At 67.0% G+C, this 113,640-nt stretch carries 106 protein-coding genes, 2 tRNA genes and 1 pseudogene (1 of these 109 only partly in view); 64 read left to right on the top strand and 45 right to left on the bottom strand.

The window, feature by feature from the left end:
• Positions 1-37 precede the first annotated feature (37 nt).
• The gene (locus HRV97_RS05095) at positions 38-511 is read right to left on the bottom strand and encodes an NfeD family protein (RefSeq protein WP_174192530.1); all 474 of its coding nucleotides are present in this window, start codon (positions 509-511) and stop codon (positions 38-40) included.
• Positions 508-1,506, bottom strand: coding sequence for an SPFH domain-containing protein (locus HRV97_RS05090; RefSeq protein WP_174192529.1), 999 nt, complete (start codon positions 1,504-1,506; stop codon positions 508-510). Before HRV97_RS05090 ends, HRV97_RS05095 begins: the two co-directional genes overlap by 4 nt.
• A gap of 132 nt (positions 1,507-1,638) precedes the next feature.
• Here HRV97_RS05090 and guaB point away from each other — a divergent pair, with 132 nt between their 5' ends.
• The 3 genes from guaB (at position 1,639) to HRV97_RS05075 (ending at position 5,445) form a co-directional block, all read left to right on the top strand.
• Positions 1,639-3,096, top strand: a complete 1,458-nt coding sequence (gene guaB / locus HRV97_RS05085; protein ID WP_174192528.1) for an IMP dehydrogenase — start codon at positions 1,639-1,641, stop codon at positions 3,094-3,096.
• Positions 3,097-3,735: 639 nt separating this feature from the next.
• Positions 3,736-4,911 carry an RsmB/NOP family class I SAM-dependent RNA methyltransferase gene (locus tag HRV97_RS05080; RefSeq protein ID WP_174192527.1) on the top strand — a complete coding sequence of 392 codons (1,176 nt, stop codon included), beginning with the start codon at positions 3,736-3,738 and terminating at the stop codon, positions 4,909-4,911.
• Between the two features lie 33 nt (positions 4,912-4,944).
• Entirely contained in the window at positions 4,945-5,445 is a 501-nt protein-coding gene (locus tag HRV97_RS05075) for a tetratricopeptide repeat protein (protein ID WP_174192526.1), read from the top strand.
• Positions 5,446-5,465: 20 nt separating this feature from the next.
• On the opposite strand, the gene rsmA is transcribed toward HRV97_RS05075, so the two are convergent.
• From rsmA to HRV97_RS05055, 4 genes are all read right to left on the bottom strand, one after another.
• A complete protein-coding gene (gene rsmA / locus HRV97_RS05070) occupies positions 5,466-6,293 on the bottom strand; it encodes a 16S rRNA (adenine(1518)-N(6)/adenine(1519)-N(6))-dimethyltransferase RsmA (RefSeq protein ID WP_343044431.1) in 828 nt (275 codons plus the stop codon).
• Positions 6,290-7,291 (bottom strand): 4-hydroxythreonine-4-phosphate dehydrogenase PdxA, encoded by a 1,002-nt coding sequence (pdxA, locus tag HRV97_RS05065; RefSeq protein ID WP_174192525.1) that lies wholly within the window; start codon positions 7,289-7,291, stop codon positions 6,290-6,292. The genes rsmA and pdxA overlap by 4 nt, the downstream gene beginning before the upstream one ends.
• A 7-nt stretch (positions 7,292-7,298) precedes the next feature.
• Positions 7,299-8,657: a peptidylprolyl isomerase gene (locus tag HRV97_RS05060; RefSeq protein ID WP_174192524.1), complete on the bottom strand. Its 1,359-nt coding sequence runs from the start codon at positions 8,655-8,657 to the stop codon at positions 7,299-7,301.
• A gap of 76 nt (positions 8,658-8,733) precedes the next feature.
• Positions 8,734-10,962 (bottom strand): LPS-assembly protein LptD, encoded by a 2,229-nt coding sequence (locus tag HRV97_RS05055; RefSeq protein ID WP_174192774.1) that lies wholly within the window; start codon positions 10,960-10,962, stop codon positions 8,734-8,736.
• Between the two features lie 192 nt (positions 10,963-11,154).
• Here HRV97_RS05055 and HRV97_RS05050 point away from each other — a divergent pair, with 192 nt between their 5' ends.
• The 4 genes from HRV97_RS05050 to HRV97_RS05035 all read left to right on the top strand — a co-directional run bounded on the left by HRV97_RS05050 (position 11,155) and on the right by HRV97_RS05035 (position 14,120).
• Positions 11,155-12,609, top strand: a complete 1,455-nt coding sequence (locus HRV97_RS05050) for a leucyl aminopeptidase (protein WP_174192523.1) — start codon at positions 11,155-11,157, stop codon at positions 12,607-12,609.
• A gap of 16 nt (positions 12,610-12,625) precedes the next feature.
• Positions 12,626-13,066, top strand: a complete 441-nt coding sequence (locus HRV97_RS05045) for a DNA polymerase III subunit chi (protein ID WP_174192522.1) — start codon at positions 12,626-12,628, stop codon at positions 13,064-13,066.
• Positions 13,067-13,182: 116 nt separating this feature from the next.
• Complete coding sequence (gene ndk / locus HRV97_RS05040; RefSeq protein WP_115381414.1) at positions 13,183-13,605, top strand: nucleoside-diphosphate kinase; 423 nt, start codon at positions 13,183-13,185, stop codon at positions 13,603-13,605.
• Positions 13,605-14,120, top strand: coding sequence for a GNAT family N-acetyltransferase (locus tag HRV97_RS05035; protein WP_174192521.1), 516 nt, complete (start codon positions 13,605-13,607; stop codon positions 14,118-14,120). The genes ndk and HRV97_RS05035 overlap by 1 nt, the downstream gene beginning before the upstream one ends.
• A 9-nt stretch (positions 14,121-14,129) precedes the next feature.
• Here the strand turns inward: HRV97_RS05035 and HRV97_RS05030 are convergent, their stop codons facing one another.
• From HRV97_RS05030 to purM, 3 genes are read right to left on the bottom strand one after another with little or no spacing between them, the layout of a single operon-like run.
• Positions 14,130-14,504 carry an MmcQ/YjbR family DNA-binding protein gene (locus HRV97_RS05030; RefSeq protein ID WP_246248516.1) on the bottom strand — a complete coding sequence of 125 codons (375 nt, stop codon included), beginning with the start codon at positions 14,502-14,504 and terminating at the stop codon, positions 14,130-14,132.
• Complete coding sequence (gene purN / locus HRV97_RS05025; protein WP_174192520.1) at positions 14,501-15,064, bottom strand: phosphoribosylglycinamide formyltransferase; 564 nt, start codon at positions 15,062-15,064, stop codon at positions 14,501-14,503. Before purN ends, HRV97_RS05030 begins: the two co-directional genes overlap by 4 nt.
• Positions 15,061-16,185, bottom strand: coding sequence for a phosphoribosylformylglycinamidine cyclo-ligase (gene purM, locus HRV97_RS05020; protein WP_174192519.1), 1,125 nt, complete (start codon positions 16,183-16,185; stop codon positions 15,061-15,063). The genes purN and purM overlap by 4 nt, the downstream gene beginning before the upstream one ends.
• A gap of 61 nt (positions 16,186-16,246) precedes the next feature.
• Here purM and HRV97_RS05015 point away from each other — a divergent pair, with 61 nt between their 5' ends.
• The 5 genes from HRV97_RS05015 (at position 16,247) to alaS (ending at position 24,503) form a co-directional block, all read left to right on the top strand.
• Positions 16,247-17,485 carry a heavy-metal-associated domain-containing protein gene (locus tag HRV97_RS05015; protein ID WP_174192518.1) on the top strand — a complete coding sequence of 413 codons (1,239 nt, stop codon included), beginning with the start codon at positions 16,247-16,249 and terminating at the stop codon, positions 17,483-17,485.
• Positions 17,486-17,510: 25 nt separating this feature from the next.
• A complete protein-coding gene (locus tag HRV97_RS05010; RefSeq protein ID WP_343044430.1) occupies positions 17,511-18,128 on the top strand; it encodes an HdaA/DnaA family protein in 618 nt (205 codons plus the stop codon).
• Positions 18,125-20,296, top strand: a complete 2,172-nt coding sequence (locus HRV97_RS05005) for an RNA degradosome polyphosphate kinase (protein WP_174192516.1) — start codon at positions 18,125-18,127, stop codon at positions 20,294-20,296. Before HRV97_RS05010 ends, HRV97_RS05005 begins: the two co-directional genes overlap by 4 nt.
• Entirely contained in the window at positions 20,293-21,783 is a 1,491-nt protein-coding gene (locus HRV97_RS05000) for a Ppx/GppA phosphatase family protein (protein ID WP_174192515.1), read from the top strand. The genes HRV97_RS05005 and HRV97_RS05000 overlap by 4 nt, the downstream gene beginning before the upstream one ends.
• Before the next feature lie 71 nt (positions 21,784-21,854).
• Entirely contained in the window at positions 21,855-24,503 is a 2,649-nt protein-coding gene (gene alaS / locus HRV97_RS04995) for an alanine--tRNA ligase (RefSeq protein ID WP_174192514.1), read from the top strand.
• A 45-nt stretch (positions 24,504-24,548) separates the two neighbouring features.
• On the opposite strand, the gene HRV97_RS04990 is transcribed toward alaS, so the two are convergent.
• Positions 24,549-25,232 carry a hypothetical protein gene (locus HRV97_RS04990; protein WP_174192513.1) on the bottom strand — a complete coding sequence of 228 codons (684 nt, stop codon included), beginning with the start codon at positions 25,230-25,232 and terminating at the stop codon, positions 24,549-24,551.
• Positions 25,233-25,410: 178 nt separating this feature from the next.
• On the opposite strand from HRV97_RS04990, the gene radA reads away from it, so the two are divergent.
• The 8 genes from radA to HRV97_RS04950 all read left to right on the top strand — a co-directional run bounded on the left by radA (position 25,411) and on the right by HRV97_RS04950 (position 33,051).
• Positions 25,411-26,781, top strand: a complete 1,371-nt coding sequence (gene radA, locus HRV97_RS04985; RefSeq protein WP_174192512.1) for a DNA repair protein RadA — start codon at positions 25,411-25,413, stop codon at positions 26,779-26,781.
• 54 nt (positions 26,782-26,835) lie between these two features.
• Entirely contained in the window at positions 26,836-27,399 is a 564-nt protein-coding gene (locus HRV97_RS04980) for a CvpA family protein (protein ID WP_174192511.1), read from the top strand.
• Complete coding sequence (locus HRV97_RS04975; protein ID WP_174192510.1) at positions 27,396-27,836, top strand: iron-sulfur cluster assembly scaffold protein; 441 nt, start codon at positions 27,396-27,398, stop codon at positions 27,834-27,836. The genes HRV97_RS04980 and HRV97_RS04975 overlap by 4 nt, the downstream gene beginning before the upstream one ends.
• Positions 27,836-29,620: a cation:proton antiporter domain-containing protein gene (locus tag HRV97_RS04970; protein ID WP_174192509.1), complete on the top strand. Its 1,785-nt coding sequence runs from the start codon at positions 27,836-27,838 to the stop codon at positions 29,618-29,620. Before HRV97_RS04975 ends, HRV97_RS04970 begins: the two co-directional genes overlap by 1 nt.
• On the top strand, positions 29,617-29,952 hold the full coding sequence (locus HRV97_RS04965) for a DUF423 domain-containing protein (protein WP_174192508.1): 336 nt from the start codon (positions 29,617-29,619) through the stop codon (positions 29,950-29,952). The genes HRV97_RS04970 and HRV97_RS04965 overlap by 4 nt, the downstream gene beginning before the upstream one ends.
• Positions 29,953-30,098: 146 nt before the next feature.
• Positions 30,099-32,231 (top strand): prolyl oligopeptidase family serine peptidase, encoded by a 2,133-nt coding sequence (locus HRV97_RS04960; protein WP_174192507.1) that lies wholly within the window; start codon positions 30,099-30,101, stop codon positions 32,229-32,231.
• Positions 32,232-32,326: 95 nt separating this feature from the next.
• Positions 32,327-32,659, top strand: coding sequence for a hypothetical protein (locus HRV97_RS04955; protein ID WP_246248515.1), 333 nt, complete (start codon positions 32,327-32,329; stop codon positions 32,657-32,659).
• Complete coding sequence (locus HRV97_RS04950) at positions 32,656-33,051, top strand: DoxX family membrane protein (RefSeq protein ID WP_174192505.1); 396 nt, start codon at positions 32,656-32,658, stop codon at positions 33,049-33,051. Before HRV97_RS04955 ends, HRV97_RS04950 begins: the two co-directional genes overlap by 4 nt.
• On the opposite strand, the gene HRV97_RS04945 is transcribed toward HRV97_RS04950, so the two are convergent.
• Both HRV97_RS04945 and HRV97_RS04940 read right to left on the bottom strand, forming a co-directional pair.
• Positions 33,035-33,526, bottom strand: a complete 492-nt coding sequence (locus HRV97_RS04945) for a hypothetical protein (protein WP_174192504.1) — start codon at positions 33,524-33,526, stop codon at positions 33,035-33,037. The two genes, HRV97_RS04950 and HRV97_RS04945, sit on opposite strands and share 17 nt — an antisense overlap.
• A 182-nt stretch (positions 33,527-33,708) precedes the next feature.
• A complete protein-coding gene (locus HRV97_RS04940; RefSeq protein ID WP_174192503.1) occupies positions 33,709-36,012 on the bottom strand; it encodes a UvrD-helicase domain-containing protein in 2,304 nt (767 codons plus the stop codon).
• A gap of 236 nt (positions 36,013-36,248) precedes the next feature.
• Here HRV97_RS04940 and HRV97_RS04935 point away from each other — a divergent pair, with 236 nt between their 5' ends.
• Together HRV97_RS04935 and HRV97_RS04930 are read left to right on the top strand one after the other, a co-directional pair.
• The gene (locus HRV97_RS04935; protein WP_174192502.1) at positions 36,249-37,886 is read left to right on the top strand and encodes an inorganic phosphate transporter; all 1,638 of its coding nucleotides are present in this window, start codon (positions 36,249-36,251) and stop codon (positions 37,884-37,886) included.
• A gap of 278 nt (positions 37,887-38,164) precedes the next feature.
• A complete protein-coding gene (locus HRV97_RS04930; RefSeq protein WP_174192501.1) occupies positions 38,165-39,448 on the top strand; it encodes an MFS transporter in 1,284 nt (427 codons plus the stop codon).
• 1 nt (position 39,449) lies between these two features.
• On the opposite strand, the gene rsmD is transcribed toward HRV97_RS04930, so the two are convergent.
• Together rsmD and HRV97_RS17345 are read right to left on the bottom strand one after the other, a co-directional pair.
• A complete protein-coding gene (rsmD, locus tag HRV97_RS04925) occupies positions 39,450-39,995 on the bottom strand; it encodes a 16S rRNA (guanine(966)-N(2))-methyltransferase RsmD (RefSeq protein ID WP_174192500.1) in 546 nt (181 codons plus the stop codon).
• Positions 39,992-41,671 (bottom strand): pseudouridine synthase, encoded by a 1,680-nt coding sequence (locus HRV97_RS17345; protein WP_246248514.1) that lies wholly within the window; start codon positions 41,669-41,671, stop codon positions 39,992-39,994. Before HRV97_RS17345 ends, rsmD begins: the two co-directional genes overlap by 4 nt.
• Before the next feature lie 96 nt (positions 41,672-41,767).
• Here HRV97_RS17345 and HRV97_RS04915 point away from each other — a divergent pair, with 96 nt between their 5' ends.
• Positions 41,768-42,202, top strand: coding sequence for a response regulator (locus HRV97_RS04915; protein WP_174192499.1), 435 nt, complete (start codon positions 41,768-41,770; stop codon positions 42,200-42,202).
• A 243-nt stretch (positions 42,203-42,445) separates the two neighbouring features.
• Positions 42,446-43,807, top strand: coding sequence for an AmpG family muropeptide MFS transporter (locus HRV97_RS04910; protein WP_174192498.1), 1,362 nt, complete (start codon positions 42,446-42,448; stop codon positions 43,805-43,807).
• 3 nt (positions 43,808-43,810) lie between these two features.
• On the opposite strand, the gene HRV97_RS04905 is transcribed toward HRV97_RS04910, so the two are convergent.
• The 15 genes from HRV97_RS04905 to HRV97_RS04835 all read right to left on the bottom strand — a co-directional run bounded on the left by HRV97_RS04905 (position 43,811) and on the right by HRV97_RS04835 (position 57,371).
• Positions 43,811-44,236: a DUF6628 family protein gene (locus HRV97_RS04905; protein WP_174192497.1), complete on the bottom strand. Its 426-nt coding sequence runs from the start codon at positions 44,234-44,236 to the stop codon at positions 43,811-43,813.
• Between the two features lie 81 nt (positions 44,237-44,317).
• Entirely contained in the window at positions 44,318-45,634 is a 1,317-nt protein-coding gene (locus HRV97_RS04900) for a bifunctional folylpolyglutamate synthase/dihydrofolate synthase (protein WP_174192496.1), read from the bottom strand.
• An 80-nt stretch (positions 45,635-45,714) separates the two neighbouring features.
• Positions 45,715-46,581, bottom strand: coding sequence for an acetyl-CoA carboxylase, carboxyltransferase subunit beta (accD, locus tag HRV97_RS04895; protein ID WP_174192495.1), 867 nt, complete (start codon positions 46,579-46,581; stop codon positions 45,715-45,717).
• A complete protein-coding gene (trpA, locus tag HRV97_RS04890) occupies positions 46,578-47,381 on the bottom strand; it encodes a tryptophan synthase subunit alpha (protein ID WP_174192494.1) in 804 nt (267 codons plus the stop codon). The genes accD and trpA overlap by 4 nt, the downstream gene beginning before the upstream one ends.
• Positions 47,381-48,628, bottom strand: a complete 1,248-nt coding sequence (trpB, locus tag HRV97_RS04885; protein WP_174192493.1) for a tryptophan synthase subunit beta — start codon at positions 48,626-48,628, stop codon at positions 47,381-47,383. Before trpB ends, trpA begins: the two co-directional genes overlap by 1 nt.
• A complete protein-coding gene (locus HRV97_RS04880; RefSeq protein ID WP_174192492.1) occupies positions 48,625-49,263 on the bottom strand; it encodes a phosphoribosylanthranilate isomerase in 639 nt (212 codons plus the stop codon). The genes trpB and HRV97_RS04880 overlap by 4 nt, the downstream gene beginning before the upstream one ends.
• Positions 49,264-49,314: 51 nt before the next feature.
• Positions 49,315-49,545 carry a hypothetical protein gene (locus tag HRV97_RS04875; protein WP_174192491.1) on the bottom strand — a complete coding sequence of 77 codons (231 nt, stop codon included), beginning with the start codon at positions 49,543-49,545 and terminating at the stop codon, positions 49,315-49,317.
• A 14-nt stretch (positions 49,546-49,559) separates the two neighbouring features.
• A complete protein-coding gene (gene pyrF / locus HRV97_RS04870; RefSeq protein ID WP_174192490.1) occupies positions 49,560-50,234 on the bottom strand; it encodes an orotidine-5'-phosphate decarboxylase in 675 nt (224 codons plus the stop codon).
• Entirely contained in the window at positions 50,234-50,572 is a 339-nt protein-coding gene (locus tag HRV97_RS04865; RefSeq protein WP_174192489.1) for a lipopolysaccharide assembly protein LapA domain-containing protein, read from the bottom strand. Before HRV97_RS04865 ends, pyrF begins: the two co-directional genes overlap by 1 nt.
• Positions 50,573-50,613: 41 nt before the next feature.
• Positions 50,614-52,929 carry a patatin-like protein gene (locus HRV97_RS04860; RefSeq protein ID WP_174192488.1) on the bottom strand — a complete coding sequence of 772 codons (2,316 nt, stop codon included), beginning with the start codon at positions 52,927-52,929 and terminating at the stop codon, positions 50,614-50,616.
• A complete protein-coding gene (locus HRV97_RS04855) occupies positions 52,926-53,624 on the bottom strand; it encodes an endonuclease/exonuclease/phosphatase family protein (protein WP_174192487.1) in 699 nt (232 codons plus the stop codon). Before HRV97_RS04855 ends, HRV97_RS04860 begins: the two co-directional genes overlap by 4 nt.
• Positions 53,625-53,688: 64 nt before the next feature.
• Positions 53,689-53,764, bottom strand: a tRNA-Thr gene (locus HRV97_RS04850).
• A 50-nt stretch (positions 53,765-53,814) separates the two neighbouring features.
• Entirely contained in the window at positions 53,815-54,690 is an 876-nt protein-coding gene (locus HRV97_RS04845; RefSeq protein WP_174192486.1) for a hypothetical protein, read from the bottom strand.
• A 10-nt stretch (positions 54,691-54,700) separates the two neighbouring features.
• Positions 54,701-56,068: a serine hydrolase domain-containing protein gene (locus tag HRV97_RS04840; protein WP_246248513.1), complete on the bottom strand. Its 1,368-nt coding sequence runs from the start codon at positions 56,066-56,068 to the stop codon at positions 54,701-54,703.
• The gene (locus tag HRV97_RS04835) at positions 56,043-57,371 is read right to left on the bottom strand and encodes a replication-associated recombination protein A (protein WP_174192771.1); all 1,329 of its coding nucleotides are present in this window, start codon (positions 57,369-57,371) and stop codon (positions 56,043-56,045) included. The genes HRV97_RS04840 and HRV97_RS04835 overlap by 26 nt, the downstream gene beginning before the upstream one ends.
• Positions 57,372-57,544: 173 nt before the next feature.
• Here HRV97_RS04835 and HRV97_RS04830 point away from each other — a divergent pair, with 173 nt between their 5' ends.
• Both HRV97_RS04830 and HRV97_RS04825 read left to right on the top strand, forming a co-directional pair.
• Positions 57,545-58,108 carry a PadR family transcriptional regulator gene (locus HRV97_RS04830; protein WP_246248512.1) on the top strand — a complete coding sequence of 188 codons (564 nt, stop codon included), beginning with the start codon at positions 57,545-57,547 and terminating at the stop codon, positions 58,106-58,108.
• On the top strand, positions 58,105-58,407 hold the full coding sequence (locus tag HRV97_RS04825) for a DUF2218 domain-containing protein (RefSeq protein ID WP_174192483.1): 303 nt from the start codon (positions 58,105-58,107) through the stop codon (positions 58,405-58,407). The genes HRV97_RS04830 and HRV97_RS04825 overlap by 4 nt, the downstream gene beginning before the upstream one ends.
• Here the strand turns inward: HRV97_RS04825 and HRV97_RS04820 are convergent.
• Both HRV97_RS04820 and HRV97_RS04815 read right to left on the bottom strand, forming a co-directional pair.
• Complete coding sequence (locus HRV97_RS04820; protein WP_174192482.1) at positions 58,404-59,555, bottom strand: glycosyltransferase family 4 protein; 1,152 nt, start codon at positions 59,553-59,555, stop codon at positions 58,404-58,406. The two genes, HRV97_RS04825 and HRV97_RS04820, sit on opposite strands and share 4 nt — an antisense overlap.
• Positions 59,556-59,626: 71 nt before the next feature.
• Complete coding sequence (locus tag HRV97_RS04815) at positions 59,627-61,411, bottom strand: cation:proton antiporter domain-containing protein (RefSeq protein WP_174192481.1); 1,785 nt, start codon at positions 61,409-61,411, stop codon at positions 59,627-59,629.
• Positions 61,412-61,552: 141 nt separating this feature from the next.
• Here HRV97_RS04815 and HRV97_RS04810 point away from each other — a divergent pair, with 141 nt between their 5' ends.
• Positions 61,553-62,047: a hypothetical protein gene (locus tag HRV97_RS04810; RefSeq protein WP_174192480.1), complete on the top strand. Its 495-nt coding sequence runs from the start codon at positions 61,553-61,555 to the stop codon at positions 62,045-62,047.
• 6 nt (positions 62,048-62,053) lie between these two features.
• On the opposite strand, the gene HRV97_RS04805 is transcribed toward HRV97_RS04810, so the two are convergent.
• On the bottom strand, positions 62,054-63,274 hold the full coding sequence (locus HRV97_RS04805) for an NADP-dependent isocitrate dehydrogenase (protein ID WP_174192479.1): 1,221 nt from the start codon (positions 63,272-63,274) through the stop codon (positions 62,054-62,056).
• A gap of 155 nt (positions 63,275-63,429) precedes the next feature.
• On the opposite strand from HRV97_RS04805, the gene HRV97_RS04800 reads away from it, so the two are divergent.
• Together HRV97_RS04800 and HRV97_RS04795 are read left to right on the top strand one after the other, a co-directional pair.
• The gene (locus HRV97_RS04800; protein WP_174192478.1) at positions 63,430-64,152 is read left to right on the top strand and encodes a phosphatidylserine decarboxylase; all 723 of its coding nucleotides are present in this window, start codon (positions 63,430-63,432) and stop codon (positions 64,150-64,152) included.
• Between the two features lie 2 nt (positions 64,153-64,154).
• The gene (locus HRV97_RS04795) at positions 64,155-64,931 is read left to right on the top strand and encodes a CDP-alcohol phosphatidyltransferase family protein (RefSeq protein WP_174192477.1); all 777 of its coding nucleotides are present in this window, start codon (positions 64,155-64,157) and stop codon (positions 64,929-64,931) included.
• Here HRV97_RS04795 and HRV97_RS04790 read toward each other — a convergent pair.
• The gene (locus HRV97_RS04790; RefSeq protein WP_223176558.1) at positions 64,894-65,127 is read right to left on the bottom strand and encodes a hypothetical protein; all 234 of its coding nucleotides are present in this window, start codon (positions 65,125-65,127) and stop codon (positions 64,894-64,896) included. The two genes, HRV97_RS04795 and HRV97_RS04790, sit on opposite strands and share 38 nt — an antisense overlap.
• 315 nt (positions 65,128-65,442) lie before the next feature.
• Between HRV97_RS04790 and rpsB the strand changes: the two genes are divergently transcribed.
• The 13 genes from rpsB (at position 65,443) to HRV97_RS04725 (ending at position 77,311) form a co-directional block, all read left to right on the top strand.
• Positions 65,443-66,264, top strand: coding sequence for a 30S ribosomal protein S2 (rpsB, locus tag HRV97_RS04785; RefSeq protein ID WP_174192476.1), 822 nt, complete (start codon positions 65,443-65,445; stop codon positions 66,262-66,264).
• A 154-nt stretch (positions 66,265-66,418) separates the two neighbouring features.
• Entirely contained in the window at positions 66,419-67,354 is a 936-nt protein-coding gene (gene tsf, locus HRV97_RS04780; RefSeq protein WP_174192475.1) for a translation elongation factor Ts, read from the top strand.
• 147 nt (positions 67,355-67,501) lie between these two features.
• On the top strand, positions 67,502-68,230 hold the full coding sequence (pyrH, locus tag HRV97_RS04775; protein ID WP_174192474.1) for a UMP kinase: 729 nt from the start codon (positions 67,502-67,504) through the stop codon (positions 68,228-68,230).
• A gap of 3 nt (positions 68,231-68,233) precedes the next feature.
• Positions 68,234-68,791, top strand: a complete 558-nt coding sequence (gene frr, locus HRV97_RS04770) for a ribosome recycling factor (protein WP_174192473.1) — start codon at positions 68,234-68,236, stop codon at positions 68,789-68,791.
• Positions 68,792-68,819: 28 nt separating this feature from the next.
• On the top strand, positions 68,820-69,551 hold the full coding sequence (locus HRV97_RS04765) for an isoprenyl transferase (RefSeq protein ID WP_174192472.1): 732 nt from the start codon (positions 68,820-68,822) through the stop codon (positions 69,549-69,551).
• A gap of 47 nt (positions 69,552-69,598) precedes the next feature.
• Positions 69,599-70,339 carry a phosphatidate cytidylyltransferase gene (locus HRV97_RS04760; RefSeq protein ID WP_174192767.1) on the top strand — a complete coding sequence of 247 codons (741 nt, stop codon included), beginning with the start codon at positions 69,599-69,601 and terminating at the stop codon, positions 70,337-70,339.
• Complete coding sequence (locus HRV97_RS04755) at positions 70,339-71,496, top strand: 1-deoxy-D-xylulose-5-phosphate reductoisomerase (protein ID WP_174192471.1); 1,158 nt, start codon at positions 70,339-70,341, stop codon at positions 71,494-71,496. Before HRV97_RS04760 ends, HRV97_RS04755 begins: the two co-directional genes overlap by 1 nt.
• Complete coding sequence (gene rseP / locus HRV97_RS04750; RefSeq protein ID WP_174192470.1) at positions 71,493-72,626, top strand: RIP metalloprotease RseP; 1,134 nt, start codon at positions 71,493-71,495, stop codon at positions 72,624-72,626. The genes HRV97_RS04755 and rseP overlap by 4 nt, the downstream gene beginning before the upstream one ends.
• A 60-nt stretch (positions 72,627-72,686) precedes the next feature.
• Complete coding sequence (bamA, locus tag HRV97_RS04745; protein ID WP_174192469.1) at positions 72,687-75,458, top strand: outer membrane protein assembly factor BamA; 2,772 nt, start codon at positions 72,687-72,689, stop codon at positions 75,456-75,458.
• The gene (locus HRV97_RS04740) at positions 75,458-76,120 is read left to right on the top strand and encodes an OmpH family outer membrane protein (RefSeq protein ID WP_174192468.1); all 663 of its coding nucleotides are present in this window, start codon (positions 75,458-75,460) and stop codon (positions 76,118-76,120) included. The genes bamA and HRV97_RS04740 overlap by 1 nt, the downstream gene beginning before the upstream one ends.
• Entirely contained in the window at positions 76,117-76,611 is a 495-nt protein-coding gene (gene fabZ / locus HRV97_RS04735; RefSeq protein WP_343044429.1) for a 3-hydroxyacyl-ACP dehydratase FabZ, read from the top strand. The genes HRV97_RS04740 and fabZ overlap by 4 nt, the downstream gene beginning before the upstream one ends.
• Positions 76,612-76,699: 88 nt before the next feature.
• Complete coding sequence (gene rpmE / locus HRV97_RS04730) at positions 76,700-76,930, top strand: 50S ribosomal protein L31 (RefSeq protein ID WP_019514824.1); 231 nt, start codon at positions 76,700-76,702, stop codon at positions 76,928-76,930.
• Positions 76,931-76,984: 54 nt separating this feature from the next.
• A complete protein-coding gene (locus tag HRV97_RS04725; RefSeq protein WP_246248511.1) occupies positions 76,985-77,311 on the top strand; it encodes a PilZ domain-containing protein in 327 nt (108 codons plus the stop codon).
• Between the two features lie 9 nt (positions 77,312-77,320).
• Here the strand turns inward: HRV97_RS04725 and HRV97_RS04720 are convergent.
• Positions 77,321-77,410: transfer RNA gene (locus HRV97_RS04720), tRNA-Ser, on the bottom strand.
• Between the two features lie 143 nt (positions 77,411-77,553).
• Here HRV97_RS04720 and HRV97_RS04715 point away from each other — a divergent pair.
• The 11 genes from HRV97_RS04715 (at position 77,554) to mazG (ending at position 88,061) form a co-directional block, all read left to right on the top strand.
• On the top strand, positions 77,554-78,555 hold the full coding sequence (locus HRV97_RS04715; protein WP_246248510.1) for a lytic murein transglycosylase: 1,002 nt from the start codon (positions 77,554-77,556) through the stop codon (positions 78,553-78,555).
• A complete protein-coding gene (locus HRV97_RS04710; RefSeq protein ID WP_174192467.1) occupies positions 78,539-79,363 on the top strand; it encodes an SPOR domain-containing protein in 825 nt (274 codons plus the stop codon). Before HRV97_RS04715 ends, HRV97_RS04710 begins: the two co-directional genes overlap by 17 nt.
• A gap of 37 nt (positions 79,364-79,400) precedes the next feature.
• Entirely contained in the window at positions 79,401-80,582 is a 1,182-nt protein-coding gene (locus tag HRV97_RS04705) for a D-alanyl-D-alanine carboxypeptidase family protein (protein ID WP_174192466.1), read from the top strand.
• Positions 80,582-81,208, top strand: a complete 627-nt coding sequence (gene tmk, locus HRV97_RS04700) for a dTMP kinase (RefSeq protein WP_174192465.1) — start codon at positions 80,582-80,584, stop codon at positions 81,206-81,208. The genes HRV97_RS04705 and tmk overlap by 1 nt, the downstream gene beginning before the upstream one ends.
• Positions 81,205-82,236 (top strand): AAA family ATPase, encoded by a 1,032-nt coding sequence (locus HRV97_RS04695; protein ID WP_343044428.1) that lies wholly within the window; start codon positions 81,205-81,207, stop codon positions 82,234-82,236. The genes tmk and HRV97_RS04695 overlap by 4 nt, the downstream gene beginning before the upstream one ends.
• A gap of 9 nt (positions 82,237-82,245) precedes the next feature.
• Positions 82,246-83,799 (top strand): methionine--tRNA ligase, encoded by a 1,554-nt coding sequence (metG, locus tag HRV97_RS04690; protein ID WP_174192463.1) that lies wholly within the window; start codon positions 82,246-82,248, stop codon positions 83,797-83,799.
• Positions 83,799-84,587 (top strand): TatD family hydrolase, encoded by a 789-nt coding sequence (locus HRV97_RS04685; protein WP_174192462.1) that lies wholly within the window; start codon positions 83,799-83,801, stop codon positions 84,585-84,587. The genes metG and HRV97_RS04685 overlap by 1 nt, the downstream gene beginning before the upstream one ends.
• Positions 84,584-85,348 (top strand): MBL fold metallo-hydrolase, encoded by a 765-nt coding sequence (locus HRV97_RS04680; RefSeq protein WP_174192461.1) that lies wholly within the window; start codon positions 84,584-84,586, stop codon positions 85,346-85,348. The genes HRV97_RS04685 and HRV97_RS04680 overlap by 4 nt, the downstream gene beginning before the upstream one ends.
• The gene (locus HRV97_RS04675) at positions 85,345-85,509 is read left to right on the top strand and encodes a hypothetical protein (RefSeq protein ID WP_174192460.1); all 165 of its coding nucleotides are present in this window, start codon (positions 85,345-85,347) and stop codon (positions 85,507-85,509) included. The genes HRV97_RS04680 and HRV97_RS04675 overlap by 4 nt, the downstream gene beginning before the upstream one ends.
• Before the next feature lie 160 nt (positions 85,510-85,669).
• Positions 85,670-87,139, top strand: a complete 1,470-nt coding sequence (locus HRV97_RS04670; RefSeq protein WP_231729986.1) for an ISNCY family transposase — start codon at positions 85,670-85,672, stop codon at positions 87,137-87,139.
• A gap of 181 nt (positions 87,140-87,320) precedes the next feature.
• Complete coding sequence (gene mazG, locus HRV97_RS04665; RefSeq protein ID WP_174192459.1) at positions 87,321-88,061, top strand: nucleoside triphosphate pyrophosphohydrolase; 741 nt, start codon at positions 87,321-87,323, stop codon at positions 88,059-88,061.
• Positions 88,062-88,087: 26 nt separating this feature from the next.
• On the opposite strand, the gene hflX is transcribed toward mazG, so the two are convergent.
• From hflX to dusB, 7 genes and pseudogenes are all read right to left on the bottom strand, one after another.
• Positions 88,088-89,380, bottom strand: a complete 1,293-nt coding sequence (gene hflX, locus HRV97_RS04660) for a GTPase HflX (protein WP_174192458.1) — start codon at positions 89,378-89,380, stop codon at positions 88,088-88,090.
• A gap of 25 nt (positions 89,381-89,405) precedes the next feature.
• Positions 89,406-89,897: pseudogene (gene hfq / locus HRV97_RS04655) on the bottom strand (RNA chaperone Hfq); the annotation flags it as partial.
• A gap of 116 nt (positions 89,898-90,013) precedes the next feature.
• On the bottom strand, positions 90,014-91,384 hold the full coding sequence (gene ntrX, locus HRV97_RS04650; protein WP_174192456.1) for a nitrogen assimilation response regulator NtrX: 1,371 nt from the start codon (positions 91,382-91,384) through the stop codon (positions 90,014-90,016).
• Between the two features lie 4 nt (positions 91,385-91,388).
• Positions 91,389-93,623, bottom strand: a complete 2,235-nt coding sequence (locus HRV97_RS04645) for a sensor histidine kinase (RefSeq protein WP_223176557.1) — start codon at positions 93,621-93,623, stop codon at positions 91,389-91,391.
• 58 nt (positions 93,624-93,681) lie between these two features.
• Entirely contained in the window at positions 93,682-95,121 is a 1,440-nt protein-coding gene (ntrC, locus tag HRV97_RS04640; RefSeq protein ID WP_174192455.1) for a nitrogen regulation protein NR(I), read from the bottom strand.
• Positions 95,121-96,179 carry a two-component system sensor histidine kinase NtrB gene (locus tag HRV97_RS04635; protein ID WP_246248509.1) on the bottom strand — a complete coding sequence of 353 codons (1,059 nt, stop codon included), beginning with the start codon at positions 96,177-96,179 and terminating at the stop codon, positions 95,121-95,123. The genes ntrC and HRV97_RS04635 overlap by 1 nt, the downstream gene beginning before the upstream one ends.
• Positions 96,179-97,177, bottom strand: coding sequence for a tRNA dihydrouridine synthase DusB (gene dusB, locus HRV97_RS04630; protein ID WP_174192454.1), 999 nt, complete (start codon positions 97,175-97,177; stop codon positions 96,179-96,181). The genes HRV97_RS04635 and dusB overlap by 1 nt, the downstream gene beginning before the upstream one ends.
• Positions 97,178-97,267: 90 nt before the next feature.
• On the opposite strand from dusB, the gene HRV97_RS04625 reads away from it, so the two are divergent.
• Genes HRV97_RS04625 through HRV97_RS04615 form a run of 3 tightly spaced genes read left to right on the top strand, consistent with a single transcriptional unit; the run spans position 97,268 to position 99,449 of the window.
• Positions 97,268-98,392 (top strand): bifunctional 2-C-methyl-D-erythritol 4-phosphate cytidylyltransferase/2-C-methyl-D-erythritol 2,4-cyclodiphosphate synthase, encoded by a 1,125-nt coding sequence (locus HRV97_RS04625; protein ID WP_174192453.1) that lies wholly within the window; start codon positions 97,268-97,270, stop codon positions 98,390-98,392.
• A complete protein-coding gene (locus HRV97_RS04620) occupies positions 98,389-98,916 on the top strand; it encodes a hypothetical protein (RefSeq protein WP_174192452.1) in 528 nt (175 codons plus the stop codon). Before HRV97_RS04625 ends, HRV97_RS04620 begins: the two co-directional genes overlap by 4 nt.
• Entirely contained in the window at positions 98,913-99,449 is a 537-nt protein-coding gene (locus HRV97_RS04615; protein WP_174192451.1) for a CinA family protein, read from the top strand. Before HRV97_RS04620 ends, HRV97_RS04615 begins: the two co-directional genes overlap by 4 nt.
• Here HRV97_RS04615 and HRV97_RS04610 read toward each other — a convergent pair.
• Positions 99,389-99,883 (bottom strand): type II toxin-antitoxin system RatA family toxin, encoded by a 495-nt coding sequence (locus HRV97_RS04610; protein WP_174192450.1) that lies wholly within the window; start codon positions 99,881-99,883, stop codon positions 99,389-99,391. The genes HRV97_RS04615 and HRV97_RS04610 overlap by 61 nt on opposite strands.
• Positions 99,883-100,815 carry a lipoyl synthase gene (gene lipA, locus HRV97_RS04605; protein WP_174192449.1) on the bottom strand — a complete coding sequence of 311 codons (933 nt, stop codon included), beginning with the start codon at positions 100,813-100,815 and terminating at the stop codon, positions 99,883-99,885. The genes HRV97_RS04610 and lipA overlap by 1 nt, the downstream gene beginning before the upstream one ends.
• Before the next feature lie 51 nt (positions 100,816-100,866).
• Here lipA and HRV97_RS04600 point away from each other — a divergent pair, with 51 nt between their 5' ends.
• The gene (locus HRV97_RS04600; RefSeq protein WP_174192448.1) at positions 100,867-101,502 is read left to right on the top strand and encodes a carbonic anhydrase; all 636 of its coding nucleotides are present in this window, start codon (positions 100,867-100,869) and stop codon (positions 101,500-101,502) included.
• A gap of 26 nt (positions 101,503-101,528) precedes the next feature.
• On the opposite strand, the gene HRV97_RS04595 is transcribed toward HRV97_RS04600, so the two are convergent.
• Positions 101,529-102,944 carry an APC family permease gene (locus HRV97_RS04595; protein WP_246248508.1) on the bottom strand — a complete coding sequence of 472 codons (1,416 nt, stop codon included), beginning with the start codon at positions 102,942-102,944 and terminating at the stop codon, positions 101,529-101,531.
• A 91-nt stretch (positions 102,945-103,035) separates the two neighbouring features.
• The gene (gene aspS, locus HRV97_RS04590; RefSeq protein WP_174192447.1) at positions 103,036-104,862 is read right to left on the bottom strand and encodes an aspartate--tRNA ligase; all 1,827 of its coding nucleotides are present in this window, start codon (positions 104,860-104,862) and stop codon (positions 103,036-103,038) included.
• 146 nt (positions 104,863-105,008) lie between these two features.
• Between aspS and rnd the strand changes: the two genes are divergently transcribed.
• The 7 genes from rnd to HRV97_RS04555 form a co-directional block, all read left to right on the top strand.
• Positions 105,009-106,181, top strand: coding sequence for a ribonuclease D (gene rnd, locus HRV97_RS04585; RefSeq protein ID WP_174192446.1), 1,173 nt, complete (start codon positions 105,009-105,011; stop codon positions 106,179-106,181).
• Positions 106,181-106,468: an I78 family peptidase inhibitor gene (locus HRV97_RS04580; protein ID WP_174192445.1), complete on the top strand. Its 288-nt coding sequence runs from the start codon at positions 106,181-106,183 to the stop codon at positions 106,466-106,468. Before rnd ends, HRV97_RS04580 begins: the two co-directional genes overlap by 1 nt.
• Before the next feature lie 79 nt (positions 106,469-106,547).
• Positions 106,548-108,356 (top strand): DUF885 domain-containing protein, encoded by a 1,809-nt coding sequence (locus HRV97_RS04575; protein ID WP_174192444.1) that lies wholly within the window; start codon positions 106,548-106,550, stop codon positions 108,354-108,356.
• Positions 108,357-108,398: 42 nt separating this feature from the next.
• Complete coding sequence (locus tag HRV97_RS04570; RefSeq protein ID WP_343044426.1) at positions 108,399-109,553, top strand: metallophosphoesterase; 1,155 nt, start codon at positions 108,399-108,401, stop codon at positions 109,551-109,553.
• 31 nt (positions 109,554-109,584) lie between these two features.
• A complete protein-coding gene (locus HRV97_RS04565; protein ID WP_174192443.1) occupies positions 109,585-110,664 on the top strand; it encodes a DHH family phosphoesterase in 1,080 nt (359 codons plus the stop codon).
• 112 nt (positions 110,665-110,776) lie between these two features.
• Entirely contained in the window at positions 110,777-112,426 is a 1,650-nt protein-coding gene (locus tag HRV97_RS04560; protein ID WP_174192442.1) for a GGDEF and EAL domain-containing protein, read from the top strand.
• 259 nt (positions 112,427-112,685) lie between these two features.
• Positions 112,686-113,640, top strand: partial view of an alpha/beta hydrolase gene (locus tag HRV97_RS04555; RefSeq protein WP_425505728.1) — the 5' portion only. 17 nt of this gene lie beyond the right edge of the window; the window shows 955 of its 972 coding nt (coding positions 1-955); it begins with the start codon at positions 112,686-112,688; its stop codon lies beyond the right edge, outside the window.

The following is a 113,640-nucleotide window of genomic DNA, read 5'->3' as shown; positions in this document are numbered from 1 at the left end:
TCTTCTGCCCGCCCGAGCTAAAAAGCGAGACCCCGGATCAGGTCCGGGGTGACGAGCTAATCACATCGCCCAGCGGCTCCACTACCAGCACGCCCGCGTCGACCGCCACCACCCGCGCCCGCGCGCCCGCCGCCAGCTCGGGCCCGCGCGCCGGCCACGCGCCGTCGCCAAGCGTCACGCGCCCCGAGCCATGCTCGATCGCGCGCTCCACCGTCACCACCGCGCCGACCAGCCGTGCCGCGGGATCGTTCAACCGCGCCGCGTCGCCCTCGACCGGATAGTCGCGGTACCAGCGCCGCCCGACCAGCACCGCGACCGCGCTCCACACCGCGAAGGCCCCGATCTGCGCCGCCAGCGGCAAATCGGGCAGCGCGAGCAATGCCACGCCGACGATCGCAGCCGCCACCGCAACGAAGACGAGGAAAACGCCCGGCACCACCAGCTCGGCGATCCCGAGCAGCAACGCCGCGATCAGCCACGCGCCCGCGCCGGTCAGGTCACCCCAGCTCATTCCTCGCTCGCTACGCCCCCACCGATCCGCGGCACGCTGGCGGTCGCGTCACGCGCCGGCTTGTCCTTCTTCGCCCCAGTCGGGTTCTGCGGCGACAGCGCATCGCGCGCCAACTCGCCGATCCCGCCCAGCGTTCCGATCAACTGCGTCGCCTCGACCGGGAACAGGATCGTCTTGGCATTGGGGCTGGTCGCGAACTTGCCCACCGCCTCGACATATTTCTGCGCAATGAAATAGTTGAGCGACTGCGTGCCCCCGCTCTCGATCGCCTCCGACACGACCTGCGTCGCGCGCGCCTCGGCCTCGGCGGCACGCTCGCGGGCCTCCGCGTCACGGTAAGCCGATTCGCGCCGCCCCTCGGCCTCCAGGATGCGCGCCTGCTTCTGCCCCTCGGCACGCAGGATTTCGGACGCGCGGCTGCCCTCCGCTTCCAGGATGTTGGCGCGCTTCTCGCGCTCGGCCTTCATCTGCCGTCCCATCGCGGAGACGATATCGGCGGGCGGGCGGATGTCCTTGATCTCTACGCGCGTGATCTTGACGCCCCACGGCACCGTCGCGTGATCGACCACCGACAGCAGCCGCGCGTTGATCTCGTCGCGCTTGGACAGCGTCTCGTCGAGGTCCATCGACCCCATTACGGTCCGCAGGTTAGTCGTCGTCAGCTGCAACAACGCGACGTACAGGTCCGACACCTCATACGCCGCCTTGGGCGCGTCGAGCACCTGGAAGAACACCACGCCATCGGTCGAGACGATTGCATTGTCCTTGGTGATGATCTCCTGCCCCGGAATGTCGATCACCTGCTCCATCATGTTCACCTTGCGGCCGACACGGTAGAAGAAGGCGGGGTAGAAGTTGAACCCGGGCGAGGCGGTGGTGGTGTAGCGCCCGAAATGCTCGATCGTATATTGGTAACCCTGGCGCACGATCTTGATGCTGCTCATCAGGTAGAACAGCACCAGCACGAGCAGCAGCGCGGCAATCGTCGTCAGCATGTCCATCTCCCCCCAACCCTTGAGCAGTGTATCACCCGATCATAGCGCCCCCGTCAGCCCGGACCTAGCGAAACCGGACGAACGCGGTTACATGGCCCGCCACTCCTTCCCTCGACTGGATTCGGCGCTCTCATGGACATCCGCCTCGGGCTCACCTTCGACGACGTGCTGCTCGTGCCGGGCGCATCCGAGGTGCTGCCGACTGACGCCGACACCCGCACCCGCGTGACGCGCGACATTGCGCTCAACATTCCCGTCCTGTCCTCCGCGATGGACACGGTGACCGAGGCCGACATGGCGATCGTCATGGCGCAGTTGGGCGGCATGGGTGTGCTCCACCGCAATCTGACCGTCGAGGAACAGGTCGCCGCGGTTCGCGCGGTGAAGCGGTTCGAGAGCGGCATGGTCGTCAACCCGATTACCATCACCCCGCAAGCGACGCTCGCCGACGCGCAGGCACTGATGGCCGCGAACCGGATCAGCGGCATTCCGGTGGTGGAAGCCGACGGCAAGCTCGTCGGCATTCTGACCAACCGCGACGTCCGCTTTGCCGAGAACCCGAAGCAGCCCGTCGCCGAGCTGATGACGCGCGACAATCTCGCTACCGTGTCGGCGGGCGTGGAGCAGGAGGAGGCACGCCGCCTGCTTCATCAGCGCCGGATCGAAAAGCTGCTTGTCGTCGACGATGCCTATCGCTGCGTCGGGCTTATTACGGTCAAGGACATCGAAAAGGCGGTCACCTACCCAGACGCGACCAAGGACGCTGCCGGCCGCCTGCGCGTCGCCGCCGCGACCACGGTCGGCGACAAGGGCTTCGCGCGGACCGAGGCGCTGGTCGACGCCGAGTGCGACCTCGTCGTCATCGATACCGCGCACGGCCACAACCGTGACGTCGCGCGTGCGGTCGAGCGCGTGAAGAAACTGTCCAACTCGGTCCAGGTCATCGCCGGCAACGTCGCCACCGCCGAGGCGACGCGCGCGCTGATCGAGGCGGGCGCGGACGGGATCAAGGTCGGCATCGGCCCGGGCTCGATCTGCACCACCCGCGTCGTCGCCGGCGTCGGCGTGCCGCAGCTGACCGCGGTGATGGACTGCGCGGAAGCCGGTGAGAAGCTCGGCGTCCCCGTCATCGCCGACGGTGGGCTTCGCACCTCGGGTGATCTCGCCAAGGCGCTGGCGGCGGGTGCCGCGACCTGCATGGTCGGCTCGCTGCTCGCCGGGACCGAGGAAGCACCGGGAGAAACCTTTCTCTATCAGGGACGTGCGTACAAATCCTACCGCGGCATGGGAAGCGTCGGGGCGATGGGTCGCGGCTCGGCCGACCGCTATTTCCAAGGCGAGGTGCGCGATCAGCTCAAGCTCGTGCCCGAGGGAATCGAGGGACAGGTGCCCTACAAGGGGCCGGCACGCGACGTCATCCATCAGCTCGTCGGCGGCATCAAGGCGGCGATGGGCTACACCGGTGCCGCGACGATCCGCGATCTACAGGAGCGCGCCAACTTCGTCCGCATCACCGGCGCGGGACTGAAGGAAAGCCACGTCCACGACGTTACGATCACGCGCGAGGCACCCAATTACCCGACGCGGTAAGGCACTGTCCTACGCACCCGCACCGTGCCATCGTGGCCCCGTGCGCGCACCCGAACCCGGATCAGCCGAACTGCGTGATGCTGGCGAGGTATCGTCGACTTGGCCTGGTCTACGCGCGCGTAACGTCAGGCTGCGTGCCCCTAGCCTCGTTCGCGAGCGCTCACCTTTTCTGCGCGCGTGTGCAGGCGTTCGGGTAAGTGGTGAACGCGACACGCTCAACCGCGCGAACGGCTCGTCATCAGCTCGTCCTGTCAAGCGTTGGCACGGCGCGCCTTGGCGTGACCTTCGTGTGACCTTCCGCGGGCAAGCACGTATTCGTCTCCGCGATCGCGTCGCGTCTTGGAGTGACCTTAGCGTGACCTTCCACCGCCGGCACGCTGATCGCGGCCTGCATTGGCGTGACCTTCGCATGACCTTCCACGCTCAGGCAGGGGTTGGTCGTCACGGCTGCGTTACGCCTTGGCGTGATCTTAGCATGACCTTTCGCCGCAAGATCAGTTCCGCCCACGTCGATGGCAGCTCGCGTTGGTGTGACCTTCGCATGACCTTCCGCGCCGCGGACGCGGCAGTCACCCGGTTGCCGCTCTCTCCGCGTGCCGACTTGCACCGGGCCGCCCACCGCCCGTACGAGCCGCAACCATGACCCCCGCCGCCCGTACCCAGGCCGCGATCGACCTGCTCGACGCGATCGTCGCCGCCGCCGCCGATAACGGCGCCGCCGCCGACACGCTGATCGCGCGTTATTTCGCGCAGCGCCGCTACGCCGGCTCGAAGGACCGCCGCGCGGTACGCGAACTGGTTTATGCTGCGATCCGCCTCCTCGGCGAGCGGCCGGCGAACGGCCGTGACGCAATGGTCGCGCTCGCCAAGACCGATCCGGCGATCGCCGCGACTTTCGACGGCTCTACCCACGCGCCACTGCCGATCGCGGCGAACGAGGATACCGCCACGCCGGGCATCGCACCGGCCTGGTTGATGGAGCGGCTGTCGGCCTCTGGTCTCTCTGCCGAGGAACAAGGCGCGCTAACCGGGCGCGCGCCGCTCGACGTGCGCGTCAACACGTTGCTTGCCACGGCCGATGCCATCGCGCCCGAGTTGCGCGAGCCACAACCGATCGTCGGGCTGCCTGACGCGCTACGCTTGCCCGCCGGCACCGACCTCGCGCCATTCGCTGGCCGACTGGAGGTGCAGGATGCCGGCAGCCAGGCGGTGACGCTCGCTGCCGCGGCGCAGCCCGGCATGACCGTGGTCGACCTGTGCGCGGGGGCAGGGGGCAAGAGCCTCGCGCTCGCCGCCGCGATGGCGAACGACGGCCGGATCGTCGCCGCCGACATCGACCGCGCCCGCCTGCGTCGCCTCGAACCGCGCGCGACGGCGGCGGGTGCGACGATCATCGAACCGTTGCTGCTCGACGCCGGTCGCGAAGCCGACGCGCTTCTGCCGCTCCGCGCCGCCGCCGACGTGGTGCTGATCGACGCACCGTGTTCGGGCACCGGCACGTGGCGCCGCAACCCCGAGGCGCGCTGGCGGCTCAGCCCGGCGCGGATCGACCGCTTCGTCGCCACACAGCGCCACGTGCTCGCGCTCGGCGCGCCGCTGGTGAAGCCGGGCGGTGCCTTGGTGTACATCGTCTGCTCGTTGCTCGATGCCGAGGGGAGGAACCAAGTCGACGCCTTTCTCGCCGCGCATCCCCGCTGGCATGCAGAGGCGGTGTCGCTGCCGCTCGGCCGGCTCCACGGCTTGGGCGTTCGGCTGACCCCGGCGCACGACAACAGCGACGGCTTTTTTGTCGCACGCCTTCGGGCACCATGCTAACCCGCTGTCATCGTGCCGAAGCTGGAGCCGATCATGCGTTTTACTTCCCTGGCCGTCGCGCTCGGGCTGGCTGCGGCCTCGATCTCGACCTCGCTGCACGGGCAGCGCCCCGACGATCAACTCGACCCGCGTAGCGTCGCCTTGGTCAAGCAGGCGCAGGCGGCACGTGCCGCGGGCAACCTCGACGGCGCGACGGACCTGCTCGAAACCGCGCTGGCGGTCGACCCGCGTAACCGTCAGGCATTCGTCGTTCTCGCCGACGTGTCGGAAGCGCGCGGGCTGCCCGGCAAGGCGATCCGCCTGTACCGCGAGGCGCTGCTGCTCGAACCCAACGACGTCGACGCGCTCAGCGGGCAGGGCGAGGCGATGGTCGCCAAGGGTGCGGTGGAACGCGCCAAGCAGAACCTCGCGCGCGTCCGCACGCTCTGCAAGGGCCAATGCCCGCAGGCGACTGCGCTCGCGACGCGTATCGCCAAAGGTCCCCCGGTCACCACCGCGCAGGTCAGCGTCAATCCCACCATCGCGAAGGACTGAACGGGCGGAGGCTTGGGCGCCTAGCTCAATCGCCGGGCGACCGCGACGAACTCGGGCACCGACACCGTTTCCGCACGGCGCGTCGGATCTATCCCCTCGGCCTCCAGCGCCTCCAGCGCGCCCGGCACGCCGCGCAGACTCTGGCGCAGCATTTTGCGACGTTGCCCGAACGCAGCCGCGGTGACTCGCTCTAGCACGTCGAGCCGCACACCCGCGGGCTCGTCCGCCGGGGTGATGTGCACCACCGCCGACATCACCTTGGGCGGCGGGGTAAAGGCGGAACGATGCACCGGCATCGCCAGCTTGGCCCGGTTGCGCCACTGGGACAATACCGCCAACCGCCCGTAGGCATCGCTCGCCACCGGCGCGACAATCCGATCGGCGACCTCGCGCTGGAACATCAGCGTCAACGACTGCCACCACGGCGCCCACTCGGCCGACAGCCACCCGACCAGCAACGGCGTGCCGACGTTATACGGCAGGTTGGACACGATGTGCGGCTTGCCATCGAACAGCGCCCGCGCATCGATCTCGGTCGCGTCGCCCTCGATCACGCGTAGTTTGCCCGGGTAGGCGGCTTCCAGTTCGGCCAGCGCCGGTATGCAGCGCCGGTCGCGCTCGATGGCGGTCACCCGTGCTCCGGTCGCCAAGAGCGCGCGGGTCAGTCCACCGGGGCCAGGACCGATCTCCAGCACCTCCTGCCCATCCAGCTCGCCCGGAACACGCGCAATGCGGCCGAGCAATTGCGCGTCGAACAGGAAATTTTGCCCCAACGCCTTAGACGCGTTCAGCCCGAAGCGCGCGATCACCTCGCGCAGCGGCGGCAGGTCGACGGTTGGATTGCTCACGGGCGAGCGGCGGCGCGTTGCTGCCGGTTGCACGCCAGCGTATCCGCCATTCGGATCGCCGCGATCATCGCACCGGGATGCGCTTGATCCTGTCCGGCGATACCGAAGGCGGTGCCGTGATCGGGCGAGGTGCGCACGATCGGTAGGCCGAGCGTGACGTTGACGCCTTCGTCGAAATGCAGGGTCTTGAGCGGCACCAACGCCTGATCGTGGTAAGCGCACATCGCGGCATCGTAGCGTTCGCGCGCACGCGGATGGAACATCGTGTCGGCCGCGACCGGTCCCGTTGTCTCGATCCCTTCTGCACGAAGTTGCTCAATCGCAGGCTCGATCACGTCGATCTCCTCGCGACCGAGTGCACCACCCTCACCAGCATGAGGATTGATCCCGGCAAAGGCGAGTCGCGGATGCGCGATGCCAAAACTGTCGCGGAGTTCGCGCGCGGTCACCCGCGCCTTGGCAACGATCAGATCGACCGTCAGCAGACGTGGCACCTCGGCGAGCGGCACGTGCGTGGTGATCGGCACGACGCGCAGCGATGGCCCTGCGAGCATCATCACGGCATCGTCGCGCGACACGCCGCAGCGATCAGCGACGAACTCGGTCTGACCCGGTGGCGTGAACCCCACTTGGTAGAGCTGCGCCTTTCCGACGGGTGCCGTCACCAACGCGCGGGCGGCACCCGAGCGTGCCAGCACAGTCGCGGTTTCCAGCGCCTCCAGCGCACTGCGCGCGCCCTCCATGTCGGGCCGCCCGGGCACCACTGTACCGCCGGCATCGACAGCCATTACCGGCAACGCGTCACCGAAGGTCGCCGGCACGTGGCCGAGCGTCGTGGCCTCGACAATTGGGCCCTGCCACACTGCCGCAAACGCCCGAAGGTCGCCGATCACGACGAAGGGGGGCAAGTCATGTTCGACGCGAGCAGCCCAGGCCTTCGCGATGATTTCCGGTCCGATTCCGGCCGGGTCACCCATCGAGACGACGATCGGGGTCATGCCCGGCTCAGCGATAGTCGATCACCGCGTCGCGACGAAGGTCGCGCAACGCCTGTTGCGCGCGCAGGTTGACGCGTTGCTGTTCCAACTGGCTCTGGATCTGCTCGGCACCCGGCAGCTGTCCCGAGACCGGATCGTCGCGGCCGCACAGCACCAGCGTGCGAACGCCTTCCGTCGGCGAACCGAACGGCGGCGATGCTTGGCCGACCTGCAACTTGGCCATAATCTCTTGCAGCGGTCCCGGCAGGTCGCGGATCCGCACCGTGTCATTCTGAACCACCTCTGCGTTCAACGTCTGCCCGACCTTGTCGACCGAACCGCAGCCTTGCAGCTTGCGGATTTCGGTCGCGAACTGTGCGGTGCGCGCGCTTGCCTGTGCCTGCGTGGTGTTCGCCGGGAACTTGATTGTCATCTGCTTCAAGCTGAGCCGAGCGTCGCGCGGATCGGCGGTCAGCACCTGTCGCTTGTCGACCAAGTATAGGATTGAATAACCGCCCGGCACCGGGATCGGGCCGGCGACCTGGCCGACCTGCATCTGCTGGCTCGCCTGCGATAGTTCTGCGGGTAACTGCGCCGCGCGTACCCAGCCCAGGTCGCCGCCAACTGCGCGCGTCGTCGCCGCCGAATAGTTGCGCGCGAAATAGCTGAACGGCGCCTGCGCCTTCTGAATTTCGCCGATGATCTGGCGACCTTGTGCCTCGACCTGCGTCTGCTGATCGGGCGTCGCGTTCAGGTAAATCTCGGCGAGATGATATTCCTCGGTGCCCTTGGCGGCTTGCAGGCGGTCGATGATCGCCTTGACCTCTTCGTCGCCGACGTTGACGAACGGCTCGACCCGCTTGCGCAGGTAACGGTTCCAAGCGAGTTCGCCCTCGATCTGCCGCCGCATCGAACGATCGGACGAGCCCTGGTCACGCAGCCAGGCGGCAAACTCTGCCGGCGACTTGTTGAACTGCTTGGCGACACGCGCGAGGCTCTGGTCCATCTCCTCCTTGGAGACGGTGATGTCGGCAGTCTTCGCCTGCTGGATCTGCAGCGTTTCGTCGATCAACTGCCGCAGGACCTGCAGGCGCAGGCGCTCGCGATCCTCGTTGGTCAATTTGGCTTGGTTCGCCGCCGCGATCAGCGCCACGCGCTGATCGACGTCGGTGCCGGTGATAACGGTCTCGTTGACGATCGCCGTCGCCTTGCGGATGTTCGGATCGACCTTGCCGAAGATCTGCAGATTGGCGGGAATGTTGAGCCCGGTGTTGTCGGGCAGCGATTGGTCGTCCACCGTCTGCGCGACCGCAGCGGTCGTGATCGCCAGCCCTAGCAGCGATGCCATCGCACGACGTGTCAGCAGCGCGCCCTTCGTCTTCGTCATCACAAGCGTCTCGAATTCCTGTTCCAGCCGCGATCGGCCACGTCGAAGTCCTGCCCCGACCTTGCTGAACCTCGGCTTAGCGTCCGAGCCCCTTCAACGCCAGCGTCAACAGGTAGCTGTTGCCCGCGCGCACGTCGCCGGTGGTGCGGTAATCGCGTCGCCAGGTTAGTCCGAGCTCCAGGCAATCGTCCTCGTAGGCAACACCCAGCCGGTGGCGGATCGGGTCGAACCCGTCGCTCGACGACAGCACGTCTTCCTCGCGGTCGGTCAGGTCGACCACCGCCGAGCCGAACACCGACCAGAAACGCGCAAAGGCAGCGCGTCCGGCGAAGCGGACCTCCTCGCGGTCCTGCAATCCGACGGCGGGATCGATGTCGCGGTTGAGGCGCAGATAACCGACCGTCGCGTAGGTCGTGTACGAGCCCACGGTTGCGTCGATCTCGTTGCGACGCACGTCGAGATTATCCTTGTCGAGCCGGTAACGGTGCGTGAAGGTGATCAGGTCGCGCAGGCGCACGTTGGTTCGACCGACGATGTCGGAAAAGCTGTCCGACAGTCCGGTACCGACCGGCAGGATCGTGGGACGCGAGTCGAGTCGGTAGCTCTGGCCGATTGTCGTGTCGATCGACAGGCCCGGACGATCGAACGCCCATTCGCCACCATAAGTGACGCGCGACGAGTCTTCCCAGCGGTCGTATCCGGGAAAGCGATTGAGCGCGAACAGGTTCGAGTCCGCCAGATCGACCGCGCGCGCGTCCTCGTTGGGCACCCGCAGGTTGGCGACATGCGGCGAGGCGACGATCTGCACCCGCGGGGTCCAGCGCTGCGTCCCGCCGAACAGTTCGCCGATGAAGGGCCATTTGATGTCGATCGCCGCCGCGCCGATCGCGCGCGTCTGGAAACCGTTGAGCCCGCGGTAGCTCGCCACCGCGGTCGCGGCGGTGTCGCTGGTGTTGTAGGCGTCGCCGCGCGCGAAGGCAGTCAGCGTGACCTCTTGGCCCCAGTTGGTCAGGCGGCGCAGGTTCCATTCCGCGCTGGCGAAGGCGCGCTGCGTGTCCTGTCCGGCCTTGCGCCCGATCGCGAGGGTGTTCGCCTGGAGCGACAGCACGCCGCCCGCCACGTCCTGCACGCGGCGGCGATAATCGATCTCGGGCAGCGCGACTGGCTGCATCGACTGGCGATCACCGACGCGCAGCGTTTGCGTCGCCCAGCCGCTCACCGCGAAATAACTGTTGGCGTCGATATGCTCGAGCGCGAAGGTGCTGCGCAGGCGATCGTCGTCGGAAATGTCGTAGCGCCGCGTGAAGGTGCGATCGGTCGACAAGCGCAGGGAGCCCGACAGGCTCCACTCGGGCGTGAACTGGAACCGCATCGTTCCATCGAGATAGCCGCGAAACGCCCGCTCGGTCGCGGTGGTGAAGCCCGCCGACAAATCCTCGCTGCGCCGTCCCGATGTCGCGTAACCGGCGATCGAGAAGGCGCCAAGCGTATTCACCTCGCGGTAGCGTGCCTCCAACAGCGGCACGACGTTCGTGAAGATGTGCGGCGCGATCACCAGCGAGCGGTTCTGGTTGAGCGCGATGTTGAACGGGAGCGTCAGCTCGCCACCGTTCAGCCGATCGATGCCGAGGCCCGGCGTTAGTAACCCGGTGCTGTTCGAATCGGCTGTGCTGGTGGAGAAACGCGGCAGGCGCGGGCTGGCGAGCCCGAACAGGTTGAAGCGCGCGCCCTCGAAATAGACGCGGTCGTTATCGGGGCGATAGGTGACGCGGACCGCTGTGATCTTCCACGTCGGCTCCTTGGGACAATTGCTCGCGTCGGTGACCGGGCAGGGCGAGTAGGCGGCGCGGTTGAGGAAATAGGTGCCGTTCTCGTCGCGGCGGCCGTCCACCGCGGCGAGACGGCCGCCGCGCTCCAGCACGACCAGCAAATTGTCGATCACGCCGTCCTTCAACGTGTCGGTCAGCTCGATCGAATCGCCGTAAGCCACGTCGCCCTGCGGGTGGGTGACCGCGACGTTGCCGTTCGCGACGACGCGACCGGTCTTGCGGTTCCACACCACCTTCTCGGCACGCAGCTTCTCACCGCTGCGCGTCATGCGCACGTCGCCGAGAGCGGTGACGATGTCGGCATTGTAATCGTATTCGAGCGACGACGAGCTGAACTGCACTTGGTCGTCACCCGTCGGGGGCGGGGTCTGCGCGGTGTCGGCGGGAATGCTCAGCGCGGGATCGGGCGTCGGCGCACGATCGGCCAGCGACTGCGCGGCGGCCGGGACGGACGCCGCGGCGCACAGGGCAGCCATCGGCAGCACGCACCCGGCGAGGAAATCAGAACGCGTCACGTTGCTCCCGTATGGCTATCACTCGCCAGCGGCCGGAAGAGCACGGCGCTGCACATGCGCCCTATCGCATCGCCCGCGCGTTGCTGCAACGCTTTGCCAGCGCGCGCGCACGTGCCTATCAGGCACGTCAGAGAATGAGGGAATAGGTTGACCATGAAGATCACGTTCGCCGCCACTCGCCCGACCGACGCCGCGGTGCTCGCGCTCGCGGTGCGCAAAGGCGCGGAGCCCGCCGGGCTGGCCGCCGAGCATCAGGCGCTCGTCACGGGCGCCTTGTCGGGGCAGCGTTTCGAGGGCGAGCTGGGGACGAGCGCAGAGGTGTTCCTGCCGGCGGCGCAGGGAACGCAGCGTGTCGTGCTGCTGGGTGTCGGCAGCGGGGACGATGCCGCATATGAGCGCGCGGGCGGCGCACTTGCAGCGAAGCTGCTCACGGCGGGCGCGCCGACTGTCGTCGCCGATTTGTCGGGCGTCGATGCGGCGAGCGCCGCCAGGTTCGCCGCCGGCGCGTCGCAGCGCAGCTGGCGCTTCGACGAATATCGCACGCGTCTGACGGCCAAGCAGAAGCCGACGTTCGAAGAGCTGGTGGTCGTCAGCGACGCGAATGACGTCGAAGCCGCGTGGCACGGCCGCGACGCGGTGACGCGCGGCTTGGGGCTCGCGCGGACGCTCGCGGCGCTGCCGCCGAACATCCTCTACCCCGAAAGCTTCGTCGAGCGCGTGACCGCGGCGGTCGATGGGCTTGGGCTCGACGTCACCGTGCTGGACGAGCCGCAGATGCGCGAACTCGGCATGGGTGCGCTCCTCGGTGTCAGCCAGGGTTCGCGGCGCGAGGCGCGTATCCTCGCGCTCAAGTGGAACGGTGGCGCGGCCGACGCGCCGCTGACTGCGCTGGTCGGCAAGGGCGTGACGTTCGACACCGGGGGCATCTCGATCAAGCCCGCCGCGGGCATGGAGGACATGAAGTGGGACATGGGCGGTGCCGGCGCAGTCGCGGGCGCGATGCTCAGCCTCGCTGCACGCAAGGCCAAGGCCAACATCATCGGCGTGATGGGCCTGGTCGAGAACATGCCCGACGGTAACGCGCAGCGCCCCGGCGACGTCGTCACCACGATGTCGGGGCAGACGGTCGAGGTCATCAACACCGACGCCGAAGGTCGGCTGGTCCTATGCGACGCAATTACCTGGGTTCAGCGCGAGCACAAGCCGGCGCAGATCATCGATCTCGCCACGCTCACCGGCGCGATGATCGTCAGCCTGGGCAATGAGATGGGCGGGTTGTTTGCGAACGACGATGCGCTCGCCGAGCAGATCCTGGCGGCGGGGCGTGCGAGCGGCGACCTGTTGTGGCGCTTCCCGCTGGCGGACGGCTACGACAAGCTGATCGACTCTGCGATCGCCGACATGAAGAACGTCGGCCCGCGCGGCGGCGGTTCGATCACCGCGGCGCAGTTCATCAAGCGCTTCGTCGACGAGGGCGTGAAATGGGCGCACCTCGACATCGCTGGCATGGTCTGGTCGGAGAAGGACGGCGCGACCTGGGGCAAGGGCGCGACCGGCTACGGCGTGCGCGTGCTCGACCGCTTCGTCGCCGACAATCTAGAGGGCTGAGGCAAGGCGCGCGTCCGTGAAGGTCGACTTCTATCACCTGACCGCCAGCCCGCTTGAGCGCGTGCTGCCCCGCATTGCGGAGCGCATCCTCGCCGAGGGCGGGCGGTTGCTGGTGGTAGAGGGCGATGCCGCGCGTCGCGCCGCGCTCGACAAGACCTTGTGGTCCTACGCACCCGACAGCTTTCTGCCGCACGGGGTCTCGGGCGGCGAGCATGATGCGCGGCAGCCCGTCTTGATCGCACCCGATGCCACTGCCGCCAATCAGGCGCGCAACGTGGCGCTGGCCGATGGCGAGTGGCGCGACGACGCACTCGCTTTCGATCGTGCTTTTCACTTCTTCGACGACGATCGCATCGGCGACGCGCGCGCGGCGTGGAAGGCGCTGGCCGCGCGCGACGGGATCGAACGGCGTTATTGGAAGCAGAGCGAGTCGGGGCGCTGGGAACAGGCGGCTTAGGCGTCCGCATCTGCGATAGGCGCCGAGCGCGTCCGACGTGGGTTCTTGCGCGTGCCCGAGGCGCCGACTAGGGGACGCGCACTTTCCATCACCTCTGTCAGGAGCCCGTGACCGTCATGGCCGCGAACCGTACATTTTCGATCATCAAGCCCGACGCGACGCGTCGCAACCTGACCGGCGCGGTCACCAAGATGCTGGAGGACGCAGGCCTTCGCGTCGTCGCATCGAAGCGCATCCATATGACCCGCGAGCAGGCCGAGGGCTTCTACGCGGTGCACAAGGAGCGTCCCTTCTTCAACGATCTGGTCGAGTTCATGATCTCGGGTCCGGTCGTCGTGCAGGTGCTCGAAGGCGAGAACGCGATGCAGCGCAACCGCGACATCATGGGCGCGACCAATCCCGCGAACGCCGAGCCCGGCACGATCCGCAAGGAACTGGCCGAGTCTATCGAGGCGAACACCGTGCACGGCTCGGACTCGGACGAGAATGCCGAGATCGAGATCGCTTACTTCTTCAAGCCGGAAGAGATTGTCGGCTGATGAACTGGCGCCTGCGACGCGCGAGCGCGGATGATGCCGCGATCCTCTCGCTCGTCGCGGGCGCGACCTTTCTGGAAGCGTTCGCGGGCGTCCTAGACGGCGCGGACATCGTCGCGCACGTAGCGCGCAACAGCAGCGCGGAGGCATTCGCGCGCTACATCGACGATGGCGCAATCGCGACGCTCGCCGAAGCCGAGCAGGGCGCCGCACCGTTCGGCTATACGTTACTGACCACGCCCGATCTGCCGGTCGAGCCGCGTGCGGGCGATATCGAACTCAAGCGCATCTACGCACTCGTGCCGACTCACGGGCACGGGTTGGGTCCCGCGCTGATAGTGCAGGCAGTCGCGGACGCGCGCGCGGCAGGGCACCGCCGGCTGCTCCTCGGCGTGTACGGCGGCAATGTTCGCGCGCACCGGTTCTACACCAAGCAGGGCTTATCGGTGATCGGCGAGCGGCGCTTCCTCGTGGGTGCCACCTGGCACGACGATCTGGTCTTCGCGCGCGACCTCTGACGCCCGCGTTTAGCGTCCGCCAGCCTCAAGCAAGCCAGCCGGCGCGCTCAACTCCCAACTGCGCGCGATGCGATCCTCGACCAATGCCCAATCGACCTCGCCGCCCAGATCGATGCTGACCCAGCCCGACGTGCCGAGATAGGCTGGCTTGCGGTAGGTATCGGGCGCGGCCTCCAGCAGCATCGCCTGCTCGTCGGTGTCAGCGGTGCGGACGCAGACGACGGTAAGCCCATCGCCGTGGTGATCGACGCGCAATTGCGCGAACTGCTTGCCCGCGACGAAGAAGGTCGGCTGGCCGTGGCTCTCGCGCTCCTCGCTCTCGGGCAGCAGCAGCGCGATCTCGCGGACGCGGTCGATCGCCTCGGCTCCTCGCATCTCGTTCATCGACGCACGAACTCCTTCAACACGGCGGGGTAGAGTTGATGTTCCGCCGCGAGCACGCGCTCGGCCAGCGTCTCGGGCGTGTCGCCGGGCAGGATGGCGACCTCGCGCTGTCCCAGCACTTCGCCGCCGTCGAGCTCCTCGGTCACGACATGGACCGAGCAGCCGCCCGCCGCATCGCCCGCGTCGATCGCGCGCGCGTGGGTGTCGAGGCCCTTGTACTTCGGCAGCAGCGAGGGGTGAATATTGACGATCCGCCCGCGCCATTTGGCGACGAACCCGTCCGACAACAGCCGCATGTAGCCCGCGAGCGCGATCCACTCCGCGCCTGCCTCGCGCAGCGCACCGTCGAGCGCAGCCTCGAACACCGGTTTGCCGATGCCCTTGGGCGACAGCGCGAAGGTCGGCAGCCGGTGCTGGATCGCCCAGGCAAGCCCGGGCGCGCCGGGCTTGTCGGAGGCGACCACGACGATCTCATACGCGTCGCCCGCGGCTTCGGCGAGCGCCTGCATGTTGGAGCCGCGGCCCGAAATCAGCACCGCGACCTTGGCGGGCCCGCTCATGCGTGATGCGTCGCGCGCCAGTCGCCGCGCGCGCTCCACGTCTCGGTGCTGCCGGTCACGGTGCAGCCACGCTCACCCGCCTCGATACGGCCGATGCGGAACACGGTTTCGCCCGCGGCCTCAAGCGCCTGCGTCACGCCGTCTGCCGCGTCGGCGCCGACGACAACCGCCATGCCGATCCCGCAGTTGAACGTGCGCGCCATCTCCTCGGGCTCGATCGCGCCCTGTGCCTGAAGGAACGCCATCAGTCGCGGCTGTTCCCACGCGTCCGCGTCGACCAGCGCGTGCGTGCCTTGCGGGAGGACGCGCGGTATGTTCTCCAGCAGCCCGCCACCCGTGATGTGCGCCAGCCCCTTGATCCGCCCCTCGCGCAGCAGCGGCAGCAGACTCGCGACGTAGATCCTGGTCGGCGCCATCAGCGCGTCGATCAGCAAGCGATCCTGATCGAACATCGCGGGGCGATCGAGCCGCCACCCGCGGTCGGCCGCGAGCCGGCGCACCAGCGAATAGCCATTCGAGTGCACACCCGACGACGCGAGACCGAAGATCACGTCGCCGGCGGTAATCGCACGCCCATCGAGCAGCCGGTCGCGCTCGACCGCGCCGACGCAGAAGCCCGCGAGGTCATAGTCGCCATCGGCGTACATCCCCGGCATCTCCGCCGTCTCGCCGCCGATCAGCGCGCAGCCCGCCTGACGGCATCCTTCCGCGATCGAGGCGATCACGCGCTCGGCCACCGCCTGATCGAGCCGCCCGCTGGCATAGTAATCGAGAAAGAACAGCGGCTCCGCGCCCTGCACGACCAGGTCGTTGACGCACATTGCGACCAGATCGACGCCCACGCCCTCGTGCCGGTCGTGCTCGATCGCGAGTTTCAGCTTGGTGCCGACACCGTCGTTGGCGGCTACCAGCAGCGGATCGATGAAGCCCGCCGCCTTCAGGTCGAACAATCCGCCGAACCCGCCGAGATCGGCGTCCGCACCCTTGCGCCGGGTCGAGCGGGCGAGCGGCGCGATCGCGCGGACGAGCGCGTTGCCCGCCGAAATCGAGACGCCCGCGTCGGCGTAGGTATAGCCGCCGGCTGGCGTTGCAGAGCTGTTGGCGCTGGGTTCGTCGGTCATGGCCGATGCGCCTAGCCACAACGCGCTTGGATTTCCACGCCCGCTTCGCCAAAAGGCGCCGATGCGCAGCCGTCCGTTTCTCGCCACCGCCGCGGCCATCGGTGTCGTCGTGCTCGGTGCCGGCGCGGTCCTGGCACAGATCGAGGGCGGTGATCGCGGTGTCGCGGCCGTCGACAGTTCCAACGATTACGAGGTCGGCAGCGTCAGCGTCGACGTGTCGGGCCCGAACGCGCAAGCGGCGCGAGCCGCGGGCTGGCGCGAGGCTCAACGCAAGGCGTGGGTGCAATTATCGCGCCGGCTGGGCGGCGGCGGTGGGTTGGTGCCGGACGGCACACTAGATTCGCTGGTCACCGCGATCGTGGTCGGCAGGGAGCAGATCGGGCCCAATCGGTACATCGCGCAACTGGGCGTGTTGTTCGATCGCGCGCGCACCGCAGGGCTGCTGGGCATCAGCAGCTACACGACGCGGTCGCCGCCGCTGGTCGTCGTGCCGGTGATCTGGTCGGCCGGGGTGGGTGGCGTGTTCGAGCAGCGTACCGCCTGGCAGGAGGCATGGGCGCGCTTCCGCACCAGCACCAGCGAGATCGACTACATCCGCTCGCCCGGCAACGGGGCCGATCCGCTGCTGCTGAACGTTGGGCAAACGCAGCGGCCGGCGCGTGGTTGGTGGCGCAAAGTGCTCGACCTCTACGGCGGCACCGATGTTCTGATTCCGGTCGTCCGGCTGCGTCGGCAATGGCCGGGCGGGCCGGTCATCGGCGAGTTCGAGGCGCGGCATGGCCCCGACAATCGCCTGCTCTCGCGTTTCGCGCTGCGTGCGGGCAGCGCGTCGGCGTTGCCGGCTTTGCTAGACGCCGGGGTGAAGCGGCTCGACGATATCTATCAAGCGGCGGCGCGCGGCGGCTATTTGCGCGGCGATCCCGGGCTTGCCCCACCACCGACGACGCTGCCGGACGACGCGCCGGTGGTGAGCGATCCCTCGCTCGACGTCGTCGACAATGCGGCGGCGCCGGTCGTGTCCGTCATCGTGCAGGTCGAGACGCCCGACGCAGGTGCCGTGGCGAGCACCGAGGGTTCGCTGCGCGGGGTGCCCGGCGTGCGCAGCGCCACGACCAGCAGTTTGGCGCTCGGTGGCGTCTCGTTGATGGTCGTGTCGTTCGCGGGTGACCCGGCGGACTTGCGCAGCGCGCTTGAGGCGCGCGGGTGGCAGGTGTTCGGCGGCGGCACGACGCTGCGGATCCGGCGCGCGCCGCAATTGCTTCCGCCCGATCTCCAGCCCGACAATGCGACCGCAGGGTAACATGCCGGGCGGGAACAACACGACGGTGCAGTTTCCGCTCCCGCTCGCGTGGCCGGACGAGCAGCACGACGTCGAGTTCCTCGTGACCGCGTCGAGCGCGAAAGCAGTCAACACGCTGCGGCAGTGGCGTGAATGGCCCGTGGCGGCGGCCTTGCTCGTCGGTCCAGCCATGTCGGGTCGCAGCTTGCTGGCGCAGGTCTTCGCGGCGCAGTCGGGCGGACGTGTCATCGACGATGCTGACCGGCACGACGAAGCCGCCTTGTTCCACGCGTGGAACGACGCCCAGGCAGAGCGCGTCCCGTTGCTGCTCGTCGCCGACGCGGCGCCGCCCGCGTGGAACGTCGCACTGCCCGACCTTCGCACCCGGCTGGGTGCCAGTCCGGTGGCCGAGATCGAAGCGCCTGACGAGGCGCTCGTGCGTGCCTTGCTGGAACGCGGCTTCGCACGCCGTCACCTTGACGCGCGCGACGACCTGATCGACTGGCTGGTGCCGCGTTTGCCGCAGCGTCATCAGGCTGTCGCGCAGATGCTCGATGGACTGGAACAAGCCGCGCTGTCCGGGCGTCGGCGCGTCACCATTCCGCTCGCGCGCGACCTGCTGGTCGCCTTGACGGGCACAGCGCAGGACATCGATCACGCATGACCCGGCCCGCTCACGTACAGCGTGAACCCGACGACGATCCGTTCGAGAAGGTTGCAGGCGAGCGTTACTTCAATCGAGAATTGTCGTGGCTGGCGTTCAACCGCCGCGTGCTGGAGGAAGCGTGCAATGCTGCGCATCCGCTGTTGGAGCGGCTGCGCTTTCTCGCGATCTCGGGCGACAACCTCGACGAATTCTTCATGGTGCGCGTCGCTGGACTCAAGGGACAGCAGCTTCAAGACGTGGAACTCCGGTCCGCCGACGGGCTGACGCCGGGGCAGCAGCTCGCCGCGATCACCGTCGAGGCCGACGCGCTGATGGTCAGCCAGCAATCGGTGTGGCGCGATATCCGCTACGCGCTGGCGGAAGCAGGCATCCGCGTCATCGGCAGCCACGCGATCGACACCGCGCTGGGATTGGACGAGCAGGCGTGGCTCGAGACGTATTTCCGCGAGCAGCTCTTCCCGGTCATCACGCCGCAGGCGCTCGACCCGGCGCATCCGTTCCCGTTCATGCGCAACAAGGGCATGGCGGTCATGTTCGATCTTGTTCGCCGCTCGGACAAAGAGCCGATCCGCGAACTCGTCATGCTGCCCAATGCCATGCCGCGGCTCGTGCGCTTGCCGGGCGAGGGCGCGCGCTACATTGCGGTCGAGTCGCTGTTGAAGCGTTTCTCCAACCTGATGTTCCCTGGATATGACGTGCTGGGCGCGGCCGAGTTTCGCGTGCTGCGCGACAGCGACATCGAGATTGAGGAAGAGGCGGAGGACCTCGTCCGCTACTTCGCCAATGCGATCAAGCGGCGGCGACGCGGGCGCGTGATACGGTTGGAGCTCGAAACCGGCATGAGCGAGGCACTCGCCTCGGTGCTGCGCGAGGAATTGGGTGGTGCCGACACGATCGTGACCGAGAGCGCGGCGTTCCTGGGCGTCGGCGACCTGGCGCTGCTCGCCGACGAGGACCGGCCGGATTTGAAGTTCACGCCGTTCACCCCGCGCTTTCCCGAACGGATCCGCGAATTCGGCGGTGATTGTTTCGCAGCGATCCGGGCCAAGGACATCGTCGTCCACCACCCGTATGAGACGTTCGACGTCGTGCTCGCCTTCCTCAAGCAAGCCGCGAACGATCCCGACGTGGTCGCGATCAAGCAGACGCTCTACCGCGCGGGCAAGCAGTCGGCGGTCATCAACGCTTTGATCGCGGCGGCAGAGGCGGGCAAGTCGGTAACTGCCGTGGTCGAATTGAAGGCGCGGTTCGACGAGGAACAGAATCTGCAATGGGCGAGTGCGCTGGAGCGCGCGGGCGTGCAGGTCGTCTACGGCTTCATTGATTGGAAGACGCACGCCAAGGTCGCGATGGTGGTGCGGCGTGAGGGTGCGCAATTCCGCACCTACTGCCATTTCGGCACCGGCAATTACCATCCGGTCACTGCACGGATTTATACCGACCTGAGCTTCTTCACCGCCGACCCTCGGCTCGGGCGGGATGCAGCTCGGATGTTCAACTACATCACCGGTTACGTCGAGCCCGAGGGGATGGAAGCGGTGGTGCTCAGCCCCCGCCGGCTCCGTGACCGCTTGCTGGCCGACATCGACCGCGAAATCGCACATGCGCGCTCGGGGCGTGGTGGTTCGATCTGGGCCAAGATGAACAGCCTGGTCGACCCGGCGATCATCGAGAAACTCTACGAAGCCAGCGGCGCGGGCGTCGAGATCGAATTGATCATCCGTGGCATCTGCTGCCTGCGCCCGGGCGTCGTCGGCCTGTCCGACAACATCCGCGTTAAATCGATCGTCGGTCGCTTCTTGGAACACAGCCGGATCGCGGTGTTCGGAAACGGCGCGGCCCTGCCGAATGACGGCGCGCGCATCTACATATCCTCCGCCGACTGGATGCCGCGCAACTTCGACCGCCGCGTCGAATATCTGCTGCCGATCGAGAATGAGACGGTGCACGATCAGGTGCTCGATCAGGTGATGGTCGCCAATCTGATCGACAACGAACAGAGTTGGGAATTGCAGGCGGACGGCAGTTACGTGCGCGTGTCCGCGGGTGATCGTCCGTTCAATTTGCATCGATATTTCATGACCAACCCCTCGCTATCAGGGCGGGGCGCTGCACTGGAGGAAGGCGGCGAGGTGCCGACGCTCAAGCTGCGGCGTCGTTCGTGAAGGCTGGTCCCGCGGCACCCAGTGCCGACACGCCGCGCACCGCGATCATCGATATCGGCTCCAATTCGATCCGCCTTGTCGTCTACCAAGGGCCGGCACGGCTGCCGACGCCGTTGTTCAACGAAAAGGTGCTTGCCGGCCTCGGTCGCAGCCTGGCGGCGACGGGAACGATCGATGCGGAGGCAATGGCCGCTGCGCGCACCGCGCTTCACCGCTTCGCCGCGCTCGCGCGCGCGATGGAGGTGACGCGTGTGCGCACGGTCGCGACCGCCGCGGTGCGCGATGCCAGGAACGGCCGCGCGCTGATCGCGGTTGCGGAGGAAGCGGGGCTGACCGTCGAGATCCTGTCGGGGGAGGAGGAGGCCGCGGCTGCAGGCTTCGGCGTCCTGTCCGGCATACCGGGTGCCGACGGCATCGTCGGCGATCTGGGCGGTGGTAGTCTTGAACTGGTTCGGGTTCGTCGCGGCGAACTCGCCGAGCGCGCGTCCTTTCCACTCGGCGTGCTGCGCCTTGCCCCCTTGCGTCAACGGGGTCGGCTCGACCGACACGTCGAGTCGATGCTGCATGAGGCAGGGTGGATCGGTGCGGGCAAGAACCTGCCTTTCTACCTCGTTGGCGGGTCGTGGCGTGGCCTGGCGCGGCTGGCGATGCACCGTGCGCGTTATCCGCTGCCGATCATTCACCAATATGCGATGTCGCCCGGTACGATCGCCAGCCTGCGCCGCACCTTGTCGCATGTCGGTAAGCCGCAGTTGAAGGAGGTGCCTGGGCTGTCGAGCGGGCGTATACCGACACTGGCCGATGCCGCCGCGTTGCTGTCGGTGCTGCTCAAGCATTTGAAAAGCAGTGGTACGATCGTGTCCGCTTTCGGGTTGCGTGAAGGATTGCTGTTCCAGGAACTGAGCGCGGAGGATCGCGCGGAGGACGCGTTGATCGTCGCGACCCGCGACGAGGGCCACATGTCCGGGCGTTTTCCGGAGCACGGCGACCTGCTCGATCGCTGGATCACGCCCTTGTTCGGTGAGGACAAGCCGGCCGAGGCGCGTTTGCGCAATGCCGCTTGCCAATTGGCCGATGTCGGCTGGCGCGCGAACCCCGAGTTTCGCGCTGAGCGCGGCCTCGAAATCGCATTGCACGGCAATTGGGTCGGCATCGACGGGCGCGGGCGGGCGATGCTGGCGCAGGCGTTGTGGACCGCGATGGGCGGTACGATGCAGAGCCCCGACCCGCTCGGTCGATTGGCGTCGGAAGCGGCGTTGCGCCGTGCCGCGACATGGGGGTTGGCGATCCGGCTGGGTCAGCGCTTGAGCGGCGGCGTCGCGGATCCGTTGCGGCGATCGCGCCTGTCGCTCGATGCGGCAACGCTGCGGCTCGACCTCGATCGTGCCGATCACGCCTTGTACGGCGAGATCGTGTCGAAACGGCACGCCGCGCTCGCCGGCGCGCTGGGCCGCGTGGCCGTCAGCGACGCGGCCGGGCGGGGTTGACGCCGCAGCGCGTCGTTGCAGCAGCGACGAAGCGCTAGGCAGCGCGCTTTCTCCTCATTAAGTCGCTGGTCATGACCTCGACAAACGACCTCCGTCGCAGCTTCCTCGATTATTTCGGCGCCAACGGCCACCAGATCGTGCCGTCCGCACCGTTGGTGCCGCAGAACGACCCGACGCTGATGTTCGTCAACGCCGGCATGGTGCCGTTCAAGAACGTGTTTACCGGGCTGGAGTCGGGGCCCTACTCGACCGCGACCAGTTCGCAGAAATGCGTGCGGGCGGGAGGCAAGCATAACGATCTCGACAATGTCGGCTATACCGCGCGGCACCATACCTTCTTCGAAATGCTGGGTAATTTCTCGTTCGGCGATTACTTCAAGGAACAGGCGATCACTCATGCGTGGACGCTGCTGACGAAAGAATGGGGGCTGCCCGCGGACAAGCTGACCGCGACCGTCTACCACACCGACGATCAGGCGTTCGAGCTGTGGAAGAAGATTGCCGGGCTGCCCGACCATCGCATCATCCGTATCGCGACCAAGGACAATTTCTGGGCGATGGGATCGGACGGGCCGTGCGGTCCGTGTTCCGAGATCTTCTACGATCACGGCGATCACATCGCGGGCGGCCCTCCCGGTAGCCAGGACGAGGACGGCGACCGCTTCGTCGAAATCTGGAACCTCGTCTTTATGCAGTTCATGCAGGAAGCCGACCAGATCACCGGCGATCTACCGCGGCCGTCGATCGACACCGGCATGGGGCTGGAGCGCGTCGCCGCGGTGATGCAGGGCGTGCACGACAATTACGACACCGACACGTTCAAGGCGCTGATTGCAGCGTCGGGCGCGCTGACGCACACTGTCACGAGCGGCAATAATCAGGCGAGCCACCGCGTTATCGCCGATCACCTGCGCTGCTCGGGCTTCCTGGTCGCCGACGGCGTGCTGCCCGCGAACGAGGGTCGCGGCTACGTGCTGCGCCGGATCATGCGCCGCGCGATGCGCCACGCGCATCTGCTCGGCGCAAAAGAGCCGCTGATGCATCGGCTCGTCCCGGCGCTGGTCGCCGAAATGGGTGCGGCTTACCCTGAGCTCGTCCGAGCGCAGCCTTTGATCGAGGCGACATTGCGGCAGGAGGAAACACGCTTCCGCAAGACGCTCGACAAGGGGCTGCGGCTGCTTGACGAAGCGACGGCCGGCATGGGGCAGGGCGACACGCTGGCGGGCGAGACCGCGTTCAAGCTCTATGACACGTTCGGCTTCCCGTACGACCTGACCGAGGACGCGTTGCGGGCGCAGGGGTTGCAGGTCGACCGCGTCGGCTTCGACAGTGCGATGGCCGAGCAGAAGCGCGCCGCGCGCGCCGCGTGGAAGGGCTCAGGCGCGAAGGCGTCAGACGAATTGTGGTTCGACCTGGTCGAGGAAGTCGGCGCGACCGAGTTTACCGGCTACTCGAGCGATAGCGGCGAAGGTGTCGTGCTCGCGCTCGTGAAGGACGGGCAGCGCGTCGAGCAGGCGGACGCGGGCGAGCAGGTCGACGTGATCGTCAACCAGACTCCGTTCTACGGTGAGAGCGGCGGACAGGTCGGCGATGCGGGCACACTGTCGAGCGGGGCGGGCCTCGCCGCCACGGTGACGGACACGTCGAAGCAACTCGGCAAGCTGTTCGTCCACCACACACGGGTAGAGACGGGCGGCCTCAAGGTCGGCGACACCGTTCGCCTCGCCATCGACGTGCGGCGTCGTGACGCGATTCGCGCCAACCACTCCGCCACGCACTTGCTGCACGAGGCGCTGCGGACGCGGCTTGGCTCTCATGTTGCGCAGAAAGGCAGTCTGGTCGCACCCGACCGTCTGCGCTTCGACGTGTCGCACGCGACCGCGATGGCGCCGGCCGAGCTGGCCGACGTCGAGGCGGCGGTGAACGCGCAGATCCGCGGCAACGGGAACGTCGAGACGCGGCTGATGACCCCGGACGAGGCGATCGCGATGGGCGCGATGGCGTTGTTTGGTGAAAAATATGGTGACGAGGTGCGCGTCGTGTCGATGGGCACGGGCGACGATGGGAAAACCTACTCGATCGAGCTGTGCGGCGGTACGCACGCGCGGGCACTCGGTGACATCGGCCTGTTCAAGGTCGTCGGCGAGAGTGCGGTCTCGTCGGGTGTTCGCCGCGTCGAAGCGCTGACCGGTGAGGCCGCACGGCAATATCTGAGCGCGCGCGACGAGAAGCTGCGTGACGCGGCCGCGACGCTGCGGTCGACACCCGACGAAGTGCCCGCACGTATCGCGGCGCTGCTCGATGAGCGCCGGCGGCTCGAGCGCGAATTGGCCGAGGCGAAGAAGGCGCTGGCGCTCGGCGGAGGGGCGAAGGATGCGGCCGGGCCCGAGATGGTCGGCGACGTCGCGTTCGTCGCGCAGGTGCTCGACGGGTTCGAGGCCAAGGGCTTGCGCGGTGCGGTCGACGATGCGCGGCGGCAGCTCGGCTCTGGCGTGGTCGCCATCGTGGCGGTGAACGACGGCAAAGCGACCATTGCGGTCGGGGTAACATCCGACCTGACCGCGCGCATCAATGCGGTCGATCTGGTCAAGGTCGGAGTTCAGGCTTTGGGGGGACAAGGCGGCGGCGGTAGGCCTGATATGGCCCAAGGCGGCGGCCCCGATGCAAACAAGGCGCAGGAGGCACTCGACGCCCTTCGCGCTGTGCTACGTACCGCGTAGCGGACGTTGATGGTCCGCCTGCACGTGGCAGGCAGACCCGTCAGTTTACTTACGCGGCTTGATCTTCTTGGTCGTGCTCGTCGTGGCGCCCGGCGGCGTGGTCGACGCATTGTCATTCGTCCCCGGCGTCGAGGTCGCGGCGTCACCGGTGGTGGTGGCCGACGCGTCTGCGCTGTCGCCCGGTGTCCCGGCACCCATCGCTGCGGACAGCTGCGCTGCGGTCATTCCGATCGTGACGCCCTGCGGCCCCGGACCGAAGCCGGCGATCGGCAGCTTGGCGTCACCCTTGTCGGTGGTCAGCGTCACCATGCTCGTGTCGACTGCCTTGATCGTGCCGAGCTTCGTCCCGCCCGAGCCGTAGACGCTCGCACCGGTGACGAGTTGTGAGCGGAAGGCGGCACTCGCCTGCTGCTGCTGTGCACCCGCGGCGGCGTCGAGCTGCGCCTTCGTCATCGCCAACACGGGGCCCTGTGCACCCTTGCCGAGCGAGGTGAGCGGCACTGCGGCCTTGTTGGTGCCGGTGTCGATCACAGCATTCGTGCCGTCGGTGCTCGCAACCGTTCCCACGACACCGCCGCTGGTGTCGTACACGGTGGCACCGGTCGCCACGCTCGCCGTTGCGGATGCCTGCGCACCTGCGGGTGCGGTCGTCGGGGCGGTTTGGGCCGAGGCGACCGACGGGATCAGGCCAGCTGCCGCGACGGCGGCGAATAACTCGTAACGCTTCATGTTCTGCTCTCACGCGGTTGATATCGATTGAGAAACGTGACCGTAACGAACGGGTTCCGACTGGCAGATGAACGGCGTGCCCCCGTTGCTCAGCCGATTAGGCTTCCGATCCGCTCTGCAACTGCCTGCGCTACACCCCAACGTTCCCCTATCGTTCTCATTGTGCTAGGCTACGGGCATGGCAAAAGCACAGCGACGTTACGTTTGTCAGTCCTGCGGGTCGGTGTCGCACCGATGGCAGGGACAATGCGCCGATTGCAATGAGTGGAACACGCTGGTCGAGGAAGCGTCAGCGGTCGTTACACCCTTCCAGGCCAAGCATAATCTGCAATCCGGCGGGCGTGCATTGACGCTGGTAGCGCTCGATGCCGAGATCGCGCTGCCTGAACGGATGACCTTCGGCATACCAGAATTTGACCGAGCGCTCGGTGGCGGGTTGGTGGCCGGCTCCGCCACCTTGATCGGAGGCGATCCGGGGGTGGGCAAGTCGACGCTGCTGTTGCAGGCCGCGGCGCGACTGGCGCGTGCGGGGCGCAACGTGGCTTATGTGTCAGGTGAGGAAGCGGCCGACCAGGTGCGATTGCGCGCGCAGCGACTGGGACTGGGTGACGCGCCGGTGCAGCTCGCCGCCGCCACGTCGACGCGCGACATCTTAACGACGCTTGGTCAGGGAACGTCGCCGGCACTGCTGGTGATCGACTCGATCCAGACGATGCATTCCGACCTGATCGAAGGCGCGCCGGGCACGGTCAGCCAGGTACGCGCGACCGCGCAGGAGTTGATCCGTTTCGCCAAGGAACGCGGCACTGCGGTGATCCTGGTCGGCCACGTGACCAAGGACGGTTCGATCGCCGGACCGCGGGTGCTGGAGCATATGGTCGACACCGTGCTGAGCTTCGAGGGGGAGCGCAGCCATCAATATCGTATCCTGCGCGCGATCAAGAACCGCTTCGGCGGCACCGACGAGATCGGCGTGTTCGCCATGGCGGGCGAGGGGCTGGTCGAGGTGGCCAATCCTTCCAGCCTGTTCCTGACCCAGCGCGACGAGAGCGTGACGGGATCAATCGTGTTTCCCGCGCTGGAGGGCACGCGGCCGGTGCTGGTCGAAATACAGGCGCTGGTGGTACGGCTGGCGAGCGGGGCGACGCCGCGGCGCGCGGTGGTCGGTTGGGACTCGGGGCGCTTGGCGATGATCCTGGCGGTGCTGGAAGCGCGCTGCGGGCTGAGCTTCTCGACCTGCGAAGTTTATCTGAACGTCGCCGGCGGCTATCGCGTGCAGGATCCGGCCGCCGATCTGGCGGTCGCGGCCGCGCTCATTTCGGCGTTGAGTGAACGGCCGGTCGCCTCCGACGGGGTCGCCTTCGGTGAAATCGCCTTGTCAGGCGAGATCCGACCGGTTGCGCACGCGCCGTTGCGGTTGAAGGAAGCGGGCAAGCTAGGGTTCACCCGCGCGATGGTGCCGACGGGCGTGACCGACGCCGCTTCGGTGCGGCTGTCGAGTTTTCGCAATCTCGCCAGCTTCGTCGACCACATGCTCGGGCGCGGATAGTGCAGCCTCGGCGCTATCTAGCGCGTGGCACGCGCAGGCCGTATCTAACAGGTGATGAACCTTCACGGTCTTGATATCGCGGTGCTGCTGCTGGTGGCGGCCACAGCGCTGCTCGGTGCGAAGCGCGGCTTCGTGGCGGAAGTGCTCGCGCTGTTTGCGTGGGTTGCGATGATCTTCGCGCTCAAGATCTTCCACCTGCCGCTGTCGCGCACGTTAGCGCCGACGATCGGCACCGCATCGGGTGCGACGATCCTGGCGTTCGCGATCCTGACCGGCGGCACCTACTTGCTCAGCCGTATCGTCGTTAATGCGGTCAGTGCGCGAACGCGGACATCGGTGCTCGGACCGATTGACCGGTCGCTCGGGTTCGGCTTCGGTGCGCTGAAAGGCTTGATCTTCGCCAGCCTGGTGTTCCTGCTGGTCGTGCTGGTACTCGATCTGCTCGGCGGCGGTCCCTCGCGGCGGCCGGGCTGGATCGTACAGGCACGTACCTACCCGCTGCTGAGCGCGACCAGTGCGTCGATTGCCGACGTGGTCGACCGCCGCCGACGCGGCAAGCCGTTGTTCGCTCCGCGCTTTCAACCTGTGCAACCGTCCGATGAAGGCAATGCTTCGTGAGCCTCGACCTCTACACGCCCGAGATTTCAGCGCTGGCGCTCGGCAATCCGTATCCGGAGCGTCTGGCTGACGGCGCGGCCTCGGCCGAGCGACGGTCGCCGATCTGCGGCAGTCGCGTCACCGTCGACCTGGCGCTGGGCGAGGACGGCCGCGTTGAGCAGGTGGGCACGCTGGTGCGGGCGTGCCTGCTCGGGCAGGCATCGTCGACGCTGATGGCGCAGCACGTCGTCGGGCGCACGCCGGCGGAGTTGGCGCGCGCGCGTGATGAGCTCACCGACTGGCTCGCAGGAACCGGGCCGATACCCGATTGGCCTGGGATCGACATCTTCACACCCGGTTTGAAGCTGACGGCGCGTCACCCATCGATCCGGCTCGCGTTCGAGGCCGCGGCTGAAGCGGCGGCAGCGGCCGCGACCAGCGCGAAGGATGCCGATTGATGGAGCATGCGGCAGGCGGCTCGTTGCTGCGAGACGGCTTCGTTCTGCTGGGTTTCGCGCTCGCCTTCGTACTCCTGTTCCGCCGGCTCGGGTTGGGCGCGACGCTCGGCTATTTGGTCGCGGGAGCGACAGTCGGGCCGCACGTGTTGGGGCTGGTAGGCGATGCCGAGGCCAAATTGGGTTTCGCCGAGCTCGGTATCACCATGCTGCTGTTCATTGTCGGACTGGAGCTGAGCCCCGCCAAGTTGTGGCGGCTGAAAGAGGATATCTTCGCGCTCGGGGCGCTGCAGGTCCTGGCTTGTGGCGCGGCGATCACGGCGATCCTCGCGTTCGTCGCGCATTTCTCGATCGCTGCGGCGCTCGCGCTCGGGATGCCGCTCGCCTTGTCGTCGACCGCGCAGGTGCTGCCGATGCTGCAATCGGCGGGGCGACTACGCACGCCGTTCGGTGAGCGGGCGTTCTCGATCCTGTTGTTCCAGGACCTGTCGATCATTCCGATGATCACCATCATTGCCGCGATGAGCCGCAACCCCGCGCAGGCGACGGGGCCGTCGGGTTGGATGCTGGGATTATACACGATCCTGGCGATCGGTGGCCTGATCGCCGCCGGACGCTTCGTGTTGACGCCGTTGTTCCGCTGGATCGGCAATCACGGCGAGCGTGAGTTGTTCGTGTTCGCGGCATTGTTCACGGTGATTGCGTCGGCGGCGTTAATGGAGTTGCTGGGGTTGTCGACTGCGCTGGGTGCGTTCGTCGCCGGCGTGATGCTGGCGGACAGCCCGTACCGACACGAACTCGAGACCGACATCGAGCCGTTCCGTTCGATCCTGCTCGGGCTGTTCTTCCTCGCCGTCGGCATGATGCTCGATCTCGCGACGATCGCCGAGCGTCCGTTGTTCGTCGTCGGCATGGCAGGCGCGCTGATCGCGACCAAGGCGCTGGTCATCTTCGCGATCGGGCGCGTCTTCGGCATGCAGTGGCGGCAGGCGCTCGCGCTTGGTCTGTTGCTGAGCCAGGGCGGCGAGTTCGGCTTCGTGCTGCTGACGCAGGCGCAGAACGGCTTCCTGATCGCACCGGAGGCGGCGAGCGTGTTCGGCGCGATCATCACCTTGTCGATGGCGAGCACGCCGTTTCTGATGATGGCGACGAGGCGCTTCGGCGAGGCGCCGATCGACAGCCACGGCGAGCGTGACGGTCCGCGGGCCGACGGTGCCAACGCGCTGGTCGTAGGGTATGGCCGGTTCGGTCAGACGGTGGCACAGATGTTGATCGCCAGCGGCGTGCCAGTGACGCTGATCGACCGCGACATCGAGATGATCGACATCGCGGCGGAGTTCGGCGCCAAGGTCTATTTCGGCGACGGAACACGCCTGGATCTGCTGCGTCAGGCGGGAGCAAGCGAGGCCGAACTGATCCTGTTCTGCGTGGATGGCGATCAGATCGACGCCGAGTGGCTCGAAAGCGTGCACGAAGCGTTTCCACACGCATCTGTGTACGTGCGTGCCTTCGATCGCCGCGCGTTGATCAAGCTCAAGAACGGTGCCGCGCGGTACGTCGTGCGCGAGGTGCTCGAGTCGGCGATCAAGATGGCGCGCGCGGCGATGCAAGGGTTGCACATCTCCAACGAGGAGATCGACCGCGCCGAGGACATGTACCGAGTACGTGATCGTGAACGGCTGCGGTTGCAGATCGAAGCGGGCGACATTCGCGCGGCACGTGAGCGTATCATCACGCAATCAGAGCGTGACGCGCCGATCAGCCAAGGCACCGGAGCGACGACATGAACTGGTTGATGATGCTCGCGAGTCTGTCCGGCGCGCTGGCGGTAGGCGCGGGTGCGTTCGGGGCGCACGGCGCCAGCGGCGATGCTGCCGAGTGGTTGCGCACGGGCGGTCAATATCAGCTGATCCACGCTATCGCCGCGCTGGTAGCGTTGCGTCTCGACGCGCGTGGACCAGCTTGGTTGTTCGTCGTTGGAGCGGCCATCTTCGCCGGAACATTGTACCTGATGGCTTTGGGTGCGCCGCGCTGGTTCGGCGCGATCACGCCGATCGGCGGCACACTGCTGATTGCGGGGTGGCTGTGGCTGGCGTGGGCCGGACTACGTGCCGGATAGTTGATCCACCCGATTACAGGATCGGTGGCGCAAACTGAGGTAACCTGCTGACTTATTGTCTGGGTGGGTGCGAGCACATTCCATGATCCATTGTGCTGTCGCGCCAGCCCCGTCACAGAACGTGGATCGTTGTACGGAGCAGACGAATGATCCTTGTAGCGCTGGCACTGGTTGCGGGAGCACAGGCGGCCACCCACAACAGGGCGATGACCAACACTGCCACCGCCGAGGCTACGCGAGCCGCCTCTCAGAGCGATGATCCATACATCTGGCTGGAGGACAAGGACGGGGCCGAACCGCTCGCCTGGGTAGCAGCCGAGAACGCACGAACGCTGCCGCGCCTGCAAAACGATCTGCGCTACAGCCAGTTCTATGCCGAAGCGCTGGCGATTGCCTCGGCAAAGGACCGCATCGCCATGCCGATGCAGTTGCGCGGGCGCATCTACAACTTCTGGCGCGACGCCGATCACCCGCAAGGCGTGCTGCGCTGGACGAGCAAGGAGAGCTATGCGCAGGCCGCACCGGCGTGGACCGTCGCGCTCGACCTTGATGCGCTGAGCGGTGCCGAGAACAAGAAGTGGGTGTGGAAGGGGCTGACCTGCCTCGAACCCGACGAGCGCCGTTGCCTGGTGGCATTGTCCGAGGGCGGCGAGGATGCGGTGACATACCGCGAGTTCGACCTGGAAACAGGCGCGTTCGTGGCTGGTGGCTTCGTGTTGCCGACCTCCAAGCAGGGAGCCGACTGGATCGACGCCGACACGCTGCTCGTGTCCCGCGATTGGGGCGCGGGCACGATGACCGACTCGGGCTATCCGTTCGTGGTCAAGCGATTGCGGCGGGGACAATCACTTGCCCAGGCGGAAGAAGTTTATCGCGGGAAGCGCGAGGATCAGCTCGGTACCTACGGCATGGTGTTGCAGGATGGCGCGGGCAACGAGGCCGTGCTGGTCCAGCGCCGTCCCACCTTCTTCGGCGGCGAGACGTTGATCGAGCATGACGGCAAGTTGGTTCGGCTCGACGTACCGGCGCGCACCTTTGCGACGGGCATGGTCGACGGACATGTGATCTTCGAGACCAGCGATCCATGGGGTGCGATCCCAGCTGGGGCGATCGCGTCCGCGCCGCTGGCAAATGTCGTGAAGGGGCATTTCACGCCGACGTTGGTGTTCGCGCCAAGCGCGCGGCAGTCGGTCGACCGCGTGACCACCACACGCGGGCATGTGATCGCCAGCATCTACGACAATGTGCGCGGACGTGCCCTGGTGTTTACGCCCGGCGCTAAAGGATGGACGCAACGCCAGCTCGCACTACCCGACAATGCCTCGGTCGGTGTGGTAAGTGCAACCGAACACGGCGACGATGCATATTTGAGCGTCACCAGCTTTCTTCAGCCGACGACCTTGTGGTCGGTCGCGGCAGGCGAAGGCGTGGCGCCTAGACAGGTGAAGGCTCTGCCCGCGCGCTTCGACGCAACGAAGCTGGTGTCCGAGCAGTTCGAAGCCGTGTCGAGCGACGGCACCAAGGTGCCGTACTTCGTCGTGCACGCGAAGGATGCGGGACTGGATGGCAGCACGCCGACGCTGATGACCGCTTATGGCGGCTTTCAGGCGTCGATGACGCCGAGCTACGCTGCGGTCACCGGCAAGCTGTGGCTGGAGCGCGGCGGCGCCTACGTGCTCGCCAACATTCGCGGAGGCGGTGAGTTCGGGCCGGCGTGGCACGACGCGGGGCGCAAGACCAAGCGGCAGATCATTTACGACGACTTTGCCGCGGTCGCGCGCGATCTGTTCGCGCGGCGGCTGACCAGCCCGGCCAAGCTCGGCATCTACGGTGGATCGAACGGCGGATTGCTGATGGGAGTCGAGTTCAATCAGCACCCGGAGTTGTGGAAGGCAGTGGCGATCCAGGTGCCGCTGCTCGACATGATCCGCTATGAAGGGATTGCGGCGGGCGCGTCGTGGGTTGACGAGTATGGCAGCGTCAGCGTGCCGGAGGAGCGTGCATTCCTCGAGAAGATCTCGCCTTACCAGAACCTCAAGCGCGGAGTGAACTACCCCGAGCCTTATATCTGGACGACGACCAAGGACGACCGCGTCGGACCGCAGCACGCACGTAAGTTTGCTGCGCGAATGAAGGAATATGGGCTGCCGTACCTGTTCTACGAGGACACCGCCGGTGGTCACTCGGGCGATGCCGACATCGAGCAGGGTGCGCGGTTGAATGCGTTGCAGATGACGTATTTCGGGCAGAAGCTGTTTGGACCGGACGCGACGAAATGACGCTCGCTGCGATGGCAGGCGGAAACCAGCCGTTTCGCAGGCCGTTATTGCTGCATCGCAGCAGATGCGGTTATGACAGGTGAATGACGTTGACCATGACTGAGGATCGACCCGCCGCGGCTGTTCCCGATACCGTACCGCTCGTATTCGAGGCGATCGTCAAGCAGCAGGCGATCGCAGCCAGCTACAATCGCGGAACCGTCACGCTCGCGCCGCACATCGTCTACACCAAGCATGGCGAGATCTACCTGGACGCGTTGACGCTGGAGCGTGACGGTCAGCCGCCGCGTGAAGCGAAGATCGGGGCGTTCAAGCTGACCGGGCTGAGTGGTTTGCGCGTGACCCCGCGTCGGTTTGCGGCAAGCGAGCTGTTCCAGCCGAAGGATGCGAAGTACGATGGGGTGACGCTGCTCGCGATTGAGCAGTGAATGAGGCTCGCGGCCGGCGGGTGGGGCGCTGGCTGCTCGCCGGCTTCTACGCGCTAGCGGGCGTCGGACACTTGTACTTCACCGCGGCGATGGTGCGGATCGTACCGGCCTGGGTGCCGCAGCCGCGCATGGTCGTGATCGCGACCGGTGTGTGTGAGCTGGTTGGCGCGACGGCGTTGATGACCCATCGCTGGCGACGAGCGGCAGGGTGGGCGCTCGCGGCTTATGCCTTGTGCGTGTGGCCGGCGAACGTGCAGCACGCGATCCAGGACCTGTCTAGCGGAACGGGCCTGCCGATCTGGTACCACGCGCCGCGGCTCGCGCTGCAGCCGCTGATCATCTGGTGGGCGCTGTGGGCGAGTGGGGCGGTGCGGCTCAAGTCAGCGCGCTGAGCAGCTCGTCCTTCGACATCTTTGAGCGACCTGGAATGTCGCGCCTCTTGGCCTCGGCGTAGAGATCGGCTTTGCTGCGGTGGTCGCGCGCTGCCCGGGTCTTATCGGCTACGTCCTTTGGTTGCGCAGAGAATTGCTTGCCCTTCTTGGTGTCGGCGCGCTTCTTCGCGGTGGTGCGCTTATATTCCTCGTCGCTCAGCTTCTCGCGGGCTTCCTTGGGCAGGTAGCGCTCGCCGGTTTTGCCGCTCTCCTTTCCCGACTTGGTGCCCCAATCCTCCTCGGTCCATTCGTGGAGTGAGTTGTGCTCGTCCGGCTCGCCGACGTAGCCGCCGCCGCGCTTCTTATACTCCTGCACCGCCATCTGCGCCTTGCGCGCGGACCATTGGCCTTTCTTGCCGCCCTTTGCGCCGGCGGTGATCTCGTCCTTTACCTTCTCCCACAGCTCGGGATCGGACTTCTCGGCAGTCTCGGACATGGGCACCTCCGCCCTCGACAACGCGGAAGGTCACACAAAGGTCACACCAACGCGCGTCGTCGACGCCGACCATTCTATGCACCTCCGTGGCCGATTTAGGTTGCGGCGAGACTTAACGGTCAGGAGGTTTGTAGGACAGGAAGAAGCGGGATCCCAGGCCGAGCCCGGGATGACCGCGGTCGTCAGCTCGGCGTGACGAAGCTGTCCATAACGCGCTTGCGCCCGGCCTGCTCGAAATCGATCTCGAGCTTGTTACCCTCGATCTCCGCGATCGCGCCGTAGCCGAACTTCTGGTGGAACACGCGCTGGCCGAGCGACAGGTCACCGCGGCCTTTGTTACCGATGCTGACCGCACTGGCGCGGCTCTCCACCACGCGGGCGGGCTCGCGCGTGAAGGTGCGGCTGGTCCATTCGCCGCCGGGCTTGCCGTTGAGCGTGCCGGCCGCGCGCTGCCAGCCGGGGCCGCGGCCGGTGCCGCGCGACACGTCGGCGAACGGATCGGCGCGCTCGGTCCAGTTGGCGCGCCACAAGCTCTCGCCGCCCGACATCGTGGTTTTGCTGTCGATGTGATCCTGCGGCAGTTCGCCGACGAAGCGGGATGGGATCGAGCTGGTCCATTGGCCGTAGATGCGGCGATTGGCGGCGTGGAAGATGACCGCGCGGCGGCGCGCGCGCGTGATCGCGACGTAAGCCAGGCGCCGCTCTTCCTCCAGGCTACGCGTGCCACCCTCGTCGAGCGCGCGCTGCGACGGGAACAGCCCTTCCTCCCAGCCGACGAGGAACACGGTGTCATATTCCAGCCCCTTGGCGGCGTGGATCGTCATGATCGTGATCTTGGGGTCCTCGCGCGTCGCCTCATTGTCCATGACGAGGCTGACGTGTTCGAGGAACGCGCCGAGGTTCTCATACTCCTCCATCGCGCGGACGAGCTCGGACAGGTTCTCCAGTCGCCCGGCCGCCTCGGTCGTCTTCTCGGCCTGGAGCATCGCGGTGTAGCCGCTCTCGTCGAGCAACTGCCGCGCGAGTTCGGGATGCGGCAGGTCGCGCGCCATGTCGCGCCAGCGCGCGACGTCGCCGACGAAACGGCCGAGCGACTTGCGTGCCTGCGGCGTCAGCTCGTCGCTGTCGAGGATGCGTGCGGCGGCGAGACTCAGAGGCAGTCCCTCGGCACGCGCGAGCTGGTGGAGCTTCGCCACCGCCTTGTCGCCCAGACCACGCTTGGGCACGTTGACGATCCGCTCGAACGCGAGGTCGTCGGCGGGCTGGTTGACGATGCGTAGGTAAGCAAGCGCGTCGCGGATCTCGGCGCGCTCGTAGAAGCGGAAGCCGCCGACGATGCGGTAGGGCAGGCCAACCGAGATGAAGCGGTCCTCGAACTCGCGCGTCTGGTGCTGCGCGCGCACGAGAATGGCGACGTCGTCGAGGCTCTTGCCCGCGCGCTGGCACGCCTCGACCTCGTCGGAGACGCGCCGCGCCTCCTCTGGCCCGTCCCACACACCGATGACGCGGACCTTCTCGCCCGCGTCGAGCTCGGTCCACAATTGCTTGCCGAGCCGGCCGCCGTTGTTGGCGATGACGCCCGAGGCGGCACCGAGGATGTGCGGGGTGGAGCGGTAATTCTGTTCGAGCCGGATCACCTTCGCGCCGGGAAAGTCCTTCTCGAACTTGAGGATATTCTCGACCTGCGCGCCGCGCCACGAATAGATCGACTGGTCGTCGTCACCGACGCAGCAGATGTTGCGGCGCTCCTGCGCCAACAGGCGCAGCCAGAGGTACTGGACCGAGTTGGTGTCCTGATATTCGTCCACCATGATGTAGCGGAAGCGCTGCTGATATTGCTCCAGCACCTCGCGATTGCTTTTCAGAATGGTGAGGACGTGGAGCAGCAGGTCGCCGAAATCGCAGGCGTTCACCGCCTTCAATCGCGATTGATATTGTTCGTACAATTCGCCGCCGCGGCCGTTGGCGTAGCGCTCGCTCTCGCCGGCGTCGACCTCGCGCGGGGTCAGGCCCTTGTTCTTCCACTCGTCGATCAACCCGGCGAGGCTGCGCGCGGGAAAGCGTTTCTCGTCGATGTCGGCGGCGACGATCAACTGTTTTAACAGGCGGAGTTGATCGTCGGTGTCGAGGATGGTGAAGTTGGATTGCAGCCCAACGAGCTCGGCGTGGCGGCGCAGCATCTTGGCGCCGATCGCGTGGAAGGTGCCGAGCCACGGCATCCCCTCGACCGCGTCGCCGACGAGCCGCCCGACCCGCTCGCGCATCTCACGCGCGGCCTTGTTGGTGAAGGTGACCGAGAGGATCTCCGACGGCCAGGCGCGGCGGGTGTAGAGCAGGTGCGCGAGCCGGGCAGTCAGCGCTGCGGTCTTGCCGGTGCCGGCACCCGCGAGGACGAGCACCGGGCCGTCGGTGGTGAGCACGGCATCGCGCTGCGGTTCGTTGAGGCTGGCGAGGTACGGCGGCGAGGCTAGCTGGGTATCGGTCACGCCACTGCACGTAGGCAGGGTTGCCGGGCGGCGCAATCCGCGAGAACAAAGGCGAAACGGTCGAAGGAGTGATCGAGAGGCTAGATGATCGGCGGTGTTGGTTTTCAGCGATCCACTTGACGACGTTTGGCACACCGTCGCGTCGCGCCCCGCGCCCCGCGCCTCAGCCGTCCCGAAACGAGGCTGCGGCAACCCGAGTCATCAAAACGTCACGCGGCGGGAACAGGGGTGACGGCATGGCAAGCACCCTCGTCGCGCCGACTGAGTCGTCGCAATCGTCGCGCGCGGTCGATCTCGATCGGCCCGCTCATCCGATCGCACGTTTGGTCTTCGCTGGGCTGGTCGTCGCCTGTTTCGCCTATGCGGGCGTCAGCGTCTTTCGCGACACGCAGCAAGTCGGCGAGCAGCTCGCGACCGGCGTGTTCCTGTTCCTGGGGCTGGCGCTGCTGATCGCGCTGGGATTCGAGTTCGTGAACGGCTTTCACGACACCGCCAATGCGGTGGCGACGGTGATCTATACCAATTCGATGCCGGCCAATCTGGCAGTGATGTGGTCGGGGTTCTTCAACTTCCTGGGCGTGATGCTGTCGTCGGGGGCGGTGGCTTACTCGATCGTCACCTTGTTGCCGCTCGACCTGATCCTGAACGTCGGGTCAGGCGCGGGGTTCGCGATGATCTTCGCGCTGCTGCTCGCGGCTGTCATGTGGAACCTGGCGACCTGGTATGTCGGCCTCCCCAATTCTTCGAGCCACACGCTGATCGGGTCGGTGCTGGGCGTCGGGCTTGCCAACCAACTGCTGCACCGCGGGCCGGGCGGCACGGCCGGCGTTGATTGGAGCCAGGCGACCAAGGTGCTGACCGGATTGTGGATGGCGCCGTTGATCGGCTTCGGCGCGGCGATGCTGATGCTGGTCACGCTGCGTGCGGTGGCGCGTAACCCGGTGCTGATGCAGGCGCCCGAGGGCGACGCGCCGCCGCCGCGCGGCATCCGCGCGCTGCTGGTATTCACCTGCACCGCGGTGTCGTTCAGCCACGGGTCGAACGACGGGCAGAAGGGCATGGGGCTGATCATGCTGATCCTGATCGGCTGCGCGCCGACTGCTTATGCGCTCAACCGCACCTTGCCCGCGAGCGAGACACCGGCCTTTTACGCCAGCGCGACTGCGGCATCGCGCGTGTTGGCGAGCAACGGGGCGGCTGCGGTGCCGCTGGAGCGCGCACGCGCGGTGCTGGTCGATGCGGTATCGCGGCGCACGGTGACGAGCCCGGCCGCTTACGGCGCGGCGATCGCGCTGTCGCGGGACGTGTCGCGCCGCGTGGCGAGCTACGGCTCGCTCGACCGCGTGCCTGCGTCGGCCACGCCCAACCTGCGCAATGACATGTACCTGGTCCTCGACGCAACGCGGATGATCGCCAAGGAACCGACAAAGGCCGGGTTGAGCGAGGCCGAAGCCGACCGGCTGAAGGATTACCAGGCGCGGCTGGAGGCTGGCACGCGGTACATTCCGCTGTGGGTCAAGGTGGCGGTGGCGCTCGCGCTCGGGCTGGGCACAATGGTCGGGTGGAAGCGGATCGTCGTCACGGTGGGCGAGAAGATCGGCAAGCAACACATGACATACGGCATGGGCGCCAGCGCCGAACTGGTGGCGGCGGCGACGATCCTGGCGGCGGATCGCTTCGGCCTGCCCGTGTCCACCACGCACATCCTGTCGTCGGGTGTGGCGGGCGCGTCGGTGGCGAGTGGCATGGGGTTGCAGCGGCGCACGCTGGTGCAATTGGCCGCGGCGTGGCTGATGACGCTGCCCGTCGCGATGCTGCTGTCGGGCGCGCTCTACTGGCTGCTGCTGCAATTGGTGGAGGGCGGCGCGTTCTGACGCGCGCGGATTGCGACACGGGCCGGTAAAATCCGGGGCGGCCCGCGAGGAGCCGCCCCGTAGTTCAGGGAAGGAACCGGGCGAGGGGGAATGCCCGATCCATGCGTCAGCGCTCAACAGGGGGAGAGCGACGACGTCCGTCACATAGCCGCGATGTGTTGCGCGGATGTTGCAGGCAAGCGCGATTGCGTGACCGGCGCTGCAATCTCGAACGCGGAAAAGCCGGTAGGCGGCATGTTGTGCGTTGACGCGGGGCTAGGCGCTTTGGATGACGCGGCATGACCAGTCCCGCCTCGCACCGCCGCATTCTGCTCGCCAGCCTGGTCGGCACCTCGGTCGAGTTCTACGATTTCTACATCTACGCGACGGCCGCGTCGCTGGTGTTCGGGCCGTTGTTCTTCCCGAGCGGCGACGCGTCGGTGCAATTGCTCGCCTCCTACGCGAGCCTGGCGGTGGCGTTCTTCGCGCGGCCGGTGGGGGCATGGGCGTTCGGCCATTACGGCGACCGGATCGGGCGCAAGTCGACGTTGGTCGCGAGCCTGATGCTGATGGGCGGGTCGACATTGTTGATCGCGTTTCTGCCGACCTACGCGACCGCTGGATTGCTGGCGCCGATCCTGTTGTGCGTGCTGCGCTTCGGCCAGGGCTTCGGTCTCGGTGGCGAGTGGGGCGGGGCGGCGTTGCTAGCGGTGGAGAACGCGCCGGCGGGGAAGCGTGGGCGCTACGGCATGGTGCCGCAGCTCGGGGCGCCGGTCGGCTTCATCGCGGCGAACGGGCTGTTCCTGGTGCTCGGGTTGGTAATGACGCCCGAGCAGTTCATGGCGTGGGGATGGCGGGTGCCGTTCCTGTTGTCGGTGGTGCTCGTCGGGTTGGGGCTGTGGGTGCGGCTGAAAATCAGCGAAACGCCTGCTTTTGCTGCGATGGTGGAGGAAGGGCCGCCGCCGTCGGTGCCGATGGGCGAATTGTTGCGTCATCACTGGCGATGCGCGCTGGGGGGTACGTTCGGCGCAGTTGCGTGCTTCGCGGTCTATTACATCGCGACGGCCTTTGCGCTCGGTTACGCGACCAAGACGCTGGGCGTGGATACGCAGACGTTCCTGGGGCTGCAATTGACGGCGATCCTGTTCATGGCAGGCGGCATCGCGCTGTCGGGCGTGTGGGCGGACCGGACGACGCCGGGACACGTGCTCGCCTGGGGTTGCGTCGGTGCGGTGGTGGCGGGGTTCGCGCTGGTGCCGGGGCTGGGATCGGGCTCGGTCCCGGCGATGTTCGCCAGTCTCGCCTTCGCCTTGTTCGTAATGGGGTTCGTGTACGGGCCGCTCGGGGCATGGTTGCCCGGGCTCTTTCCGGCGCGGGTGCGCTACACCGGCGTCAGTCTCGCGTTCAACATGGCGGGGATCATCGGCGGCGGGCTGACGCCGGTCGCGGCACAGTGGCTGGTGCAGCGCGGCGGGCTGGCGTGGGTCGGCGGTTATCTGGCGGTGTTGTCGACGCTGAGCTTGGCCGCATTGCTGCTGATGCGCGAAGGGCGGGCGCGTCCGGCGACGCTGCCCGCGGTGTAGCTCAGGCGTCGCGTCGCAGGATCGTGAGGCGCGCGCGGCCGTACTGGCGCTCCGCATCGACTGTGAAGCCGGCAAGCGCGACCGGCTCGGCGCGGCCGGTTTCGATCGTCAGCCACGTCGCGGAGCCGATCCAACCGAGCCGCGCGAGCTTGTCCGCTGCGACCGCGCCCGCGCCCGAGGCGTAAGGCGGGTCCATCATCACCACATCGAGCGGGGCGGGGGCGGGCCCGAGCGCCAGTACCGAGCCGGCGCGTATCGTCGCGCGCGTGCCGGCGGCGAGCGTCGCGATGTTGGCGCGCAGCGCGTCGAGAGCGGGGCGATCCTGCTCGACGAACAGGCACGAGGCGGCGCCGCGCGACAGCGTCTCCAGCCCGAGCGCGCCCGAGCCCGCGAACAGATCGGCCACCGCCAGTCCTTCGAAGCTGCCGACACGGCTGGCGAGCATTGAGAACAGCGCTTCGCGCGTGCGGTCGGCGGTCGGGCGGGTCGTGTCGCCCTTGGGCGCGGGCAGCGCGCGACCGCGCCAGTCACCGGCGATGATCCTCACTTGCGCGGCTTTCCGGGGCGCGTGCCCGGTTTCGCACCAGACTTCGGTTTGGCGCGTGCCCAGCCGGGCTTGCGCTCGGGACGCGGCGGCCGCGGCGCATCTGGCGCGTCGTCGCGATTGGTTGCGGGCTTGCGGCTCTTGCTGTCGAGATTGCCGCGTTCGGCCGCTTGCGCGCGACCGCGGGCGTCGTCACGCGACGGTTGATCGCGACTGACGCGTTGCGGTGAGGGGCGCTCGCCGGGTGCCGAGCGGGATGTGCCACTACGCTCCGGCCCTGTGCGGCCTGTGGTCGAGCGTGAGCGCTCGTCGCGGTCGCCGCGCGGCGTGGACGCGCGATCGGCGCGGGTCGGTTGGCTGCGGAACGGGCGTGCCTGGTGCGTCGGATCGATCGCACCCGAGCGGTTGCGCGAGGTGGCGCGATCGCTGCCGCGTTCACCTCGTATCGATGGATCGGGACGTGGACGAGGCTGGTAGTCGTCCGCGGCATCGCGAGGCGCGGGCGTTTGGCGCGGAGCCGGGCGCCGGCTGCGGATACCGTCCGGTTCGTTGACGCCGTGCGACGCGCCCGCGCGGCGTTGCGCGCCGACGGTGGAGGTGCGTGACGTGCGGTCGTGCTCGCCAGAACGGGTCGATGCCGTGCGGTTGCTCACGCCGCTTCCCGCTCTTCGGTCGTCGGTGTTGCCGCGGACCGAAGGTAGTCCGAACGCGCCGCGGGTCGGCCTGCGATTCTCGTTACTGACCGTGGGTTCGCGGATCGGGTCGTAGCCTTCGCCTTGCGATGAGTGCATGCGCCCGGCACTCGCGCGCGCGTCGGACCGCGCCGTTGCACCATCGGGACGGGTCTGAGCGCTGCTCGTCGCTCGGGTGGACGAGCCGGGACGAATAGCCGTGGCAGTGATCGTGCCGACTTGTTGGGGCGCGAGGCGCGCGTTCTTGAGGCTGTGGCGAAAGGCGACGATGTCGGCGCCGCGCACCTCGCCGATCCCGCCGACCGGCAGATCGCCCATGACGAAGGGGCCGTAGCGCGTGCGGATTAGGCGGCTGACCTGCAGGCCGAGATGTTCGAGCACGCGGCGGACCTCGCGGTTCTTGCCCTCGGTCAGGATCATCTCGACCCAGACGTTCGCGCCGGTGCGGCGTTCGAGATTGGCGTCGATGCTGCCGTAGCGAATGCCGTCGATCTCGACGCCGTCGATCAGTTCCTCGAGCTGCGCCTGCGTCACATCGCCGTAGGCGCGCGCGCGATAGGCGCGCTCCACGCCGGTGGAGGGCAGCTCGAGCTGGCGCTTGAACTCGCCGTCGGTCGTCAGGAGCAGCAGCCCCTCGGTGTTGAGGTCGAGACGGCCGACCGGCACCAGCCGCGGCAGATCGGCGGGCAGGCGATCGTAGATCGTCGGGCGGCCCATCGGATCGCGCGCCGCGGTCAGGTAGCCGGCCGGCTTGTGGAACAGGAACAGCCGTGTCGGCTCGGCCTCCGCCACCGGCACGCCGTCGACCGTGACGCCGTCGAGCGTCGCGAGCAGCGTGGCGGGCGTGTCGATCACGCTGCCGTTCAGCGCGACGCGGCCGTCCTCGATCATGCGTTCGACATCGCGGCGCGAGGCGACGCCGGCGCGGGCGAGCAGCTTGGCGATGCGGTGGGTCGCGGACGTGGGGATCGCGGGTTCTTCGGCCATCGCGCTGCCTTAGCGCCGCATGGTCGAATGCTGTCAAATATTTGCGACCGAAAGCTTCCTTTTGCGTTGTGGGGGCGTAACGATGGAAGCGCACACATGTTGTTCGGACGAAAGCAGCGATCGATTGCCCGGCTGCTCGTCGTCGAGGACGAGCCGCTGATCGCGTTCGACACCGAACGGATGCTGCGCGAACACGGATATGAGGTGATTGCGACCGTCGATCGCGTCGCCGACGCGCGCCGTGAAATTGCGAGTGCGACCGAGAAGGTCGACCTGATCCTGGCCGACGTGCAACTGGCTGACGGCAGCGGCGTAGAGGTTGCGCGAGCGGCGAGTGAGCGGTCGATCCCGGTCATGTTCGTCACCAGCGCCTGTCCGCCCGAGGCGCGCGCGCTAGCGGTCGGTTTTCTCGCCAAGCCGTTTCTTGAGCGCGACCTGCTCAACGCGATCGAAGCAGTGGACGCGGCGATGGCGGGCAAGGCTACCAAGCGTTTGCCGCAAGGCTTTGAGTTGTACGTGCCTATCGCCTGACCGCTTCCCAGTGAAGGCGGCGTTCGACCGCGGCGTGACACTCATTAACGCCGATGATCCATCTCGGATTGTTGTAGGCGATGGCCAACGTTGATTTAGGTGGTGCCGAGCTCGTCGCTGTTGAGCATCCGCCTCTGCGCGCGTTGATCTTGCATGCAGCGGAGCGTCGCGGCGGGTGCAATCGTGGCTTACCTCCAAGCCGTTTCCCGCTAGTGTCCGGCCGACATTACGCTGGAGCAAGACATGGCGTCGACGCCGGACAAGATCGATACACGGCGGCGAACGTGGTGGGACGGGATCAGGCCCTACGTCGAGCGTGCGCCGCTGGCTTCGCTGGCGCTGGGGATATCGTCCGCTTTCGCATTGACCATGATCACCAGCACGCTGGCGAGCCGGTTGGCAGAAGCGGGCATCGAGAAGAAAAGCGTGACCGCCTTCGCCTTGGTCATCCTGGCGTATAACCTCAAATTTTTGTGGGCGTGGGTGATCGAGGGCGTGCGGTTGCCGGTTCTGGGACGATTGGGGCAGCGTGTATCGTGGATGATCGTGCTGGCAGCGTGCACGATGGCTGCGGCGATCAACCTGGGCCTGGCCGACCCGCGCGTGTCGCTGGCGCACACTGCGTCCACCGCAATCCTGCTGGGTATCGCGGGGGCGAGCTTCGACATCGTGATCGATGCCTATCGGATCGAATTGCTCGAGCCGCGGCAATTGGGTGTGGGCGCGGGCATGGGGCAATATGGCTGGCGGATCGGATCGGCCGGGCTGGGCGCGCTGGCGTTGCTGGTGGCCGATCGGGCGAATTGGGAAACCGCCTATTTCGTGAGCTGTCTCTTTGCCTTGCCCGCGGTCGTCACCGCATTGATCATGGGCGAGCCGCAACGCCACCGCGAGGCGGTGCGCGCAGTCGCAGGGCGTCGTCCGCTGGGCGATCTCGCGCGCGCGGTCGTGGGGCCGTTTGCCGAGTTTTTCCGCCGTCCGGGTGCCGTTATCGTGCTAATGTTCATCCTATTTCACAAGATCGGCGACACGCTGGCGAACCTCACGCTGCGGTTGCTGTTCAACGACCTCGGGTTCAGCAAGACCGAGATTGCGGTGTACGATGTCGGCGTCGGTTTTTGGGCGCTGCTCGCCGGCGTGTTCGTCGGCGGGATCATGTATGCGCGATTGGGGATGAAGCGGTCGGTGCTCGTCAGCCTCGTGCTGATGGCCGTGTCGAACTTGAGCTTCGCGGCGCTCGCAGCAGCAGGGCACTCGAACATGGGGATGGCGGGCGCGATCGGGTTCGAGAATTTCGCCAGCGGCATCGGTGGTGTGACAGTGATCGCCTATTTTTCGGCACTGACCGATCTGCGCTTCACGGCCAGCCAATATGCGCTGATCTCGGCCGCGGCAAGCATTGTGGGACGCGTGCTGACCGGCACGACGGCGGGGGCGCTGGTGGAGCGGTTCGGCTACGTCAATTTCTACCTGTTGACGACGATCCTCGCGTTGCCGGGCGTGGTGCTGTTCTGGTGGATGAGCCGGTCGGGGTTGGTCGACCGATCGGTCGGCAGCGCCGGAATCGCGGGTGCCGGCGACGCGCGCGACAGCGCGGCGGCGTGATGCTCAGGCGCTGATCGGGCGTCCCTCGTCGGCGAAGGCCGCGGCGAGCGCGGCGGCGCTGGCTAGAACGCCTTCGACACGGCGATGCCCGAGCAGGTCCGCCATGAGCAACGACGCGCTGACCGGGGCCTGTTCTACGCGCGCGAGGATCGTCAGCAGCGCCTGCTCCGACGCGGTCATGCGTGAGCAGCAGCACGGCGCGATCGAGATCGGCATCGACGATGTCGCGGCCACGTCCGCCATCAACGCACGCGCCAGCGTCAGCGGGCGGCAGAATCCTTCACCGAAGGCGGTGAGGAAGCCATGGGCGGCGCGTGCGTCGCTGAGGCCGTGCGCACCCATGCGGCGGATGGCGAACAACACGAGTCGGGCATGGTCGCACACAGGCGCGACATGAGGCAAAGCGGACAGGGTGGCAGTGATCGTCATCGCGAACGGCTCCTTCTCGTTCGCGCATCCTCGGTTCTACGCTATTGCAAGTCAATCGCATTTATTGCGTCAGGTCGGAAGCTATTGGTTGTGCGCGAGTACATCCCCCGCGAGGTATAGCGAACCGGCGATCAAAACGTCGTTTTGCGTAGCAATCTGAAGAGCTTGCCCCGCTTTCTTAAGCGCTGCGCTTACGTTTTCTGCCGTGGCTGTCGATCGGATCCTCAGTTTGGCAGCCTCATCGGCCAGGGTAGCCGGTGCGTGGCACGCGTGATCGGGCACCGGGATCGCGATCACTTGCCCGAGCAACGGAGCAAGTGGCTCGAGAAAGCCGGACGGGTCTTTGTTGGCGAGCATGCCGAGGATTAGAGTCAACTCACCTGCTACGCCGAGTTGTGGCAGTGCCTGCGCCAGTGCGGCACCCGCGGATGGATTGTGGCCGCCATCCAGCCACACGCGCGCGCTTGCCGGCAGTGGGGCAAGCAACGGCCCAGGCGAGAGACGCTGCAACCGTGCCGGCCAGAAAGCGTGGCTGGCGGCGTCCGCCATTGCGGCGGCCGGCACTGCCAGCACGCGCTGATGCCGCAGCATCGCGGTGGCGAGCGCGAGATTGTCGGCCTGATGCGGTCCGTGCAGCGCGGGCAAGGGCAGGGCGAGTGTGCCGGCTACATCTCTATAGTCCAGCGTCGCGGTGTTGACCACGCGGTGCCACGCCTGACCTTGCGAGAGCAACGGTGCATGGTGCGCGGCAGCGACCTGCGCGATCACCGCCGCGATCTCCGGCGGGTAAGACATGGTGACCAGCGGTACGCCCGCTTTGGCGATGCCGGCTTTCTCCGCGGCGATCAGCGGCAGCGTGTCGCCCAGGAACGCCTCGTGATCCATGCCGAGCGCGGCGATGCCGCACACGGCGGCGGTCGGCAGCACGTTGGTCGCGTCGAGCCGGCCGCCAAGCCCTACCTCGATGACGCAGGCGTCGGCGGGGGTGCGCGCAAAGGCCAGAAAGGCGGCGGCGGTGGTCACCTCGAAGAAGCTCGCGCCAATGTCGCCCGCTACGTCCAGTACCTCGGCGAGCAGCGGCGCGAGCGCGGTATCGTCGATCAACGTGCCGGCGAGGCGGATACGCTCGTTGAAGCGGACGAGGTGCGGGCTGGTGTAGGCGTGGACGCGGTAGCCGGCGGCTTCCAGCGCGGCGCGCAGAAAGGCGCAAGTCGATCCCTTGCCGTTGGTGCCGGCGACGTGAAAGACGGGCGGCAAGTGGCGGTGCGGATCACCGAGCCGCGCGAGCAATTGCGTGATGCGCCCGAGCCCGAGCACATCGGCACCGGGCGAGAGCGCCCACAGGCGATCTAGCTGCGCCTGCACGGCAGAATCGGTGGAGCGGGCGTGGTCGGGCATGACGCGATGTCCGGATAGCAGCGTCGGATCGTCGGACGCGCACCGCGCCGGACCGAGCCGACGCGGTGCGCGCGGGCGTGTCACGCGGCGGCGCTACGCTCCGCGCATAGGTAGCCGATCACGCTGGCGAGGCGATCGCGCAGGTCCTTGCGGTGCACCACCATGTCGATCATCCCGTGTTCGAGATAATATTCGCTGGTCTGGAAATCGTCGGGCAGCTTCTCGCGGATCGTATTCTCGATCACGCGGCGACCGGTGAAGGCGAGCGTCGCCTTGGGCTCGGCGATGTGGATGTCGCCGAGCATCGCATAGGCCGCCATGACGCCGCCCGAGGTCGGATCGGTCAGCACGACGATGTACGGCAGGCCGGCATCGTGCAGCATCTGGATTGCGACGGTGCTGCGCGGCATCTGCATGAGGCTCAAGATGCCTTCCTGCATTCGCGCGCCGCCCGATGCGGTGAAGACGACGTAGGGCGCGTGGTCGGCGATCGCGGCCTCCACACCTTGGATGAAGGCTTCACCCACGGCCTGGCCCATTGAGCCACCCATGAAGGCGAAATCCTGCACGCCGATCACAACCTTGCGGCCGTGGATCAGGCCGCGTGCATTGATGAAGGCGTCCTGTTCGCCCGTGTGGGCGCGTGCGGCCTTGAGGCGGTCGACGTAGCGCTTCGAGTCGCGGAACTTAAGCGGATCCTCAGGCGCCTTGGGCGGGGCGAGCGGGTGCGCGGTGCCCTCGTCAAAGAGGTAGGCGAACCGCTCGGCCGGGCCAATGCGGTCGTGATGGTCGCAGGTCGGGCAGACGTGGAGGTTCTCCTCCAGCTCCTTGGTAAAGACCATCGTCCCGCAACCCTTGCACTTGTGCCACAGGTTCTCAGGCGTCTGCTGCTTGCCCGCGGGAACGATCGCGGACAAGGCGTTGCGAACGTTGCTCAACCAAGTCATCGTACTGCTTCCTTGCGGGCCGAGGCGAGTGCGTCGGACAGACCGCGAACATAGGTGGTGACGTGTGCGGGCGCTTGCGAGCCGTGCTGCGCGACGATCTCGACGATCCCAGAGCCGACGACGACACCGTCGGCGACCGCACCGATCGCGCGTGCCTGATCGGGGGTGCGGATGCCGAAGCCGACGGCAACGGGTACGTCGGTCGCTTGCTTCAACCGCGCGACGGCCTGCTCGATCGAGGCCTGCTGGGCTTGTTGCAGCCCGGTGATGCCCGCAACCGAGACGTAGTAGAGGAAACCCGAGGCGCCGTTCACGACCTCTGGCAGCCGTGCCACGTCGGTGGTGGGGGTGGCGAGACGGATCAGGTCGAGACCAGCGGCACGCAGCGCCGGGCCGAGTGCGTCGTCTTCCTCCGGGGGAATGTCGACGCAGATCACTCCGTCGACACCCGCCTCACGCGCGGCATTGGCGAACCACTCGCCGCCGCGGCGCAGCATCGGATTGGCATAGCCCATCAACACGAGCGGCACGTCGGGGTGGCGGTCCCGAAAGCCGCTCGCGATGCGCAGGATATCGGCGGTCGAGGTGCCGCCGTCGAGGCTGCGGATATTGGCCGCCTGGATCGCGGGGCCATCCGCCATCGGGTCGGTGAACGGCATGCCGAGCTCAATAACGTCGGCACCACCCGTGACCAGCGCGTCGAGGATCGCGGGCGTGGTCGCGACATCGGGGTCGCCTGCGGTCACGAAGGTGACGAGCGCCGGACGATCGGCACGGAAGGCGGCGGAAAGGCGCGTCATCAGATCGCTACTCCCAGCGCCTCGGCAACGGTGAAGATGTCCTTGTCGCCGCGGCCGCACAGGTTGGCGAGGATCACCTGATCTGCCCGCATTTCCTTTGACTTGGCGGCAACCGCTGCGATCGCATGCGAGGGTTCAAGTGCGGGAATGATGCCTTCGACACGGCACAGCAACTGGAAGGCGTCGAGCGCCTCGCGATCGGTGACGCTGGTGTAGGTGACTCGGCCGATGTCCTTCAACCACGCATGCTCGGGTCCGATGCCGGGATAATCGAGCCCGGCGGAGATCGAATGCGCTTCCGCGATCTGCCCGTCGTCGTCCTGCAGCAAGTACGTCTTGTTGCCGTGGAGCACGCCGGGGAAGCCGCCGGCGAGGCTGGCGGCATGCTTCGCCTCAAGCCCTTCGCCCGCTGCCTCGACGCCGAGCATCTGCACGTCGGCATCGTCGAGGAAGGGGTGGAACAAGCCGATCGCGTTCGATCCGCCGCCGATCGCGGCGACGAGCAGGTCGGGCAGGCGGCCCGTACGCGACAGCATCTGCGCGCGCGCCTCGCGCCCGATCACGCTCTGGAAGTCGCGGACGAGTTCGGGATAGGGGTGCGGGCCGGCGGCAGTGCCGATGATGTAGAAGGTGTCGTGAACGTTCGCGACCCAGTCGCGCAGAGCCTCGTTCATCGCGTCCTTGAGCGTGCGCGCGCCGCTCTCGACCGCGCGGACCTCGGCGCCGAGCAGCTTCATGCGGAACACGTTGGGCGCCTGCCGCTCGACGTCCTTTGCGCCCATGTAGATGACGCACGGCAGGCCGAAGCGCGCGCAGACGGTGGCGGTCGCGACACCGTGCTGGCCGGCACCGGTCTCGGCGATGATGCGGGTCTTGCCCATGCGGAGCGCGAGCAGGATCTGCCCGACGCAATTGTTGATCTTGTGCGCGCCGGTGTGATTGAGCTCGTCGCGCTTGAACCAGATTTCCGGCCCCATCCCTTCGGGCGCGCTGGCGCGCAGCGCCTCGGTCAGCCGCTCCGCGTAGTAGAGCGGGCTCGGGCGGCCGACATAATGTTCGAGCAGATCGTCGAACTGCGCCTGGAACGCCGGATCCTGCTTCGCCGCGCGATAGGCGCGTTCGAGTTCGAGGATCAGCGGCATCAGCGTCTCGGCGACGTAGCGGCCGCCGTAATCGCCGAAATGGCCGCGGCTGTCGGGCTGCTGGCGGAAACTGTTGGGCGTTGCGGGTTCGGTGGTCAGGGTCATAGCTGGCGGACCGATTGAAGGAAGGCGGCGATCTTGTCCACGCTCTTGACGCCGGGCGCGTCCTCGACCCCCGACGAGGTGTCGACCAGCGTGGCGCCGGTGCGCTCAACCGCTTCGGCAACGTTGGCAGCATCCAACCCGCCCGAGAGCGCCCAGGGCAGCGGCGGGCGAAAGCCGTTCATCAGCGACCAGTCGAAGCGGACGCCCATGCCGCCGGGCAGCGCGGCGTCAGCGGGAGTCTTGGCATCGAACAGCAGGCGGTCGGCCGCACCGACGTATTCACGCGCCTGGTCGAGGTCGCCGCGGACCTTGATCGCGATCGCGGCCCAGGTTTCGAGGCCGGCGGATCGACGCAGGTGCGCGACACGATCGGGTGCGGTCCGATGGAGCTGGATCGCGGACAAGCGCGCAGCCTGCGCCGCGCGAGCAATCGTCTGGTCATCGGGATCGACGAACACGCCGACGCGCGCGACATGGTCGGGAACGCGCGCGGCGAGCGCCGCCGCCTGATCGAACGACATGTTGCGCGGCGATGGCGGAAAGAAGACGAAGCCGACATGGCTCGCGCCGCTTGCGAGTGCGGCATCGAGCGTGGCGGTGGTCGAGAGACCGCAGATCTTGGCGGAAACGGGCATAATGCGCGCCCTAGCAGCCGAGCATGTGCGAGGCCAAGCTCGGTGCGGCAATCACGGCATGGCGAGGCTGGCGAGTTCGCTTATCGAGATGCCGTAGGTGGCGCAGATGTGGTCGCGCAGCGCGCGTTTCGCCTGCGCCATCTCAAGGTAGGCGGCCTCTTCCGCCTCCTCCGCCGCGGCGTTGACGGTGAAGCGGTCGGGGACGAGCGCGTCCCAGGTCAGATTGTGGCGCTTGGCCGAGGCGCGAACCGCATCGACCAGCGCTCTAGCGTCGTCCTGCATGGCCGTGTCGCCGATCAGAGCGTTGCGGCGATCGCGCGGGCGGCCGCATCGGGGTCGGCGGCCTGGGTGATGGGGCGGCCGATGACTAGCATCGATGCGCCGTCGTCGAGCGCGCGGCGCGGGGTGACGACGCGCTTCTGGTCGCCAATCGCGCCCTCCACCGGCCGGACGCCGGGGACGACGAAATACCCCTTGGGCCAGGCGTGATGCGCGGCCTTCACCTCGGCGCCCGAGCAGACGATGCCGTCGAGCCCGGCGTCGCGCGCGAGATCGGCGAGGCGCAGAACATGGTCGTGCGCGGTACCGGTGACGCCGGTCGCCGCCAAATCGTCGTCGTCGAGGCTGGTCAGCATCGTCACCGCGACCACGCGCGTGTTCGGGTGAGCGGCGGCCTTGGCATCTTCCAGCATCGCGCGGCCACCGCTGGCGTGAACCGTCAGCACCGCAGGGGCGAGCGGCGCGAGCGACTGCACGGCCTTGGCAACCGTGTTGGGGATGTCGTGCAGCTTGAGGTCGAGGAAGACGGGCAGGCCGATCTCCTCCACCGCGCGGATGCCGGCAGGGCCGTTGGCGCAGAAGAACTCCAGGCCCAGCTTCACGCCGCCGACGTGGTGGCGGACCTTTTGCGCCAGCACGCGGGCGCGATCGAGGTCGGGCGTGTCGAGCGCAACGAAGATACGGTTGGACATCAGATCGTCTCTGGGATGGGCGAGGAGGCAGGCGACGGGGCAGGCGGCAAGGGGGTGGGCGCGACGTCGGGCAGCGCCGCCTCGCTGATCGAGCGGGTGCTGGCGAGCGCCCGCTCGGCCGCGGCGAGGCGCTGGCGCAGCCGCCAGCGGACCACATGCTGGTAGATCAGCGTCGGGACAAACCCGATCAGAAAAGTGAGCAGCAGCAGCAGCGGAAGGTTGATCTCCATCACCAGGCCGCCGAACAGCTGGATCGACACCGTGGTCCAATTGCCAAAGGTGAACACCGCGGCGATGAACGCCAGCAGGCACCAGAACAGGATCTTCAGGAACTGCATCGCCGTCGACGCTATCGCGGGCGGGCAGCTTTGGCCAGCCTTCAGCCGAGTTCGTGGCGCAACGTTGCGACCAGCGCGGGAATGGCGGCGAGCCGGGGTTCCTCTTCGTCGAGGATCGCGAGAAAGGCGGCGCGCTTGATCGCGGCGACGCGGCCGGCGCGTAACCGGCTGGGGGCGGACAGGGTGGATACGGCGATGTCGATCATCCGCTCGGCGCCGTGCAGACGACCCCAGAGATAGTCGTTCTCGCGGTAGGCGTGGCTGAAGAACGCACCGAAGCTGTTGTACTGGATGCCCTTCAGCGTCGCCTCCGCGCCGCCGCTGCGGATCGCGCGCGCGTCGTCGGGTGAGATGCGGTCAACCCGAATCGGGTCGTACTCGTCGGTGCCTTCACCCTGGAGCAGCGGCAGCGTGGCAACATCGATGTAGGGGAAGCCGAGATAGTTGAGCAGCATCGCGCGCCGCCACTCGCGCGGCAGCTCGGCCAGGGCGGCGGCGATGCGGGCGTCGGTCTGCGCGTCGAGCCCAGTCAGATCGAGCGAGGTGCCGAGCGCGTCGAGCAGCGGTTCGGCATCGTCGCGCAGTGTGCGGACTGCATGGCGAAGCGCGCGGTGCGCCTCGGGGCGTCGCACGTCGATGTACGCGCCGAGCGAGTCGTACACGGCGTGACGCAGTGGTTCGAGCGTCTCCGCCCCCGCTTCACTCTCCGCCTCCCCGATGCGGCGTGCGAGCAGGCGCAGGCGGCGGACGCGAAATTCGAGGTCAAAGGTGCGCAAGAAGGCGATCGTGGCGTCGCTGCCGTCGCCGGTGAACACCGCATTGTCAGTAACGCCGCGCGCGGCGAGCGCTTGATCGATCCGTACCCGCGTGTTGCTCCAGCGTTGCGCGCCGGAGCCACCGCCGACCGCGTGGAGCAGCGTGACGATGTGTTCGACAACGTTCGCAGTCTTGAGGTGTCCGTAGCCGGCGTAGGAGAAGCCCGCGCGCTCCGCAGCGGCGGTCTGCGCGCGCCTGCGCCAAGCCACGAGGCGCGAAACGGTCGGGCGATCGAGGAAGAAGGTGCGGCCGAACAGTTGCTCGATCTCGCGTTCGACGTCGGGGCGGATCGCATCGAGGATCGCGCGCATTCGCTCGATCCGGCGCGAGCGCTCGGCGAGTGCTTCGAGATTGTCGCGGATCGGTTGTTGGCGCGGCAGCTCGCTGATCGCGCCTAGGATCGTTTGAAAGAAGCCGGGCACACCGTCGCTGGCACCCGACAGGCGGAACTTGGTGCCTGGCGAGGGGTCGATGTAGACGAAGCGGCGGTCGATCTCGCGCCGCGCGGGACGATTGCGAAGCGCGTCGATTGCCGGGCGGAAGGGTGCATTGGCGAGCACCGAACCGTCGATCAACGCGGTCTTGTCGATCGTGTTGGCGGCGGATTGGCGCGGGAGCACGCGGCGCAGAAAGTCGTCGCGACCCGGCCAATCGGCACCGCGTGCGGCCAGCACCTTGTCGAGTTCGGCCACGGTGAGCGGGGGAAAGGCACCGGGGAAGCTTGAGGTCGCGCGCGCGGCAAAGGTCAGTTCGGCTGGGTCGGCCAACGTTTCACAAACCTCACCGTCATCGGTGAAAGGAAAGATGAGGCGGTGCTCGGTCTCGGTGACCTCTGGTGGAGAATGGAGTTGCAGGCGTTCGGGGTGGCCGGTGAAGTCGGTCACGGTGACGAACAGGTCGAGCGGCTGGCCCGGTGGCAGGAGACGGGCCTCGCGCGGCGCCGCGGCCATTGCCTCGAACGCGTCCAACAGCATGTCGGTGAAGCCCGCGCCCGAGAAGGGCGGCTCGAACCAGCGCGAGCGGATGAAGTGCGACAGCTTGGCGCGCACCTCCTCGCGCGTCGGCTCGTCCAGTTCGTCGAGCTGTTCGGCGCTGCGCCCGGCGGCCATCCAGGCGATCGGCAGCGCCCAGACCTTGGAGAAGCGTGAGGCGGGGGCGGCGTCGGCATCGGTTAATCGCTCTACGTCGGCACCGTCGAGCCAGAGATCGGTCAGCGGGTCAAGCGACTGGCCGGCGGCGATCGCCTGCGCCAGGAAGATGCCGTTGATCCCGCCCGCGCTCGCGCCGGCGACGATGTCAGGCAGGATGCGCAGCGTGACGCCGGCGGCCTGCTGCATTTCGGCCAGCATGTCGGCGTAGACGCGCGCCGAGCCGGTGAGCGCGCCGTCGCCGTCATGATGCGCGCGGCTGGCGCGCGCCAGGTGCCACACCTCCTTGGTGATGCCGTGCATGTAGACCGCCAGGCTGATCCCGCCGTAGCAGATGAGCGCCAGCCGCAGCTCCTTGTCGCGTGGGCGCGGCGGTGGCGCACCGTCACTCACGCCGACACGATCTCGGCCCAGATCGGCAGGTGGTCGGACGCCTTGCGCGCGGCGGCACTGGCGTGAACACCGCACGCGGTGACGCGCAGCTCACGCGACGCCATGATCCGGTCGAGCCGCGCGACCGGGCGGCGCGCGTGGAAACTGGGGCCGGTGTCGGCGAAGGCAAACCGCTGCCCGAAGTCTCGCAGGCACCCCGACATGCGGCTCCACTCGTTCAGGTCGCCCATCATCACGGTCGGATGCTGCCGCGCGCTGGAGGCGACGTGGGTCAGGATCGCGTGTGCCTGTCGCCGGCGCCACAGGCCCGACAGGTCGAGATGCATGCCGATCACGCGCACCGTGCCGCCGGCCACCGTCACGTCCGCCATCACCGCGCCGCGCGGTTCGAGCGCGGGCAAGTGAAGCACCTCACAATCGTCGATCGTCGCCGAACGGCGTACCAGCAGCGCGTTGCCGTGCCATCCGAGGCTGAGCGCGCGCACGCCGAAGCCGACCGCTTTCCAGCCGCCGTGTTCTTCCAACAGATGCGGGGTGATGACCGCGGCCCGCGTGCCGAAGCGGCGATCCGCCTCCTGCAAGGCGACGACGTCGGCGTCGATTTCCGAGAGCACGTCGAGAATACGCTGTGGATCGCGCCGGCGATCGGTGCCGATCCCCTTGCGCATGTTGTAGCTCGCGACCTTGATCTTCATTATATCGCCGAAACGATCGGTCGCGGTCCCGGTTGCACGGGCGAGCGCAACGCGATGAAGCGGATGGTGCCGGTTGCAGGAATCGAACCCGCGACCTTCGGTTTACAAAACCGCTGCTCTACCAGCTGAGCTAAACCGGCGCGTCATCGATCGCGCCATGCGACAGTGGCGCGCGCGCGTCCAGCCCCTTTCAGGGCACGCCGAAGGTCCAGCCTTCGATGCGCGCGACCTCGGGCGTGAGCGCGGACGGGTGCCACAGTCCAGGACGAGTGGCAGCGACGCGGAGCCAGGCGGCGGCGAGCAGCGCGTCACTTGCGTGATCGTCGATGGCACCGGCACCGGCGACGGGCGCGCTGCCGAGACCGGCGAGCGCGGCGTTGAGGGCATCGACGTCGCGTAATTTGCTGCGTCCCGCGCGGACGCCCGCTTCTCGTGCCGCCAGGCTCGTGTAAATTTCGAGCAGGAGGCTGCCGTGACCGGGATCGGGGTCGAACGGCCAGACCGGCACGCGCCCGGCGAGCCGATGAAGCATTCGCATGCCGGTCAGGCTCGACTTGCCGACCTGCGCCGCCCCGACGAGGTTGAGGTTGCTGACGGGACTGAGCCCGAGCGCCGCCTGCGCGTGCTCGGCGAGGCGCCAGCGCCCGCGGCCCGGAGGGAACAGGTCGCCGACCCGACCGCCGTGACGGCGAAAGTGCCGCGATGCCTGCGGATGGTCGACGAAGCTGGTTGCGGCGAGGTGCGGATCGTCGGCGCAGATCTCGTCCACCAGCGTCCAGAGCGCGCGCGCATTGGGTGGGCTCCGCGACCAGCCGGGAAAATAGCTGCCTTGATCGAGGAACGGCAGCGATGCGCCGAGATCGAGGCCGACGAGCGTATCCGCCGGTAGATCGTCGGTCAGCCAGGCGAGTACGTCCTCGCGCGACCAGATATGATCGGCGCGGACGAGAATGGGTGCGGCATCGCCCGCGTGGCACAGCGCGACGCGGATACCCCGTTGCCGCGCACCGACCGCTCCCGACCAGTCGATTCCGGCGAAGTGGCGGAACCGTTCGCGCGTGCTCACCCGGCGGCGGTCAGCGCGAGGCGGCGAGCACGTCGGCGGTGAAGCGCGCGATGTCGAAGCGGCTGCCCGCCGGATCCTCGCCGCGCCGCACCACCACCAGCTTCGCCGACGGGATCACCATGACATACTGGCCGCGGTTTCCCTGCGCGGCGTAGCTGCCGGCGGGCAGGCCCTGTTTGGCGCCAAACAGCCACATCGTCGCGCCGTAGCCCTCACCACGATTGGGCTGCGGACCACTAGGCATCGTCATGTAACGCATCCAGCCGCCGGGCAGCAGCCGCTTGCCCTGCCAGACGCCGTCCTGGAGCCAAAACTGACCCAGTCGCGCCAGATCGCGCGCGGTCGACCAGACGTCCGACGACAGGATGTAATTGCCCCGCCAGTCGCGCTGCGCGACGGTGTGCGTCATGCCAAGCGTGGTGAACAGCCGCTGCGGCAGAACGCTCGCCTTCGCGTCGCCCAGCGAGGCGCGCAGGCTGCGCATCGCGAGCAGGATGTCGTTGTTGGCGTAGCGGAAGCGCGTGCCCGGCTTTGCTTCGAGCGGCGATGCGGTTGCCTGCTCGGTTACAGCCGTGCCGCCGAAGTAGACCGCATCGGTGCGGTTGCCGGCGGTGTCGCTGTGCAGGCCCGACGACATGCGTAGCAGATTGTCGAGGGTGATCGCGCGGCGCGGATCGCTGCTGTACCATTCCGGTATGGTGCTGCGGCGCTGGGGATTGATGCCCGATCGGCCGACTAGCGTGCCGGTGATGCTCTTCGCAACCGACCAGGTACGATTGGCAACGAACGGGCCGAAGTCGTCGCGGTAGCGCTCCGCCACGATCTTGCCGTTCCGCAACACGACGACGCCCGTAGTTTGGCTGTCGCGGCCGTAATCGGAGAAGGCGCGCGCGACCACGTTGGCGAGTGCGGGCAAGGGGACCGGACCAATGTTCGCGTCGCCCAGCGGCCAGGGACGCGGATCAGCGCCCGCGATGGTGGGCGGGACGGCGGCGGCGATCGGCGCGGGTGCGGCTCCGATCGGTGTCAGGACGCAGCCTATGCCGCGTCGCCACGTCGCACGGCGCGGCGGCAGGTCTGCGGCAAAGGGCACGCTGACGCTGGCGGCGGCGCGATCGACCGTGGCAGCGAGCGTCGGCGCCAGCGCGGCATATTCGGGGTAGATACCGCGCAGCTCGAGCGCTTCGATCGCGGCCGGGCTGCGACCGGCGTTGAACACGCCGCCGCAGATCATCGCCGCTTTGTAGCCGGCCGCGATCGCGCGGGCGTAGAGTTGGTCGTTCGGCGCGGCGGCGGGCGTTTGCGCGATAGCCGCGCCGCTCGCGAGCGTTGCCGCGAGGAGGGCGAGCGACTTAATCGCGAGACGGCGTGCTGGCATGGCGACGTTCATTCCACCACGCCAGCCGCTCGGCAATGCGCTTCTCGAAGCCGCGCTGGGTGGGGGCGTAATATTGCTGCGGCGCGAGGCCCTCGGGCCAGTAGTTCGCGCCGGAGAAGGCGTCCTCGGCATCGTGGTCGTAGGCGTAGCCTTTGCCGTAGCCGAGGTCGCGCATCAGCTTGGTCGGCGCTCCCAAGATATGCGCCGGCGGCATCAGCGATCCATGCTCGCGCGCGCTGCGCCATGCCGCTTTCTGCGCGGAATAGACCGCGTTGGATTTGGGTGCAGTCGCGAGATAGATGCACGCTTGCGCGATCGCGAGCTCGCCCTCCGGGCTGCCGAGGAAGTTGTACGCTTCCTTCGCGGCCAGGCATTGCTGTAGCGCCTGCGGATCGGCGAGGCCGATATCCTCGACCGCGGCACGCGTGAGGCGGCGCAGCAGGTAGAGCGGCTCCTCACCCGCGGTCAGCATGCGCGCGAGATAGTAAAGCGCGGCGTTGGGGTCAGAACCGCGGATCGATTTGTGCAGCGCGCTGATGAGGTTGTAATGGCCCTCGCGATCCTTGTCATAGACCGCGACGCGGCGTTGCAGGAACGCGGACAGGCCGGCGGGGTCGAGCGGTGCGGCGAGATCGACCGAGAACAAGGTTTCGACCTGATTGAGCAGAAAGCGCCCGTCGCCGTCCGCACTGGCGATCAATGCATCTCGCGCCGGTGCGTCGAGCGGGAGCGGGCGGCCGACCTCTGCTTCGGCACGCACGATCAACTGCTCGAGCGCGGCGGAGCCGAGACGGTGAAGGATCAGCACCTGCGCGCGGCTGAGCAGCGCGGCGTTGAGCTCGAACGACGGGTTCTCGGTCGTCGCCCCCACGAGCGTGACGGTGCCGTCCTCGACAAAGGGGAGGAAGCCGTCCTGTTGCGCGCGGTTGAAGCGGTGGATCTCGTCCACGAACAGCAGGGTGCGCTTGCCCAGGCGCGCGTGGTCGCGTGCCTCGGCGAACACCTTTTTTAGATCGGCGACGCCCGAGAAGACGGCGGAGATCGGCGCGAACCGCAAGCCGACGGCGTCGGCAAGCAGGCGCGCGATCGTGGTCTTGCCCGTACCTGGCGGTCCCCACAGGATGATCGACGACAGCCGATTTGCCGCCACCATGCGGCCGATCGTGCCTTCGAGTGCTGTGAGGTGTTCCTGACCGATCACCTCGACGAGCGAACGCGGGCGCAGGCGATCGGCCAATGGCGCAGCGACGTGCGACGGATCGGGCGGGGCGGGAGGTTCGAGTCCGGTCAGCAGGTCGGCCATGCGGACGTTCATAAGCGATCGTGGCGGGAAGGAAGAGGCTTTGCCGAACTTAGCTTCAAGATACATCTTGAACGCTGCAATCTAAGATATATCTTATATTTATCTTTGCAGGAAGGCTTATGAGACATCACATGTATAGTCACCGCGACAGGTGGCACAGACGCTGGGCGGTCATGGCGGCAAATTCCGCTGGGCACGGACGGCGGCGGGGAGATCGTGGACCGCTCGGCGGCGATTGGTTCGACCGGGGCGAGCGCCCGATGGGTGGGCGACGCGCGCGGATGTTCGACGGCAGCGAGCTGCGGCTGGTGCTGCTCAAGTTGATCGCCGATACGCCACGTCACGGCTACGACCTGATCCGCGCGATTGAGGCGCTGACCGCAGGCGCTTATGCGCCGAGCCCGGGCGTGGTTTATCCGACGCTGACGCTGCTCGATAAAATGGGGCTGATCGAGGAGCAACGATCGGAGGGCGCGAAGAAGCGCTTCGCCGCGACCGAGGCGGGACGTACCCACCTGAGCGAGCATGCCGAGCAGGTTGAGGTGCTCATGGCACGGCTGCACGCGCTGGGCGCGCGCCGCGAGCGGGTCGACCCCGCGCCGATCCGTCGCGCGATGGGCAATCTGAAGGTCGCGCTCGGCGAAACGTTCGGACGCGGCGATGTGCCTCCCGAGCGGATGCACGACGTGGCGGCGATGATCGACGAACTGGCACAACGCGTGGAGCGACTGAAATGAGCGTATCGATCGCACGGGTGTCGACCGCGTCGGCCAGCCGCTATCTCCAGCAACTCGCCAAGCACTGGAGCCACAAGATGAAGGTCAGCTACTCGGAGCAGGAGGGCCGCATCGCCTTTTCCAACGGTTCGTTGCTGGAGATGCGCGCCGATAGCGAGACGCTCGACGTATTGCTGACCGTACCCGACGGAGAAGATGTGGCGCAGATGCGTGACGTGGTGGCGCGCCACCTTAACCGATTCGCCTTTCGCGAGGCGCCGCTGACGTTCGACTGGCGGGCAGGCGGCGCCGCGATCTAAGCCGGTCGGCGCGCCTGCATGACCTCGAGATAGGCTGCCAGCACCTGCGCATTGGCGGTGTCCCAGCGAAAGCCGGCGGCGCGCGCGTGGCTCGCGGCACCAGCGCGGGCGCGCAGTGCGGGGTCCTCGATCAACTGCGCGATGGCCGCGGCATAGCCTTCGATCTGCTGCGGCTTGACCAGGAAACCGGTAACGCCGTCCTCGACCAGGTCGATCGCGCCCGTCGCGCGCGCGGCGACGACCGGAACACCCGCCGCCATCGCCTCGGAAGTGACCTGACCCCATGTCTCGGTCACACTGGGATTGAACAGGATGTCCATCGAGGCAACCGCGCGGCCGAGATCGTCGCCGCTCTGGAAACCCGCAAATGCCGCCTCGGGCGCGCGGCCGGCGAACCAGTCGCGTGCGGGTCCTTCGCCGACGACGATCACGCGGTGGCGCACGCCGCGCTCACGCAACGCGGCGATCACGTCGGCGAAGACGCCCAAACCTTTCTCCAGCACCAACCGGCCGAGGAAGCCGATCGCGACTTCATCGTCGGCGATGCCGAGCGAGCGGCGCCAGTCGAGGCTGCGGCGATCGGCCGCGAAACGCTGATGATTGACCCCGCGCGGCCACAGCGACACCGGCGTGTCAACGCCGAGGTCGCGGATGATCTGACCCATTGACGCAGTCGGCACCAGCACGCGGTCCGCACGATTGTAGAAGCGTTTCAGGATCCAGCGGATCACCGGCTGAATGAAGCCGAGCCGGTAATATTCGAAATAAGTCTCGAACCGGGTGTGGACGGCGGCGACCACCGGCACGTCGTTGGCGCGCGCCCAGGTGACCGCCGCGTGCCCGAGGAACTCAGGGGCCGATACATGGACGATGTTGGGCGCGAACGCCTCCAGGTCGCGGCGCGGTTCCTCCGGCAGCGACCGGCCGATCTTATACTCGCCGCGACCAGGAATGGGGATCGCCGGCACATCGACCAGATCGCCGCGCGGCGCGAAGGCCGGATTGCTGGAGGTGGGTGAATAGACCCGTACCTGCACGCCCTGCGACAACAAATAGCCTACCAGCAGGTTCTGCGCCTGATTGGCGCCGTCGCGCACGTAATTGTAGTTGCCGCTGAACAACGCGACGCGCAGGTCGGAGGGCTTCATTCGTTGCGCACCTATGCGTGGTTTCCGGCAGAAACGTGACGACGCGTTGGTCAATGCATCGCGCACGTCGCTCACGACGAGCCTGCGGCGTCGACTTCGCTGCGGCTGCGGATGCGCCGGATCCGTGGTTCGCGCGACATCATCGCCTCGGCGCGGATGTCGTTGCGCAATTCTTCGCGCTTCTCGTGGATCGAGGCGATGATCGGTCCCATTGCGGCGCCGAGTTCGACCAGCACCGCTTCGGAGAGTTGCAGCGAGCTTTCGAGCGTTTCCGGTACCGCATCGGTAACGCCGGCGCGGTACAGCTCGGCGGCGTGGCGTGGATCGCGCGCGCGCGCGATAATCGGCAGATTGGGGAATTGCCCGCGCACCAGCCGCGTCAGGCGTACGGTCAGCACCGGATCGTCCATAGTCAGGATCAGCGCGCGCGCGGTGCCGAGCGCGAGCCGGTCGACCAACTCGCGCCGGGCGACGTCGCCGAAGACGACGCTGTAGCCGGCGGCGCGCGCGCGGGTGACCGCGTCGATATCGGCCTCTACCGCGACGTACGGACGCTGGTGGCGCGACAGCATGTCGGCAACCAGCTCACCGACCCGGCCGAAGCCGATGATCACCGTGCGGCCTTCGTTGGCGGCAGGTATCTCCTCCAGCGGCGCACGCCGTTCGAGCCGACGCGAGATAATCCGGCCGAGTGCGGCGAGCAGCGGCGTGATCGTCAGCCCGATCGCGGTCACCGTCTGCCAGAAGGTGGCGGTGGACGGCAGGATCAGCCGCGCCTGCGCCGCAGTCGCGAGCACGATCAGCGTCGTCTCCGACGGGCTGCCCATCAGCAATCCCGTCTCCGCCGCTACACCCAGCCGCGCGTTGGCGACACGCAGGAGGAGCGCGGTGACGATCGCCTTGACCAGCACGACGCCGACGACTGCCGCCAGCAGAGACGACCAGTTGGCGACGATCAAACGCAGGTCGAGGCTCATGCCGACCGTGATCAGGAACACGCCGAGCGCGAGCCCCTGGAACGGCTTGGTGATAACCTCGACCTCGCTGTGATATTCGGTTTCGGCGATCAGCAAGCCGGCGAGCAGCGCACCGACGATCGGCGACAGGCCCGCTGCGGTGGTCGCGACGCTGGCGACGATGACGACCAGCAAGGACGCGGCGAGGAACAATTCGGGGCTCTTGGTGCGCGCCGCCTGCGCGAACAGCCGCGGCAGCACGAGGCGTCCGCCGACGTACATGGCGACAACCGTCACCCCTCCGCGCAGCGCGACACCGGCGATGCCGATCCAACCCTCATCGCTCGCCGTCGGTGCCATCGCGCCGAGCGCGAAGATGATTGGGACGAGTGCCAGATCCTCGAACAACAGCATCGCGAACGCGCCGCGCCCGACCGGGCTGGTCGTGCCGACCAGCGGCAGCACCAGCGCGGTCGATGAAAGCGCCAAGGCCAGCCCGAGCCCGGCCGCGCCCTGCCACGGCTGTCCCAGCAGGTGCAGCGCGGCCGCGATCAGCGCCGCCGACCCGAGCAACTCGGCCGCGCCAGTGCCGAACACGAGCTGCCGCATCGACCACAAACGCCGAAACGACAGCTCGAGCCCGATCGAGAACAGCAGCAGCACGATACCGAACTCGGCGAACGGCTCGATCGCCTCGGGGTTGGAGATCGTGACGTAATAGAGCCACGGAAAGGCCGCGGTCAGCGACCCGAGCCCAGCAGGCCCGACCAGCGCACCGACGAGGATGAAGCCGATCACCGGACTGATCCGGAACCGTGCGAACGCCGGAATGACGAGCCCCGCCGCGCCCAGAACGACAAGGGTGTCAGAGAAGCCCGCGTTTTCCAATCCGATCGCCATGCGAGCACTCTTGGATCAGACGGGTGGCTTTGCCAACCGACGCGACTTGCTCTGTGGGTCCGAGTCGCCGATTAACGCTGTTGCTGGTGGAGTTCGTAACCGCCCGGCGAGCAGTGACGGATGGTCGAAGGGAGTTCGTCCATGCTCGTTCTGTTGCTCGCCCAAGTTCTGATCGCGCAAGTGCCGCCGGTACCGCGCATCTACGCTTCTCCACCCATCGTCTCGCGACCGGACGCGATGGCGGACCGGAACGCCGCGGCACGCGAACGTATCGCGATCAGCGTCGTCGTTCGTGTCCCGCAGGGTGTCCTGTGGTCGGGCAAGCTTTGGGTGGACGGGATACGCGGTGCGTCGTGGCGGCAGAGCGAAAACGAGGCGCTCGGACCCGAATGCGCGCTGGTTGATCAGCCATTCGGCACCGCCCAGCGCGAAATCAGCGTCACCTTGCGCCGGTCTGTCCGCCAGACGGACGCACCCGATATGTTGACGGTAGATGCGCGCTGGACCCGGCCGAGCCAGGCCGGCTGCGGCGGAACCAGCACGGTGGAATTGCGTCAGTCGCTCGCGCTCGCGCCCGGTGCGACCCAGACGCTGAAAGGCGACGGCGGGTTCATCGTCGAACTCCGCCGTCGCTAGGGGCGATCAGGCCCAGGTCGCCATCTTGTTCTCGAGGTTGACGCGCACCGCCTCGAAGAACTGCTCGGTGGTCATCCACTTCTGATCGGGGCCGATCAGGATCGCGAGATCCTTGGTCATGTCGCCGTTCTCCACCGTCTCGATGCAGACGCGCTCGAGCGTCTCGGCGAAGCGGGTCACGTCGGGCGTGTTGTCGAACTGGCCGCGGTACTTGAGGCCGCCGGTCCAGGCAAAGATCGAGGCGATCGGGTTGGTCGAGGTCGCCTTGCCCTGCTGGTGCTGGCGATAGTGGCGCGTGACGGTGCCGTGCGCCGCCTCGGCCTCGATCGTCTTGCCGTCGGGCGTCATCAGCACCGACGTCATGAGGCCGAGCGAGCCGAAGCCTTGCGCGACCTGATCCGACTGCACGTCGCCGTCGTAGTTCTTGCACGCCCACACGAACTCGCCGTTCCACTTGAGCGCCGATGCGACCATGTCGTCGATCAGGCGGTGCTCGTAGACGATGCCTTTGGCGGCGAACTCGTCCTTGAACTCGGCCTCGAAGATCTCGGCGAACAGGTCCTTGAAGCGGCCGTCATAGGCCTTGAGGATCGTGTTCTTGGTCGACAGGTACAGCGGCCAGCCGCGGCCGAGCGAGTAGTTCATGCTGGCGCGCGCGAAGTCGCGGATCGACTGGTCGAGGTTGTACATCCCCATCGCGACGCCGCCCTCGGGGAAATCGAACACCTCGCGCTCGATCACCTGGCCGTCGGTGCCCTGCCACCTCATGGTCAGCTTGCCCGCGCCCGGCACGACGAAGTCGGTCGCCTTATACTGGTCGCCGAAAGCGTGGCGGCCGACGACAATCGGGTGCGTCCAGCCCGGGATCAGGCGGGGCACGTTCTTGATCACGATCGGCTCGCGGAAGATCACGCCGCCCAGGATGTTGCGGATCGTGCCGTTGGGCGAACGCCACATCTTCTTGAGGCCGAACTCTTCGACGCGCGCCTCGTCGGGGGTGATCGTCGCGCACTTGACCGCGACGCCGTACTTCTTGGTCGCCTCGGCACTGTCGATCGTCACCTGATCGTCGGTCGCGTCGCGGTGCTCGATGCCGAGGTCGTAATAATCGAGCTCGATGTCGAGATACGGCTTGATCAGGCGCTCGCGGATCCACTCCCAGATGATCCGGGTCATCTCGTCGCCGTCGATCTCTACGACGGGCGTCTTCACCTTGATCTTGGCCATGTTCTCTCTTCCTGTGGGAGGGGTTGCGCCAGCGCATAGAAAGGCCGGGGGCAGGGATCAAGCGCGGCCGCTTGCCCGACGCACGACGATACGAAAAGCGCGGAACACGACGCGCCGCGTTGTCAGCGCGGTTCACCGAGGATAGACCGACGCGCATGTCATCGTTGCAGAAGCCCTCGGTGGGCACGACCACGGTCAAGTGGCGCTTTCCCGCCGTTCATCCTGAGGGGCAGAAGTTCACCGCCATCGCGTTCGGCATCACGCTGCTCGCCACCATTATCTCCAAGGTGCTGTTCTGGCCGCTGTTGGGTGTAACCTTGTGGGTGGCGGCGTTCTTTCGCGATCCGATCCGGACCACGCCGATCGGCGACGATTTGGTGGTGTCACCCGCCGATGGGCTGATCACGATGATCGAGCGGGTGGCGGTTCCGCGTGAATTGGTGCCCGATCTCGGTGCCGAGCCGATGGTGCGGGTGTCGGTATTCATGTCGGTGTTCGACGTGCATATCAACCGCACGCCGATCGCGGGTGTGGTACGGCAGGTGGTCTACATTTCCGGCAAGTTCCTGAATGCCGATCTCGACAAGGCGTCGGAGGAGAATGAGCGGCAGCATTTCGTAGTGGAGGGGCACGACGGGCGGCGCATCGGATTCACGCAGATTGCGGGGCTGGTGGCGCGGCGGATCGTTGGTTTCGTCAAAGTCGGCGATATCGTCGCGGTCGGTCAGCGGGTCGGCCTGATCCGTTTCGGCAGCCGCGTTGACGTGTTCCTACCCGAAGGTTGCGTGCCGCAGGTGGCACTAGGACAGCGCGCGATCGCGGGCGAGACGGTGCTTGGCCGGTTCGCCGGCACGCCCGTTACAGGGATTGCACAGTAACCATGCGCGCCGCTCGTCCGCTTCGCCGCCCTCGTGGCCTGCCGCTTCGTGCGGTTGCACCCAACGCGGTCACCGCGCTGGCCTTATGTTCGGGACTGTCGGGCATCCGTTTCGCGCTTCAGCAGCATTGGATGCTCGCCGTAGCGATGGTGTTGCTGGCAGGTGTGCTTGACGGGCTCGACGGTCGCGTTGCCCGCATGTTGCGCGGCGAGAGCCGGTTCGGGGCCGAACTCGACTCGCTCAGCGACGCGATCTCGTTCGGTGTGTCGCCGGCGTTGATCCTGTATCTCTGGTCGTTGTCGTCGCTGCCGCGTTTCGGCTGGACGGCATCATTGATGCTCGCCGTATTCTGCGCCCTGCGTCTCGCGCGCTTCAACGCGGCGATCGATGCCGACGATCAGCCACACAAGTCTGCGGGATTTCTGACCGGCGCACCGGCGCCGGCAGGCGCCGGACTGTCGCTGCTACCGATGTTCCTATGGTTTGCGACCGACAAGGCGATATTCCGTTCGCCCTACCTCGTCGCGCCTTGGACGGTGTTCATCGCTATTCTGATGGTGTCGAGCGTCGCGACCTTTTCCTGGTCGTCGTTGCGGCTACGTCGGAACGTTCGCTTCGAGGCCATCGCCGTCGTGGTCGTGGTCGGCGCGGCTGCCGTCTCCGCACCATGGGAGACGGTTTCACTACTCAGCCTGGCCTACCTGCTCGCGCTACCGTTCAGCATCGCGAGCTACGCACGGGTCAAGCGGCTTCGCGGAAACGATATTGAGGGCGCGTAGAGGCTGATGACCAGCGGCGCACGGCAATACGGTTCTCGGCGCGTACGAGCGTTGCCAGCGGCTGGAACTGCGGCTGCGGACGTCCCGCCAGCGCGTCCAATATCCTGCCGGCGTTCGGCGCGAGCGTCGCTCCGAGAGTGTACACCGCACCGACCGCGGCACCACCAAATATCAGAATATCAAGTACGAGCAGCATGTTCGCCTCCCTCACCCTTACGCGAACCCAACGTCCGCCAACCTTCGTTCCATACGATCGGTTCCCGCCGACACGCCCGAATCGGACGATTCTGCAGGTACTTGCGTGTTAGCACATCAGGTTCTTGGTCTGTTCCGACGTATGTTCCCACTACGTTCTCACGTCAAGGACAAATGAGGCGTTGAAGGTTGCTGAGGCTGCCGCTATGCACGACGTCCTCAATCCCACATGGGAAGCATCAACAACCGGTGCGCCGGGCTTATAGCCTGTACGCGTCACACGCTTCCCAGCGGCTTAACCGGAAGGAATATGATTATGGCGGCACCTGTCGTCAGCATGCAGCAGCTTATCGAAACCGGCGCGCACTTCGGTCACCAGACCCACCGCTGGAATCCTAAGATGAAGCCGTACATCTTCGGCGATCGCAACGGCGTCCACATCATCGATCTGTCGCAGACCGTGCCGCTGTTCGCGCGCGCGCTCGAGTTCGTGTCGTCGACCGTGGCGGCGGGCGGCAAGGTGCTGTTCGTCGGCACCAAGCGCCAGGCGCAGGAGCCCGTCGCCGAGGCGGCGCGTCGCGCCGGCCAGCACTTCGTCAACCACCGCTGGCTGGGCGGCATGCTCACCAACTGGAAGACGATCAGCAACTCGATCAAGCGTTTGAAGGCGCTCGAGGAGCAGCTGTCGGGCAACACCGCGGGTCTGACCAAGAAGGAAGTGCTTCAGCTGACGCGCGAGCGCGACAAGCTCGAGATGTCGCTGGGCGGTATCCGCGACATGGGCGGCATTCCGGACGTCATGTTTGTGATCGACGCGAACAAGGAAGAGCTGGCGATCAAGGAAGCCAACACGCTGGGCATCCCGGTGGTCGGCATTCTCGACTCGAACGTCTCGCCCGATGGCATCGCGTTCCCGGTTCCGGCGAACGACGACGCGGCACGCGCCATCCGTCTGTACTGCGAGGCGATCGCCATCGCGGCGACCCGCGGCAACCAGCAGCAGCAGGCGCGCAGCGGCGCCGATCTGGGCGCGATGATCGAGCCGCCGGCGGAGGACGCGATCCAGGGCGCCGACGCCGCGATCGACACCGACGTGAACGCTGAAGGTAACGTCATGGCGGCGAACGCGCAGGCGTAAGCGATCGAACGCCGCTTGGCTCGGACGTGACCGGGTGAGCGACGTGCAATTGTCATGGAGGCCGCCTATCTGGCGGCCTCCACTTGTTTATCGCTCCGTGTCGACGCGCAGCGCGCGACGTGAGGGCGGCCAACCACATTCGAGGACCAGAACGATGGCCGACATCACCGCTTCGATGGTGAAGGACCTGCGCGAGAAGAGCGGCGCGGGCATGATGGACTGCAAGAAGGCGTTGAACGAGACCGCGGGCGACATGGACGCCGCACTCGACTGGCTGCGCACCAAGGGTCTCGCGGCCGCACAGAAGAAGTCGAGTCGTACCGCGGCCGAGGGTCTGGTCGGCGTTGCCGTGTCGGGCACCAAGGGTGCGGCGGTCGAGGTTAATTCGGAGACCGACTTCGTCGCCAAGAACGACCAGTTCCAGAACTTCGTGCGCGAAGTGACGCAGATCGCGCTCGCCACCGGCGACGACGTCGAGGCGATCAAGGGTGCGTCGATGCCATCGGGCACGACTGTTGCCGACGCGCTGACTAACAACGTCGCGACGATCGGCGAGAACCAGTCGATCCGCCGCGCGCGTCGCCTCGAAGTGTCGCAGGGTGCAGTCGTCGCTTACGTGCACAACCAGCAGTCGCCGGGGCTGGGCAAGATCGGCGTGCTTGTGGCGCTCGAGAGCGCTGCGAACGACGAGGCGCTCCAATCGCTCGGCAAGAGCCTGGCGATGCACATCGCGGCCGCCTTCCCGAAGGCGCTGAACGAGGGTGACCTCGACGAGGCCGAGATCGAGCGCGAGCGCGCGATCGCGACCGAGAAGGCTGGTGAGAGCGGCAAGCCCGCCGACATCATCGCCAAGATGGTCGAAGGCTCGATTGCGAAGTACCGCAAGGAGCACGCGCTTGTCAGCCAGCTGTTCGTGATGGACGGCAAGACCAAGATCAGCGACGTCGTCGCCAAGGCGGGCAAGGATGCCGGCACCGAGATCAAGCTGGTTGACTACGTCCGCTTCCAGCTGGGCGAAGGCATCGAGAAGGAGCAGTCCGACTTTGCCGCCGAGGTCGCCGCTGCATCGGGCGTGCCGCAGAACGCCTGACCCGTTCAGCGTCGCAAGGCGCAACGTGTTGTAAATAAGCCGCCGCCCCGGCACCCGCCGGGGCGGCGGTTTGCGTGTCGGGCGGGTTGCCCGCGCCGGGTCGCGCCTCTAAGGTCCGCCAGCCTTTCCCCAGAACATCCGGAATCGATGACCAAACCGCGCTACAACCGTATCCTGCTGAAATTGTCGGGCGAAGTATTGATGGGGGAGGGCGGTCTCGCAATCGATCCCACCGTCACCTCGCGCGTTGCCGAAGAGATCGCCGACGTGAAGGCGCAAGGATTCGAGCTGTGCGTCGTCGTGGGAGGCGGCAACATCTTCCGTGGCATCTCGGGCGCAGCGCGCGGGATGGAGCGCGCGACCGGCGACTATATGGGGATGCTCGCGACCGTCATGAACGCGCTCGCCGTACAGAATGCGCTGGAGCAGATCGGCGTCGACACGCGCGTGCAGTCCGCCATCCCGATGCAGTCGGTATGCGAGCCGTTCGTGCGGCGTCGCGCGATGCGTCACCTGGAAAAGGGGCGCGTCGTGATCTTCGCCGCGGGCGTCGGCTCGCCGTTCTTCACCACCGACAGCGGCGCGGCGCTACGTGCGGCCGAGATGAACTGCGACGCGCTGTTCAAGGGCACCAGCGTCGACGGTATCTACGATGCCGATCCCAAGCAGGTGCCGACCGCCAAGCGCTACGACACGATCGGCTACGACGAGGTGCTGTCGAAGAACCTGCGCGTCATGGACGCGAGTGCGGTCGCCTTGTGCCGCGATTCCAACATTCCGATCGTCGTCTTCAACATCCGCGAGCACGGCAATTTCGCCGCCGTGCTGCACGGTGAGGGCGTGTCGACGATCGTTCAGTCCCACACGGAGAAGTAAGCCATGCCCGCGTATGACAAGGCCGATATCGAGCGCCGCATGAACGGCGCAGTCGAGTCGCTCAGGGGCGATCTCGGCGGCTTGCGCACCGGTCGCGCGTCGACCTCGCTGCTCGATCCCGTCACGGTCGAGGTGTACGGCGCCAAGATGCCGCTCAACCAGGTCGCGACCGTTTCAGTGCCCGAGCCGCGGATGATCTCGGTACAGGTGTGGGACAAGACCAACGTCGGACCGGTCGAGAAGGCGATCCGTTCAGCGGGCCTCGGGCTCAACCCGATCAACGACGGCCAGAATTTACGCCTGCCGATCCCCGACTTGACCGAGGAGCGTCGCAAGGAACTCGCCAAGCTCGCCGGGCAATATTCGGAGAAGGCCAAGATCGCGGTACGTAACGTGCGGCGTGACGGCATGGACGCGCTGAAAACCGACGAGAAGAAGGGCGTGTTCTCCGAGGACGAGCGCAAGCGGTTGGAGGGCGAGGTGCAGAAGCTGACCGACGCCACCACCGCGGACATCGACAGCGTCTCGGCCGCGAAGGAAAAGGAAATCCTCGGCAAGTGAGCCAACGTCGGCATAGGGGGGAATGCTGATGGCGACTGCGGTCAGGACCGACATGGCGGGTGGGACCATCCCGCGCCACGTCGCGATCATCATGGACGGCAACGGGCGCTGGGCGAAGAAGCGCCTGCTGCCGCGCGCGGCCGGGCACAAGGCCGGAGTCGAGGCGGTGCGCGCGGTCACCCGCGCTGCGCGCGCGATGGGGATCGAGGCGCTGACGCTCTATGCCTTCTCGTCGGAGAATTGGCGGCGTCCGGCGGAAGAAGTGAGCGACCTGATGGGGCTGCTCAAATTTTTCATCCGCAACGATCTGGCCGAACTGGTGCGCGAGAACGTGCGGCTGCGCGTACTGGGCGATTACACGCGCTTCTCGGGCGATGTGGTCGAGCTGATCGACGACGCGCTGGCGCGCACTGCGGGCAACACGGGCCCGATCCTGGCGATCGCGCTTAACTACGGCGCGCAGGCTGAACTGGTGCGCGCGGCGCAGGCGCTGGCGGCGCGCGCGAAGGATGGGACGCTCGATCCGGCCGCGATCGACATGGGCTCGATCGAGCGCGAGCTCGAGACGCGCGAACTGCCGCCGCTCGACCTGATGATCCGCACCTCGGGTGAGCATCGCTTGTCCAATTTCCTCTTGTGGCAGGCAGCCTATGCCGAACTGCTGTTCGTCGACACGCTGTGGCCTGATTTTGGCGCGCGCGATCTGGCGGCCGCGGTCGAGGCGTTCGGCCAGCGCCAACGCCGCTACGGTGGTCTGTGACCGCACCTGTGACGGGTCCGCGATTGTCCGAACTCGCGCTCAGGACGATGGCGGCCGCGGTGATGGCGTTCGTGGCGCTGCTGGCGCTGGCGATCGGCGGTTTTGCTTACTGGCTGCTGATGGTCGTGATTGCCTTGTTTATGATGGCCGAATGGTCGGATCTGACCGCGACGCCGCCGCGTGAGAAGCGGTTGGCGCAATATGCCGTCTCCGTACCGCTCGCGATCCTGGCACCGATCGCCGCCGGCGCGAGCTTTCTCGCGCTCGGCCTGATCGCCGCCGCGTTCTTCTTCGTCGCAATCGTCACACGTCGCGCGTGGTTGGCGAGCGGCACCATCTACTGCGCGTTGCCGGTTCTGTCGCTGCTGCTGATCCGCGACCAGGATGCGGGACTGCTGCTGTCGATCTGGGCGCTGGTGCTGGTGTGGATGACCGACATCGGCGCCTTCTTCGCCGGGCGCACGATCGGTGGGCCGAAGCTCGCGCCGACGGTCAGTCCCAACAAGACCTGGGCCGGACTGATCGGCGGGATCGTTGCCGCGACGCTGTTCGCGCTGGTGCTGCATCTCGGCTACGCGCTGTCGTTGCGGCTGCTGGTCGCGACGCCGGTATTAGGCGCGATCGCGCAGGGCGGCGACCTGTTCGAGAGTTGGTTGAAGCGGCGGGCGGGCGTGAAGGACTCGGGCAATATTCTGCCGGGCCATGGCGGGTTGCTCGACCGGCTCGACGGCCTCGTGCCGGTCGCGCCGCTCGCAGCGCTGCTGATCGTGGCGCCGACGATTTTCTGATGCGTAGTGTAACCATCTTGGGTGCGACCGGCTCGGTCGGCACCTCGACGCTCGATCTGGTCGAGCGCGAGCCCGAACGCTTTCGCGTCCGTGCGCTGACCGCAAATTGCGACGTGACGCGGCTCGCCGCCGCGGCGATCCGCACGCGTGCCGAACTGGCGGTCGTCGCCGATGCATCGTGCCTGCCCGAGCTGCGGACCGCATTGTCGGGCAGCGGGGTCGAGGCGGCGGGCGGGATGGATGCGGTGTGCGATGCCGCGGCGTCGGGCGCCGATTGGACGATGGGCGCGATCGTTGGTTGCGCCGGGTTGAAGCCTACTATGGCGGCGATCCGCGCTGGCGGCACCGTGGTGCTCGCCAACAAGGAGCCGCTGGTGTCGGCCGGTGACCTGATCGTCGCCGCCGCAAACGCGCATGGCGCGACGCTGCTGCCGGCAGACAGCGAGCACAACGCGATCTACCAATGTTTCGACTTCGCACGACCCGAGCGCGTGCGCCGCATCATCCTGACGGCGAGCGGCGGGCCGTTCCGCGACGCGTCGCTGGAGACGATGGCGGCGGTGACGCGCGCGCAGGCCGTCGCACACCCCAATTGGTCGATGGGCGCCAAGATCTCGGTCGACAGCGCGACGATGATGAACAAGGGCCTCGAACTGATCGAGGCGGCGCGGTTGTTCCCGGTTCCGGCCGACCGGATCGAGATCGTCGTGCATCGTCAGTCGGTGATCCACTCGATGGTCGATTACGTTGACGGCTCGATGCTGGCGCAACTGGGGCCGAGCGACATGCGCGTGCCGATCGCGCATTGTCTCGCCTGGCCCGACCGGATGGCGACGCCGATGGAGCCGCTCGACCTTGTGAAGCTCGGCCGCCTCGACTTCGAGGCGCCCGACCCGGTGCGCTTCCGCGCACTGGCGCTCGCGCGTGCGGCACTGGAGGAAGGTGGCGCGCGCCCGGCGATCCTAAACGCTGCCAACGAGGTCGCGGTCGCGGCGTTCCTGGCCGAGCGGATCGGTTTTCTTGAAATCGCCGCAATCGTGGAAGATACCTTGCAGCGCTACGCTCCCGAGGCGCCGCAGACGATCGACGCGGTGATCGCGATCGACTCGGAGGCGCGACGTATCGCGGGCGAGCGCGTAGAGGATTGCGTCGCTTGATCCAGACACCGGGACTGCTGCTGACCATCCTGGCGTTCGCGCTGGTGATCGGTCCGCTCGTCTTTATCCACGAACTGGGCCATTATCTCGCCGGGCGCTGGTTCGGCGTAAAGGCCGAGGCGTTCTCGATCGGCTTCGGGCGCGAGATCGCCGGCTGGACCGACAAGCGCGGCACGCGGTGGAAGCTCGCGCTGCTGCCGCTGGGCGGGTACGTCAAGTTCGCCGGCGACATGACCGCGGCGGGACGAAGCGATCCCGACTGGCTGCTGCTTCCGGCGGAAGAGCGCGCGCGCACGTTCCAGGCGAAGCCGGTGTGGCAGCGCGCGATCATCGTCGCGGCGGGACCGGCGGTCAATTTTCTCCTGGCATTGCTGATCCTGGCAGGTTTCGCGCTCGCCTACGGCGACGCGCGAACTCCGGCGGTGATCGGGCAAGCGATGCCCGGAACAGCGGCGGCTACGGCCGGGCTGCGAGCGGGCGACCGGATCGAGGCGCTCGGCGGGCGCGAGGTCGACACGTTCGAGGACATGGTCCGCTTCGTAAAGATCCGCGCGGGCGAGCGGGTGCGGATTGATTACGTCCGCGCCGGGCAGCCGAAGAGCGTCGACGCGGTGATCGGCACGCAGGAACAGCGCGACCGTTTCGGCAACGAGTACAAGGTCGGCTTGCTCGGCATCGCGCCGACCGATCCGGTCGTGCGCTCCGTCGGGCTGTTGGAAGCACCGGTGGTGGCGGTGCGGCGCACCGGCGACATCCTGGAGATGATGGTCGAGACGATCGGGCAGATCGTCACCGGCCGCCGTTCGGTCAAGGAACTGGGCGGGCCTCTCGCGATCGCGAAGGTGTCGGGCGAGCAGATCACGCTGGGTGCGGACGCGTTCGTCTTTCTGCTGGCGTTGGTGTCGATCAATCTGGGGTTCATCAACCTGCTGCCAGTGCCGATGCTGGATGGGGGGCATTTGTTGTTCTACCTGATCGAGGCGGTCAGGCGGAAGCCGGTCGGTCCGGAAGCGCAGGAATGGGCGTATCGCGGCGGACTGGCGGCGGTGCTGGCATTGATGATGTTGGTGACGTTCAACGATCTCGGCAACTTCGGACTGTGGCGGCACCTCGCCGGCTTGATCGGCTGACGCAGGTGTTGCAGGGCGGGCGCGAGCCTGGCGAGCGCAACGGGTTTACTCGAAGGTAACATGGTGACGGTTCTGAACGTTTCGACTTCGCGGGCGCGCGCCCTGCCGGCGCTGCTGTGCTGCACCATCCTCGCGGGGCTGCCGGTCGCGGCCGCCGCGCAGACGGCCCCTGCGCGGACGCCCCAGACCACGCCCAGGCAGGCAACGGGTGCGCAGGCGACGCGTGCGCCGGCAACCAGCGCGCAGACAGCACCCGAGGCAGCGCCTGCCGCGTCGCAGCAGGGCGGAACGATCAAGACGTTGCGCGTCGAGGGTACGCAGCGCATCGAACCTGAAACGGCGCTGAGCTACACCAAGTTGCGTCAGGGTCAGGCTTATACCAACGAGTCGCTCGATCAGGCGATCAAGGACCTGTACGCGAGCGACCTGTTCGCCGACGTGTCGATCTCCGGCGCATCGACCGGCGACATCGTGATCCGCGTGCGCGAGAACCCGATCATCAACCGCGTCATCCTGGAGGGCAACAAGCGCCTGAAGGAAGACAAGATCACCAAGGAGATTCGGCTCAAGCCGCGCCAGATCTTTACGCGGTCCGCGGTGCGCGCCGACGTGGCTCGGATCGTCGAGCTGTATCGCCGTCAGGGTCGCTTCGCGGCTTCGGTCGATCCGAAGATGGTCAACCTCGACCAGAATCGCGTCGACGTGGTGTTCGAGATCAGCGAAGGGCCGAAATCCAAGGTCCGTCAGATCAACATTCTCGGCAACGAGAAGTTCGACGACGGCGAGCTGCGCGCGCAGATGGCGACCAAGGAGTCGCGCTTTTTCCGGCTGTTGTCGTCCAACACGTCGTACGACCAGGATCGTCTCGCCTACGATCAGCAAAAGCTGCGGCAATTCTACCTAACTCAGGGCTATGCCGACTTCCGCGTGACCTCGGCGGTGGCCGAGCTGACACCGGACCGGAAGGACTTCATCATCACCTACGTGGTGGAGGAAGGCCCGCGGTATAAGTTCGGCGACGTGACGGTCGACAGCGACATCCGCGACTTCGACGGCAAGCAGCTCGCCAAGACGCTGCCGATCAAGGCGGGCGACTGGTACAACGCCAAGGCGGTCGAGGACACGGTCGAAAACCTCAGCCAGACCACCGGCCTGTTCGGCTACGCCTTCACCGACGTCGCGCCCGAGTTCAATCGCGATCGTGAAGCGCTCACGATGTCGATCAACTTCCACATCGGTCAGGCGCAGCGCACCTACGTCGAGCGGGTGGAGATCACCGGCAACACGCAGACGCAGGACAAGGTGATCCGGCGTGAGGTCCGCTTGGCCGAAGGCGACGCGTTCAACAGCTTCCAGGTCAAGCGCAGCCAGGATCGCATCAACTCGCTCGGCTATTTCCAGGACAAGTTCGAGATCAAGCAGGAGGCGGGGTCGTCGCCCGACCGGGTCGTGCTGAACGCGAACGTGGAAGAGAAATCGACCGGCGAGCTCCAGCTCTCCGCGGGTTACTCGAGCCTGGAGCGCTTCATCATCCAGGCGAACATCACGCAGCGCAATTTCCGCGGCCGCGGACAGGAGCTGCGCGCGGGCGTTAATTATTCGAGCTACTCGAAGTCGGTCGAGCTCGGCTTCACCGAGCCGTATCTGTTCGACCGCAACGTCGCGGTCGGCGTCGACGTGTTCCGGCGCGACTACAATTCTTTCGGCTTCAACGGCAACGATCGCCGCACGACCTATGGTCAGGTGTCAACCGGTTTCCAAGTCCGCGCCGGCGTGCCGCTGACCGAATATCTCCAGCTCGCCGGACGCTACGGCTTGTCGTACGACGAGGTCACGCTGGATGAGGGCACGTTCTTCACCAACGGGCAGTGCGACGTGTTGAAGGCGGGCAGCTATCTCTGCTCGGCGCTCGGCAATCGCTTCACCTCGTCCATCGGCTATTCGCTGATCTACGACAGCCTCAACAGCCGCCTGCGCCCGACCGCGGGGCAGCGCGTGTCGTTCAGCCAGGATTTCGCCGGGCTGGGCGGTGACGTGAAGTACATCCGCACGCGGGTTGAAGGCGCCAAGTACAAGGGGCTCGGCAGCGGCTTCGTCGCGTCGCTGACCGCAGAGGGCGGCTATATCCATTCGCTGGAGGGCGCGCGCGCCGACGGCAACGATCGTATCCGAATCAACGACCGCTTCTATCTCGGCATGCCGCAGTTCCGCGGATTCGACATCCGCGGCGTCGGCCCGCGCGTGCTGCGCACGCCGTACACGCTCGACTCAAGCGGCCGGCAGATCCTGCAGACCGATCGCAGCCAGATCACCGACGATGCGCTGGGCGGTCGCGCTTATTACCTCGCCAAGCTCGAACTCGAACTGCCGCTCGGCTCGGGTGCGCGTGAACTCGGGTTGCGCCCTTCGATCTACGCGCAGGTCGGCAGCCTGTTCGGGCTCAAGCGTCCGCCGTTGACGGCAAACTTCCCGACCACCGTTATCAACGGACAGACGGTGGTGCAGCCGCTGCCGCTGACCAACGCCTCGGGCCAGCCGATCTATACCTATACGCTCGCGGACGGCAGCACCGTGCCGACGATCTGCGCCGCGGGCATTCCGGGGGCGGGCGGGACCTGCAACGGCGTGGTCGGCAATACTCCCGTGCTCCGCGCCAACCCGTTCCTCGAGCAGTTCCTTGGCGACTCGCCTCGGCCGCGCGTGACCGTCGGCGTCGGCGTGAACTGGAATTCACCGTTTGGGCCGCTGCGCATCGACCTTGCCAAGGCGTTGCTGACGCAGCCGGGCGACGATCCGAAACTCATCACCTTCAACGTAGGGACGCAGTTCTGATGAAGACCTTCAAGACTATCCTGCTCGCCGCCGCGCTCGCGACGCCGGGTATCATCGTCGCCGGTTCGGCCAGCGCGCAGGTGAACGGCGTCGCCGTCGCCGACCCCGAGGCAGCGATCGCCAACTCGCGCGCCTTCACCACCGCGGTGACGCAGATTCAGACCACCTATAAGACCCAGCTCGACCAGGCGACCGCGCGCCGCAACGCTATTCAGACCGAGCTCCAGCCGCTCGTCACCGCCGCGCAGACCGCGGCGCGTGCGCCGGGCGCGACCGAGGCATCGCTGCGTCCGCAGCTGAGCGCGATCCAGGCCAAGGAGCAGGCCGGCAATGCCGAATTGCAGCGCCTGACCGCGCCGGCGCAGCGCGCTCGCGCCTACGCTGCCGAGCAGGTTCAGCGCCAGCTCGCGACCGCGGTGCAGAACGTCGTGCGCGCCAAGAACGTCAGCCTGCTGGTGTCGCCGCAGGCGACGCTGTTCACGCAGCCTGCCGCCGACATCACGCCGGCGATCACCGCCGAGCTCGACCGTCTGGTGCCCAGCGTCACCACGACGCCGCCCGCCAATTGGCAGCCGGGTCAGGCCGCCGGTGCGGCCGCAGCCCCCGCGCCGGCAGCCGCGGCACCTGCGACCGGCAACCGGAAGGCGCCGACCGGCCGGTGAGCGACGAAGCGAACGGTAATGCGGTGACGGGCGGGTCGATTGGCCCGCTCGACATCACGCGCATCATGGCGGCGTTGCCGCACCGCTATCCGATGCTGCTAGTCGACCGGGTCGAGGAGTTGATCCTCGACCGGTCGATCGCCGCAATCAAAGCAGTGACGATCAACGAAGGCTTCTTTCAGGGGCATTTCCCAGGCCGCCCGATCATGCCGGGCGTGCTGATCGTCGAGGCACTGGCACAGGCGGCGGGCGTGCTCGCGGTCGAGAGCCTGGGCCTCGCAGGTTCGGGCAAGCTCGTCTACTTTATGGCGATCGACGACGCGAAGTTCCGTGCGCCGGTGGAGCCGGGCGTGCTGCTGCGGCTCGAGGTCGAGTTCGTGCAGAAGCGCAGCAGCGTGTGCAAGTTCGCCGGTCGCGCGCTGATCGACGGAAAGGTCGCGGCTCAGGCGAACTTCACCGCCATGATCGCCGATCCGCCCAAACAGGGTTGAGCCGCGATCCTTTGACTTTGTCGCGCGCGGGGGTTACCCGCGCGCGCTTCCAGGCTGGTCGGAACCAGCCGTTTATCGGAGAACACCCATGAAGACCGGAACGCACCCCGACTATCACATGATCAAGGTGCAGATGACCGACGGCACCGTGTACGAGACGCGCTCCACTTGGGGCAAGGAAGGCGACACGATGACGCTTGAGATCGATCCGCTGGCGCACCCGGCATGGACCGGCGGTCGCGGCCAGATGCTCGACCAGGGCGGCCAGGTCGCGCGCTTCAACAAGCGTTTCGGCGGTGGTCTCACGCTGCGCAAGTAAGCGGCTCCGGTCGTAGTAACGGCCTGTTAGGGATGGTGAATTAGCATTCCTGGCATGTCAATGTTCGCGGCCGATTTCGAACCAGCTCAAATGGAAGGCCGGCGCCGCTCCCCGCGTGCGCCGGTTTCCTTTGATGCGCGGCTCGGCGGGCAGGGTGGTCTCGGGCGCACCTTGTGCAAGGTGGTCGACCTGTCGTTGCACGGGTGCCGACTGCAAACCTACTCGGCGATGAAGAAGGGTCAGACGATCTGGCTCAACCTGCCGACGATCGGCCCGGTCGCCGCCGACATCATTTGGGCGGACGATTACCTCGCTGGTTGCCAGTTCCACGCACCCTTGAACGAAGACGCCTTTGCCGCCCTGATCGAGCGACACGCGTGATTCGGATGTTGGCGGAGAGAGTGGGATTCGAACCCACGGTGAGCGTGAACCCACGGCGGTTTTCAAGACCGCTGCCTTAAACCACTCGGCCATCTCTCCGTGGTGCGCAGCGGCGCTTAGGACGGTTGCGGTGTCGCGTGCAAGCCCGGCGACGATTGGCGGTTCTCGCGTGGCGTGCGCTATGCCAGAACGCCCGCATGCGTATTGTGCGAATGTTCGCCGCCGGTTGGCGATCGGTTGTGATGGCTGCGGCCTGTCTGTTGGTCAGCGGTCAACCCGCGTCGGCGCAGGACGAGAGCGGGTTTCAAGCATATCTGGCCACGCTGCGCGCGCAGGCGATCGCCGCGGGCGTGAAGACGGCGACGGTCGACGCGGTGCTGCCCACGCTCACCTTCAATCCGCGCGTGGTGGCACTCGACCGGCAGCAGCCGGAGCAGAATAACACCACCGCGGTGCCGCTGTTCGCGCCCTATCGCACGCGACACGTCGATGCGGCGCGCATTTCGCGCGGCCGCACGACCTATCAGGAGCAGCGCGCACGACTGGCGCGGGTCGAGGCGGAAACGGGCGTGCCCGCGCCGATCATGATCGCCATTTGGGGGCACGAAACCAATTACGGCAGCTATACCGGAGACTTCGACCTGCTGCGCAGTCTCGCGACGCTGGCCTATGAAGGCCGCCGCCGTACGCTGTTCGCGGGCGAATTCATCGCCGCGTTGAAGATGATCGATCGCGGCGTGCCGCGCAGCCGCCTGGTCGGCAGTTGGGCCGGCGCGACCGGCAATCCACAATTCCTGCCTTCGGCCTATCTTCGGCTGGCGAGCGACGCCGACGGCGATGGGCTCGCCGATATCTGGCGCAGCGCGACCGACACGCTGGCGTCGATCGGCAATTACTTCACCCAGGCGGGCTGGCGCACCGGAGAGCCGTGGGGCGTGGCGGTGAGTGTGCCGGACGGCTTCGATCGCAGCGCGGCGACCAACCGGCTGGTGTCGCCGCGCTGCCCGCGGGTGTTTGCGCGGCACAGCGGGTGGCGAACGATGGCGGAGTGGCGCGCGGCTGGCATCGTGCCGCAGAACGGCCAATGGCCGCGCGACTCGGTGCAGGCGGTGCTGATCGAGCCCGATGGCGCAGGCCGAACCGCATATCTGCTGACCGGCAATTACCGCGTGATCCTGGATTACAATTGCTCCAACTTCTACGCGCTGTCGGTGGGGCTGCTGGCCGATGAGATCGCGCGCTAATCTTCTGCTGGCGCTGCCGCTGCTGCTGGCGGCGCAGGCACCTGACGCGGGGGCACCGACCGGCCCGCGCGCGACCGCCGGCGACGGCGAAGCGTCGGCCTATGATGCAGTGGGTTACGCGAGCATCGGCGAGGGTGACGGCATCACAGCCGCGCACGCGCGCCTGCCGATCGGCTTGATCGCCGAGGTGACGTCACTCGACAGCGGCCGGATCATTCTGGTGCGGATCGCCAACCGGATAGCGAAAGGCGCTGACGACGAGATCGTCTTGTCGCGGAGTGCAGCGCAGGCGCTCGGGTTGAGGGGAGACATGGACGCGGTGCGCGTCCGCAGCGTTCAGGCGAACGCGACCGATGCCGCGGCCCTGGCGGCGGGCGGTAGTGCGGCACCCCGACTGTCAGCACCGGACGGCTTGCTGCGGGCGCTGCGCCGCACGCTGCCGCCGCTACCGGCCGGTGATGCCGTGCCACTTGGCGGCCGATCGCCCGCACGGTCGTCGCCTGCACCCGTGTCATCACCTCCACGTGTCACCGCTAAGACCGCCCTCGAGAAACCGGTCGCCACGGTACCGCGCCTCCCACCTCCGCCGGCCACTTCGCGTGGCACGCTACTCGTCCAGATAGCGGCGCTGCGTGACGAACAACGTGCCCGATCGTTGGCGCGTGGCTTGCGTGCCCGCGTCGAGGGCAGTGGCGGATGGTGGCGCGTGCGATTGGGCCCGTTCACCGATCGCACGAGCGCGCAGCGCGCACGTGACGCGGCGATTGCGCGTGGCTATGGTGATGCCTCGATCATCCCAACCCCTTGAATAAGCCCGTCGTGGCCAGAATGTGGAAAGTGCGTCCATGTCCAAGTTTCTGACCGCGCTCGCGGTCCCCGCCGTTGTCCTTGCTGCCGCTTATCCGGTTGCCGCGCAGGCACCCGCCGCCCCGCAGTTCGACACGCCCGCGCCGGTCGCCTTCATGGAGGATATGTCCTCGGGCGCGGTGTTGTACGCGAAGGACGCCGATCGTCGCATGCCGCCCGCCTCGATGGCGAAGATGATGACGGTCTACACCGCGTTCGAGATGCTGCGCAAAGGCGACATCCGGCTCGATCAGGAGCTGGAGGTCCGTCCCGAGACGTGGCAGCGCTGGCACGGTCCCGCCGCGGGTTCGACGATGTTCCTGTCGGCGGGTGAGCGCGTGTCAGTCGCCAATCTGCTCTACGGCATCGTCACGCTGAGCGGCAACGACGCCTGCGTCGTGCTGGCCGAAGGACTGTCGGGCACCGAGCCCGCGTTCGTTGACCGCATGAACGAGAATGCCAAGAAGCTCGGACTGAACAACAGCCACTTCGGCACGTCGAACGGCTGGCCCGACAATGGCGTGACCTACGTCACCGCGCGTGATCTGGCGAAGCTGGCCTCATCGACCATCTCGGAGCACCCGAAGCTCTACAAGCAATTCTACTCGCGCCGGGATTTCACCTGGGGCAAGACGATGGGCGGCAATCAGATCACCCAGGCCAATCGCGATCCCTTGCTGGGCCGCGTCGCGGGCGCCGACGGCTTGAAGACCGGACATACCGAGGAAGCGGGGTTCGGCTTCACTGGTTCGGCCGAGCAGAACGGACGTCGGCTGGTGATGGTGCTCGCCGGTCTGACCAGCTTCAATCAGCGCGCGGCCGAATCGGTCCGCTTCATGGAATGGGGTTTTCGCGCCTGGCAGTCGAAGCCGGTGGTGAAGAGTGGCCGCGTCGTGGGGCAAGCCGACGTCCAGATGGGTGACGTCACCGCGGTCGACCTCGTCGCGCCGCGCGCGGTCGCCGTATCGGTGCCCGCCGGCACCAGCCCGGCGGTGTCGGGCAAGATCGTTTACCAAGGTCCGTTGAAAGCGCCGATCAAGGCGGGGACGCACGTCGCCGACCTCGTCGTCAACGCGCCGGGCCTGCCGCAGCAGGTGACGCCGCTCAACGCCGCGGCCGACGTCGCCGAGGCGGGCTTCTTCCGCCGCGCGTGGCACGGTCTGACCGGCATGTTCGGGTAATGCGCGGACGCTTCCTGAGCCTGGAAGGAGGCGAAGGGGCGGGCAAGTCGACGCAGGTGCGCGCGCTCGCCGCCGCGTTGCAGGCGCGCGGGCTCGCCACGCGGATCACGCGCGAGCCCGGCGGCAGCGAGGGCGCGGAGGCGATCCGCGCGCTGCTGATGCACGGCGATGCCGGACGCTGGAGCGCGCGTGCGGAGGCGCTGCTGTTCGCCGCGGCACGCGCCGACCATGTCGAGAAGGTGATCCGACCCGCGGTCGAGGCGGGCGAGTGGGTGATCTGCGACCGCTACCTCGATTCATCGCGCGCCTACCAGGGTGCGGCCGGCGGGGTCGCCGATGCGGATGTGCTCGCGCTGCACGCGTTCGGGTCGACAGGGTTGTTGCCCGATCGAACCTTCGTGCTGACCTTGCCTGTCGCGCAAGGCACTGAGCGTGCGGCGACCCGCGACGGCGCAGCGGCAGACCGCTTCGCCGCGCGCGATGGTGCCTTTCACGAGGCAGTAGCGGCCGCCTTCCTGCGGATTGCCGAGCAAGAACCGGAGCGCGTGCGCCGGATCGATGCCAGCCGCGACCAAGAAGCCGTTACGGCCGCGATCCTCGACGACCTCGCGGCTTGGCTGCCGTGAGCGCCGCGTCGACGATCCACGGACACGATGCCGCGGCCGACGCGCTGCTCGCCGCGATGGCGGGCGGTTCGCTGCATCACGCCTGGCTGATCGTCGGTCCACAAGGGATCGGCAAGGCGAGCTTCGCGCGCGCCGCTGCGGCTCGACTGCTCGCCGAGGCAGCCGAGCCCGGCGTGCTGCCGCGTCGGCTGGCGCTGCCAGAGCATAACCGAACCGCGGCCTTGCTCGCATCGGGCGCTCACCCCGATTATCGTGAGCTGCGGCGGTTACCGAAAAAGGACGGGAGGGACGGCGAACTCGCGCGCTCGATTACGATCGATCAGGTGCGCGGGCTGGCGCCGTTCCTGGGTACGATGGCGTCGATGGCGGATCGGCGCGTGATCGTCATCGACAGCGCGGACGAACTGGAACGACCGGGCGCGTCCAACGCCTTGCTCAAGAGCCTGGAAGAGCCGCCCGCGGGCGTGACCTTCCTGCTGGTCAGCCACGCACCGGGACGATTGCTGCCGACGATCCGATCACGCTGTCGCTTGCTCCGGCTCGAACCGCTCGGCGACGCTGCGATGCGCGCGGCGCTCGGCGACGCCTTGCCTGAGGCGAGCGCGGACGAGATCGCGTCGTTGGTGCGCGCTGGGATGGGGTCGCCCGGGCGTGCGCTGCGCTACGCCGAACTCGGTTTGTCAGAGATCGACGACGCGCTGCACGCGATCGCGCGCGACGGTGATCCCACCACTGCACGCCGATCGAAGCTGGCCAAGGCGCTTGGGCTGAAGGCGGCGCAGCCGCGCTACGAAGCGTTCCTGGAGCGCGTACCCGGCGTCATCGCCGAGGCGGCACAGCATCGTCACGGACACGAGCTGCGCATCGCGCTCGAGGCCTATGCGCAAGCGCGCGACGTGGCGGGGGCGGCGCGGGGACTGTCGCTCGACGCAGGCGGCACCGTGCTCGAACTCGCCGGACTCGTCGCGAGGCTGGCGGGTGAACCGGTGGTGCGACACGGGGCTGACTTACGCCAAACGCCCCGCTAGGAGCGGCGCATGGGCAAGCCCTTCTACATCACCACCGCGATCAGCTATCCCAACGGCCGCCCGCACATCGGGCACGCGTATGAGGCGATCGCTGCCGATGCGATCGCGCGCTTTCAGCGGCAAGCGGGCCGAGATGTGCGCTTTCAGACCGGGACCGACGAGCACGGGCTGAAAATGGCGCAGACTGCGCGCGAGCAGGACCGCGACGTGCGCGCGTTCGCCGGAGAAATGTCGACGCACTTCAAGCAGATGTGCGACACGCTTGCGATCAGTTACGACCGCTTCATCCGCACCACCGACGACGATCACTACCGCGCCAGCCAGGCGATCTGGCGCGCGATGCAGGATGCGGGCGACCTTTACCTCGACCGCTACGAGGGCTGGTACTCGGTACGCGACGAGGCTTTCTACGACGAGAAGGAGCTGGTCGAAGGCGAGGGCGGCACCAAATTGTCGCCGCAGGGCACGCCGGTGACGTGGACCGCGGAGGAGACGTGGTTCTTCCGCTTGTCCAAGTACCAGCAGCCGCTGCTCGAGCTTTATGCGCGCGAGCCAGACTTCATCCGCCCGGAGAGCCGCCGAAACGAGATCATGCGCTTCGTCGAAGGCGGGCTGTCCGACCTGTCAGTGTCGCGCACCACGTTCGACTGGGGCGTGCCGGTACCCGACAGCGACGGACACGTCATGTACGTGTGGGTCGACGCGCTGACCAACTACCTGACCGGTGCGGGCTACCCCGACGGGGAGATGCCGTATTGGCCGGCCGACCTGCACTTGATCGGGAAGGATATCGTCCGGTTCCACGCGGTTTACTGGCCGGCGTTCCTGATGTCGGCGGGGATCGCGCTGCCCAAGACCGTGTTCGGACACGGCTTCCTGCTCCATCGCGGCGAGAAGATGTCGAAGAGCTTGGGCAACGTCGTCGATCCGCTCGGGCTTGCCGAGGCGTTCGGGGTCGATGCGTTGCGTTACTTTCTGCTGCGCGAGGTGAGTTTCGGGCAGGACGGCAGCTATTCGGCAGAGGCGATCGTCACGCGGGTCAATGCCGAACTCGCCAACGCCTTCGGCAATCTGGCGCAGCGAACCTTGTCGTTCATCGCCAAGAACTTGGGCGGCGCACTTCCCGAGGGCGGTCGAGCCGAAGACGCCGACGCACAGTTGATCGAGGAGGTGGTCGTCGCCTGCGCTGGTATGCGCACCGCCTTCGACGACCTGATGCTCAGTCAAGGGATCGAGGCGTGGTTGCGCGGCGTGTTCGCGTGTAATCAATATATCGATGCGCAGGCACCGTGGTCGTTGCGCAAAACCGATCCGGAACGGATGCACGCGGTGCTCGGCACGCTGGTGCGCGCGATCCGCATGCTCGCGATCGCCATACTCCCGGTGGTGCCGCACGGTGCGGGGCACGTGCTCGATCAGCTCGGTGCGGATGCACGCGACCACGCCGCGATCGACGACGACGGCTGGTACGCGCGCATGACCGCGCAGGGCTTCACGCTGTCGACGCCGACACCCGCGTTCCCGCGGCTCGACATGCCGGCCGCGGCGGAGGTGCACGCCTGATGCTGGCGGACAGCCACTGCCATCTGAACTACAAGGGGCTGGCGGAGGAGCAGCAAGCGGTGCTGGCGCGCGCACGCGAACGCGGCGTCACGGCGATGCTCAACATCGCGACACGCGAGAGCGAGTGGGACGACGTGCTCGCCGTCGCCGAGCGTGAGCCGGATGTTTGGGCCAGCGTCGGCATCCACCCGCATGAGGCGGATCAGCATCCACACGTCGATATCGCGCGGCTGGTCGCGCGCGCCGCGCACCCGCGCGTCGTCGGAATCGGGGAGAGCGGGCTCGATTACCATTACGATCACTCGGATCGCGCGCGGCAGCAGGCGAGTTTTCGCGCCCACATCGCCGCGGCGCGCGAGGCGCGCGTGCCGATTATCGTCCACACGCGCGACGCCGAGGATGACACGCTCGCCATTCTCCGGGACGAGATGGGGAAGGGCGCCTATACCGGTGTGATCCACTGCTTCACGGCCAGCGCCGCCTTCGCGGACGCAGCGATGGAGCTGGGGTTCTTCATCTCGATTTCGGGCATTGTCACCTTCAAGAATGCGCGTGATTTGCAGGAAACGGCAGCACGGATTCCGCGCGAGCGACTGTTGATCGAGACCGACGCGCCGTTCTTGGCGCCCGTGCCACATAGAGGGAAGACGGGGGAGCCGGGCTTCGTTGCGGATACCGCGGCGTTCCTGGCGAAGCTACGCGGTGAGGAAGCCGAGGATCTGCAGACCTATACGGCGCGTAATTTCCACGCGTTGTTCAGCAAGACCGCAGCGCAGGCGGGGGCGTGAAGGTCCGCATCCTCGGGTCGGGAACGTCGTCGGGGGTGCCGCGCATCGGCAATGACTGGGGCGCGTGCGATCCGGCCGAGCCGCGCAATCGTCGCACCCGCGCCTCGATCCTGGTCGAGCACGAGGGAACGCGCATCCTGGTCGACACCGGGCCCGACATGCGCGAACAATTGCTCGCCGCAGACGTCGGCGTAGTCGACGCCGTCATCTGGACGCACGCGCACGCCGATCACGTGTTCGGCATCGACGATCTGAGGCAGGTGTATCACGCGCGCGGCACGCCGGTGCCGGGGTATGCGCGACCGGCCACTGCTGCGCTGTTACGGCGCCAGTTCGGTTACGTGTTCGACGGAGCAGGGGGCTATCCGCCGACCGTCGAACTAGCATTGCTGCCCGACACGCTGACGATCGGGGCGATTGGCATCAGCGTGGTCGATCAACCGCATGGATCAATCACCTCGGCGGGATTGCGCTTCGACGCGGGTGGCGTGCGCGTCGGATATGCCACCGACGTCAGCGGCATGACCGACGCCATGCGCGCGTGCTATGCCGGGCTGGACGTATGGATCGTCGACGCATTGCGCCGCCGTCCGCACCCGTCGCACGCGGACCTCCCGACCGTGTTGCACTGGGTCGAGGAACTCAGCCCGGACGAGACTGCGCTGATCCATATGGACCAGTCGATGGATTATCGAACGCTCTGCGATACGCTGCCAAGGGGAGTAGAACCCGGTTTTGACGGCTGGGAGCGCCGCTGGTGAGCGATACGATGGTCAAGGCACTATTGTACGGGCTGTTGCTGGCGCTGCCTGTGTCGGCGCTGGCGGCGCGGTGCGTGCCTATGGCCACGGTGATGCGGTACGCAGTCACTTGGATCGTCATCTTCGGTGTCGGCTTGCTCGCTGTTCAGGCACTCACGTGAACTAGAACAGCAGCGTGTCATTTTACATAATGTTTATTATCAACTTTAGCATTTGTAGGCGCTAAGTAGAAATGACACTGCTCCGCTAGATAGAAAAGGCACACAGTGCCAGCGGGTCGCCGGTGTCATGGCCATCCTCGGCAGCGAGGATGTGCGAACGATGACGGTGCTGACGATGAGTACTGCCGAGGTGAGCCGGTTCGACACCCTGATGCGGCTCGACCGCGGTGAGATCCGGGTTGCAGACGCGATGGCGCTACTGAGCCTTGAGCGTCGACAGATCTACCGGTTGCTGGAGCGAGTTCGGCAGGACGGCGCAGCCGGGCTGATCTCGCGCAAGCGTGGCCGTCCGAGCAACCGGCGTTACGGCGATGCCTTTCGTGACCAGGTCGTCAGCCTCGTGCGCGAGCAGTATAACGGGTTCGGGCCCACGCTGGCGCGCGAGTATCTGGCCGAGCGGCACGGCATCCGGGTGTCGTGCGAGACGCTGCGGCAGATGATGATGGCAGCGGGGCTGTGGAAGGACCGCGCAGCGCGTCGCCCTCGCCCGCACCAGCCGCGTTACCGGCGGGACTGCCGCGGCGAGCTGATCCAGGTCGACGGGTCCAAACACTGGTGGTTCGAGGACCGGGGCCCGCAATGCACGCTGCTGGTCTATATCGACGATGCGACCAGCGAATTGATGCACCTGGAGATGGTAGAGAGCGAGAGCACCTTCGCCTACATGCGGGCCACGCGGACGTATATCGAGCGCCACGGAAAGCCGGTCGCCTTGTACTCCGACAAGCACAGCGCGTTTCGCAACAACACCGCTTCGGCGAACGGTGACGGCATGACCCATCTCGGGCGGGCGCTGCATGCGCTCAACATCGAGATCATCTGCGCCAACTCGCCGCAGGCCAAGGGGCGTGTCGAGCGGGCGAACGGCACGTTGCAGGACCGGCTGGTCAAGGCGATGCGACTGGAGGGCATCTCCACCATCGAGGAGGCCAATGCCTTTCTCCCCGCCTACATGGCCCGGCACAACCGGCAGTTCGCCAGGACGCCGTTCGACCCGCGCGATCTCCACCGCCCGCTGGCGCCGCACGAGAACATCGAGGCAGAGATGGTCTGGCGCGAGCAGCGCACGGTGACCGCGGCGCTGACGCTGCACTACAACAAGGCGCTGTTCATCCTGGAGCCGAACCGGGTCAGCCAGGCACTGGCGCGCAAGCGGGTAGATGTCTGCGAGTTCCCTGACGGGCGGATCGAGATCCGACACGACGGGCAGGCCTTGCCCTATCGCGTGTTCGACAAGATGCAGCGGGTGAACCAGGCAGCGGTGGTCGACAACAAGCATCTCGACGCGGCGCTGGCGATGGCGCGGCTCCTGCAGGAAACGGCACCACACCACCGCAAGCGGAACAACAACGAGCCGGCGCGGACCGCCCAGACTGGCGGTATGTTCGCCGCCTCGGCTGCTCCGACTGCATCGAAGGTGGATCGCCGCACGCTCTGCACGCCCAAGCTGAAGCGTGGACCGCGCCTTCCCAACACGGAACTCGTCGCGCGTGGACTGGCCGAATACGCGGGCCGAGATCGGAACACGCCGCCTCAGGAACCTGCCTCACTGCCTGCTGTTCTAGCGTGACCGGGCCCGCTGCTGGCGCAGCGGGTCCGTAGCCCTCTCAGAACTCACCGCATCAGCGGGGTCAGCGCTGCGCTTGTGGATGGCTCCACGCTGCCCCCGCTGCTACCAACGGTGTGTCAGTTCTATCTGGCGACGAATGTGTCTTCTCTAAGTGGCAGCAACAGCATTGGGCGTATCTGAGATGCCGATTGAGCGCCTTCTCGCCGTCATGCAACGGCTGCGTTCGCCGGATGGCTGCGAATGGGATCGCACGCAGACGTTCGAGACGATCGCGCCCTACACGATCGAGGAAGCCTATGAAGTCGCCGACGCGATCACGCGACGCGACATGGCCGACCTCAAGGACGAGCTCGGCGACCTCCTGCTCCAGGTCGTGTTCCACAGCCGCATCGCCGAGGAAGCCGGCCTGTTCGCCTTCGACGACGTCGTCGCCGCGATCAGCGACAAGATGGAGCGTCGCCACCCGCATATCTTTGGCGGCGCAGAGGCTGGCGGTCACCATCTGTGGGAACAGGTCAAGGCGGCCGAGCGCCAGGCCAAGGGTGTCGGTGGAACGCTCGACGGCGTCGCACTCGGGCTGCCGGCACTTCAGCGTGCCGAGAAGATCCAGAAGCGCGCCGCACGCGTCGGCTTTGACTGGCCCGATGCCGCGGGACCGCGCGACAAGATCAATGAGGAATTGCACGAGGTCGAGAGCGCAGCTTCCGACGACGAGCGCGAGGACGAAGTGGGTGACCTGCTGTTCGCCGTCGTCAATTGGTCACGCCACCTCAAGGTTGACCCGGAAGCCGCGCTCCGCCGCGCGATCACCAAGTTCGAGCGGCGTTTCCGCGCAATGGAGCAGATGACCGACGCGCTCGACCAACTGTCGTTGGACGAGAAGGAAGCCCTGTGGCGTCGCGCCAAGGAGGACGAACGTTAGAGCCGCCCGACTGACGCGGACGCCACCTACTCCGCGCGTTGCTGAAACCTTTCGAAGTCGCGTTCGGCCATGCGCACTTCGTAGCGTGCGCGGTCGTCCTCGACGTGCTGCGACAGCACTTCGCCATGCTGGTGCAACCAGGCCGCACCCGCGCCGTCCGCGGGATCAAGCGTCACGACGTAGCGACGGTGACCCACGGTCAACCGCGCCGATGCCTGCGCGATGAGGCCGTCGACCCCCTGCCCAGTCAGCGCCGAAATGACCACCACGTCGTCGCGTCGATCGGCATCGGCGATCAGCGCCTCGCGGTCGGTCGCGTCGATCAGGTCAAGCTTGTTCCATGCCTCGATCCGCGGCGTGGTGTCGGTGACGCCGATCTCCTCGAGCACCGTCTCGACGTCGGCGCGCTGCGCCTCAGTGTCGGGATGTGCGATGTCGCGGACGTGGATCAGCAGATCGGCCGATACGACTTCCTCAAGCGTCGCCTTGAACGCGGCAACGAGCTGCGTCGGCAGTTCAGAGACGAAGCCGACCGTGTCGGACAGGATCGCCTTGTCGAGCCCCGGCAGCGAGATCTGCCGCAACGTAGGGTCGAGTGTGGCGAACAGCAGGTCCTCGGCCATGACGTGACTGCCGGTCACGCGGTTGAACAGCGTCGACTTGCCGGCATTGGTATAGCCGACAAGCGCGATGACGGGCCACGGCGCACGCTGGCGTCGTTCGCGGTGAAGCCCGCGCGTGCGCGTCACCTGGTCAAGTTCGCGGCGCAGGCGCGCCATGCGGTCGCGGATCAAGCGTCGATCGGCCTCGATCTGCGTCTCGCCAGGGCCGCCAAGAAAGCCGAAGCCGCCGCGCTGCCGTTCAAGGTGCGTCCAGCTGCGTACCAGCCGGCCCGACTGATAGTCGAGGTGGGCGAGTTCGACCTGCAAACGCCCTTCGGCGGTCGCCGCGCGCTCGCCGAAAATCTCAAGGATCAGACCGGTGCGATCGATCACCTTGATCTCGAGAGCGGTTTCGAGATTGCGTTGCTGGATCGGGGTCAGCGCGCCGTCGAACACGACGAGCTGCGCCTCCCCCATCCGCGCACGCGCGGCGATGTCCTCGATCTGGCCGCTGCCGATCAGCGTGGCGGCACGCGGCGCACGCACGCGGATGGCGACGCGGTCAACCACCTCGACCCCGATCGCCTCGGCCAGACCAGCCGTTTCCTCCAACCGAGCGTCGGCATCACGCGACGATCCGCCCAGATCGGGAAACACCACGACCGCCTTCGCGCCGCGCGCGAACTCGTCACGATCGCGGTCGAACCCACCGCTCATGCGCGCTGCTCCATCGACACCCCGATCAATCCCCGTCCTGCTCCTCGGCCAGGTTGAGCGGCTGCGACGGCTGGATGGTCGATACCGCGTGTTTGTAGACGAGCTGCGACATGCCATCGCGTTGCAGCAACATGCAGAACAGGTCGAACGCGGCGATCGCACCCTGCAACATGACGCCGTTGACGAGGAACATCGTCACCGGGTCTTCCGACTTACGAACGGCATTGAGGAAAATGTCCTGCAACAACGGCTGCTTGCGCGTCGTCTCCCCCAGCGAACCGACGATTCCGTCGACGTCGATCTGTCCGGCGGGCATGATCGTCGAGATCGCATGCTTGTAGATGAGCTGCGATTGACCATCACGGCGCAGCAGTACCGAGAAATTGTCAAACCAGGTGACGATGCCCTGCAGCTTCACGCCTTTCACCAGGAACATGGTCACCGGCGTCTTGGTCTTGCGCAGCGAGTTGAGGAACAGGTCCTGGAGCGAGGTGGGCTTGTCGGCCATGAGATCTTCCTTGTTCTTGGCGGGAGGTTCCCCGCGATGCGCCGGTGCCCGGCGTCGGCATTGATGAAGCTATGTAACGTGTTGCCTCGCGTCCAGTGCCGCGCGAGCGATAGTTTGCTGCTCGCTCAATCCTCGCGCGTTTCGGTGATGCCGAGCAGCTTTAGTTTTCGGTGAAGCGCGGAACGCTCCATGCCGATGAAGCTGGCGGTACGCGAGATGTTGCCGGAAAAGCGCCTGATCTGCACGCGCAGATACTCGCGTTCGAACGTCTCACGCGCCTCACGCAGCGGCGCGCCCATGATGGCGCTGCTGCCCGCGCCCGAACCCTGATCGCCCAGCACCTCGACCGGCAGTAGGTCGACGTCGATCCGCCCGATGCGGGTGCCGGGTGCGAGAATGATCGTGCGCTCGACGACGTTGCGCAACTCGCGCACGTTGCCCGGCCAGTCGAACGATTGCAGCGCCACCATCGCCTCGGTCGCGATCTGCGGCGTGGGCACGCGGCGTTCGGCGGCGTAATGCGCGACGAAATGCTCGACCAGCGGCGGTATGTCCTCTCGGCGTTCAGCGAGCGACGGGATCGTTACCGGCACGACGTTCAACCGGTAGTACAAATCCTCGCGAAAGCGCCCCTCGGCGATCTCGACCGGCAGGTCGCGCGCGGTGGCGGACACGACGCGAATGTCGACCTTCACGACGCGCGTACCCCCTACCCGCGTGAAGCTCTGGTCGGTCAGCACGCGCAGTATGCGCGCCTGGGTCGCCATCGGCATGTCGGCGATCTCGTCCAGGAACAGCGTTCCGCCATGCGCCTGTTCGAGCAAGCCGGTGCGCTTCAGGTCGCCATTTTCTTCGACCCCGAACAATTCCTCCTCGACGCGCTCGGGCGCCATACCCGCCGCGCTCATCAGCACGAATTTGGCGTGCGCGCGCTGGCTCCAGCCGTGGAGCAGCCGCGCCGCCACCTCCTTGCCGACGCCGGCCGCGCCCATGATCAGCGTGCGGCTGCCGGTGCCCGCGACGCGCTTCAACGTCGCGCGCACCGCGTTGATCGCGGTCGAGTTGCCCGTCAGGTCGACCGCCCTGCCCGCCGCTGCGCGGAGCGACGCCACCTCGGCGCGCAGCCGCTCGGTTTCGGTCGCGCGCTCGACCATGAGCAGCAGGCGCTCGGCCTGGAACGGTTTCTCGATGAAGTCGGCGGCGCCCTTTCGGATCGCGGCAACCGCGGTGTCGAGCGTCCCGTGACCCGAAATCACGAGCACCGGAATCGAAGGATCGCGATGCTTGATCTCATCGAGCAGTTCGAGCCCGTCAATGCGCGAACCCTGCAGCCAGACGTCGAGCAGCACCAAGCTCGGCCGCCTGGTCGCAATCGCCTCCAACGCGGTGTCGCTGTCGGCCGCGACGCGCGTGTCATAGCCCTCGTCCTCCAGCACGCCGGCCACGAGTTCGCGGATGTCGAGTTCGTCGTCGACGACGAGGATGTCGATCGCCATGCGTCTAGTTCCGGCTCCTGGTCAAAGCGGCGATCGTCCGATCGTCATGCTGGCTGTATGATTCGTCGTCGAGCGCGAGCGGCTCCAGCAATGCCGGCTCGAACGACAGGGTCACTATCGTGCCCCCGCCCGGACGATCGTCGAAGCTGATCGATCCATGATGCTCCTCGACGATCTTCTTGACGATGGCGAGGCCGAGGCCGGTGCCGCGTGCGCGCGTCGTCATATATGGCTCGACGATACGCTCGCGCTCCGCCGGCAGGCCGACACCGGTGTCGGCCACACTGATCGTCACCCGCTGATCGTCCCCGGTCAGGCGCATGGTGATCGACGCATCGTCTTGGTCAACGGCCTCCACCGCCTCGACCGCGTTCTTGACGACGTTGGTCAGCGCCTGCCCGAGCTGGCGGCGGTCGCACACCAGTGTCGGCGCGGGATCGTCTTGGTCTAGCGTGAAGTGGATGCGGGGATGCGCCACCTCGTGGAGAAACATTGTCTGGCGCGCGACATCGAGCAGCGACTCGTGGCGGAACACCGGCTTGGGCATCCGCGCGAACGACGAGAATTCGTCCACCATCCGGCGCAGGTCGCCGACCTGGCGCACGATCGTGTCGGTCAGCCGCGCAAAGGTAGTGTCGCCTTCCTCCACCTTGCCGCCGTAGCGCCGCTGCAACCGTTCGGCGGCAAGCTGGATTGGGGTCAGCGGATTCTTGATCTCGTGCGCGATGCGGCGCGCGACATCGGCCCAGGCGGCGCGGCGCTGGTCGGTCAGCTGCTGCGTGATGTCGTCGAACGTGACGATCGGTCCCGACCCGTCGCGAGCGACGCGCGCGGCGAACGTGCGCTGTTCGCCGGCTACCGACACCTGCACCGCGCCCTCGCGCGCGCCGGCCGTCAGCAGCGCGTCGAGTTCGGGCGCGACGCTGGCGAGCGGTCGTCCGATCGGCGACGTGTCGAGCCCCAGCAGCGTCTGCGCCGAGCTGTTGATGAGCCGGATCGTGCGGTCCTCCGCGATCGACAGCACGCCCGCCGACACGCCCGACATCACTGCCTCGATCAGCGCACGGCGGCTCTCGAGCTGGGTGTTGGCGGTGACCAGCGCGGTGTTCTGCGTCTCGATCCGCGAGGTCATCGCGTTGAAGGCATTGGAGAGCACGCCGACCTCGTCGCGCTCCCGCGTGTCAGGCACGCGCGCGGCGAGATCACCGTCGGCGACGCGGCGCGCGGCCTCGACCAATTCGCCCACGGGTCGCACGAGCCGATCCGCGACTTGGAGCGCGATCCACACCGCGATGCCGACGATCAGCAGCGAGATGATGAGCAATGCGGCATTAAAGCGCAATTGCAGCGATCGCGCGCGTTCGAGCAACTGGCGGTAGTCGCCCAGAACGGCCGCTCCGCGATCGATCTGCGCCGATAGCTGGGGATCGAACACGCGCGCTGAGTAGAGGTAGGTGTTGGGTTGGTAATCCAACCGGGTCAACGCACCGGCACGATCGCTGCCCTGCACGATGACGGTCGGACCCGAGCGCTCCAGCTTGGCCACCATCGCCGGCGTGACCACGCGTTCGAGCGGCCGATCGTAGGGATTGAGCAGCGCCAGAGTTCGCAGTTCGCCGTCGGCGGCGCGGTTGACGATCAGCGCTTCGGACAAATTGCGCAGGTACAGCTGATAGGCGAGCCCCTCGCTGAAACGCTTGCTGTCGATCGTGTCGTTGCGCAGGTAGTTGGCGAGGTCGCTCGACATCGTCGCGGTTTCCTGAGCCACGCGGTTGAGTTCGCTGCGGTAGTTCTCCTGCGCCAGACTCGCGGCATTCTCGAACATGCTGCGCGCACGGTCGGAATACCAGAATTGCACGCCATATTGGAACAGTAGTGAGGCGAAGATGGTGACGAGCAACGCCGGAACCGCGGCGACCGCGGAGAACAGCAGCACCAAGCGGACGTGCAACCGTCCCTCGCCCCCGACCGGCGAGCGCGCGGCGCGACGTCGCGCGATCCGGCGTCCCGCCAGCATCATCAACGCGATCCCGCCGGCGAGATTGGCGACGAGCACCAGCGCGATCACGGGCGGCGCGAGCAACCCCTTTGGATTACCCTCCCCGCGCACGATGAAATAGCTGGCGAGCGCGACCGCCAGCACCGCGGCGAGCACGCCCAGTTCGACCGCGGGGGTCACCGACAGCCTGCGCTTCAGTGGCAATATAGATTGGGAAGCGGGCTCGGCGCCGGCATGCATCAACGGCGCGCTACACCATCAGTGTTGCATAGAAAACACATATTTCGGTGAGCCGAGGCTAGGCCGCCGTGGTCGGTGAAGCGTCGGGGTCGATGCCGAGCACGTCGAGCCGCTTGCGCAGGGTATTGCGGTTGAGCCCGATCGCACGCGCGGCGCGGAGCTGATTGCCGCCGTGACGACGCAGGATCGCCTCGATCATCGGACGTTCGACTGCGGCGACCAAGCGGGCGTGCAGCGTGCCGTCGTCGAGCGTGCGCGGCTCGGTACGCGCGAGATGCTCTATCAACGCGTACACTGCTTCATCCAGGCCTGTCGCCATCGCCATCGGCAGCGCGGGTGCCGCGCCGCGCAATGCCCCACCGACATCGGCGGCGGTGATCTGATCGTCCCGCGACAAGGCGGCCAAACGCCGCATGAGGTTTTCCAGCTCGCGCACGTTGCCGGGCCAGTCATACGCCTCCAGCACCGCGACCGCGCCGGCATCCAGCGTCTTGCGCGGCAATCCTGCCTCGGCCGCGCGATCGAGGAAGTGGCGGGCGAGTTCGGCCACATCGTCGCGTCGCTCTCGCAACGCAGGCAGCGCCATCGGCACCACATTCAGACGGTAGAACAGGTCTTCGCGGAACTGACCATCGGCGATCGCGCCGTGAAGGTCGCGGTTGGTGGCGGCGACGATGCGAACGTCGGCCCGGATCGCGCGCGATCCGCCGACCGTCGTGAACTCGCCCGATTGCAGCACGCGCAGCAGCCGCGTCTGCGCCTCGCGCGGCATGTCGCCGATCTCGTCCAGGAACAGCGTGCCGCCGTTCGCCTGTTCGAAGCGTCCGGCACTCCGCTGCGCCGCACCGGTGAATGCGCCGCGTTCGTGGCCGAACAGCTCGGCCTCGATCAGCTCGCGCGGAATCGCTGCCATGTTGATGGCGACGAACGGTGCGTGACGGCGCGCACCCAAATCGTGGACAGCGCGCGCGACCAGTTCCTTGCCGGTACCCGACTCGCCCGACACCAGCACGGTCAGGTCATTGGAGACGACGCGCGCGATCACGCGGTACACCTCCTGCATCGCCGGGGAGCGTCCAATCAGCGGCAGCGATGCGTCGGCATCGTCGCCACTCGCCACGGCATTGCGACCCCGCCGGGCGAGTGCTGCGGCAACCGTGCGGGTCAGCGTGTCGAGATCGAACGGCTTGGGCAAATAATCGTAAGCGCCCGCCTCGTTGGCGCGCACCGCGGTGGTCAGCGTGTTGCGCGCCGACAGCACCACGATCGGTAGATCGGCATGTTGCGCGACGATGCGCGTCGCGTGATCGATCCCGTCGCCATCGGGCAGCACGACATCGGTGACGAGCGCGTCGGGCAGCTTCGTGCGCAGTTCGCGGTCGAGATCGGCTAGGCAGGTCGCGGTGCGGACCTGGTGCCCGGCGCGGCGCAGCGCCTGCGCGACGACCAGGCGGACCGCGTCGTCGTCGTCAACCAGCAGGATGTCGGCCGACGCCATCAGGCGGCACGCGGCAGCAGGATGCGGAACACGGTCGCGTGCGGCACGCCCTCGCGTGAATATTGCACGATCCCTCCCATGTCGCGGATCAGCTTGTCGACGAGGGCCAAACCGAGCCCTTTGCCTTCCGGTTTGCTCGACACGAACGGGTCGAACAGGTGCTCGGCGATATCCTCGGGCGCGCCGGGTCCGGTGTCGATGACGCAGATCTCGATCGGCAGCGCGATCCGACCCGACCCGTCGCGCGCGGCGATCGTGACGCCGTGGCGGTAGGCGGTAGCAAGCGTGATGCGGCGCTCGCCGATCTGGCCGAGTGCGGCGGCGGCGTTCTTCAGCAGGTTGAGGATCACCTGCAGCAGCCCGTCGTGATTGCCGAGCGCGAGCGGCAAGGAGGGGTCGTAGCGTTCCTCGATGACCATGTCTCGCGCGAAGCCCGCCAGCGCCACGCGCCGTGCGTGCGCCAGCAACGGGTAGATGTTGAGCGGCGCCACCTCGCGCGGGCGGGTATCGGTAAAATCCTCCATGCGGTCGATCAAGGCGGCGATCCGGTCGACCTCCTTAATGACCAACCGGCAGAGTTCGTCTGGCGCGGCGCCATCAGCGATCAGCTGCGCCGCACCGCGGATGCTGGACAGCGGGTTCTTGATCTCGTGTGCGAGCATCGCCGCCGCGCCGACCGCCGAGCGCGCGGCGGCGGCGCGGTCCATCGTCTGCCCGAGCTGGCGCGAGGGCGCGGCATTGTGCAGCGTGAGCACGCGCCAACCCGCGCAGTCGGGCACCTCCGCCTCGATCAAGTCGACGCGCAGCTTGAGCCCGCGCGCGGTCTCGACCTGGGTGTCGAATGCGGCGGCGGCGTGTCCGGCACGGCGTGCGGCGCTGCTCGGCAGGGTGAGCACGTCGCCGATCCCCTGCCCCAGCAAGGCGCGCTGCGACATATTGAGCAGCGTCTCGGCTTCGGCGTTCACGCGCGCGATCCGGTCGTCGGGGTCGAGCAGCAGCATCGCGACCGGCAACGCCGCGAGCAGATCGGCGTCACCCGGCGTGCATGCCGCCAGCATCACGCCGCGGCGCGGGTCAGGTACGGCGCGTAGAAGTCACGCAGCATCGCCTTGACGCGGTTCGCATCGGGTTCCTGGTTCACCTGGTTGCGGAACACGGCCGAGCCGTCGATGCCCTTGGTGTACCAGCCGATGTGCTTGCGCGCCATGTTGACGCCGGTTACCGGGCCATAATGGTCGAGCATCATGTCGTAGTGCTCGGCGATCACATGATATTGTTCGTTCAGCGACGGATCGGGCACGCGCCGCCCCTCGGCAAACCACGTCATTAACTGGCCCAGCAGCCACGGGCGGCCATAGGCGCCGCGCCCGACCATGATGCCGTCCGCGCCCGATTGCTCCATCGCGGCCTCGGCATCCTCGATCCCGCAGATGTCGCCGTTGGCGATCACCGGGATCGACACCGCATCCTTCACCTGGCGGATAAAGCGCCAGTCGGCCGAGCCCTTGTACATCTGGTTGCGCGTGCGGCCGTGGACGGTGACCATGCGGATGCCGAGATCCTCGGCGATCCGCGCGAGCTCGGGCGCGTTCAGGCTGTCATGGCACCAGCCCATCCGCATCTTGAGCGTGACCGGCACCTCGACCGCCTTCACCACGCCCTCGATGATTGAACGCGCGAGCACAAGGTCGCGCATCAGCGCCGAGCCCGCATCACCGTTGGTCACCTTGCGTACGGGGCAGCCCATGTTGATGTCGATGATCGCCGCGCCCTTGTCACGCGCGAGCTTCGCAGCCTCCCCCATCTCGTACGGTGCACAGCCGACCAGCTGCATCGATACCGGCTCTTCGGACAGGTGCCACATCGCTTTCTGCAGCGACTGACGTGTCTCGCGGATCGCCGCTTGGCTCGCGATCATCTCAGTCACGTTCAGGCCGGAACCGTAGCGGCGCACGAGCGTGCGGAAGGGCTGATCGGTCACGCCGGTCATTGGCGCGAGCACGACGGGCTGGTCGATCCGCACCGGACCGATCTGGATGGGAGTGAGTTTCTGCATGATGCCTGTTATTTAGGCAATAATGGCTCGTGCCGAGGGTGGCAAGGCGGGGCTGGCAAGGCGGGTGCGATGCGACTAGGCGCGCGTGCGATGACAATCACCGCAATCATCGTCGCCGCCGGCACCGGCTCGCGCTCGGGCCAGACTGGGCCGAAGCAATTCACTACACTCGCCGGGCGCGCGATGCTGGCGTGGAGTTACCACGCGCTTTCCACCCATCCGAGGATCGACGACGTGGTCGTTGTGATCGGGCCCGGTCAGGAGACGATGCTGCGTGACGCCCTGCCGGGCGCGCGCTTCGTACTCGGCGGTGCGGCGCGGCACGAGTCGGTCGTGGCGGGGCTCGCCGCGTGCGAGGTTGCCGACATCGTGCTGGTCCATGACGCGGCGCGGCCGTTCGTGCCGGGCGTCGTGATCGACCGGCTGACCGACGCGCTCGTCAGCCACGACGGCGCGGTGCCGGTGCTGCCCGTCGCCGATACGCTGGTCCACACCGACGGCACGCTGGTCGCGCGCGAGCCGCTGCGCCGCGTCCAGACACCACAGGCATTCCGCCACGACACGCTGCTGCGCGCACACGAAGAATGGTCGGGCGACGCCCCCACCGACGACGCGCAGATGGTGCGCGCGCTTGGCGGCAGCGTTGCGTTGGTGCAGGGCGACCAGATGCTCGAGAAAGTCACCTACCCCGCCGATTTCGCCGCAGCCGAGGCACGCATCGGTTACGAGACACGCTCGGCGAGCGGCTTCGACGTCCACCGGCTCGAAGACGGCGAGGAATTGTGGCTCGGCGGCGTGCTGATCCCGCATCATCAGGGCCTGTCGGGGCATAGCGACGCCGACGTGGCGCTCCACGCGATCACCGACGCGGTGCTCGGCACGATCGCGGCGGGCGACATCGGCACGCACTTTCCGCCGAGCGACCCCAAGTGGAAGGGCGCCGAGTCGGGGCAGTTCCTCACCCATGCGCGCGAACTGGTCGAGGCGCGCGGCGGTCGCGTCACCTTCGTCGATCTGACGATCATGTGCGAAGCGCCCAAGATCGGCCCGCACCGCGCCGCCATGCAAACGCGGATCGGCGAATTGCTCGATCTGCCGGTCGACCGCGTCAGCGTGAAGGCGACCACGACCGAGCGATTGGGCTTCACCGGGCGCGGCGAAGGCATTGCGGCGCAGGCAATGGCGACGATCCGCCTGCCCGGCACGCTCGCGTGAAGCGGCTGCTCGCGCTCGCGGTGGCGCTGTCGGTCAGCGCAGCGCCCGCGACCGCGCAGACGCCGTGCCTCAACCAGGCCGAGGCCGAGTCGATCGCGTTGGTCAGCATGCCTGCGATCATCCGCGACGCCGGCCGCGTCTGCGCCGCGCTGCCTGCGACCAGCCTGCTGCGTCGCACATCGGGGCCCTTCCTCGCCAAATATGACGCGGAAGCCGATCGCGCCTGGCCCGCGGCGAGACAGGCGATCGCGAAGCTGAGCGATCCGTCGGTGGAACTGCTGCTGATGAGCGATTATGCTCGCCCGATGCTGACCAGCCTGTTTGCGCCGCAGATCACCGGGCGATTGCAAGCGCGCGATTGCCCGACGCTCGATCGTCTCGTCACGCTGCTCGAGCCGCTGCCGGCACGCAACACTGCGGGAATTGTCGTCGCGACGCTCCAGTACATCAAGGCCGGGCATGCGCGCGGCGCGATGCGCGACGCACCCGATCTGCCGATCTGCGCGGCAAAGGCCGCCCAATGAACGAGTACGCGAACGACAGCGTGCTGCCCGACGAGCTACTCGCCGCCGCGCGCCGCGTGGTGGAGGAAAACATCGCCGCCAAGCGCCGCGTCGCGGTGGCGGAAAGCTGCACCGGCGGGCTGGTCTGCGCCGCGCTGACCGAGATCGCGGGATCGTCGGCGATGTTCGAGTTCGGGTTCGTCACCTATGCCAATGAGGCGAAGATCGCGACACTGGGTGTCAGCCGCGACGTGCTCGACACGTTCGGCGCGGTCTCGATCGCGACCGCGTGGAGCATGGCGCAAGGCGCGCTCGCCAAATCGGGCGCCGACGTGGCGGTGGCGATCACCGGCGTCGCAGGGCCCGGCGGCGGCAGCGAGAAGAAGCCCGTCGGCACCGTCGTCTTCGCGCGCGCGGAGCGGCACGGCGACCCGGCCGACATCATCGCCGATCGCAAGAACTTCGGCGATATCGGACGCGGCGGCGTTCGGCTTCAGGCCGCGTTGTGCGCGCTCGAACTGCTGCTGCCCGGCCCCGCGGTCGAGGCGGAGTAGAGCACCGCTGCGCGCGTCTCGAACGCGCCGATCATCTTGCGCAGCGCCACCGAGAACACCTGCCCCGCCAGCATCTCGAACATCCGGTTCTTGAACGCGAAGTCGACCGAGAAGTCGACAAGGCAGCCGACTTTTGCCCCATCAACAATGTTTTCGCGGAAACGCCAGTCGTTGTAGAGATACTTGAGCGGCCCATCGACGTACTCGACGCGGATCGTCTCGGGACGCTGCTTCTTGACCTTGGAGGTGAACGTCTCGCGCAGGCCCTTGAAGCCGACGATCATGTCCGCCACCGTCTCGGTCTCGCTGTCCTGCCGCACCCGCATCGCGCTCACCCATGGCAGGAACTCCGGGTAACGCCGCACGTCCGCCACCATGTCGAACATCTGCTCGGGGCTGTACGGCAGCGCGCGCGTTTCCGAATGCTTCGGCATCAGGCCCGCGCCAGCTTGGCCTCGCGCGCGGCGCGCAGCTTCGCAAAATCGTCGCCCGCGTGGTAGCTCGACCGCGTCAGCGGCGACGAGGCGACGAGCAGGAAGCCCTTGGCGCGCGCGATCGCGGCATAAGCGTCGAACGCCTTGGGTGTGACGAAGTCGGCGACCTTCGCGTGCTTGGGCGTGGGTTGCAGATACTGGCCCATCGTCAGGAAATCGATGTCGGCGGAGCGCATGTCGTCCATGACCTGATGGACCTCCAGCCGCTCCTCGCCCAATCCCATCATCACGCCCGATTTGGTGAAGATCGACGGATCGTGGCGCTTCACGCTCTCCAGCAGGCGAAGCGAGGCATAATAGCGCGCGCCGGGGCGGATCGTCGGGTAGAGCCGAGGTACGGTTTCCAGATTGTGATTATACACGTCTGGCCGCGCCTCGACAATTGACTCGACCGCGGCCTGCGCCTTGTTGCGGAAGTCGGGTGTCAGGATCTCGATCGTCGTCGACGGCGTGTTGCGGCGGAGAGCCTGGATTACCTTCACGAACTGCGACGCGCCGCCATCGGGCAAATCGTCGCGATCGACCGAGGTGATGACGATATGCTGCAACCCCATTTCCGCCGCCGCCACGGCGACATGCTCGGGCTCGAGCGGGTCGACCGCGCGCGGCATGCCGGTCTTGACGTTGCAGAAGGCGCACGCGCGGGTGCACGTGTCGCCCAGGATCATCACGGTCGCGTGCTTCTTGGTCCAGCACTCGCCGATGTTCGGGCAAGCGGCCTCCTCGCACACGGTGGCAAGGTTCAGGCGCCGCATCAATTGTTTGGTTTCGGCGAACCCGGTCGAGGTCGGCGCCTTGACGCGAATCCAGTCCGGCTTGCGCGCGCGCACCGGAGCCGGGGTGGGAGCCAGAAGCGAAGTCGTGTCGTTCATACGGCGCGAGATAGCGTCGTCTGACCTCTTAAACAACGTAGGAGCTATAGAATGCCAAGGGATGTTGCCGGTCTGATCGAGGGTTACCACCGGTTCCGCAGCGAGGACTGGGAGCAGGAAAAGACCGAGTGGGAAACGCTGTCCAAGGGACAGAAGCCGCGCGTGTTGATCATCGCCTGTTCGGACAGCCGCGTCGATCCGACGCAGATTTTCGACGCCAAGCCCGGCGAGCTGTTCGTGATCCGCAACGTCGCCAACCTCGTTCCCCCGTTCGAGACCGGCGGCGGCTATCACGGCGTGTCGGCCGCGCTTGAGTTCGCGGTGACGCAGCTGAAGGTCGGGGAAATCCTGATCATGGGCCACGCGTCGTGCGGCGGCTGCGCGGCCGCGCTATCGCAGGGGTTCAAGGATGCCGAGAAAGGCGCGGGCGGCTTCGTCGCCGACTGGATCAGCCTGCTCGACGAGGCGCGCGAGAAGGTCGTCGCCGAGAAGGGTACCGGCCCCGAGGCGCAGACCGCGATCGAGTGGGAGGGCATCCGCTCCTCGATCAAGAATCTGCGAACCTTCCCGTTCGTGCAGGAGCGCGAAGCGGCCGGCGAGTTGAAGCTGCGCGGCGCGTGGTTCGGCATCGCGCATGGCGAGCTGCGCGTCATGCAGGACGGCGAAGGCGCGTTCGAGCCGGCGTAAACACCTATTCGGTGCCGGCCGCCCGTTCAGGCGGTCGGCACCACCGCCTGCCAGCGCCGCCGCCTGAGCACGAGCAGGTAATAGCCCGTCGCGATGACGATCTGGATCATCGTCGCGACGATCGCGGGCCGCCCCTCCTCCACGTCCTGCCACGTCGCCACCGTGATCAGCGCGAGCGCGATCAGCGTGACGATCGGTGCCAGCGGGTAGAGCGGCATGCGGTAGGTCGCGTGACGCGACGCGCCCGAGCGTCGTCCGATCATCGCCGCGACCGCGATCCCGGCGTAGATCGCGATCAGCCCCGCCCCGCTCCACACCTCCAGCAGACGCAGCGGCAGGAAGCACAACGCCATGCCGACGCCGCCGACCATCAGCGTACCGAGATGCGGCGAGCCCCAACGTGGGTGGATCGCTGACATCCAGCGGTCGAACGGCCGCCCCCACGATCCGTCGCGCGCGGTGCCGTAGAAGAAGCGCGCGCAGGCGAGCACCCAGGCAATGATCGCGTTGACGATCGCGAGCGCGACGCCCAGCGCCATCGCCTGCCCTGCCTGCTCCCCCGCCATCGCGGTGACGAGATCGCCGAACGGGTTGGACGAGGCGAGGATCGCGCGCAGGTCGACCGCCCCCATCAACGCGGCGAGGAGCGGCAGTCCTTCGAGTGCGAGCGTGAACACGAGCGCGAGCATGATCGATCGCGCGATCCGCCGCGGCGCCTCGTGCATCTCCTCACCGAAATAGACCGCCGCGCCGTAGCCGTTGAAAGCGAAGATCGCGATCGAGGCGGCGACCCCGATCGAGGTGAGCGAGGTCGGCGCCAGCCCCTGCCCCGCGGCCATTACCGGGTGTGTAAGGAAGTCGAGCGGGTTGCGCTGCACGTCGATGAGGCCGAGTGCGGTGATCGCGAGCAGCGCCACTACCTCGATCAACAGGAAAAGCCCGGTGACGAGCGCGTTGACGCGGATGTTGAGCAATCCGACCAGCGTGCACGCGCCGACCACGACGATCGCGGTCGGTACCTGCGGCAATGAGGGCACCACGCCGACCAGCACCTCACGGATGCCGAGGCCCGCGACGGGCAGAAAGATCAGGTTGTTGCACACGTTGATGCCGAGCATCACGAACCCGGCGAGCGGCCCCAGCGTGTGCGCGACCATCACATATTCGCCGCCCGCGACCGGCCAGGCCGACGACAGCTCGGCGTAGATATAGGCGGTCGCGACGCACACCAGCGCCGCGATCAGCGTCGCCCAGATCGCGCCCGTCCCTGCGACCTGCAACATGCCGGGCACGATCACGAACACCGACGAGGCGGGGGTCGTCACCGACAGCGTCAGGAACAGCACGCCCGCAACGCCCAGGCTGCGCGCGAGCGGCGTTGGTGATGCGTCAGGCGTTCGCGACGGCGGCGCCGCCGGCGTTCCGGTATCTGGTTGTGGCATCGTCCCCCGCCTTAACAGCGCGGGCTTCTGACATGGTTAACGAGGGGGTGCCAGCCCCTCGCATCGGCGGATTATTCCAAGTGTGGCCGTGTCAGCCCGCGCGCTTGCTGACCGCGGCGTCCACGTCCGCCTTCGGCCCGTCGACGGTCACGCGGATGTTCAACTCGCGCAATTGCTTCGGCGTCGCGAAGTTCGGCGCGCCCATCATCAGGTCTTCCGCCTTCTGCGTCATCGGGAAGACGATAACCTCGCGGATGTTCGGCTCATCCGCCAGCAGCATGACGATACGGTCGATGCCGGGTGCCGAGCCACCGTGCGGCGGTGCGCCATACTTGAACGCGTTGATCATACCGGCAAAATTCGTGTCGACGTCGGCCTGCGTATAGCCCGCGATCTCGAACGCCTTGTACATGATTTCGGGCTTGTGATTGCGGATCGCGCCCGACGACAGCTCCACGCCGTTGCAGACGATGTCGTACTGATAGGCGAGGATGTCGAGCGGGTCCTTGTTCTCCAGCGCATCCATCTCGCCCTGCGGCATCGAGAACGGGTTGTGGCTGAAATCGACCTTCTTGTTGTCCTCGTCATATTCGAACATCGGGAAGTCGACGATCCAGCAGAACTCGAACCGGTTCTGGTCGATCAACCCGAGCTGATCGGCGACGCGGGTGCGCGCCAGCCCGGCGAGCTTGGCTGCCTGCGCTTCCTTGCCGGCGGCGAAGAACAGCCCGTCGTTTGGCCCGAGGCCGAGCGCGTCGGCCATAGCCGACATCTTGTCCTCGCCGTGGTTCTTGGCGATCGGGCCGCCCCATTCGCCGTTCTTTCGCGTGGCATAGCCGAGCCCAGCAAAGCCTTCGCCCTGCGCCCAAGCGTTCATGTCGTCGAAGAACTTGCGGCTCTTCTTGTGCGTGCCGGGCGCGGGGATCGCGCGCACCACGTCGCCTGCCTCGACGATCGAGGCGAAGCGGCCGAAGCCTGAGCCGACAAATTGATCGCTCACGTCCGAGATGATCAGCGGGTTGCGCAAGTCGGGCTTGTCGTTGCCGTAGTTCAGCATCGACTCGCGGTAGGGGATACGCTTGAACGGCAGCGCCGAGACAGTGCGCCCCTTGCCCTGCCAGTTCGCGAACTCCTCGAACACGCCGTGGAGCACCGGCTCGATCGCCTGGAATACATCCTCCTGCGTGACGTAGCTCATCTCGAAATCGAGCTGATAGAACTCGCCTGGCGAACGATCGGCGCGCGCGTCTTCGTCGCGGAAGCATGGCGCGATCTGGAAATAACGGTCGAAGCCCGCGACCATCAGCAGCTGCTTGAACATCTGCGGCGCCTGCGGCAGCGCGTAGAACTTGCCCGGATGGACGCGGCTGGGGACGAGATAGTCGCGCGCGCCCTCGGGCGACGATGCGGTCAGGATCGGGGTCTGGAACTCGGTAAAGCCCTGGTCGACCATGCGACGGCGGATCGAGGCGATGACGCTTGAGCGCAGCATGATGTTGGCGTGGAGCTTCTCGCGGCGCAAATCGAGAAAACGGTTCCGCAGCCGGATTTCCTCCGGATATTCGGCGTCACCGAACACCGGCATCGGCAGCTCGGCGGCGTGGCTCTGCACGGTCGCGGCACGCGCGTACACTTCGATCTCGCCGGTCGCGAGATTGGGGTTCACGGTCGCCTCCGAACGACGCTTCACATTGCCGTCGATCGTCACGACCGACTCGACCCGCAAGCCATCGAGCAGCGACAGCACCGGGCTGTCGGTGTCGGCGACGATCTGCGTGATACCATAATGATCGCGCAGGTCGACGAACAGCACGCCGCCGTGGTCGCGCTTGCGGTGCACCCAGCCCGACAGGCGAACGGTGTCGCCGTCGTTCTCGGCGGTCAGTTGGGCGCAGGTGTGCGAGCGATAGGCGTGCATGAGCGGGTCTCTTGATCGTCACCCCGGCGAGACCGGGATTGGTGGCAGCCGTCGGGTACCTGTCATACCCGGCCGGGAACCCGCGCGCCCTCCCCTTCCATCCACGCTTTGTCAAGCACGCGCCGTCCCGCTATGACCCGCGGCTTATGCACGTTCACTCCCTGATTACCGACAGCGCGACGCTCGCCAACCTGTGCGCCCGCCTCGCCGATGCGCCCTTCGTGACGGTCGACACGGAGTTCATGCGCGAGAGCACCTATTATCCTGAGCTCTGCCTGATCCAGATCGCGGATACCGAGGAAGCCGCGGCGATCGATCCCAAAGCGCCGGGGCTCGACATGACGCCGCTGCTCGAGTTGCTGACCGAGAACGAGGATGTGCTCAAGGTTTTCCACGCCGGCGGGCAGGATATCGAGATCATCTACAATCTCACCGGCCGCACCCCGCACCCCCTCTTCGACACGCAGGTCGCGGCGATGGCGCTGGGTCAGGGCGAGCAGATCGGTTACTCGAACCTGGTCGATAGCTGGCTCGGCATCCAGGTCGACAAGGGGGCGCGCTTCACCGATTGGTCCAGGCGGCCGCTCGACGATCGCCAGGTCGATTACGCGATCGGAGACGTGACGCATCTGTCGCGCATTTTCCCCAAGATGCTGGAGCAATTGAAGAAGACCGGGCGCGGCGCGTGGCTCGATCAGGAGATGGAGCGGTTGGCCGATCCGGCGAACTACGCCAACGATCCCGATCTCGCGTGGAAGCGCGTGCGCGTGTCGAGCCGCAAGGCCGACGTGCTCGGCCGGCTGAAGGCGATCGCGCGGTGGCGCGAGCTGGAGGCGCAAGGCAAGGACCTGCCGCGCGGGCGCATCGTCAAGGACGAGACGCTGGGCGACCTCGCCGGCCATCCGCCGCGTCGTCAGGCCGATCTCGCCAAGGTGCGCGGGCTGTCGCAGACCTGGGCGGGGAACGACATCGGCGCGCGGTTGATGGCGGCGATCGAGGGCGCGAAGCCGCTGTCCAACGATGAGATGCCGGCACGTGACGACCGCAAGCCGGGGCTCGGCAAGGATGGCGCGCTGGTCGCCGACCTGCTTAAGTTGCTGCTCAAGATCCGCGCGCGCGACATCGACGTCGCGCCGCGGCTGCTGGCGCGCTCGGACGATCTCGAGGCACTGGCGGCGGGCGTGCGAAGCGGGCTGTCGATCCTGAACGGCTGGCGTTTCGACCAGTTCGGCCGCGACGCGCTCGACCTGGTCGAGGGGCGGCTCGCCTTCGCGGTGATCAATGGGCGATTGAAGATGACCCGGACGGAGGACGCGTGATGCGCGCTGGCTGGTCGTTGCTGCTGTTGGTGGCGGCGTGTGCGCCGCAGCCTGCCCCGGTCACTGGCGAACAGGCACAGGCGGGCGGAAGCTGCGACGCCGCCGCCGTGCAGCAGTTCGTCGGACAAACCGCCGACACAGCCGCACCAACAGCACTTCGGCTCACTGGCGCCAAGACGCTGCGCCGCTACGCGACCGGCGACATGCTGACGATGGATTACCGTGCCGACCGCTTGAACATCGAGACGGACGCGAACGGCAGGATCGTTAAACTTACCTGCGGCTAGACGCTCGACAAGCATCCGCTGCTCGGTCAGTCTGACTGCCGCTTCGAGCCACGCTCGACCAATCGGAGAAGACATGCCCATGCAGCGACGCCAGTTCCTCGCCTCCGCCAGTCTCGCCGGTGCTGCCGCCGCTCTGCCGTCGGTGGTCGGTGCAGCCATGAAGGGCACGCGCGACGCGGAACTGCGCGCCATGCTCGACCGCTTCTTCTACGCGCGGCTGAACGACAGCCCCGAACAAGCGACATCGCTCGGCTTCGACACGGGCGAGCGCGTCGGGCTCAAGTCAAAGCTGGGTGATGCGTCGCGCGCGGGCGAGCGGCGCGACTTCGCGCGCGCGAAGCAGGAGCTCGCCTCGCTCAAGACGATCCCGCGCGCGTCGCTCAGCGAGGCGGGCAAGCTCGATTACGACGTCGTCGCCTACGGGCTGGAGCGCGTGATCGCGGGCGAGCGCTACAGCTACGGATCGAGCGCGGGTCGCTACGCTCCTTACGTGCTGACGCAATTGACCGGCGCCTACCGCGACGTGCCCGATTTCCTCGCCAACCAGCACCGCGTGCGCGACGCGTCGGACGCCGACGCCTATGTCGCGCGAGTCGAAGCATTCGCCGGCGTGATCGATGCGGAGACGACACGTCAGCGCGAGGATGCGGCAAAAGGCGTGTTCGCGCCCGACTATATTCTCGACACGACGCTGAAACAGCTCGCCGCGGTGCGCGACATCGCACCCGATGCGACCGGTCCGGCGACCGACCTGTCGGCGAAGCTGAAGGCTGCGAACCTGTCACCCGAGCGCGCGCAGGCAGTCGCCAAGCTGATGGCGGAGCGCGTCTTCCCGGCGCTCGACCGCCAACGTGCGCTGGTGACCGAGTTGCGCGGCCGCGCGGTCCACGACGCCGGCGTGTGGCGCCTGCCCGACGGCGACGCTTACTATACCGCAGCGGCGAGTGCGGCGACGACGGTCGATCTGTCGGGCGACGAGATCCACCGCATGGGGCTCGCCCAGGTGGCGGAAATATCGACGCGGATCGACGGCATCCTGAAGGCGCAGGGCATGTCGACGGGTAGCGTCGGCGATCGCCTCGTCGCGCTCAACAAGCGCCCCGATCAGCTGTTCCCCAACACCGATCCGGGTCGCGAGGCGCTGCTGGCGCAACTACGCGCGCAGATCGCGGCGATGAGCAAGCGGCTGCCCAAGCAGTTCGCGATCCTGCCGCGCGCGCCGGTCGAGGTCCGCCGCGTGCCAGAGGCGATCCAGGCGGGATCGCCTGGTGGCTATTACCAGTCGGCCTCGCTCGACGGCTCACGTCCAGCAATCTACTTCATCAACCTGCGCGACACGTTCGACCGGCCGAAGTTCGGGCTCGCGACGCTCAGCTATCACGAGGCGATCCCCGGCCATCACCTGCAGGTCATGTCCGCGCTGGAAAGCGACGACATTCCGCTGATCCGCCGCCGCGGCTTCTACTCGGGTTATTCCGAAGGGTGGGCGCTCTATTCGGAACAGCTCGCCGACGAGATGGGGATGTACGAGGGCGATCCGCTTGGCCAAGTCGGCTATCTGCAATCGCTGCTGTTCCGCGCGACGCGGTTGGTGGTCGACTCCGGCATGCACGCCAAGCGGTGGAGCCGCGAGAAGGCGACCGACTATCTGATCGCCACGACCGGCATCGCGCGTGGGCGCAGCCAGGGCGAGATCGACCGCTACACCGTCTGGCCGGGGCAGGCGTGCAGCTACAAGATCGGGCACACGATGTGGGTGAAGCTGCGCGACGAGGCCAAACAGCGCGCCGGCGCGAAGTGGGATCCGAAGGCGTTCCACCGCGTGCTGACGCTGGGTGCGATGCCCTTGACCGTGCTGGAACAGGTCGCGCGACAGCGGATGGCGTGACCGCACGCTGACGCGCCCGATGCACCGCGACGCACGTTGGGCGTGCTCGGTTACGAACGTGTGAGGAGTTTCGCCATTTTTCACCTGTTCTTCGCACTGCCCAGCCTGCTCGTGATCGCGCGCTGGCTGCTGCCGCTATCGCTGCCTGTGTGGATCAAGCTCGCGGGCGCGATCGCCTTGCTGGTCGTGTCGCAATATCATCTGTGGAGTCGCTTCTCGTCCGGCTCGGTGTTCGCGCCCGAATTCCCGCGACCAGTGGTGCTCTTGTTCAACTGGGCGTTCGGCGCGGTGCTGCTGTTGGCGGTGATGCAGATCGCGATCGACGTGGCGAACCTCGTCGAATGGAGCATCAGGCGCGGCGCTTGGTCGATGCCCGAGGCAGTGCGATACGCTGCCGCTGCGTTGGCGATGCTGCTGGCTGCGATCGGCGTCGCCAACGCCGCGCGCGTACCGCCGGTCACGGACGTGACGGTGGCGATCCCGAACCTGCCGCCGCAGTTCGAGGGTTATCGATTACTGCAACTGACCGACCTGCACCTCAGCCGCCTGTTCACTGTGCGCTGGGCGCAGGCGGTGGTCGAGCGCGCGAACGCGGCAGGGGCGGACTCAATCGTCGTGACAGGCGACTTCATCGACGGCTCGGTGCAGATGCGCCGCGACGAGGTGAAGCCACTCGCCCAATTGCGCGCCGCCGACGGCGTCTTCGCGGTGCCGGGCAACCACGAATATTTCTTCGACTATCCCGCATGGATGCGGCGCATCGACGAGCAGGGTATTCGCATGTTGCCCAACGCGCACGTCGCATTGCGGCGAGACGGCGCCGCGCTGGTGATCGCAGGGGTGACCGACCTGTCGGCGCGCGGCGCGGGGCAGCAACCACCAGACCTGAGTGCGGCCTTGGCCGGTGCGCCTGCGGGAGCGCCGGTGGTGCTGCTCGACCACCAACCGCGCAACGCCCGCGCCGCGGCAGCGCGCGGGGTCGCGTTGCAACTCTCGGGTCACACGCACGGGGGCATGATCGTGGGGCTCGCTCGGCTGCTCGAACCGGCCAACGCAGGGTTCGTGTCGGGCAAGTATCAGGTCGGCGACATGACGCTGTACGTCAGCAACGGCACCGGGCTGTGGCCGGGCTTCGCGCTTCGGCTCGGACGTCCGTCGGAGATGACCCGCTTGACGCTGCGACGTACGGTTGGATGAACCGAGTGGCGGGCGAACGGTTCTGTCGGACATGATCGGTTCACTGACCCACGTCGATCCGCGCGCCGACGCACGCGCGGGGATGCAACGCTTCCTGGACGAGGTGCCCGCGGGGACGATCGTCGTTGCCGGCCATTTCGATGCCGATGGATTGTCGGGGGTGGCGACGCTGGTGCGGGCGTTGCGCGCGGCGGGACGCGCCGCCGAGCCGGTGATCGTCGGCAAGACGGAAACACCGTGGGACGCGTCTTTTGCCGAACGGTTGCGCGCCCTCGAACCCGCCGGGCTGATCGTCACCGACCTGGGCACCCGCGGCGAGGCGGTACTGGCGGGCGTGCCGACACTGATCGTCGATCATCACCGCCCGACCGGCACACCGCCGAACGCGGTGACCTTAAGCGGTCACGGGCTCGATCCTGACCCGACCAGCGCGCTGATCGCGTGGTGGGCGGCAGCGGCGCTCGGCGCGCAGGACAACCTGCAATGGCTGGCGGCGCTCGGCCTGATCGGCGACATGGCGCCCGAGGACGGTTTCCCCGAACTGGCCGAAGCACAGAAACGCTGGGGCAAGACCGCGCTGCGTGACGCAACCTCGCTGGTCAACGCGCCGCGGCGGACCGGCAAGGCCGATGCCTCGCCCGCGCTGCGGCTACTGCTGGAATCCGACGGGCCAAAGGTCATCTCCAAGGGAGACAGCGCTGACGCGCAAGCGCTGGTCGCGGCAAAGGCCGAGGTGCGCGAAGCGGTAGAGGCCGCGCGGCGGGTCGCGCCACGCGTGGTGGGCGACGTCGCGCTAATCCTGTTCGCCTCACCGTGCCAAATCCATCCGTTGATCGCGCAACAATGGCGTGGGCGGTTGAAGGACAAGGTCGTGATCGCCGCCAACGCGGGCTTTCGACCCGGCTGGGTGCATTTCGCCGCGCGGTCAGCGAGCGGACGCGACCTTCTCGCGTTCCTGGCCGAACATCGACCCGATGGCGCGGACGGCCGCTATGGCAACGGGCACGCGCAGGCGACCGGTGGCGCGCTGCCGGTACCGTTGTGGAACCGCTTCGTGAGCGGGCTCGGCTTCCCTGACACGATGCTGTCCGAGGAAATCGGCTCGGGCTGACGCCGCAGAGATTAGCAACAGTTCTCCCGAACCGGCGCATACTGGACCTGCGGCTACCCTCGCGGGGGACGTAACAAGTCCTTGTTAACTGCCGTGATGCTAGATCGATGCAATGTCCGATCGTGCTTCAACCGTGAACGTCGACGACCGTGCCGTCGGGGTGAAGCTCGGTCGTATTCTCGACCTGATCCCCGGACTGGTCGCGTATTTCGGACCTGACCTGCGCTACCGATATGCCAATCAGACCTATGCGCGCTGGCGTGGCATCGCACCCGAGCAGATCGTCGGTCGCTACGTCCGCGAGGTGGTGGGCGAGCGCAACTACCCGTTGATCGTCGACCAACTCGGCCGCGCACTCGCCGGTGAGCCGGTCACGTACGAATACCACATCTTCGACAACGATCATCAGCGTCGGGTGCAGGGCAGCTACGTTCCCGACGTCGGCGAGGACGGCACGGTCGCCGGCGTGATCGTGCTGGTCACCGACATCAGCCCACGCGACGACCTGCAACTCCGCATTGCGCACAGCGAGGCGATGTTCGCCGAAGCGTTCGAGAACGCGCCGGTCGGCGAGGCAATGGTGGGGCTGGATGGGCGCGTGATCCGCGCCAATCGCGTGTTCGCGCAGATGCTGGGGCACACCGTCGAGGAGATGGTCGGAGTGAGCGTCGCGTCGATCACCCACCCCGACGACATCGAGCGCGACCTGCGCGAGCTTCGTGCACTGATCCGCAACCGGCGTGACGGTTATCAGATCGAAAAGCGTTACCTTCGCCGCGACGGCAGCAGTTTCCAGGCCAGGTTGACGGTCGCTGCGGTGCGCGACGACGGCGGTGAGGTGGTGCGCTTCTTCGCCCATGCCGAGGACGTGACGCAGCAGCGCGAGGCCGAGCGGCGCCTGATCGAGACCAACGCGCGATTGTCGCTGATGACCGAGGCGGTGCGTGGCGGATCGTGGCACATGAACATCGCGGCCGAGCAGTTCGAGACGTCCGAAGCTTTGGCGCAATTCGTGTCCGGCCCCGGCACGCAACCCTATGATTTGGACGGCTTCATCGCGCACATCCATCCCGACGATCAGGACAAGGCCGACCTGCGCTCGTTGATCGATGGCGAGTCCGATCGTTCGTCCGTCGAATATCGCCTGCAAACCCGCGACGGCACACATTGGATGCGGTGCGACCGTCGCTTGCTGCGCGATGCACACGGCAATCCCGAGCAGATCGTTGGCGTCACGATCGACCTGACCGAAGAACATGACCGACGCACCCAGGCCGAGCTACAGGCGACGACCGACCCGCTGACCGGATTGCTCAACCGCCGCGGGTTGGAGCAGCGCCTGCGGGCGTTGCCTGACGACTGCGCGTGCGGCGTGATGCTGGTCGACCTCGACGGTTTCAAGCAGATCAACGATCACCTGGGCCACGATGCTGGCGACACGATCCTGGTGGAAACCGCCGAACGATTGCGCGCGACGGTGCGCCACGACGATCTGGTCGCACGGTTGGGCGGAGACGAGTTCGCGGTGGTTCTGGTCGGTGCGGACCTCGCCGGACTGAAGCGATTGGCGGACCGGACGATTGCCGCGCTGCAAGGTGGTTTCGCGGCGTGCGACAACAGCGACCTGCGGGTCGGCGCCAGCCTGGGTGCGACATGGTCCGCGTCGCCGTTGGTAACCGAACGCGGCGTCATGGCGCGCGCCGACAAGGCCTTGTACCAAGCGAAGGCTGCCGGCCGCGGTACGTGGAGGCTCGCGGCCTGATCACGACCGCTGCTGCTCGATCGCGAAGCTTAGCCGGGCGATTAGGTCGCGTTAATCTGACGACCTGGCCAGAGTTGGTACCTGCCTCAGTCACCAAACCTTGAGCCGCCTGCTCGTGTGAGGCACCGCGTCGTCACCAACACAAAGTCGTTACGACGCCAAATGCCGGCTGCACCATCGTGCCACTTGCTGGTATCGCTACCAGCCATCGTCGGCGGCCAGATGGCGGCGGCAGGTAGGAGCTGGATCGGGAATGAACATGATCGTAAATCGTCGCCTGATGCTCGGCGCCGCCGCCGCGCTGCCGTTCGTCAACCTTGCCCGCTCCGCGGCTGCGGCGCCGATCACCTGGGGCGAGACGATCGCCTTGTGGCCCGGCAAGGCTCCGGGCACGCCCGCGCGGCTGCCGATCGGCCGGATCCAGAACCAGTCGAAGCGCGCCGACTTCAACGATCGCTGGCTGACCGGTATCGACCGCCCCACGATGATGGTGCGGCGCCCCCCGGCGCCGAACGGTACGGCGGTGCTGCTGGTGCCGGGCGGCGGCTACGGGTTCCTCGCGATCGACAACGAGGGCGAGGAGCAGGCGCGCTGGTTGAACGCGCTGGGCGTCACCTGCTTCATCCTGAGCTACCGCTTGCCCGGTGAAGGCTGGAGCGATCGTGCGCGCGTGCCGCTGCAAGATGCGCAGCGGGCGATGCGCGTGATCCGCGCGCGTGCCGCATCCTACGGCGTGGATGCCTCGCGCGTTGCCGTACTCGGCTTTTCGGCCGGTGGGCATCTCGCGGGCAGCCTCGCGACACGCTTCGACGAGCACACCTACGCGCCCGTTGACGCCTTCGATCGACATTCGGCGCGCCCCGATCTGGCCGGATTGATCTATCCGGTGGTCAGCATGGACGCACCGTTCACGCACGCGGGGTCGCGCGACAATCTGCTCGGCAACGGCGCCGATCAGGCGAGTCGGCGCGCAGCCTCGGTCGAATTGGGCGTGCGCGCGACCACCCCGCCGATCTTCCTGGCGCACGCGAGCGACGACGGGCTGGTGCCGATCGCCAACAGTTTGGCACTGTATCAGGCGCTGCTGGATCAGAAGCGCGAAAGCGAGTTCCACGGCTTCGACAAGGGCGGCCACGGCTTCGGCGCGCGGCTGCCGAGCACGAGACCCGCCGCGGCCTGGCCGACATTGTTCGCCAGCTATGCGCGGCGTTTGA

The organism is Sphingomonas hominis, from assembly GCF_013328205.1.
GTDB classification, from domain to species: domain Bacteria; phylum Pseudomonadota; class Alphaproteobacteria; order Sphingomonadales; family Sphingomonadaceae; genus Sphingomonas; species Sphingomonas hominis.
This window is presented reverse-complemented; position numbering and strand designations above follow the sequence as displayed.

Excerpts from the sequence above, each read along its gene's own strand:
- HRV97_RS05095 (WP_174192530.1), bottom strand. The coding sequence starts at position 511 with ATGAGCTGGGGTGACCTGACCGGCGCGGGCGCGTGGCTGATCGCGGCG.
- HRV97_RS05090 (WP_174192529.1), bottom strand. The coding sequence starts at position 1,506 with ATGCTGACGACGATTGCCGCGCTGCTGCTCGTGCTGGTGCTGTTCTAC.
- guaB (WP_174192528.1), top strand. The coding sequence starts at position 1,639 with ATGGACATCCGCCTCGGGCTCACCTTCGACGACGTGCTGCTCGTGCCG.
- HRV97_RS05080 (WP_174192527.1), top strand. The coding sequence starts at position 3,736 with ATGACCCCCGCCGCCCGTACCCAGGCCGCGATCGACCTGCTCGACGCG.
- HRV97_RS05075 (WP_174192526.1), top strand. The coding sequence starts at position 4,945 with ATGCGTTTTACTTCCCTGGCCGTCGCGCTCGGGCTGGCTGCGGCCTCG.
- pdxA (WP_174192525.1), bottom strand. The coding sequence starts at position 7,291 with ATGACCCCGATCGTCGTCTCGATGGGTGACCCGGCCGGAATCGGACCG.
- HRV97_RS05060 (WP_174192524.1), bottom strand. The coding sequence starts at position 8,657 with ATGACGAAGACGAAGGGCGCGCTGCTGACACGTCGTGCGATGGCATCG.
- HRV97_RS05055 (WP_174192774.1), bottom strand. The coding sequence starts at position 10,962 with ATGGCTGCCCTGTGCGCCGCGGCGTCCGTCCCGGCCGCCGCGCAGTCG.
- HRV97_RS05050 (WP_174192523.1), top strand. The coding sequence starts at position 11,155 with ATGAAGATCACGTTCGCCGCCACTCGCCCGACCGACGCCGCGGTGCTC.
- ndk (WP_115381414.1), top strand. The coding sequence starts at position 13,183 with ATGGCCGCGAACCGTACATTTTCGATCATCAAGCCCGACGCGACGCGT.
- HRV97_RS05035 (WP_174192521.1), top strand. The coding sequence starts at position 13,605 with ATGAACTGGCGCCTGCGACGCGCGAGCGCGGATGATGCCGCGATCCTC.
- HRV97_RS05030 (WP_246248516.1), bottom strand. The coding sequence starts at position 14,504 with ATGAACGAGATGCGAGGAGCCGAGGCGATCGACCGCGTCCGCGAGATC.
- purN (WP_174192520.1), bottom strand. The coding sequence starts at position 15,064 with ATGAGCGGGCCCGCCAAGGTCGCGGTGCTGATTTCGGGCCGCGGCTCC.
- purM (WP_174192519.1), bottom strand. The coding sequence starts at position 16,185 with ATGACCGACGAACCCAGCGCCAACAGCTCTGCAACGCCAGCCGGCGGC.
- HRV97_RS05015 (WP_174192518.1), top strand. The coding sequence starts at position 16,247 with ATGCGCAGCCGTCCGTTTCTCGCCACCGCCGCGGCCATCGGTGTCGTC.
- HRV97_RS05005 (WP_174192516.1), top strand. The coding sequence starts at position 18,125 with ATGACCCGGCCCGCTCACGTACAGCGTGAACCCGACGACGATCCGTTC.
- alaS (WP_174192514.1), top strand. The coding sequence starts at position 21,855 with ATGACCTCGACAAACGACCTCCGTCGCAGCTTCCTCGATTATTTCGGC.
- HRV97_RS04990 (WP_174192513.1), bottom strand. The coding sequence starts at position 25,232 with ATGAAGCGTTACGAGTTATTCGCCGCCGTCGCGGCAGCTGGCCTGATC.
- radA (WP_174192512.1), top strand. The coding sequence starts at position 25,411 with ATGGCAAAAGCACAGCGACGTTACGTTTGTCAGTCCTGCGGGTCGGTG.
- HRV97_RS04980 (WP_174192511.1), top strand. The coding sequence starts at position 26,836 with ATGAACCTTCACGGTCTTGATATCGCGGTGCTGCTGCTGGTGGCGGCC.
- HRV97_RS04970 (WP_174192509.1), top strand. The coding sequence starts at position 27,836 with ATGGAGCATGCGGCAGGCGGCTCGTTGCTGCGAGACGGCTTCGTTCTG.
- HRV97_RS04965 (WP_174192508.1), top strand. The coding sequence starts at position 29,617 with ATGAACTGGTTGATGATGCTCGCGAGTCTGTCCGGCGCGCTGGCGGTA.
- HRV97_RS04960 (WP_174192507.1), top strand. The coding sequence starts at position 30,099 with ATGATCCTTGTAGCGCTGGCACTGGTTGCGGGAGCACAGGCGGCCACC.
- HRV97_RS04955 (WP_246248515.1), top strand. The coding sequence starts at position 32,327 with ATGACTGAGGATCGACCCGCCGCGGCTGTTCCCGATACCGTACCGCTC.
- HRV97_RS04945 (WP_174192504.1), bottom strand. The coding sequence starts at position 33,526 with ATGTCCGAGACTGCCGAGAAGTCCGATCCCGAGCTGTGGGAGAAGGTA.
- HRV97_RS04935 (WP_174192502.1), top strand. The coding sequence starts at position 36,249 with ATGGCAAGCACCCTCGTCGCGCCGACTGAGTCGTCGCAATCGTCGCGC.
- HRV97_RS04930 (WP_174192501.1), top strand. The coding sequence starts at position 38,165 with ATGACCAGTCCCGCCTCGCACCGCCGCATTCTGCTCGCCAGCCTGGTC.
- HRV97_RS17345 (WP_246248514.1), bottom strand. The coding sequence starts at position 41,671 with ATGGCCGAAGAACCCGCGATCCCCACGTCCGCGACCCACCGCATCGCC.
- HRV97_RS04915 (WP_174192499.1), top strand. The coding sequence starts at position 41,768 with ATGTTGTTCGGACGAAAGCAGCGATCGATTGCCCGGCTGCTCGTCGTC.
- HRV97_RS04910 (WP_174192498.1), top strand. The coding sequence starts at position 42,446 with ATGGCGTCGACGCCGGACAAGATCGATACACGGCGGCGAACGTGGTGG.
- HRV97_RS04905 (WP_174192497.1), bottom strand. The coding sequence starts at position 44,236 with ATGACGATCACTGCCACCCTGTCCGCTTTGCCTCATGTCGCGCCTGTG.
- HRV97_RS04900 (WP_174192496.1), bottom strand. The coding sequence starts at position 45,634 with ATGCCCGACCACGCCCGCTCCACCGATTCTGCCGTGCAGGCGCAGCTA.
- accD (WP_174192495.1), bottom strand. The coding sequence starts at position 46,581 with ATGACTTGGTTGAGCAACGTTCGCAACGCCTTGTCCGCGATCGTTCCC.
- trpA (WP_174192494.1), bottom strand. The coding sequence starts at position 47,381 with ATGACGCGCCTTTCCGCCGCCTTCCGTGCCGATCGTCCGGCGCTCGTC.
- trpB (WP_174192493.1), bottom strand. The coding sequence starts at position 48,628 with ATGACCCTGACCACCGAACCCGCAACGCCCAACAGTTTCCGCCAGCAG.
- HRV97_RS04880 (WP_174192492.1), bottom strand. The coding sequence starts at position 49,263 with ATGCCCGTTTCCGCCAAGATCTGCGGTCTCTCGACCACCGCCACGCTC.
- HRV97_RS04875 (WP_174192491.1), bottom strand. The coding sequence starts at position 49,545 with ATGCAGGACGACGCTAGAGCGCTGGTCGATGCGGTTCGCGCCTCGGCC.
- pyrF (WP_174192490.1), bottom strand. The coding sequence starts at position 50,234 with ATGTCCAACCGTATCTTCGTTGCGCTCGACACGCCCGACCTCGATCGC.
- HRV97_RS04865 (WP_174192489.1), bottom strand. The coding sequence starts at position 50,572 with ATGCAGTTCCTGAAGATCCTGTTCTGGTGCCTGCTGGCGTTCATCGCC.
- HRV97_RS04855 (WP_174192487.1), bottom strand. The coding sequence starts at position 53,624 with ATGAAGATCAAGGTCGCGAGCTACAACATGCGCAAGGGGATCGGCACC.
- HRV97_RS04840 (WP_246248513.1), bottom strand. The coding sequence starts at position 56,068 with ATGCCAGCACGCCGTCTCGCGATTAAGTCGCTCGCCCTCCTCGCGGCA.
- HRV97_RS04835 (WP_174192771.1), bottom strand. The coding sequence starts at position 57,371 with ATGGCCGACCTGCTGACCGGACTCGAACCTCCCGCCCCGCCCGATCCG.
- HRV97_RS04830 (WP_246248512.1), top strand. The coding sequence starts at position 57,545 with ATGGCGGCAAATTCCGCTGGGCACGGACGGCGGCGGGGAGATCGTGGA.
- HRV97_RS04825 (WP_174192483.1), top strand. The coding sequence starts at position 58,105 with ATGAGCGTATCGATCGCACGGGTGTCGACCGCGTCGGCCAGCCGCTAT.
- HRV97_RS04820 (WP_174192482.1), bottom strand. The coding sequence starts at position 59,555 with ATGAAGCCCTCCGACCTGCGCGTCGCGTTGTTCAGCGGCAACTACAAT.
- HRV97_RS04815 (WP_174192481.1), bottom strand. The coding sequence starts at position 61,411 with ATGGCGATCGGATTGGAAAACGCGGGCTTCTCTGACACCCTTGTCGTT.
- HRV97_RS04810 (WP_174192480.1), top strand. The coding sequence starts at position 61,553 with ATGCTCGTTCTGTTGCTCGCCCAAGTTCTGATCGCGCAAGTGCCGCCG.
- HRV97_RS04805 (WP_174192479.1), bottom strand. The coding sequence starts at position 63,274 with ATGGCCAAGATCAAGGTGAAGACGCCCGTCGTAGAGATCGACGGCGAC.
- HRV97_RS04800 (WP_174192478.1), top strand. The coding sequence starts at position 63,430 with ATGTCATCGTTGCAGAAGCCCTCGGTGGGCACGACCACGGTCAAGTGG.
- HRV97_RS04795 (WP_174192477.1), top strand. The coding sequence starts at position 64,155 with ATGCGCGCCGCTCGTCCGCTTCGCCGCCCTCGTGGCCTGCCGCTTCGT.
- HRV97_RS04790 (WP_223176558.1), bottom strand. The coding sequence starts at position 65,127 with ATGCTGCTCGTACTTGATATTCTGATATTTGGTGGTGCCGCGGTCGGT.
- rpsB (WP_174192476.1), top strand. The coding sequence starts at position 65,443 with ATGGCGGCACCTGTCGTCAGCATGCAGCAGCTTATCGAAACCGGCGCG.
- tsf (WP_174192475.1), top strand. The coding sequence starts at position 66,419 with ATGGCCGACATCACCGCTTCGATGGTGAAGGACCTGCGCGAGAAGAGC.
- pyrH (WP_174192474.1), top strand. The coding sequence starts at position 67,502 with ATGACCAAACCGCGCTACAACCGTATCCTGCTGAAATTGTCGGGCGAA.
- frr (WP_174192473.1), top strand. The coding sequence starts at position 68,234 with ATGCCCGCGTATGACAAGGCCGATATCGAGCGCCGCATGAACGGCGCA.
- HRV97_RS04765 (WP_174192472.1), top strand. The coding sequence starts at position 68,820 with ATGGCGACTGCGGTCAGGACCGACATGGCGGGTGGGACCATCCCGCGC.
- HRV97_RS04760 (WP_174192767.1), top strand. The coding sequence starts at position 69,599 with ATGGCGGCCGCGGTGATGGCGTTCGTGGCGCTGCTGGCGCTGGCGATC.
- HRV97_RS04755 (WP_174192471.1), top strand. The coding sequence starts at position 70,339 with ATGCGTAGTGTAACCATCTTGGGTGCGACCGGCTCGGTCGGCACCTCG.
- bamA (WP_174192469.1), top strand. The coding sequence starts at position 72,687 with ATGGTGACGGTTCTGAACGTTTCGACTTCGCGGGCGCGCGCCCTGCCG.
- HRV97_RS04740 (WP_174192468.1), top strand. The coding sequence starts at position 75,458 with ATGAAGACCTTCAAGACTATCCTGCTCGCCGCCGCGCTCGCGACGCCG.
- rpmE (WP_019514824.1), top strand. The coding sequence starts at position 76,700 with ATGAAGACCGGAACGCACCCCGACTATCACATGATCAAGGTGCAGATG.
- HRV97_RS04725 (WP_246248511.1), top strand. The coding sequence starts at position 76,985 with ATGTCAATGTTCGCGGCCGATTTCGAACCAGCTCAAATGGAAGGCCGG.
- HRV97_RS04715 (WP_246248510.1), top strand. The coding sequence starts at position 77,554 with ATGGCTGCGGCCTGTCTGTTGGTCAGCGGTCAACCCGCGTCGGCGCAG.
- HRV97_RS04710 (WP_174192467.1), top strand. The coding sequence starts at position 78,539 with ATGAGATCGCGCGCTAATCTTCTGCTGGCGCTGCCGCTGCTGCTGGCG.
- HRV97_RS04705 (WP_174192466.1), top strand. The coding sequence starts at position 79,401 with ATGTCCAAGTTTCTGACCGCGCTCGCGGTCCCCGCCGTTGTCCTTGCT.
- tmk (WP_174192465.1), top strand. The coding sequence starts at position 80,582 with ATGCGCGGACGCTTCCTGAGCCTGGAAGGAGGCGAAGGGGCGGGCAAG.
- metG (WP_174192463.1), top strand. The coding sequence starts at position 82,246 with ATGGGCAAGCCCTTCTACATCACCACCGCGATCAGCTATCCCAACGGC.
- HRV97_RS04685 (WP_174192462.1), top strand. The coding sequence starts at position 83,799 with ATGCTGGCGGACAGCCACTGCCATCTGAACTACAAGGGGCTGGCGGAG.
- HRV97_RS04670 (WP_231729986.1), top strand. The coding sequence starts at position 85,670 with ATGACGGTGCTGACGATGAGTACTGCCGAGGTGAGCCGGTTCGACACC.
- mazG (WP_174192459.1), top strand. The coding sequence starts at position 87,321 with ATGCCGATTGAGCGCCTTCTCGCCGTCATGCAACGGCTGCGTTCGCCG.
- hflX (WP_174192458.1), bottom strand. The coding sequence starts at position 89,380 with ATGAGCGGTGGGTTCGACCGCGATCGTGACGAGTTCGCGCGCGGCGCG.
- ntrX (WP_174192456.1), bottom strand. The coding sequence starts at position 91,384 with ATGGCGATCGACATCCTCGTCGTCGACGACGAACTCGACATCCGCGAA.
- HRV97_RS04645 (WP_223176557.1), bottom strand. The coding sequence starts at position 93,623 with ATGCATGCCGGCGCCGAGCCCGCTTCCCAATCTATATTGCCACTGAAG.
- ntrC (WP_174192455.1), bottom strand. The coding sequence starts at position 95,121 with ATGGCGTCGGCCGACATCCTGCTGGTTGACGACGACGACGCGGTCCGC.
- HRV97_RS04635 (WP_246248509.1), bottom strand. The coding sequence starts at position 96,179 with ATGCTGGCGGCATGCACGCCGGGTGACGCCGATCTGCTCGCGGCGTTG.
- dusB (WP_174192454.1), bottom strand. The coding sequence starts at position 97,177 with ATGCAGAAACTCACTCCCATCCAGATCGGTCCGGTGCGGATCGACCAG.
- HRV97_RS04625 (WP_174192453.1), top strand. The coding sequence starts at position 97,268 with ATGACAATCACCGCAATCATCGTCGCCGCCGGCACCGGCTCGCGCTCG.
- HRV97_RS04615 (WP_174192451.1), top strand. The coding sequence starts at position 98,913 with ATGAACGAGTACGCGAACGACAGCGTGCTGCCCGACGAGCTACTCGCC.
- HRV97_RS04610 (WP_174192450.1), bottom strand. The coding sequence starts at position 99,883 with ATGCCGAAGCATTCGGAAACGCGCGCGCTGCCGTACAGCCCCGAGCAG.
- lipA (WP_174192449.1), bottom strand. The coding sequence starts at position 100,815 with ATGAACGACACGACTTCGCTTCTGGCTCCCACCCCGGCTCCGGTGCGC.
- HRV97_RS04600 (WP_174192448.1), top strand. The coding sequence starts at position 100,867 with ATGCCAAGGGATGTTGCCGGTCTGATCGAGGGTTACCACCGGTTCCGC.
- HRV97_RS04595 (WP_246248508.1), bottom strand. The coding sequence starts at position 102,944 with ATGCCACAACCAGATACCGGAACGCCGGCGGCGCCGCCGTCGCGAACG.
- aspS (WP_174192447.1), bottom strand. The coding sequence starts at position 104,862 with ATGCACGCCTATCGCTCGCACACCTGCGCCCAACTGACCGCCGAGAAC.
- rnd (WP_174192446.1), top strand. The coding sequence starts at position 105,009 with ATGCACGTTCACTCCCTGATTACCGACAGCGCGACGCTCGCCAACCTG.
- HRV97_RS04580 (WP_174192445.1), top strand. The coding sequence starts at position 106,181 with ATGCGCGCTGGCTGGTCGTTGCTGCTGTTGGTGGCGGCGTGTGCGCCG.
- HRV97_RS04575 (WP_174192444.1), top strand. The coding sequence starts at position 106,548 with ATGCAGCGACGCCAGTTCCTCGCCTCCGCCAGTCTCGCCGGTGCTGCC.
- HRV97_RS04565 (WP_174192443.1), top strand. The coding sequence starts at position 109,585 with ATGATCGGTTCACTGACCCACGTCGATCCGCGCGCCGACGCACGCGCG.
- HRV97_RS04560 (WP_174192442.1), top strand. The coding sequence starts at position 110,777 with ATGTCCGATCGTGCTTCAACCGTGAACGTCGACGACCGTGCCGTCGGG.